The organism is Paraburkholderia sp. BR10141, assembly GCF_056155635.1.
The window spans coordinates 1-112,196 of the sequence record NZ_JBMIQH010000026.1 but is presented as its reverse complement, the minus strand read 5'-3'; the positions used below and the strand labels follow the sequence as shown (position 1 = coordinate 112,196).

General features: G+C 64.6%; 93 protein-coding genes and 3 pseudogenes. 54 read left to right on the top strand and 42 right to left on the bottom strand.

The genetic code is table 11. The features are described from left to right. Nucleotides 1–179: 179 nt before the first annotated feature. Entirely contained in the window at nucleotides 180–1,253 is a 1,074-nt protein-coding gene (locus ACOJB8_RS29625; RefSeq protein WP_342946632.1) for a GlxA family transcriptional regulator, read from the bottom strand. A gap of 418 nt (nucleotides 1,254–1,671) precedes the next feature. On the opposite strand from ACOJB8_RS29625, the gene ACOJB8_RS29620 reads away from it, so the two are divergent. The 13 genes and pseudogenes from ACOJB8_RS29620 (at nucleotide 1,672) to ACOJB8_RS29560 (ending at nucleotide 17,420) form a co-directional block, all read left to right on the top strand. Then, entirely contained in the window at nucleotides 1,672–2,955 is a 1,284-nt protein-coding gene (locus tag ACOJB8_RS29620) for a serine hydroxymethyltransferase (protein ID WP_342946219.1), read from the top strand. A gap of 50 nt (nucleotides 2,956–3,005) precedes the next feature. Then, on the top strand, nucleotides 3,006–3,977 hold the full coding sequence (locus ACOJB8_RS29615; RefSeq protein WP_342946218.1) for a dipeptidase: 972 nt from the start codon (nucleotides 3,006–3,008) through the stop codon (nucleotides 3,975–3,977). A 93-nt stretch (nucleotides 3,978–4,070) separates the two neighbouring features. After that, entirely contained in the window at nucleotides 4,071–4,604 is a 534-nt protein-coding gene (locus ACOJB8_RS29610; RefSeq protein WP_342946217.1) for a DUF5943 domain-containing protein, read from the top strand. 64 nt (nucleotides 4,605–4,668) lie between these two features. Then, nucleotides 4,669–6,732, top strand: a complete 2,064-nt coding sequence (locus ACOJB8_RS29605; protein WP_475015779.1) for an oxidoreductase — start codon at nucleotides 4,669–4,671, stop codon at nucleotides 6,730–6,732. Nucleotides 6,733–6,735: 3 nt separating this feature from the next. Further along, nucleotides 6,736–8,664, top strand: a complete 1,929-nt coding sequence (locus ACOJB8_RS29600) for a (Fe-S)-binding protein (RefSeq protein WP_475015777.1) — start codon at nucleotides 6,736–6,738, stop codon at nucleotides 8,662–8,664. A 4-nt stretch (nucleotides 8,665–8,668) separates the two neighbouring features. Beyond that, complete coding sequence (locus ACOJB8_RS29595; protein ID WP_475015775.1) at nucleotides 8,669–9,838, top strand: electron transfer flavoprotein subunit alpha/FixB family protein; 1,170 nt, start codon at nucleotides 8,669–8,671, stop codon at nucleotides 9,836–9,838. Then, nucleotides 9,835–10,647 carry an electron transfer flavoprotein subunit beta/FixA family protein gene (locus tag ACOJB8_RS29590; protein ID WP_475015773.1) on the top strand — a complete coding sequence of 271 codons (813 nt, stop codon included), beginning with the start codon at nucleotides 9,835–9,837 and terminating at the stop codon, nucleotides 10,645–10,647. The genes ACOJB8_RS29595 and ACOJB8_RS29590 overlap by 4 nt, the downstream gene beginning before the upstream one ends. Before the next feature lie 49 nt (nucleotides 10,648–10,696). Continuing rightward, nucleotides 10,697–11,938 carry an aromatic ring-hydroxylating oxygenase subunit alpha gene (locus ACOJB8_RS29585; RefSeq protein ID WP_368730184.1) on the top strand — a complete coding sequence of 414 codons (1,242 nt, stop codon included), beginning with the start codon at nucleotides 10,697–10,699 and terminating at the stop codon, nucleotides 11,936–11,938. 35 nt (nucleotides 11,939–11,973) lie between these two features. After that, nucleotides 11,974–13,119 carry an FAD-binding oxidoreductase gene (locus ACOJB8_RS29580; protein WP_368603518.1) on the top strand — a complete coding sequence of 382 codons (1,146 nt, stop codon included), beginning with the start codon at nucleotides 11,974–11,976 and terminating at the stop codon, nucleotides 13,117–13,119. A gap of 112 nt (nucleotides 13,120–13,231) precedes the next feature. Continuing rightward, on the top strand, nucleotides 13,232–14,092 hold the full coding sequence (locus tag ACOJB8_RS29575; RefSeq protein ID WP_342946210.1) for a glycine betaine ABC transporter substrate-binding protein: 861 nt from the start codon (nucleotides 13,232–13,234) through the stop codon (nucleotides 14,090–14,092). A 107-nt stretch (nucleotides 14,093–14,199) separates the two neighbouring features. After that, a pseudogene (locus ACOJB8_RS29570) lies at nucleotides 14,200–15,494 on the top strand (quaternary amine ABC transporter ATP-binding protein); the annotation flags it as partial. Then, nucleotides 15,487–16,383 (top strand): choline ABC transporter permease subunit, encoded by an 897-nt coding sequence (choW, locus tag ACOJB8_RS29565; protein WP_069267945.1) that lies wholly within the window; start codon nucleotides 15,487–15,489, stop codon nucleotides 16,381–16,383. The pseudogene ACOJB8_RS29570 and the gene choW, both read left to right, overlap by 8 nt. Nucleotides 16,384–16,427: 44 nt before the next feature. Next, entirely contained in the window at nucleotides 16,428–17,420 is a 993-nt protein-coding gene (locus ACOJB8_RS29560) for a GlxA family transcriptional regulator (protein ID WP_342946209.1), read from the top strand. A gap of 591 nt (nucleotides 17,421–18,011) precedes the next feature. Here the strand turns inward: ACOJB8_RS29560 and ACOJB8_RS29555 are convergent. Next, nucleotides 18,012–19,115, bottom strand: coding sequence for a GlxA family transcriptional regulator (locus tag ACOJB8_RS29555; protein ID WP_342946208.1), 1,104 nt, complete (start codon nucleotides 19,113–19,115; stop codon nucleotides 18,012–18,014). 236 nt (nucleotides 19,116–19,351) lie between these two features. On the opposite strand from ACOJB8_RS29555, the gene ACOJB8_RS29550 reads away from it, so the two are divergent. Continuing rightward, the gene (locus ACOJB8_RS29550) at nucleotides 19,352–19,612 is read left to right on the top strand and encodes a hypothetical protein (protein ID WP_069267948.1); all 261 of its coding nucleotides are present in this window, start codon (nucleotides 19,352–19,354) and stop codon (nucleotides 19,610–19,612) included. Between the two features lie 16 nt (nucleotides 19,613–19,628). On the opposite strand, the gene purU is transcribed toward ACOJB8_RS29550, so the two are convergent. Further along, on the bottom strand, nucleotides 19,629–20,510 hold the full coding sequence (purU, locus tag ACOJB8_RS29545; RefSeq protein WP_368728704.1) for a formyltetrahydrofolate deformylase: 882 nt from the start codon (nucleotides 20,508–20,510) through the stop codon (nucleotides 19,629–19,631). A 260-nt stretch (nucleotides 20,511–20,770) separates the two neighbouring features. On the opposite strand from purU, the gene ACOJB8_RS29540 reads away from it, so the two are divergent. Next, nucleotides 20,771–21,289 carry a plasmid fertility inhibition factor family protein gene (locus ACOJB8_RS29540; RefSeq protein ID WP_368603514.1) on the top strand — a complete coding sequence of 173 codons (519 nt, stop codon included), beginning with the start codon at nucleotides 20,771–20,773 and terminating at the stop codon, nucleotides 21,287–21,289. A gap of 10 nt (nucleotides 21,290–21,299) precedes the next feature. Here ACOJB8_RS29540 and ACOJB8_RS29535 read toward each other — a convergent pair whose 3' ends face one another. Continuing rightward, nucleotides 21,300–21,899, bottom strand: a complete 600-nt coding sequence (locus ACOJB8_RS29535; protein ID WP_342946205.1) for a LysE family translocator — start codon at nucleotides 21,897–21,899, stop codon at nucleotides 21,300–21,302. A 66-nt stretch (nucleotides 21,900–21,965) separates the two neighbouring features. On the opposite strand from ACOJB8_RS29535, the pseudogene ACOJB8_RS29530 reads away from it, so the two are divergent. Then, nucleotides 21,966–22,136: pseudogene (locus ACOJB8_RS29530) on the top strand (excinuclease ABC subunit A); the annotation flags it as partial. A 41-nt stretch (nucleotides 22,137–22,177) separates the two neighbouring features. Here the strand turns inward: ACOJB8_RS29530 and ACOJB8_RS29525 are convergent. Continuing rightward, on the bottom strand, nucleotides 22,178–22,915 hold the full coding sequence (locus tag ACOJB8_RS29525; protein WP_475015769.1) for a class I SAM-dependent methyltransferase: 738 nt from the start codon (nucleotides 22,913–22,915) through the stop codon (nucleotides 22,178–22,180). A 183-nt stretch (nucleotides 22,916–23,098) separates the two neighbouring features. Between ACOJB8_RS29525 and ACOJB8_RS29520 the strand changes: the two genes are divergently transcribed. Continuing rightward, a complete protein-coding gene (locus ACOJB8_RS29520) occupies nucleotides 23,099–24,367 on the top strand; it encodes an NAD(P)/FAD-dependent oxidoreductase (RefSeq protein ID WP_342946203.1) in 1,269 nt (422 codons plus the stop codon). A gap of 67 nt (nucleotides 24,368–24,434) precedes the next feature. Here ACOJB8_RS29520 and ACOJB8_RS29515 read toward each other — a convergent pair whose 3' ends face one another. The 4 genes from ACOJB8_RS29515 to ACOJB8_RS29500 form a co-directional block, all read right to left on the bottom strand. Further along, the gene (locus tag ACOJB8_RS29515; RefSeq protein ID WP_342946202.1) at nucleotides 24,435–24,854 is read right to left on the bottom strand and encodes an ester cyclase; all 420 of its coding nucleotides are present in this window, start codon (nucleotides 24,852–24,854) and stop codon (nucleotides 24,435–24,437) included. 144 nt (nucleotides 24,855–24,998) lie between these two features. Continuing rightward, nucleotides 24,999–25,565 (bottom strand): MerR family transcriptional regulator, encoded by a 567-nt coding sequence (locus ACOJB8_RS29510; RefSeq protein ID WP_342946201.1) that lies wholly within the window; start codon nucleotides 25,563–25,565, stop codon nucleotides 24,999–25,001. After that, nucleotides 25,562–25,978 (bottom strand): hypothetical protein, encoded by a 417-nt coding sequence (locus tag ACOJB8_RS29505; protein WP_342946200.1) that lies wholly within the window; start codon nucleotides 25,976–25,978, stop codon nucleotides 25,562–25,564. Before ACOJB8_RS29505 ends, ACOJB8_RS29510 begins: the two co-directional genes overlap by 4 nt. A 448-nt stretch (nucleotides 25,979–26,426) precedes the next feature. Then, on the bottom strand, nucleotides 26,427–28,010 hold the full coding sequence (locus ACOJB8_RS29500) for an alpha/beta hydrolase family protein (protein WP_475015767.1): 1,584 nt from the start codon (nucleotides 28,008–28,010) through the stop codon (nucleotides 26,427–26,429). A 268-nt stretch (nucleotides 28,011–28,278) separates the two neighbouring features. Here ACOJB8_RS29500 and ACOJB8_RS29495 point away from each other — a divergent pair, with 268 nt between their 5' ends. Further along, nucleotides 28,279–28,773: a hypothetical protein gene (locus tag ACOJB8_RS29495; RefSeq protein ID WP_342946198.1), complete on the top strand. Its 495-nt coding sequence runs from the start codon at nucleotides 28,279–28,281 to the stop codon at nucleotides 28,771–28,773. 83 nt (nucleotides 28,774–28,856) lie between these two features. Here the strand turns inward: ACOJB8_RS29495 and ACOJB8_RS29490 are convergent, their stop codons facing one another. The 11 genes from ACOJB8_RS29490 to ACOJB8_RS29440 all read right to left on the bottom strand — a co-directional run bounded on the left by ACOJB8_RS29490 (nucleotide 28,857) and on the right by ACOJB8_RS29440 (nucleotide 41,079). Next, nucleotides 28,857–29,252 (bottom strand): DUF4280 domain-containing protein, encoded by a 396-nt coding sequence (locus tag ACOJB8_RS29490; RefSeq protein ID WP_342946197.1) that lies wholly within the window; start codon nucleotides 29,250–29,252, stop codon nucleotides 28,857–28,859. Nucleotides 29,253–29,285: 33 nt separating this feature from the next. Beyond that, complete coding sequence (locus tag ACOJB8_RS29485; protein WP_368728686.1) at nucleotides 29,286–29,831, bottom strand: toxin-antitoxin system YwqK family antitoxin; 546 nt, start codon at nucleotides 29,829–29,831, stop codon at nucleotides 29,286–29,288. A gap of 7 nt (nucleotides 29,832–29,838) precedes the next feature. Next, on the bottom strand, nucleotides 29,839–31,827 hold the full coding sequence (locus ACOJB8_RS29480) for a type VI secretion system Vgr family protein (RefSeq protein WP_475015765.1): 1,989 nt from the start codon (nucleotides 31,825–31,827) through the stop codon (nucleotides 29,839–29,841). 37 nt (nucleotides 31,828–31,864) lie between these two features. Continuing rightward, nucleotides 31,865–34,519 carry a type VI secretion system ATPase TssH gene (tssH, locus tag ACOJB8_RS29475; protein WP_475015763.1) on the bottom strand — a complete coding sequence of 885 codons (2,655 nt, stop codon included), beginning with the start codon at nucleotides 34,517–34,519 and terminating at the stop codon, nucleotides 31,865–31,867. Beyond that, a complete protein-coding gene (tssG, locus tag ACOJB8_RS29470) occupies nucleotides 34,516–35,646 on the bottom strand; it encodes a type VI secretion system baseplate subunit TssG (protein WP_475015761.1) in 1,131 nt (376 codons plus the stop codon). The genes tssH and tssG overlap by 4 nt, the downstream gene beginning before the upstream one ends. Beyond that, entirely contained in the window at nucleotides 35,610–37,397 is a 1,788-nt protein-coding gene (gene tssF, locus ACOJB8_RS29465) for a type VI secretion system baseplate subunit TssF (protein WP_475015760.1), read from the bottom strand. Before tssF ends, tssG begins: the two co-directional genes overlap by 37 nt. Continuing rightward, nucleotides 37,381–37,875, bottom strand: coding sequence for a type VI secretion system baseplate subunit TssE (gene tssE, locus ACOJB8_RS29460; RefSeq protein ID WP_368605829.1), 495 nt, complete (start codon nucleotides 37,873–37,875; stop codon nucleotides 37,381–37,383). Before tssE ends, tssF begins: the two co-directional genes overlap by 17 nt. A 12-nt stretch (nucleotides 37,876–37,887) precedes the next feature. Next, nucleotides 37,888–38,394 (bottom strand): Hcp family type VI secretion system effector, encoded by a 507-nt coding sequence (locus ACOJB8_RS29455; protein ID WP_069267982.1) that lies wholly within the window; start codon nucleotides 38,392–38,394, stop codon nucleotides 37,888–37,890. Between the two features lie 131 nt (nucleotides 38,395–38,525). After that, nucleotides 38,526–40,001 (bottom strand): type VI secretion system contractile sheath large subunit, encoded by a 1,476-nt coding sequence (gene tssC / locus ACOJB8_RS29450; protein ID WP_069267983.1) that lies wholly within the window; start codon nucleotides 39,999–40,001, stop codon nucleotides 38,526–38,528. 21 nt (nucleotides 40,002–40,022) lie between these two features. Next, nucleotides 40,023–40,598, bottom strand: coding sequence for a type VI secretion system contractile sheath small subunit (gene tssB, locus ACOJB8_RS29445; RefSeq protein ID WP_342946190.1), 576 nt, complete (start codon nucleotides 40,596–40,598; stop codon nucleotides 40,023–40,025). A gap of 235 nt (nucleotides 40,599–40,833) precedes the next feature. After that, the gene (locus ACOJB8_RS29440) at nucleotides 40,834–41,079 is read right to left on the bottom strand and encodes a hypothetical protein (RefSeq protein ID WP_475015757.1); all 246 of its coding nucleotides are present in this window, start codon (nucleotides 41,077–41,079) and stop codon (nucleotides 40,834–40,836) included. 67 nt (nucleotides 41,080–41,146) lie between these two features. Between ACOJB8_RS29440 and ACOJB8_RS29435 the strand changes: the two genes are divergently transcribed. From ACOJB8_RS29435 to ACOJB8_RS29410, 6 genes are all read left to right on the top strand, one after another. Further along, nucleotides 41,147–41,641: a hypothetical protein gene (locus ACOJB8_RS29435; protein WP_083245548.1), complete on the top strand. Its 495-nt coding sequence runs from the start codon at nucleotides 41,147–41,149 to the stop codon at nucleotides 41,639–41,641. A gap of 88 nt (nucleotides 41,642–41,729) precedes the next feature. Next, on the top strand, nucleotides 41,730–43,097 hold the full coding sequence (tssK, locus tag ACOJB8_RS29430) for a type VI secretion system baseplate subunit TssK (protein WP_475015755.1): 1,368 nt from the start codon (nucleotides 41,730–41,732) through the stop codon (nucleotides 43,095–43,097). After that, nucleotides 43,090–44,163 (top strand): DotU family type IV/VI secretion system protein, encoded by a 1,074-nt coding sequence (locus ACOJB8_RS29425; RefSeq protein ID WP_475015754.1) that lies wholly within the window; start codon nucleotides 43,090–43,092, stop codon nucleotides 44,161–44,163. Before tssK ends, ACOJB8_RS29425 begins: the two co-directional genes overlap by 8 nt. Further along, nucleotides 44,160–48,101, top strand: a complete 3,942-nt coding sequence (locus ACOJB8_RS29420; RefSeq protein WP_475015753.1) for a type VI secretion system protein — start codon at nucleotides 44,160–44,162, stop codon at nucleotides 48,099–48,101. Before ACOJB8_RS29425 ends, ACOJB8_RS29420 begins: the two co-directional genes overlap by 4 nt. Then, on the top strand, nucleotides 48,098–49,216 hold the full coding sequence (tssA, locus tag ACOJB8_RS29415; protein ID WP_342946186.1) for a type VI secretion system protein TssA: 1,119 nt from the start codon (nucleotides 48,098–48,100) through the stop codon (nucleotides 49,214–49,216). Before ACOJB8_RS29420 ends, tssA begins: the two co-directional genes overlap by 4 nt. 30 nt (nucleotides 49,217–49,246) lie before the next feature. Then, entirely contained in the window at nucleotides 49,247–49,930 is a 684-nt protein-coding gene (locus ACOJB8_RS29410) for a C80 family cysteine peptidase (protein WP_475015751.1), read from the top strand. On the opposite strand, the gene ACOJB8_RS29405 is transcribed toward ACOJB8_RS29410, so the two are convergent. Beyond that, a complete protein-coding gene (locus tag ACOJB8_RS29405; RefSeq protein ID WP_406954157.1) occupies nucleotides 49,927–51,225 on the bottom strand; it encodes an L-fuconate dehydratase in 1,299 nt (432 codons plus the stop codon). The genes ACOJB8_RS29410 and ACOJB8_RS29405 overlap by 4 nt on opposite strands. An 85-nt stretch (nucleotides 51,226–51,310) precedes the next feature. Between ACOJB8_RS29405 and ACOJB8_RS29400 the strand changes: the two genes are divergently transcribed. The 4 genes from ACOJB8_RS29400 (at nucleotide 51,311) to ACOJB8_RS29385 (ending at nucleotide 55,789) form a co-directional block, all read left to right on the top strand. Next, nucleotides 51,311–52,069: a GntR family transcriptional regulator gene (locus tag ACOJB8_RS29400; RefSeq protein ID WP_368619561.1), complete on the top strand. Its 759-nt coding sequence runs from the start codon at nucleotides 51,311–51,313 to the stop codon at nucleotides 52,067–52,069. 126 nt (nucleotides 52,070–52,195) lie between these two features. Next, on the top strand, nucleotides 52,196–53,707 hold the full coding sequence (locus ACOJB8_RS29395; RefSeq protein WP_406954156.1) for a sugar ABC transporter ATP-binding protein: 1,512 nt from the start codon (nucleotides 52,196–52,198) through the stop codon (nucleotides 53,705–53,707). Nucleotides 53,708–53,726: 19 nt separating this feature from the next. Beyond that, the gene (locus tag ACOJB8_RS29390) at nucleotides 53,727–54,752 is read left to right on the top strand and encodes an ABC transporter permease (protein ID WP_069267992.1); all 1,026 of its coding nucleotides are present in this window, start codon (nucleotides 53,727–53,729) and stop codon (nucleotides 54,750–54,752) included. 95 nt (nucleotides 54,753–54,847) lie between these two features. Continuing rightward, complete coding sequence (locus tag ACOJB8_RS29385; RefSeq protein WP_069267993.1) at nucleotides 54,848–55,789, top strand: ABC transporter substrate-binding protein; 942 nt, start codon at nucleotides 54,848–54,850, stop codon at nucleotides 55,787–55,789. A gap of 81 nt (nucleotides 55,790–55,870) precedes the next feature. Here ACOJB8_RS29385 and ACOJB8_RS29380 read toward each other — a convergent pair whose 3' ends face one another. The 6 genes from ACOJB8_RS29380 to ACOJB8_RS29355 form a co-directional block, all read right to left on the bottom strand. Continuing rightward, the gene (locus tag ACOJB8_RS29380) at nucleotides 55,871–57,283 is read right to left on the bottom strand and encodes a purine-cytosine permease family protein (protein ID WP_368728676.1); all 1,413 of its coding nucleotides are present in this window, start codon (nucleotides 57,281–57,283) and stop codon (nucleotides 55,871–55,873) included. Nucleotides 57,284–57,410: 127 nt separating this feature from the next. After that, nucleotides 57,411–58,880 (bottom strand): aldehyde dehydrogenase, encoded by a 1,470-nt coding sequence (locus ACOJB8_RS29375; protein ID WP_342946181.1) that lies wholly within the window; start codon nucleotides 58,878–58,880, stop codon nucleotides 57,411–57,413. Between the two features lie 12 nt (nucleotides 58,881–58,892). Continuing rightward, nucleotides 58,893–59,930, bottom strand: a complete 1,038-nt coding sequence (locus ACOJB8_RS29370; RefSeq protein ID WP_475015749.1) for an LLM class flavin-dependent oxidoreductase — start codon at nucleotides 59,928–59,930, stop codon at nucleotides 58,893–58,895. A gap of 11 nt (nucleotides 59,931–59,941) precedes the next feature. Beyond that, nucleotides 59,942–60,901, bottom strand: a complete 960-nt coding sequence (locus ACOJB8_RS29365; protein ID WP_069267997.1) for a flavin reductase — start codon at nucleotides 60,899–60,901, stop codon at nucleotides 59,942–59,944. Between the two features lies 1 nt (nucleotide 60,902). Beyond that, the gene (locus ACOJB8_RS29360) at nucleotides 60,903–61,721 is read right to left on the bottom strand and encodes an alpha/beta fold hydrolase (protein WP_475015747.1); all 819 of its coding nucleotides are present in this window, start codon (nucleotides 61,719–61,721) and stop codon (nucleotides 60,903–60,905) included. Beyond that, complete coding sequence (locus tag ACOJB8_RS29355) at nucleotides 61,690–62,292, bottom strand: amino acid synthesis family protein (RefSeq protein ID WP_069267999.1); 603 nt, start codon at nucleotides 62,290–62,292, stop codon at nucleotides 61,690–61,692. Before ACOJB8_RS29355 ends, ACOJB8_RS29360 begins: the two co-directional genes overlap by 32 nt. A 156-nt stretch (nucleotides 62,293–62,448) precedes the next feature. Between ACOJB8_RS29355 and ACOJB8_RS29350 the strand changes: the two genes are divergently transcribed. From ACOJB8_RS29350 to ACOJB8_RS29300, 11 genes are all read left to right on the top strand, one after another. Beyond that, nucleotides 62,449–62,739, top strand: a complete 291-nt coding sequence (locus ACOJB8_RS29350) for a DUF1330 domain-containing protein (RefSeq protein ID WP_368684851.1) — start codon at nucleotides 62,449–62,451, stop codon at nucleotides 62,737–62,739. Nucleotides 62,740–62,873: 134 nt separating this feature from the next. After that, entirely contained in the window at nucleotides 62,874–63,560 is a 687-nt protein-coding gene (locus ACOJB8_RS29345) for a GntR family transcriptional regulator (protein ID WP_069268001.1), read from the top strand. A 247-nt stretch (nucleotides 63,561–63,807) separates the two neighbouring features. Next, nucleotides 63,808–64,698: an alpha/beta fold hydrolase gene (locus ACOJB8_RS29340; protein ID WP_342946177.1), complete on the top strand. Its 891-nt coding sequence runs from the start codon at nucleotides 63,808–63,810 to the stop codon at nucleotides 64,696–64,698. After that, entirely contained in the window at nucleotides 64,691–65,659 is a 969-nt protein-coding gene (locus tag ACOJB8_RS29335) for a flavin reductase (protein WP_475015745.1), read from the top strand. The genes ACOJB8_RS29340 and ACOJB8_RS29335 overlap by 8 nt, the downstream gene beginning before the upstream one ends. Nucleotides 65,660–65,753: 94 nt before the next feature. Further along, on the top strand, nucleotides 65,754–66,785 hold the full coding sequence (locus tag ACOJB8_RS29330) for an ABC transporter substrate-binding protein (protein WP_342946175.1): 1,032 nt from the start codon (nucleotides 65,754–65,756) through the stop codon (nucleotides 66,783–66,785). A gap of 40 nt (nucleotides 66,786–66,825) precedes the next feature. Then, nucleotides 66,826–67,710 carry an ABC transporter permease gene (locus ACOJB8_RS29325; RefSeq protein WP_069268005.1) on the top strand — a complete coding sequence of 295 codons (885 nt, stop codon included), beginning with the start codon at nucleotides 66,826–66,828 and terminating at the stop codon, nucleotides 67,708–67,710. A 1-nt stretch (nucleotide 67,711) separates the two neighbouring features. Then, complete coding sequence (locus ACOJB8_RS29320; RefSeq protein WP_069268006.1) at nucleotides 67,712–68,506, top strand: ABC transporter permease; 795 nt, start codon at nucleotides 67,712–67,714, stop codon at nucleotides 68,504–68,506. Between the two features lie 16 nt (nucleotides 68,507–68,522). Continuing rightward, nucleotides 68,523–69,611, top strand: a complete 1,089-nt coding sequence (locus tag ACOJB8_RS29315; protein WP_475015743.1) for an ABC transporter ATP-binding protein — start codon at nucleotides 68,523–68,525, stop codon at nucleotides 69,609–69,611. Nucleotides 69,612–69,622: 11 nt separating this feature from the next. Continuing rightward, the gene (locus ACOJB8_RS29310) at nucleotides 69,623–70,330 is read left to right on the top strand and encodes a GntR family transcriptional regulator (RefSeq protein WP_475015741.1); all 708 of its coding nucleotides are present in this window, start codon (nucleotides 69,623–69,625) and stop codon (nucleotides 70,328–70,330) included. A 78-nt stretch (nucleotides 70,331–70,408) separates the two neighbouring features. Next, on the top strand, nucleotides 70,409–71,869 hold the full coding sequence (locus ACOJB8_RS29305) for an NAD-dependent succinate-semialdehyde dehydrogenase (protein ID WP_475015739.1): 1,461 nt from the start codon (nucleotides 70,409–70,411) through the stop codon (nucleotides 71,867–71,869). Between the two features lie 39 nt (nucleotides 71,870–71,908). Beyond that, complete coding sequence (locus tag ACOJB8_RS29300; protein ID WP_475015737.1) at nucleotides 71,909–73,282, top strand: MFS transporter; 1,374 nt, start codon at nucleotides 71,909–71,911, stop codon at nucleotides 73,280–73,282. 89 nt (nucleotides 73,283–73,371) lie between these two features. On the opposite strand, the gene ACOJB8_RS29295 is transcribed toward ACOJB8_RS29300, so the two are convergent. From ACOJB8_RS29295 to ACOJB8_RS29280, 4 genes and pseudogenes are all read right to left on the bottom strand, one after another. Continuing rightward, a complete protein-coding gene (locus ACOJB8_RS29295) occupies nucleotides 73,372–74,817 on the bottom strand; it encodes an aldehyde dehydrogenase (NADP(+)) (protein WP_475015735.1) in 1,446 nt (481 codons plus the stop codon). A gap of 17 nt (nucleotides 74,818–74,834) precedes the next feature. Next, nucleotides 74,835–76,010 carry a fumarylacetoacetate hydrolase family protein gene (locus ACOJB8_RS29290; RefSeq protein WP_368605810.1) on the bottom strand — a complete coding sequence of 392 codons (1,176 nt, stop codon included), beginning with the start codon at nucleotides 76,008–76,010 and terminating at the stop codon, nucleotides 74,835–74,837. 140 nt (nucleotides 76,011–76,150) lie between these two features. Next, nucleotides 76,151–77,380 carry a porin gene (locus ACOJB8_RS29285; protein ID WP_475015733.1) on the bottom strand — a complete coding sequence of 410 codons (1,230 nt, stop codon included), beginning with the start codon at nucleotides 77,378–77,380 and terminating at the stop codon, nucleotides 76,151–76,153. A gap of 56 nt (nucleotides 77,381–77,436) precedes the next feature. Further along, nucleotides 77,437–78,263 (bottom strand): annotated as a pseudogene (locus tag ACOJB8_RS29280) (MetQ/NlpA family ABC transporter substrate-binding protein). A 216-nt stretch (nucleotides 78,264–78,479) separates the two neighbouring features. On the opposite strand from ACOJB8_RS29280, the gene ACOJB8_RS29275 reads away from it, so the two are divergent. After that, entirely contained in the window at nucleotides 78,480–79,442 is a 963-nt protein-coding gene (locus ACOJB8_RS29275) for a sulfonate ABC transporter substrate-binding protein (protein WP_475015731.1), read from the top strand. A 56-nt stretch (nucleotides 79,443–79,498) separates the two neighbouring features. On the opposite strand, the gene ACOJB8_RS29270 is transcribed toward ACOJB8_RS29275, so the two are convergent. Genes ACOJB8_RS29270 through ACOJB8_RS29255 form a run of 4 tightly spaced genes read right to left on the bottom strand, consistent with a single transcriptional unit; the run spans nucleotide 79,499 to nucleotide 84,525 of the window. Then, entirely contained in the window at nucleotides 79,499–80,695 is a 1,197-nt protein-coding gene (locus ACOJB8_RS29270) for an acyl-CoA dehydrogenase family protein (RefSeq protein ID WP_475015729.1), read from the bottom strand. Nucleotides 80,696–80,713: 18 nt separating this feature from the next. Beyond that, nucleotides 80,714–81,766: an aldo/keto reductase gene (locus tag ACOJB8_RS29265; RefSeq protein ID WP_406954145.1), complete on the bottom strand. Its 1,053-nt coding sequence runs from the start codon at nucleotides 81,764–81,766 to the stop codon at nucleotides 80,714–80,716. A gap of 42 nt (nucleotides 81,767–81,808) precedes the next feature. Next, complete coding sequence (locus ACOJB8_RS29260) at nucleotides 81,809–83,404, bottom strand: ABC transporter substrate-binding protein (protein WP_475015727.1); 1,596 nt, start codon at nucleotides 83,402–83,404, stop codon at nucleotides 81,809–81,811. Nucleotides 83,405–83,460: 56 nt separating this feature from the next. Continuing rightward, complete coding sequence (locus ACOJB8_RS29255) at nucleotides 83,461–84,525, bottom strand: ABC transporter substrate-binding protein (protein ID WP_475015725.1); 1,065 nt, start codon at nucleotides 84,523–84,525, stop codon at nucleotides 83,461–83,463. A 324-nt stretch (nucleotides 84,526–84,849) separates the two neighbouring features. Between ACOJB8_RS29255 and ACOJB8_RS29250 the strand changes: the two genes are divergently transcribed. Both ACOJB8_RS29250 and ACOJB8_RS29245 read left to right on the top strand, forming a co-directional pair. Further along, a complete protein-coding gene (locus ACOJB8_RS29250) occupies nucleotides 84,850–86,085 on the top strand; it encodes an acyl-CoA dehydrogenase family protein (RefSeq protein WP_475015723.1) in 1,236 nt (411 codons plus the stop codon). A 28-nt stretch (nucleotides 86,086–86,113) separates the two neighbouring features. Next, nucleotides 86,114–87,466 carry an LLM class flavin-dependent oxidoreductase gene (locus ACOJB8_RS29245; RefSeq protein ID WP_368728662.1) on the top strand — a complete coding sequence of 451 codons (1,353 nt, stop codon included), beginning with the start codon at nucleotides 86,114–86,116 and terminating at the stop codon, nucleotides 87,464–87,466. Between the two features lie 44 nt (nucleotides 87,467–87,510). On the opposite strand, the gene ACOJB8_RS29240 is transcribed toward ACOJB8_RS29245, so the two are convergent. Next, complete coding sequence (locus ACOJB8_RS29240; RefSeq protein WP_475015721.1) at nucleotides 87,511–88,710, bottom strand: LLM class flavin-dependent oxidoreductase; 1,200 nt, start codon at nucleotides 88,708–88,710, stop codon at nucleotides 87,511–87,513. 288 nt (nucleotides 88,711–88,998) lie between these two features. Here ACOJB8_RS29240 and ACOJB8_RS29235 point away from each other — a divergent pair, with 288 nt between their 5' ends. The 5 genes from ACOJB8_RS29235 to ACOJB8_RS29215 all read left to right on the top strand — a co-directional run bounded on the left by ACOJB8_RS29235 (nucleotide 88,999) and on the right by ACOJB8_RS29215 (nucleotide 95,193). Further along, entirely contained in the window at nucleotides 88,999–90,600 is a 1,602-nt protein-coding gene (locus tag ACOJB8_RS29235) for an ABC transporter substrate-binding protein (protein WP_069268020.1), read from the top strand. A gap of 42 nt (nucleotides 90,601–90,642) precedes the next feature. Further along, the gene (locus ACOJB8_RS29230) at nucleotides 90,643–91,623 is read left to right on the top strand and encodes an ABC transporter permease (RefSeq protein ID WP_069268021.1); all 981 of its coding nucleotides are present in this window, start codon (nucleotides 90,643–90,645) and stop codon (nucleotides 91,621–91,623) included. 13 nt (nucleotides 91,624–91,636) lie between these two features. Further along, on the top strand, nucleotides 91,637–92,614 hold the full coding sequence (locus ACOJB8_RS29225; RefSeq protein WP_342946158.1) for an ABC transporter permease: 978 nt from the start codon (nucleotides 91,637–91,639) through the stop codon (nucleotides 92,612–92,614). Between the two features lie 9 nt (nucleotides 92,615–92,623). Next, nucleotides 92,624–94,336, top strand: coding sequence for an ABC transporter ATP-binding protein (locus ACOJB8_RS29220; RefSeq protein ID WP_475015719.1), 1,713 nt, complete (start codon nucleotides 92,624–92,626; stop codon nucleotides 94,334–94,336). Nucleotides 94,337–94,467: 131 nt separating this feature from the next. Continuing rightward, on the top strand, nucleotides 94,468–95,193 hold the full coding sequence (locus ACOJB8_RS29215) for a haloacid dehalogenase type II (protein WP_475015717.1): 726 nt from the start codon (nucleotides 94,468–94,470) through the stop codon (nucleotides 95,191–95,193). A 110-nt stretch (nucleotides 95,194–95,303) separates the two neighbouring features. Here the strand turns inward: ACOJB8_RS29215 and ACOJB8_RS29210 are convergent, their stop codons facing one another. Next, entirely contained in the window at nucleotides 95,304–96,437 is a 1,134-nt protein-coding gene (locus ACOJB8_RS29210) for a porin (RefSeq protein WP_342946155.1), read from the bottom strand. Between the two features lie 452 nt (nucleotides 96,438–96,889). Between ACOJB8_RS29210 and ACOJB8_RS29205 the strand changes: the two genes are divergently transcribed. The 4 genes from ACOJB8_RS29205 to ACOJB8_RS29190 all read left to right on the top strand — a co-directional run bounded on the left by ACOJB8_RS29205 (nucleotide 96,890) and on the right by ACOJB8_RS29190 (nucleotide 100,118). Then, nucleotides 96,890–98,488 carry a tetratricopeptide repeat-containing glycosyltransferase family protein gene (locus ACOJB8_RS29205; RefSeq protein ID WP_342946154.1) on the top strand — a complete coding sequence of 533 codons (1,599 nt, stop codon included), beginning with the start codon at nucleotides 96,890–96,892 and terminating at the stop codon, nucleotides 98,486–98,488. A gap of 299 nt (nucleotides 98,489–98,787) precedes the next feature. Further along, on the top strand, nucleotides 98,788–99,036 hold the full coding sequence (locus ACOJB8_RS29200) for a hypothetical protein (RefSeq protein WP_141710858.1): 249 nt from the start codon (nucleotides 98,788–98,790) through the stop codon (nucleotides 99,034–99,036). A gap of 104 nt (nucleotides 99,037–99,140) precedes the next feature. Continuing rightward, complete coding sequence (locus ACOJB8_RS29195) at nucleotides 99,141–99,446, top strand: DUF4148 domain-containing protein (protein WP_342946153.1); 306 nt, start codon at nucleotides 99,141–99,143, stop codon at nucleotides 99,444–99,446. A 204-nt stretch (nucleotides 99,447–99,650) separates the two neighbouring features. After that, on the top strand, nucleotides 99,651–100,118 hold the full coding sequence (locus tag ACOJB8_RS29190) for a septal ring lytic transglycosylase RlpA family protein (RefSeq protein ID WP_475015715.1): 468 nt from the start codon (nucleotides 99,651–99,653) through the stop codon (nucleotides 100,116–100,118). Nucleotides 100,119–100,175: 57 nt separating this feature from the next. Here ACOJB8_RS29190 and ACOJB8_RS29185 read toward each other — a convergent pair whose 3' ends face one another. From ACOJB8_RS29185 to ACOJB8_RS29165, 5 genes are read right to left on the bottom strand one after another with little or no spacing between them, the layout of a single operon-like run. Then, complete coding sequence (locus tag ACOJB8_RS29185) at nucleotides 100,176–101,480, bottom strand: MFS transporter (protein WP_342946151.1); 1,305 nt, start codon at nucleotides 101,478–101,480, stop codon at nucleotides 100,176–100,178. Nucleotides 101,481–101,483: 3 nt separating this feature from the next. Then, entirely contained in the window at nucleotides 101,484–102,125 is a 642-nt protein-coding gene (locus ACOJB8_RS29180) for a peroxidase-related enzyme (RefSeq protein WP_069268030.1), read from the bottom strand. Continuing rightward, nucleotides 102,122–102,634 carry a CMD domain-containing protein gene (locus ACOJB8_RS29175; protein WP_342946150.1) on the bottom strand — a complete coding sequence of 171 codons (513 nt, stop codon included), beginning with the start codon at nucleotides 102,632–102,634 and terminating at the stop codon, nucleotides 102,122–102,124. The genes ACOJB8_RS29180 and ACOJB8_RS29175 overlap by 4 nt, the downstream gene beginning before the upstream one ends. Before the next feature lie 32 nt (nucleotides 102,635–102,666). Beyond that, nucleotides 102,667–104,136, bottom strand: a complete 1,470-nt coding sequence (locus ACOJB8_RS29170) for an NAD(P)/FAD-dependent oxidoreductase (protein WP_342946149.1) — start codon at nucleotides 104,134–104,136, stop codon at nucleotides 102,667–102,669. Next, entirely contained in the window at nucleotides 104,136–105,113 is a 978-nt protein-coding gene (locus ACOJB8_RS29165) for a LysR family transcriptional regulator (protein WP_475015713.1), read from the bottom strand. The genes ACOJB8_RS29170 and ACOJB8_RS29165 overlap by 1 nt, the downstream gene beginning before the upstream one ends. Nucleotides 105,114–105,994: 881 nt before the next feature. Between ACOJB8_RS29165 and ACOJB8_RS29160 the strand changes: the two genes are divergently transcribed. From ACOJB8_RS29160 to ACOJB8_RS29150, 3 genes are read left to right on the top strand one after another with little or no spacing between them, the layout of a single operon-like run. Next, a complete protein-coding gene (locus ACOJB8_RS29160; protein WP_475015711.1) occupies nucleotides 105,995–107,281 on the top strand; it encodes an efflux RND transporter periplasmic adaptor subunit in 1,287 nt (428 codons plus the stop codon). An 11-nt stretch (nucleotides 107,282–107,292) separates the two neighbouring features. Next, nucleotides 107,293–110,511, top strand: a complete 3,219-nt coding sequence (locus ACOJB8_RS29155) for an efflux RND transporter permease subunit (protein ID WP_342946147.1) — start codon at nucleotides 107,293–107,295, stop codon at nucleotides 110,509–110,511. Between the two features lies 1 nt (nucleotide 110,512). Further along, complete coding sequence (locus tag ACOJB8_RS29150) at nucleotides 110,513–112,006, top strand: efflux transporter outer membrane subunit (protein WP_475015709.1); 1,494 nt, start codon at nucleotides 110,513–110,515, stop codon at nucleotides 112,004–112,006. Nucleotides 112,007–112,196 lie beyond the last annotated feature (190 nt).

The following is a 112,196-nucleotide window of genomic DNA, read 5'->3' as shown; positions in this document are numbered from 1 at the left end:
CTCTGAAGGTGCGAGGTGACAGACGCTCCGGAGCCATTCACCATTTACGTCGAGATGTGAACTGTGGCAGGCGCTGGCGGTTTGAGCGGCTTTCTTTGCCTACTTTCTTTGCCGCTGCAAAGAAAGTAGGTGCCGCCCCGCACAGGGGCAACGCATGCAGACCAGCGCGAAAGCAAGTTTCAAATATGAACAACAGGCGAAGGCGCAACAACAGCCGCCGCCGCGCTCGGCGAATCCAAACCCGAAAGCGGCGCCACCCGCTTCCTCCGCTCCCCAGTAGGCGCACTCCCAAAAGCATCCCGATAGCTCTTGCTAAAGTGACAAGCCGACTGAAACCCGCAGGCCATCGTAATCTGCATGATCGACATATCGGTCTGCAGCAGCAGCTCACGCGCGCGCCGCAAGCGCAGCGTTAAATAGTAATGCGTAGGCGTCATGCCAAGATGCTCGTGAAAGAGCCGCTGCAACTGCCGCTGTGACATATTCGCAAGCCGCGCCAGCTCTTCACGTGAAAGCGGCTCTTCGATATTGTTCTCCATAAGCGAGATGACTTCGAAGAGCGACTTGTTCGCGGACCCGAGCCGCGCGACGAGCGGCATGCGCTGCTGGGCAGACGTATCGCGCACATGCTCGACAACGAACTGCTCGGCGATCTGCGTCACGCGAGCTGTGCCCACACGTGCCGTGATGAGATGCAGCATCATGTCGAGCGGCGCGACGCCGCCGGTGCACGTCACCCGGTCGCGGTCGATGACGAAGAGCTCCTTGAGAAAACGCGTCGAAGGAAACTCCTCCTTCAGCGCCGACATGTTCTCCCAATGGATCGCGCAAGCATACCCAGCCAGCAACCCAGACTTAGCCAGCGCATAAGTACCCGTGCAAAGGCTGCCCAGCGCAACACCCATGCGCGCGAAGCGGCGCAGCGCAGCGAGATGGCCGGGCGTGGTGGCCCGCTGCACATCGATGCCGCCGCAGACGAACACGATATCGGGTTGCCCCACGCATTCGGCCGGGCCGGTGTCGATGGAAAGCCCGTTGCTCGACGCGACCGGGCCGCCCTCCGGGCTGATGATCGACCACCTGTAAAGCGGCTGTCCGCTCAGGTAGTTAGCCATACGAAGAACTTCGATGGCGTTCGTGAACGCGATCATCGTGAAGTCGGGCAGCGGCATGAACGCGAAGTGCGCTAACGACGCTGTGCGATCCGGCAGCATGGGGGACGATTCCTTGTGATCGGTAGCCTGATGCCCAATGGAGGCCCGGTGAGGCCCGGGGGGCCGGCTACGCTACCGCAATTTTCGAATTTGGCGGGTCCAGTGTGCCATGCGGCAAAACCCTGAGTCATCTGGTCAATAAAGCCGGACGCGGGAAATAGGACGAGAGTGCGGGATTGGTGCACTGCGATGCACGATAAATAATCTGGATTGGGAAACATGGGGCACGGGCGCACCGTTAGCGGGCGCTCTAACGTAGCCACTTGTGAAAAATGGACGCGAATGGCGGAAAAGGAAAAGAACGCGTCTGAATTTCGACGTTGAGCGCCAATTCGAACGACAAGAATAGAACCGTCGGTCCCCAGCCGGTCAAGCGGGTTCAAAGCCGCTCTCAAGCCAGTCGCGACGGGGCCTCCAGCCTTGCAGGAAGTCCTTCATTCATCGTCACGGAAGCCCTATGTCGAACACTCAACCTTTCTTCTCGCAAACGCTGGCGCAGCGCGATTCGGCAATCCGCAGCAGCATCCTGAAAGAACTCGAGCGGCAGCAGTCGCAGGTCGAAATGATCGCGTCGGAAAACATCGTGTCGCGCGCCGTGCTCGAGGCCCAAGGCTCGGTGCTGACCAACAAGTACGCGGAAGGTTATCCGGGCAAGCGTTATTACGGCGGCTGCGAATTCGCCGACGAGGTGGAAGCGCTTGCCATCAGCCGCATCAAGCAACTGTTCAACGCCGGCTTCGCCAACGTGCAGCCGCATTCGGGCGCGCAGGCCAACGGCTCGGTCATGCTCGCGCTCGCCAATCCGGGCGATACGGTGCTCGGCATGTCGCTCGACGCGGGCGGCCACCTGACGCACGGCGCCAGGCCGGCGCTTTCCGGCAAGTGGTTCAACGCCGTGCAGTACGGCGTGAACCGCGAAACCATGCTGATTGACTACGACCAGGTCGAAGAACTCGCGCAGCAGCACAAACCCAGCCTCATCATCGCGGGCTTTTCCGCTTACCCGCGCGCACTCGACTTCGCGCGCTTTCGCGCCATTGCCGACTCGGTCGGCGCGAAGCTGATGGTGGATATGGCGCATATCGCGGGCATCATCGCGGCAGGACGCCATCAGAACCCCATCGAGCACGCGCACGTCGTCACCTCCACCACGCACAAGACACTGCGCGGCCCGCGTGGCGGCTTCGTGCTGACCAACGACGAGGAGATCGCGAAGAAGATCAACTCGGCCGTGTTTCCCGGCCTGCAGGGCGGCCCGCTCATGCACGTGATCGCGGGCAAGGCGGTGGCGTTCGGCGAAGCGCTCGAAGCCAGCTTCAAGACCTATATCGACAGCGTGCTCGCCAATGCGAAGGCGCTGGGCGAGGTGCTGAAGGCTGGCGGTGTCGACCTCGTCACGGGCGGCACCGACAACCATCTGCTGCTAGTCGATCTGCGGCCCAAGGGCCTCAAGGGCAATCAGGTCGAGCAGGCGCTGGAGCGCGCCGGCATCACCTGCAACAAGAACGGCATTCCGTTCGACGCCGAAAAGCCCACGGTGACTTCGGGCATTCGCCTCGGTACGCCCGCGGGTACGACGCGCGGTTTCGGCGTGGACGAATTCCGCGAGATCGGGCGACTGATTCTCGAAGTGTTCGACGCACTGCGCACGCATCCCGAAGGCGACGCCGCCACGGAGCAGCGCGTGCGCCGCGAGATCTTCGCGCTGTGCGAACGCTTCCCGATCTATACGCAAGCCTGATTCTTCACACCACCGCCTTTCAATTCCATTCGCGAGTTTCGGAGCGGCTAATGAGCACTCTGCACGACAACAGCATCATCATCGACGGCCTGAACATTTCGAAGTTCGAACGCTCGGTGTTCGAAGACATGCGCAAGGGCGGCGTCACCGCCGTCAACTGCACGGTTTCCGTCTGGGAGGACTTCCAGAGGACCGTGGACAACATCGCGCAGATGAAGCAGCAGATTCGCGAGTACAGCGAGATCCTCACGCTCGTGCGCACGACCGACGACATTCTGCATGCGAAGAAAGAGAACAAGACCGGCATCATCTTCGGCTTCCAGAACTCGTATGCGTTCGAGGACAACCTCGGCTATATCGAGGTGTTCAAGGAACTCGGCGTGAACGTCGTGCAACTTTGCTACAACACGCAGAACCTGGTCGGCACGGGCTGCTATGAGCCGGACGGCGGCCTCTCCGGCTACGGGCGCGAAGTGATCCAGGAAATGAACCGCGTGGGGATTCTCGTCGATCTTTCGCACGTGGGCGGCAAGACGTCGTCGGATGCGATCGCGTGCTCGAAGAAGCCGGTGACGTATTCGCACTGCTGTCCGTCGGGTCTCAAGGAGCACCCGCGCAACAAGACCGACGAGCAGTTGAAGGAGATTGCCGACGCGAACGGCTTCGTGGGCGTGACGATGTTCGCACCGTTCCTCAAAAAAGGCCCGGATTCGACCGTCGAGGATTATCTCGAAGCGATCGAATACGTGGTCGATCTGATCGGCGAGGACCGCGTGGGCATCGGCACGGATTTCACGCAAGGCTACAGCACCGAATTCTTCGACTGGATCACGCACGACAAGGGCCGTTATCGCCGCCTCACGAATTTCGGCAAGGTCGTGAACCCGGAAGGCATCCGCACGATCGGCGAATTTCCGAATCTCACGGCGGCCATGCAAAAAGCCGGCTGGAGCGAGACGCGCATCAAGAAGGTCATGGGCGAGAACTGGATGCGCGTGTTCGGCGAAGTCTGGGGCGGTTGATCGCCGGGCCTGACCGTGCAGCATGGAAAGGCCATCATTACCAATAAGAAACCCTAACTAAAAACGCTCGTTGAGTCATTGGAGCCCCACGAAATGCAACCGCAACTGCCGATCGATGTCGATCCTGCCACCGGTATCTGGACCACAGACGCGCTGCCGATGCTGTACGTGCCGCGTCACTTCTTCACCAACAACCACACAGCCGTGGAAGAGGCGCTGGGCCGTGATGCGTACGCCGAGATTCTCTACAAGGCCGGCTACAAGTCGGCGTACCACTGGTGCGCGAAGGAAGCCGAGAAGCACGGCATTGCCGGCATGGCCGTGTTCGAACATTACCTGAAGCGTCTTTCGCAGCGCGGCTGGGGCCTCTTCACGATACGCGAAGCCGACCCGGCCACCGCGCGCGCGAAGATCGAATTGCGTCATTCGTCGTTCGTGCTGGCGCAACCGGGCAAGGAAGGCAAGCTTTGCTACATGTTCGCGGGCTGGTTCGCGGGCGCGATGGACTGGGTGAACGACACCACGGAAGGCGGAAAGAGCGCGCCGCGTTCGCAATCGAAAGAAGTGCAGTGCGCCGCCGAAGGCCACGCGCACTGCGTCTTCGAAGTCTCGCCGATCGCCGCCTGAACGGCCGCGCGCCCCCCGCAATACAGGTCACACCGAAAGACACGAACGCCAGAGGTCGTCTGCGATGCGCTACCCGAATCTGTTCAAACCCTTGACGCTCAATCAGCTCACGCTGCGCAACCGCATCGTCAGCACGGCCCACGCCGAGGTCTACGCGGAGCCGGGCGGCTTGCCGGGCGACCGCTATATCCGCTATTACGAAGAAAAGGCCAAGGGGGGCGTGGGCCTGGCCGTATGCGGCGGCTCGAGCCCGGTGTCGATCGACAGCCCGCAGGGCTGGTGGAAGTCGGTGAATCTCGCCACCGACAAGATCATCGATCCGCTCGCGCGTCTGGCCGAGGCCATGCACCGCCATGGCGCGAAGATCATGATCCAGGCCACCCACATGGGCCGCCGCTCCGCCTTTCACGGCGAGCATTGGCCGCATTTGATGTCGCCTTCGGGTGTACGCGAGCCCGTGCACCGCGGCAACGCGAAGATCATCGAGGTGGAGGAGATCCGCCGCATCATCGGCGACTTCGCGGCGGCTGCCAAGCGCGTGAAGGACGCCGGCATGGACGGCATCGAAATCTCCGCCGCGCACCAGCATCTGATCGACCAGTTCTGGAGCCCCCGCACGAACTTCCGCACCGACGAATGGGGCGGCTCGCTCGAAAACCGTCTGCGTTTCGGCGTGGAAGTACTCAAGGCCGTGCGTGAAGCGGTGGGCAAGGACTTTTGCGTCGGCCTGCGCATGTGCGGCGACGAATTCCACGAAGACGGCCTCGATCACGAGCAGCTCAAGGAAATCGCACAGGCGATGTCGGAAACGGGTCTCATCGATTATCTCGGCGTGATCGGCTCAGGCGCGGATACGCACAACACGCTCGCGAACTGCATGCCGCCTATGGCGCTGCCGCCGGAGCCGTTCGTGCATCTCGCGGCGGGCATCAAGTCGGTGGTCAAGCTGCCGGTCATGCATGCGCAGAGCATTCGCGACGCGGGGCAGGCCGAGCGTCTGCTCGCGAGCGGCATGGTCGATCTCGTGGGCATGACGCGCGCGCAGATCGCCGACCCGCACATGGTCATCAAGATTCGCGACGGCCGCGAAGACGAGATCAAGCAGTGCGTGGGCGCGAACTATTGCATCGACCGCCAGTACAACGGGCTCGACGTGCTGTGCGTGCAGAACGCGGCAACGTCGCGCGAAGCGACCATGCCGCACGTGATCGAAAAATCGCGCGGCCCCAAGCGCAAGGTCGTGGTGGTCGGCGCGGGCCCGGCGGGCCTGGAGGCCGCACGCGTGGCGCGGCTGCGCGGCCATGATGTCGTGCTGTTCGAGAAGAACGACGCCGTGGGCGGCCAGATTCTGCTCGCTGCGAAAGCGCCGCAGCGCGAGCAGATGGCGGGCATCGTGCGCTGGTTCGACATGGAGACGAAGCGACTTGGAGTGGATCGTCGCCTTGGCGTGACGGCCGACGAGAAAACCATCCTCGCGGAAAAGCCCGACATCATCGTGCTCGCCACGGGCGGCTCGAGCTTCACGCAGCAGGTTCCGGCCTGGGGCGTGGAAGGGGGGCTCGCCGTGAGCGCATGGGACATCCTCAGCGGCAAGGTCGAGCCGAAGCAGAACGTGCTCGTCTACGACGGCGTGAGCACGCATGCGGGCGCAGGCGTCGCCGATTTCATCTCGAGCCGCGGCTCGAAGGTCGAGATCGTGACGCCCGACGTGAAGGTCGCCGACGACGTGGGCGGCACCACGTTCCCGATCTTCTATCGCCGCCTCTATGCGCAAGGCGTGATTCACACGCCGAATTACTGGCTCGACCGTGTGTACGAAGAAGACGGCAAGAAGATCGCCGTGCTGCGCAACGAGTACACGGAGGAGCAGGAAGAGCGCGCCGTCGATCAGGTGGTGATCGAAAACGGCAGCACGCCCAACGACGCCCTGTACTGGAAGCTCAAGCCCGAATCGGCCAACCGCGGGCAGGTGGACGTGCACAAGCTCTTCGCGGCCGAGGCGCAGCCGTGCCTTTCGGAAGAACTCGGCAATGGCCGCTTCCTGCTGTTCCGCGTGGGCGACTGCATCTCCCTGCACAACATTCACGGCGCGATCTACGACGCGCTGCGGCTCGCCAAGGACTTCTGAACCATGAATCCGACCTGGCTCATTACCGCGCTGCTGTGGGTGTCGATGGCGGGGCTCGCATTCGCGGTCGCGAAGCGGGCCGCTTTCTGGCGGATGGGGCGTGCCGCCGCGCCTGGCTCCGTCGGCGTCGGCAAGCTGTTCAGTATCCCGAAACGTTATTTCGTCGATCTGCACCACGTGGTGGCGCGCGACCCGTACATCGCCAGGACGCACGTCGCCACCGCGGGCGGCGCCATCGCGGCGCTCGCGCTCGTGTTCGTCAACTACGGATTCGCGATCTATTCGCCATGGCTCGACAAACTGGTTTTTCTCGCGGCCCTCGCCATGCTGATCGGCGTGGTGTTCGTGTGGCGCCGCCGTCACGCGAAGGCGGTGCCGGCACGCCTCTCGCGCGGGCCCTGGAATACGCTGCCGTGGCTGCTCGGTTCGTTCGCGCTGGGCGTGGCGCTCTTCACGGTCGTACCGGCGGGCGCCATGTCGGGCGGCTTCGCGGTGCTCTGCGCGGTGCTGATCGCCGTGGGCGCGTTCGCGATGACGTTCGGCGCGGCGCGCGGCGGCCCGATGAAGCATGCCGTGGCGGGGCTGTTGCACCTCGCGTTCCATCCACGCCAGGAGCGTTTTTCGGCCACGCGCGAGGGCTGGACCGGCAACGGCACGGCCACGCCGCCCACGGCGCTGAAGCTCCCCGACATCGAAGAGAAGCAGGAATACGGCGTAGCGAAACCCGTCGAGTTTCGCTGGAACCAGCTGCTGAGCTTCGACGCCTGCGTGCAGTGTGGCAAATGCGAGGCCGCGTGCCCCGCGTTCGCCTCGGGCCAGCCGCTCAACCCCAAGAAGCTGATTCAGGATCTCGTGGTCGGCATGGCGGGCGGCACCGATGCGGCCTATGCGGGCAGCCCCACGCCCGGCATCAAGGTCGGCCAGCATGCCGGCGCGCCGAATGCCCCGATCGTTTCAGGCCTGATCGAAGCGCAAACGCTGTGGTCCTGCACGACCTGCCGCGCCTGCGTACAGGAGTGCCCGATGCTGATCGAGCACGTGGACGCCATCGTCGATATGCGCCGCAACCAGACGCTGGTGCACGGCGAGGTACCGGGCAAAGGACCTGAGGTGCTTGCCAATCTGCGCGAAACGGGCACGGCAGGCGGCTACGACAAGGCCGCGCGCTACGACTGGTCGGTCGATCTCAACGCGCCCGTGGCGCAACCGGGCAAGCGCGTGGACGTCCTCGTGGTGGCGGGCGAGGGTGCATTCGACATGCGCTATCAGCGCACGCTGCGGGCGCTCGTGACCGTGCTCAACAAGGCGGGCGTGAACTACGCGGTGCTCGGCGCGCGGGAAACCGACACAGGCGACGTGGCACGTCGCCTCGGCGACGAAGCCACATTCCAGCAGATGGCGAAGCAAATGATGACGACGCTCGCGTCGCTCAACTTCGCGCGCATCGTCACTGCCGATCCGCACGTCATGCATAGCCTGCGCAACGAGTATCGCGCGCTTGGCGGGCGTTACGAGGTGCTGCATCACACGACCTACCTCGCGGAACTCGCCGCGACCGGGCGCATCGCGCCCAAGGCCCTGCAGGCGCTCGCGGAAAAGCGCACGACGTATCACGATCCCTGCTACCTCGGCCGCTACAACGGCGAGACCGAAGCGCCGCGCAAGCTGCTCAAGACCATTGGCATCAAGGTCGTGGAGATGGAGCGCCACGGCATGCGAGCACGCTGCTGTGGCGGTGGCGGCGGCGCGCCGCTCACCGATATCCCCGGCAAGCAGCGCATTCCCGACATCCGCATCGCCGACGCGCGCGCCGTCAATGCCGAAGTCGTCGCCGTGGGCTGCCCGCAGTGCACGGCGATGCTCGAAGGCGTCGTGGGTCCGCGCCCCGACGTGCTCGACGTGGCCGAACTCGTCGCCGCCTCGCTGGAGTGAATCGATGAATACCCTCAAACGAATCGATCCGCGCCGCCCCTTCGTCATTACGGCTGCGGGCCTCAAGCGCATCACGCTGGGCGAAGCCGGCAGCGCGGACGCGAGCGATGCGCAGTGGCTCGCGCAGCACGCGCACGCGAGCGCAGCGAAGCCACGCCGCGTGGTGAGTCATCCCGATGATGTTCTGCTCGTCGTTGCGCACGCCGAACGCGGCGCGCTCGACGATCACGCGTGCCAGGCCATTGCCGCCGCCGCGCTGCTGGCCGATGCGCATACCGAAATCGCGCTGCTCGTGTTCGGCGAGCTGAAGGACGATGCCGGGGCGCTCGGCGTGGACAAGCTGATCGAACTGCCGGGTTTCGAGCGCCGCACGTTCGCGCCGGAAAGCCGGTTGCGTGCGCTGCAGGCCTGCGCGGCGGCGCTCGCGCCGAAGCACGTGTTCCTGCCGGACAACGCCAGCGGCGACGGCGACCTCGGCCGCCGCTATGCGGCCGCCGCGGGTGCGAGCGTGGCAACTCACGTGGTCGAGATCGATGCGAAGCATGTGGGCGTGTATGAGCAGGCGAAGCGCGCGTGGGCCGCACGCTCGCTGCCGGAAGTGATCCTGCTCGCGCCGAACGCCGTCGAGGCGAAACTGCCTTTCGTCGGCGCCGGCGAACGCCTCGCGGGCGATTTCATCCGGCCGGCTACCGACCTCGCGTCGCCATACAAGGACCTCGGGCTCGAATCCATCGACGCCGCCCAGGTCGCACTCGAAGAAGCCGATTTCATCGTCTCGGCGGGCAACGGCGTGACCGACATTGCGGCGTTCGGTCTGCTCGCGGACGCGTTCGGCGCGGCGATCGGCGCGAGCCGCGTGGCGGTGGACAACGGTCACTTCACGCGTGACAAGCAAGTCGGCGCAACGGGCAAGACGGTCGAGGCGAGCGTGTATATCGCGTTCGGCATTTCGGGCGCCGTGCAGCACTTGCAGGGCATCAAGGACTGCCGCCATGTGATTGCCGTGAATCTCAACGGCAGCGCGCCGATTGCGAAGCGTGCCAATTTGACCGTGGTCGGCGACGCGCAGGGCACGATCGCCGCGCTGATCGAGGAGGTGCAAGCCGCACGCGCAAAGCGTGGCGAGGCGAGCGCCAACCGTGACGAAACGCATTCTGCAGGAGTCGCCGCATGAACGCACGCCATGATCCTCAAGGTGGAATCGAGCGCATTGCGGTACTCGTTTCGGTGGGACGCCACCCCGTGAGCGGGGCGCCGCGATACAGCCGCAACGACGCGCTCGCGCTCGACCTCGCGCGCACGCTGGCCGAGCGGCATCGCGCGCGTCTCGACGTGCTGCACGCAGGCGACGCCGCCGATCCCGCGCTCGCCGAATACCTCGCGCTGGGCGCGCACGAAGTGGAGGTGCTGGCCTGCACGCCTTCCGGCGACGCGGCACGGGTGCTCGCCGAGCGCGTGCGCGGCTACGACCTCGTGCTGACCGGCACGCGCGCCGAGGGCGCGCACGACAGCGGCATGCTGCCGTACCGTGTGGCGGCTGCGCTGGGCGTGCCGATCGTGGGCGGCGCGGTGGATATCGACGTCGACGTCACGACGCGCGCCGCCGTGGTGCGCCAGTTTCTGCCCAAAGGTCTGCGGCGCCGCGTGCAGACGGCGCTGCCCGCGCTGATCGCCGTGCATCCGCTCGCGAATGCCCAGCCCCGGTACGCCTATGCGCGGCTGCGCGCGGGCGCGGTACGGCCCGCGAGCGCAACGCGCGTCAGCACAGCCGAATCGACTGACGCTTCCGCATGGACGGTTGGCCCGATCGAGCGTAAACCCGTGCGACTGGCCGCGGCGGAAAAACGCTCGGGCCACGCGCGCATGCTTTCGGCGACCACGACCGAAAGCCGGGGCGGCAACGTCGTAATTGAAGGGAGTTCGGTCGAAAAAGCACAAGTGATCCTCGCGTATTTGCGGGAGCATCAACTCATCGATTACTGATTTTGCTGGCCTGTCGGCAACGAACTGGGATGAAAAATCCGGAGCACACATGAAAGTAACGGCAGAGATTCGCGCGCTGATCGAGCGCCGCCAGGCGGGTTACAGCCTGGAGGCGCCTTTCTACCTGAGCGAGGAGATTTTTGCGCTCGATATGGAGACGATTTTCCGGCAACACTGGATCGAGGTCGCCACGGAAGCGGAAATTCCCGAACCGGGCGACTACGTGACCGTCGATCTGGCGGGCGACTCGATCCTGATCGTGCGCGACGACGACATGGAGGTACGCGCGTTCCACAACGTCTGCCGCCACCGCGGCGCGCGGCTGTGTAACGAAGAGAAGGGGTCGGTGGGCAATATCGTGTGCCCGTATCACAGCTGGACCTACAACCTCACGGGCGCGCTGATGTTCGCGGAGCACATGGGCGAGCAGTTCGACCGCTGCAAGCACAGCCTCAAGAACGTGCATGTGGAAAATCTCGCGGGCCTGATCTTCGTGTGTCTCGCCGAAGAGCCGCCCGCCGACTTCGCGGCGATGCGCGCCGAGATGGAGCCGTATCTGCTGCCGCACGACCTGGCTAGCTGCAAGGTCGCCGCGCAGGTGGACATCATCGAGAAGGGCAACTGGAAGCTCGTGATGGAAAACAATCGCGAGTGCTATCACTGCGTGGCGAATCATCCCGAGCTGACGATTTCGCTCTACGAATACGGCTTCGGCTACGCGCGCACGGACGCCAACGCGGAAGGCATGGACGCGTTCGAGCGCACCTGCAACGAGCGCGCGAAGCAGTGGGAAGCGATGGACCTGCCGTCGGTCGAAATCGAAAAGCTGCTGGATGTCACGGGTTTTCGCACGCAGCGCCTGCCGCTCGACCGCTGCGGCGAGTCCCAAACGCTGGACGCGAAGGTCGCTTCGAAGAAGCTGCTCGGCGAATTCCGCACGGCCGATCTCGGCGGCCTCTCGTTCTGGACGCAGCCGAATTCGTGGCATCACTTCATGAGCGATCACATCGTGTCGTTTTCCGTGATTCCGCTTTCCGCCGGCGAAACGCTCGTGCGCACGCGCTGGCTCGTTCACAAGGACGCGCGCGAAGGCATCGATTACGACGTGGAGAACCTCACCGCCGTGTGGAACGCGACCAACAACCAGGACCGCACGCTCGTGGAGTACTCGCAGCGCGGCGCGACGAGCAGTGCGTATGAACCGGGTCCATATTCGCCGTACACAGAAGGGCTCGTTGAAAAGTTCTCGGCCTGGTATATCGGCCGCCTCGCCAGGCAGATTGGCGCATAACGCACACGCGTAAAGCAAAGAGAGCGGAGTTTGACATGATGCGAGACGCGGCCCAATTCAATCCACTCGACGCCAGCGACAGCCGGGTGACGCGCCCGGCGTTCTGGGGCGCGCTGCCCGAGCGATGGACGAGCGAGGTCGAGGAGACCCTCGTGTGCTGCCACGTATGGCAGGAAACGCACGATGTGAAGAGCTTTTTCCTGCGCTCGCCGCAGGGCCGCACGTTCTCGTTCGAGCCCGGGCAGTTCCTCACGCTCGAACTCGAGATCGACGGCGAGGCCATCAACCGGTGCTATACGATTTCGTCTTCGCCCGCACGGCCTCATACCATTTCCATTACGGTCAAGCGCGTGCCGGGCGGCAAGGTGTCGAACTGGCTGCACGACAACCTGCGGCCTGGCGTGTCGCTGCGCGTGCTCGGACCGGCCGGCGAATTCACCTGTGCGCGCCACCCCGCGCCGAAGTATCTGTTCCTTTCCGCAGGGTCCGGCGTCACGCCGCTGATGTCGATGAGCCGCGCGCACCACGATCTCGCGGAGGACCGCGATATCGTTTTCGTGCATAGCGCCCGCACGCCCGACGACATCATCTTCGCGCGCGAACTGGAGCTGATCGCTTCGAGCCGCGCGAATTTCCGCACGTCGTTCGTTTGTGAGCGGGTGGGCGCACGCACCGATTGGTCAGGCGTGACGGGTTTTCTCTCGCTGCCGCTGCTGAAGTTGATTGCGCCGGACTTCATGGAGCGTGAAATCTTCACCTGTGGGCCCGCGCCCTACATGAAAGCCGTGCGCGATCTGCTCGACGAAGCGGGCTTTGCGCGCGAACGCTATCACGAAGAGAGTTTTTCATTCGAAACGCTTACGGCGCAAGCCGAGGCGCCGGTGGAACAGCCCCCGGCGGAATCGTCGGTCGAAACGGCCAGCTTCACGGTGACCTTCGCGAAGAGCCGCCGCGAGATTCAATGCGGTGCACGACAGACCGTGCTCGATGCTGCGCGTCAGGCCGGCGTGCGCCTCGCTTCGTCGTGCAGCCAGGGCATGTGCGGAACCTGCAAGGTCAAGCTCGTTTCCGGGCAAGTGGAGATGAAGCACAGCGGCGGCATACGCCAGCGCGAAATCGATCAGGGCATGGCGCTGCTGTGCTGCTCGAAGCCGCTGTCCGACCTCGTCGTCGACAAATAGCGCGCACGTCGCGCAACGACAAGAACACGTCGTAAATCGACGTTAGCGGCAGATTGTGGCGGGCGAATCTGCATAGGCACGGGGCGCTTGCCCATATCACAGGAGATCGACCATGAAGCTGGCTGGAAAACTCTTTTGGACCGGTGTGTTATCGGCGATGGTGAGCTTGAACGCCCCGGCGTTTGCCGACGGCAAGCCGACCTTGAAGATCGGTTATGTCGAAGGCTGGGACGACAGCGTCGCGACGTCCAACGTGGCCGCACGCATCATCGAGAAACGCTACGGCTATCAAGTGCAACTCGTGCCGGTGGCCGCGGGCATCATGTGGCAAGGCGTGGCGCGTGGCGACCTCGACGCGACGCTTTCCGCCTGGCTGCCCGTCACACAGGGCGCGTACTGGGCGCAATTCAAGGACAAGGTGGTCGACCTCGGCACGAATTTCACGGGCGCGAAGATCGGCCTCGTGGTGCCCGACTATGTGAGCGCGAAGAGCATTACCGATCTGAACGCCGACAAGTCGGCGTTCGGCGGTCGTATCGTCGGCATCGACGCCGGCGCGGGCGTGATGCGCAAGACCGACGAGGCCGTCAAGCAATACGACCTCAGCTACAGCGTGATGCCGAGCTCGGGCAGCGCGATGACTGCCGAACTGGCGCGTTCGGTGGGGACGAAGAAGCCTGTGATCGTCACGGGGTGGACGCCGCACTGGATGTTCGCCAAGTACAAGCTGCGCTTCCTCGACGATCCGAAGAACGTCTACGGCGCGGCCGAGCACGTGGACAACGTGGCCAACCCCGAGCTCGAGAAGAAGGCTCCGCAGGTGGTGACGTTCCTGAAGAACTTCCAGTGGAAGCCGGGTGAGATCGACAGCGTGATGCTTGCGATCCAGAACGGCGAAAAGCCCGACGCAGCCGCCGACACGTGGATCGCCGCGCATGGCGACCGTGTGAATGTCTGGGCGGGTACGCAGTAATCGCAGCAATAAAACGGCAGGGGGCCCGCCGCGGCCCCGTCAGATCAGCGCCCATCACGGGCCGCGCGCAGTGCGATTGTGCGCATGCAGCATGTGACCTTTCTGATGTGGCGCCGTGTCGCTTTTGCGCAAGCGTCTGTCGCAATTCGCCATCCCGGCAGGGATTTTTCTGGCAACTATGTAGACATACCGTGCGGGCCGGCGCCTGCCGTTCGAGGAGACGGAGTCGATGAAATCCCCCAAGATCGTGGTCGATGGATTATGCAAGGTGTTCGGGCCCAACCCGAAGCTTGCCCGTGAACTGCTCGCGAAGGGCGCGACGAAAGACGAGCTGTTCGCGAAGACCGGCTATGTGCTCGGCGTGAACAATGCGTCGTTCGAGGTGCACGAGGGCGAGATCTTCGTGCTGATGGGCCTCTCCGGCTCGGGCAAGTCCACGCTGATCCGGCTCATCAACCGGCTTGTGGAACCCACCGCCGGCAAGGTCGTCATCGACGGGCGCGATATCGCGGCCGTGCGCCGCTCTGAGCTGGTCTCGCTGCGCCGCACCGACATGAGCATGGTGTTCCAGTCGTTCGCGCTCATGCCGCAGCGCAGTGTGCTTGCGAATGCCGCGTTCGGCCTCGAAGTGGCGGGCGTGGGCCGCAAGGAGCGCGAGCGGCGCGCGCTGGCCGTGCTGGAACAGGTCGGCCTCGCGGCGTTTGCGCAGAAGCTGCCCGCCGAGCTTTCGGGCGGCATGCAGCAGCGCGTGGGCCTCGCTCGCGCGCTCGCGGTGAATCCTTCGCTCATGATCATGGACGAAGCATTCTCCGCGCTCGATCCGCTCAAGCGCAAGGAAATGCAGAACGTGCTGCTGCAACTGCAGAAAGAGCAGCGCCGCACGATCATGTTCGTTTCGCACGACCTCGAAGAGGCGCTGCGCATCGGGAGCCGTATCGCGATCATGGAAGGCGGACGCATCGTGCAGATCGGCACGCCGCAGGAAATCATCAGCAACCCCGCCGATGATTATGTGCGCGCGTTCTTCGACGGCGTGGACACGAGCCGCTACCTCACCGCCGGCGACCTCATGCAGCGCGAAGCCGTGCCGGTCATCCGCACGCTCGACGCGAAGAGCGTGGCCTCGTCGCTCAACGGCAGCGCCGACTACGCGTTCGTGCTGGACGCCCAGCGCCGCATCAGCGGTTGCGTCACGCGCGATGCGATCGGCGCCGCGCAGCCGTCGCTGAAGAAAGTCGAATGCATCACGCTTGGCACGCCGCTGGAGCAGGTGGTCTCGCGCGTGTGCGCGAACACGACGGCGCTGCCCGTGGTCGACGACGAAGGACGCTATTGCGGCTCCATCGATCAGGCCGCCGTGCTGAAGGTCATTACGCGTAATCGAGGTGCCGCCCATGTCTGAGATCATTCCCGTCGGCCAGTGGGTCGATCAGTCGGTTCACTATCTGCTCGACCACGACGCCAACAGCTTCGACGCCGTCGGCAAGGCAATCGAGGGCTTCGCGGCGTTCGTCGAGCACGGCTTGCAGGCCATTCCCATGTGGGCGCTCATGGCGTTCTTCATCGCAATCGGCCTGTGGCGCGTGGGCTGGCGCTTCGCGATCTTCGCCACCTGCTCGCTATTGCTGATCTACGCAACCGGCTTCTGGGATCAAACCGTGGTGACGCTCGGCCTCACGCTCTCGTCAACGGTGATCAGCCTCGTGATCGGTATTCCGCTTGGCATCTGGACGGCGAAGAGCAAGCTCGTGCAAACCATCGTGCGGCCCATTCTCGACCTGATGCAGACCATGCCGGCCTTCGTCTATCTGATTCCCGCCGCGATGCTGTTCGGTCTCGGCCGCGTGCCGGGCATTCTGTCCACGGTGATCTTCGCCATGCCGCCTGCCGTTCGTCTCACGAGTCTCGGCATCAAGCACGTGAACCGCGAGATCGTCGAAGCAGGGCAGGCGTTCGGCTGCACGCCGTGGCAGCTGCTGTACAAGGTGCAGTTTCCGAACGCGCTGCCGTCCATTATGCAGGGCGTGAACCAGACCATCATGATGGCGCTTTCCATGGTCATCATCGCTTCGATGGTGGGCGCGGGCGGTCTCGGCAACGACGTGCTCGCAAGCATTCAGCGGCTGGATATTGGCCTCGGCTTCGAAAGCGGACTTTCCGTCGTGCTGCTCGCCATCATCCTTGACCGGATTACGGAGAGCTTTGGCCGGGCGCCGGGCGCGGTGAAAGCGCCGCTGTTCTCCGGACTGAAGCAACTGATGCGAGTGCGTCCCGCAGTCGTAGAGGCGTAAGCGTTGAAATAACACGATCAACCGTCGTTCCCGAGGAGCGCAATGTGACGATCGACATCGCCGTTCCCGAGCCCGAAACGCGCACGGCATCGTCTCTCAGACATTTCGGTTTCCTGACGTTGCAGAACTTCTCGATGATCGCGTTTTCGAGTGCGGTCGAGGTTCTGCGCATGGCGAACTACGTGGGGCGCGCGGACCATTACCGCTGGTCGATCTACTCGCTCGATGGCGCACCGGCCCGAGCAAGCAACGGCATCACCGTGCGCCCCGCGCAGGCGCTCGACCCGGCGTGCCTGCCCGACGTGCTGATTGTGTGCGGCGGCATACGCATACGCGAGATCATGAGCGAAGGCGTGCGCGCCACGCTCGGCATGGTGGCGCAGCAGGGCGTGCCGCTCGGCGGCATCTGCACCGGTGCTTATGCGCTGATGGCGAGCGGGTTGCTGGATGGCTATCGTTGCGCCGTGCATTGGGAGGATCTTACGGTCCTGCATGAAGAGTTTCCGCGTGTGCGTTTCGCCGATGAGCTGTTTGTGGTCGATCGCGACCGCCTTACTTGCACGGGCGGCACCGCGCCGCTTGATCTGATGCTCGAACTCGTTGGTGCGAGTCTTGGGCAGAGTCTTGCCGCTAAGGTGTCCGAACAGTTCATTCTCGAGCGCATTCGCGGTTCGACGGATCTGCAGCCTATTCCCGTGGATGCGCGTGTGGGTTTTTCGCGTGCAGAGTTGGTGGAGGTCGTGCGGTTGATGGAGGCTAATATCAAGGAGCCTCTGTCGCTGGAGGAACTCGCGCGGCTCGTTCGGCTTTCGCAACGGCATTTGCAGCGGATGTTCAAGGCGTATCTCAACGTTTCGCCGACGCATTATTACTTGACGTTGCGGCTGAAGCGCGCGCGGGAGCTGTTGCGGACTACCGATACTTCGATTTCTCGTGTGACCGCTATTTGTGGGTTTAATTCACCCTGCCATTTTAGTAAGGCGTATCGGGTGCAGTTTGGGCATGCGCCGAGTCATGAGCGGCGCGGCGCTGATTGATCGGATTTTTTTGTTTTTTTGGCCTTTCCTTGTTTTCGCGGCGGTATGCAGGCGTTGCCCCTGTGCGGGGCGGCACCTACTTTCTTTGCGGCGGCAAAGAAAGTAGGCAAAGAAAGCCGCTCAAACCGCCAGCACCTGCCACGGTTCACATCTCGCCGTACATGGTGAATGGCTCCGGAGCGTCTGTCACCACTCGCCCCAAAACGGAGTGACAAGGCGCTCATCCTTCCGGCAGCGCTGCGCGCGCCGAAGGGCATAACCTAAAACCAGTGGTGCGCGTGCATTCTCGCGAAGCTTGAAATGCCTCGTGGTTTCCCATGCAGACCCCACCGCAGCGCGCGAAGCGAGCAGCGGGATGAATGAGCGCCTTGTCACTGACATTGAAGGTGCGAGGCGACAGACGCTCCGGAGCCATTCACCATGTACGGCGAGATGTGAACTGTGGCAGGCATTAGCGGTTTGAGCGGCTTTCTTTGCCTACTTTCTTTGCCGCCGCAAAGAAAGTAGGTGCCGCCCCGCACAGGGGCAACACATGCATACCGACGCGAAAACAAGGAAAGGCCCAAAAAAGCGCCCAACCGGCAAAAAAAGTCAATGCAACGAACCACTAACACCCACCTCAGCAAGCGCAGCCCCCCCCTGCAATAGCGCATCGAGATCCGCCAACTGCACCGCATCCTGCCCACTACGTTGCGCACGAAACATAACCGGCGGCACCCCGAACTGCTTGCGAAACTCACGCCCAAGATGCGAAGCATCCGAAAACCCGCAACTAGAAGCAATATCAGCAACGGTGCGATCCGAACTCGTGAGTAACCAGGCGGCCGTCCTCAGACGCAACGCATTGGCAAACGCGCGCGGACTCTTCCCCGTCTCCGCCTTGAAAAGGCGTTCGAGTTGCCGCGGCGAGAGGTTCAGCTTGCAGGCCAGTTCTTCCAGCGGCACGTTGCGGCCAACCTGCTGCTCCATCAGCAGTACGGCGCGCTTCACCTTCGGGTGCGTGGCAGGCTCGAGACCGGGCGGATGAGGCTGAGGTGCATTGCCCTTTTGCATTTCGCCGACCAGCAAAATGCGCAGCGCCTTCTGCACAGTCGCATGATCGAAGTGGCGCAGCAAAATGGCAGCGGCGACGTCGATCGACGCGCGGCCGCCCGAGCAGGTAATGCGGCGCCGGTCGATCGCGAACAGACGGTCGGCGACGATGGAATCGGCATTGACGTTAGGGAAGCGCTCGATGAAGTCCCAATAGTGGAACCAGCTCACGCAAATACGGTGACCATCGAGCACGCCGGCGCGCATGAGCGCGAAAACCCCTGTGCAGATCCCGACGACTGTCGTCTCGCCGCCGGCCGCGCGACGGATGTACTGAAGCGTCGCTTCGCTGGCGTGCGGGCCGGAGTGCAGCAGTCCGCCCACGACCACGAGATAGTCGACCGGTTCGGCTTCGGCGAAGGTTTCCCAAGGCGCGATCTGGATGCCGCAACTCGCACGCACGGGTGCGAGCGTTTCGCCGATCACGCGCCACGAGCAGCGCACGGGCTTGCTGTAGTCGCCTTCGTCGGCAGACAGACGCAGCATGTCGACGAAACCCGAGAACGCGGTCAGCGTGAAGTTCGGCAGCAGCACGATGCCGAAACGGATGCGCTCCTTGGGAGCGGCGTCGATGGAAACGGCGGTGGCGAGTGTGTCGGACATGGAGGCACAGGAAAGCGACGATGCGGTTTTAGCCAAGCTTCCCCGATAAGGCCCCGAGGCGCTTGTCCGTTTCCGACATCGATCTTCGCAAAAGCGAAGTTTTGAAGGAATACACGCAGCATGGCGGGGCGGTTCCGCCGCTCTGGCGCGTTCATTCTAGCGGCGGCGCCGCCGCTTTGGTCAACTCCCTAGCGGGCACACGCCCCACGCTGCCCCTGTCCACGAGGCCTGCTGTCATGCCGCGCACCGCAACCGTCGAACTCAACAAACGCGCCTGTCACGGCGACGCCGAAGCCGCGCTCGCCCTGCTGGAGCAGAGCATGGCGCGCGGACACGGGCGTATCGGGCTGCTGCGCTATCTGCAGGCGCGTTGCGTGGGCGCGCCGCTCGCGCAGCGGCATCACGACTATGCAGAGCGGGTGGCGAGCAGGATGAGCGAGGGCGCGTTCGCGGCGCTGGCGGCACAGGCGCAGCGCCGCTACAGCATGGCGGCGTGAACGCTCATACGCTTGCTTACAGTACGACGGTGCGGCCGTCGTTGATGAAGACCCTGCGCTCGAGAAATACGCGCACGGCGCGCGCGAGCGTCACGCATTCCACGTCTCGGCCGACGGCCAGCAGGCGCTCGGGGTTCAGCGAGTGGTCCACCCGCTGCACTTCCTGCTCGATGATCGGGCCTTCGTCGAGATCGTCGGTGACGAAGTGCGCCGTCGCGCCGATCAGCTTGACCCCGCGCACGTGCGCCTGGTGATACGGGCGCGCGCCCTTGAAGCCGGGCAGGAAGGAATGGTGGATGTTGATGGCGCGGCCGGCCAGCTTCCGACTCGTTTCGTCTGAAAGAATCTGCATGTAGCGCGCGAGAATCAGCAGTTCCGAACCGGTCGAATCGAACAAGTCGAGGATGGCGGCTTCCTGTTCACGCCGCGTTTCAGGCGTGACGGGGAGATAGTGAAACGGCAGGTCATGCTGTTTTGCGAGCGGCTCGAAATCGCGGTGATTCGAGGCAATGCCCGCAATGTCCATCTGCAGCTCGCCCATGCGCCAGCGAAACAGCAGGTCGGCGAGGCAGTGTTCGAGCTTGGACACCATGATGAGCACTTTGGGACGCACCCGCAGGTCGTGAATGGCCCAGGTCATTTCGTGCTTGCGCGCGACGCTCGCGAACTCGTCCCGCAGGCCCGCGAGATCGAAGCGCTCGCCCGCGCCGGGCTGCACGACCTCGTGAAAGACGCAGCGCAGGAAGAAGCGCGTGCTGATGTCGTCGTCGAATACCGTGAGTTCGTCGATATAGCCGCGGTGCGCGTCGAGAAAGCCGGCGACCGCGGCAACCTGCCCCGCGGCGGCGGGGCAGGATAGCGTGAGCACGTAGCGGTGCTGCGGGTCTTCGGTGGGCATGCGCGTTCTCCTCGTGTCGTGGTGCGCCCGCTGCATCTTGCGCGTCGTGCGGGGGCGCTGGCTTGATGGCGCAAGTAAGCCACCAATCGGCATGCCGCACATAGAACCCACGCGCTGTATCGAGAGAATGAATACGCCAACCCAACGCCAAACCTGCACCAGCAACAAGAAGGTCGTTTTTGCCCCTATGGCTGTCGCGTTCCTCCTATCCGCCGCTTTTTTCTCCGGCAAGCATGGGCTGCGGCGATACGGGAGCGGAGATGGAGAGTTATCTGGGTCTGCAGGCTAGGGCGTTGAACGGGCAGTGTGCCGCGCTTTTTCGCGTGCGCACATCGGTCACCGATGTGTATATGTCGGTGAGCCGCTCGAACTACGGCAACGACGAACGGGCCGTGGTCGAAGTCGACTGCGCGCGCTTCCTGAGGCTCTGGCGCGCCGACCCGCGCAGCGAGCACGCCGGGCTCGCAGACGGCAATCCGCAAATATGGCGTGCCGACCCGCGCTTCGAACTGGCGGCCGAAGGTTTCAGTTTCGGCGAAGAAGATCCGGTGCCGCTTGCGGAAGTCAGTTGCCCGGCGAGCGCCGCCGTGCCGTATGTTGCGTTCACCGATGGCGTGATGCGGACCCTCTGGCTAGCCGCTTACTCAGCGAAGTCCTTTCCGGTGGAATGCGGCGTGAAAGACGCCGAGGCGCTGCAGCGCCTGGCTGGCACGCCTGGCAGCCGCTGGTTCAGCGTTGCCGAACTCGTTCCGCCGCAAGCCGCTCGAGCCCGTGAATGACGCGATAGCGTCAGTGCGCGAGCGCCCACATGAGCGACACGGAGAAGGCGCCCACCACGACGGACGCGCAGCGCTGGAAGAACGCGGGACGAATGAACGGTGCACGACCGTTGCGCGGCGCGGCGCCAATGGCGATCCACGTCAGGCCGATGGGAATCAGCAAGACCGCGAAGATCGCCATGGCTTGGGACCACGTCATGACGCTCGCGAACGCCGCGGGCGGGAAAATCGAGCCCGCGAACAAAATGGCCTTGGGATTGAGCACCGTGGCGCTGAACAGTGTCCGCGTGCTGACCACGCCCCTGGCCGAGGTTTCGATCGAGTTGGCCGTGAACCAGAGGCGCAATGCGAGCCACGCCAGATAGAGGCTGCTGGCCACACGCAGCACCTTCGGCAGCCAGCCCAGCGAATGCGATGCATGGGTGAAGCAAAGCCCCCAGACGGTAATCGACACCAGGTAGCCGGCCAGTTCGGCTGCGGTCAGATGCGCGGAGCGGCGCAGGCCCTGCCGCAACCCGGCGGCAGCGAGCAGCGTGTTGGTCGGCCCCGGCATGAGCAGCACGATCGCAGAGCCCGAGACCATCAGCCCGATGGTGGAAATGGAAAGCATGAGGGTGGCTGGGAGAATAGGGGGTTCGGATTATCGGAAAGCTGACTGTAGGGCGATCGCAGCCAGGAGCTGCAGGAACGCGCGCGCAAGGAAGGCGGCAACGCGGTCATCAACATCAAGAGCAACTACAAGAACGAACTGCGCGAGAGTGCCACGGAGTTCACCTGCGGCGCGGGCGCGATGATCGCCGGCGTGGCGCTCGTCGGCGACGTGGTGACGCTCAAGGGCGGCAAGTAGCCCGCAGCAGGCGGCGGCGGGCGACCCGGCTCACGCCGCCTTCATGCCGCCTTCACGGCGGCTACGTTGACCAGGGTTTCGCGCCGCTTCCCAGGCTTGGGATGATGCAGGCCGAGGCGCTCGAAGAGACCGAAATCGGTGGCACGGCTCCACCACAGATAGGGCAGCGAAACATTGCGCTCCGAAAAACGGAAACCCGCTGCGCGAATCATTTCGAGGTAGCCGTTGGCGCTCTTCTGCACGTGCATGGGATGGCGGAACAGCAGGCGGATGACCCACGAGCGGATATAAGCTTCAGTGGATTCGGCGAAGAGCAGCACGCCGCCCGGCTTGAGCACGCGGTGGAATTCCGCGAGCGCGCGTTCCTGCTCGACGAGGTGATGGAAAGTCTGGTGGCAGAAGACGATGTCCGCGCTGGCCGTGGGTAACGGCAGGCTCGCGCAATCGCCGTGCAGCAGTTCGAACGCGGTTTGCGTCTGCAATTCGTCCTGGCACGTGCGTGCCGCACGCGCCGCCAGTTCGAGCGACGCCTCGTGATAGTCGACCCCGACGATGCGGCGCGGGCGGAAAGCCTCGGCCAGCAGGCGGAACGACTTGCCCTGGCCGCAGCCGACATCGACGATTTCGGGCGCGTCGGGCAACGGCACGTCGACGAGCCGCTTGAGGTCGTTGATCGCCACGCGCAGCACGTGGTGCTCCCACGTATGGGTGCGGAGAAACCAGATACCGAAGGCCGTTTCCGGGACGAACGGCACGTAATTTGATTCGGAAACCGACATATTTTTTCACCCGTTGCGAATGCGGTCATGGACGCGAATGGGCATTGTAAATGCAAGGGCGCAGCGAGGGGTGTCAGAATCACGGTTTCGCGCAGCAAAGTGCGCTTGCATTGGGCATACAGTCGTAACAGGACGTGACAGGACGTAACAGAGCGCGTCAGGACGCAGAGAAGGGAAAGGACTATGGAACAGAGCATTGGAGAAGCCGTTACGCCGTCCGCGCGACGCGAAACCGTCGACGTGGCGATCATCGGCGCGGGCCCCTCGGGCGCAGTCGCTGCGGCCCTATTGCGTAAGGCCGGACGCTCGGTGCTCGTACTGGAGCGCCAGCATTTCCCGCGCTTTTCGATCGGCGAGAGCCTCTTGCCGCAAAGCATGGCGTACCTGGAAGAGGCCGGCATGCTGCAGGCGGTGGTGGAAGCCGGCTTTCAGTACAAGAATGGCGCGCATTTCGTGTGGCGCGACGAGGTATCGTCGTACGACTTCCGCGACAAACACTCAGAGGGCTGGGGCACGACCTACCAGGTCGAGCGCGCGAAGTTCGACGATCTGTTGATCGGCTGCGCCGCGAAGCAGGGCGCCGAGGTGCGCTTCGGCCACACGGTGACGGGCATGCGCACGGGCGACGCGCCGGTGCTGGAGGCGATCGACGAAAACCAGGCGCGCTATGAAGTGCACGCGCGTTTCGTGCTCGACGCGAGCGGATTTGGCCGCGTGCTACCGCGCCTCCTGGATCTGGAGGCGCCCACCGGCATGCCGACGCGTGCCGCGATCTTCAGTCACGTGCGCGACGGGCTGCCGCTTGACGTCTTCGACCGCAACAAGATTTGCATCGCGACACACCCCGAGCACCGCGACGTCTGGTTCTGGATGATCCCGCTCGCGGGCGGGCGCTCGTCGGTGGGCTGTGTTGCCGATGCCGCTTTCCTCGACATGCCGCAAGCGGAACGCGAGGCGCGGCTGCGCGCGCTCATTCGCGAGGAGCCGACACTGAACCGCCTGATCGGCGACGCGCCGTTTCTCATGCCGGTGAACCAGATTGGCGGTTATTCGGCCAACGTCGAACGATTGCATGGCCCGGGCTTCGCGCTGCTCGGCAACGCGGGCGAGTTTCTTGACCCGGTGTTTTCTTCGGGCGTGACCATCGCGCTGCGTTCGGCGCACCTGGCCGTGAAGGTACTCGAGCGCGCGCTCGGCGGCGCGGCCGTGGACTGGCAGGCCGAATACGACGTGCCGCTGCGCAAGGGGATCGACACGTTCCGCGCCTTCGTCGAGCGCTGGTACACGGGCGAGCTGCAGGACATCATTTACTACCCGCGCCAAACACCCTTGATCCGTCGGATGATTAGCTCGGTGCTGGCGGGCTACGCGTGGGACGAGAGCAACCCTTATGTAGCGGAGCCCGTGCGCAGACTCACTTCGCTGCATGAGGCGTGCAAGCTGTCGTTGTAACGAGCGAAGAGGGGCGCACTGGGTTGGTCCCGCAGCGGGACGCGGGACCAACCAGGTTATCGCGGTTTCACTGGCCCGGTGGAGGAACCGCGCCTAGCTGGATCATCAGCCCGAGCGTGTCCATGAGGAGGCGGGTTTCCTTGATCCTGCCGTCCTGAAAACGGTCGATGACCATGCCCCAGACCTTGACGGCGCGCCCCGTAGCTTCCACGCCGAGGAACGCTCCCCTGTGCGTGCCCGTCCACTCGAAGCGGGTCAGCACGCGGTCGCCTTCCGTGAGTTGTTCCTCGACGCGCCAATGCATGTCCGGGAACGCGGCTCGCATCCCTCGTACGACATCCTTGAGGCCCTCGATACCGGGACCCTGGCCGGGGAACGGCACCTGCTCGACCATGTCCTCCCAGAAAAACCGCTCTGCGGCGTCGATCTGCCCTTGATTCAGGACTTCCTCGATGAACGCGCGAACCCTATCGCTTGTTTCATGCATGGAATGAACGTCTCCTGGTTGGCGAAATTGGGAAGTGAAAGCCGGTTGCTGCAGAGTAGACGGCCAAGCGCGACGACGTGCGTCGGAGTCACGCGAGAACGTGCGGTGGCGCACATTTCCAGGTTTGACTGTCAATGACTTTCATCAGGCTACGTGGCCGATGGCTGCGTTGCCTGTGAGCTTCGCGCGCCGGCGGACGGCATTCACCTCTTTGGGCGTCAGCCCGAGCGAAGCCAGAAACGCTGCATGCGAGTCGGGGCTTTCTGCCTCGAACTCTGCATGCCACCTGTCCATCTCCGCATCGTCGAAGCCGGCGCTACGCAGCATCGCCACCCACGCGTCTTTGCCACGCTTCTTTCCTCTCCGACGAAACGATGGTTGCGCGAGCAACGTCGCAATTGCATTCTGACGCTGTTTGAGACGCGCGATTTCCTCCGTTAGCACCATCAAATGCGTTTCAAGGATCTGGGCGGCTGCGTCTGCCTCGTTCGCGAGGACGTCGCGTATTGCGGCTAGTGGTAATCCGGCGGCCCGGTACGCGCAGATTGCGCGTAGACGTTCGCGTTGCGTCTCATCGTAGAGCCGGTAGCCCGCGGTGCTGCGTGCGACCGGCACGAGCAAGCCCAGCGTTTCATAGTGCAGCAGCGAGGAACGCGAGAGTCCCGCCTCGCGCGCCAGTCGTCCGAGAGTGAAACGAGCGAGACGTGTCATGACGGCAAGGGAAGTCTATCGGGTGAGAGAAAGAACAAGCGCGCTTCGGGCCGGTTCAGCTTGGCGGGCGAATAGTACGCGGCGACAAGCGCGCGGCAATCGCCGGAAAAGGCTGGTGCGTGTGCGAGAAACTCATCGAACGTGTGCAATGGATCCGATGCGCCCGCATGCGCCATCAGCCGGACCAAGGCTTCCGTAATTGTACGGTGGTATCGGCCCGGCGCGCCGAGATGCGTGGCGTATTGCGCGATACCGGCACAGGTGCGCTCGATCGCCTGGTCCAGCGGGAAGCGCTGCAGGTGTATCCACGCCACGCGCAGATGATTGCGATGATTGAACGCGGCCGGTGGCAACCTGCAGCTTAGAAAGGCTTCGAGGAAGGCGTCGTCGGTGAGATCGCGGGCGGTTTCCATTTCGATCGATACCCTGTCCGTTGAACAGGGTATCGATCGTGAAGGTGACTACGGTAGTCGAGTCAAGCGCCTTCGTGCCGCTTCGGCTCACTGGTGCCGTCGAACGCTCAGGCTCAATGTGTTGCACGAGGCGTGAAAGGCCTTCTAGCCCATCGAAAGGGGCGCATGGCGGCTTGTTGGCTGCAAGCGCCCCATGTCTGGTCTGAGGGAGCGATGAAGCTGTATGTCAAGCGGCTCTCGACTAAAAGTTGGTATAGGTCTCGCCAAGAATGTCGGCCTCAATGGCACCACTATATTTAACGCCCGAGACTGAAACGGTTTCGTGCTTTTTCGAGTCATGCCAATTCGTACCCGCAAAGCAATGGACCTTGGCGTTTTGACTATGCTCCCCCTTATGAGGCTTGAACGCCGGATTGCCCTTGATCGCGTTCTCGATCGCGGCCGCCAATCATAAATTGCCGAAGAACCCGCGCGCCGCGACCATGCAGAACGGCGCGACGATGTCGGCGTGGTAGACCTGAAGCACTGCGGAAAGCCCGCCATCCGTTGCACCACCCTGAACCGCCTGCGCGGCGACTGCCGCCTTGGCCTGAGCGAAGCCAGCTTTGACCGCGGCAAACGGATCGTTCGCGCCTGGCGCCGAGTCGACGTCGAGCACGCTGGTCAGGCCCGGCGCGACGTTGGCGTGCTTCCAGTAGGCCTGCTCGATCGCCGCATTGAAAAAGAACACCATTGGGTCGAGGTGGCCGCCGCATAGCAGCACGGGCGAGCGCGGCACCCAGTTGCGCAGATCGTTGCGCCTGAACGCCTGGCGCAGCGGCTGGGCCGGGCTCGCAGCGGGGGCCATCGCGGCGGTCGGCGTGGGAAAGGCGCCATCGGGATTGGCGATGGCGTCTTCGAGCATGCTCAGGCGATAGGCATTGCGCACGAGATTCGCGGTGCCGAATCCCATCGCGAAGAGCGGCGTCAATTCAGCGGGCGCCAGGGGCGGCGCGAGAGGCGGCGTCAACGAAGCGAACTGTGGCGCAGGCGGCGTGCTGCTGAAGAGCTGCGTTGCGGGCAGTTTGCCTTTGGCGAATAGCGTGTCCATTGACGTGACGCTCGGCAGCAGGTTCTCTATCCCAGGGGCATAGGGCGCCTCGAAAAAGTCGCCCGGCTTGCGATAGATATTGCCGTAGGCGTGCTGGTAGCTCGTGGTCACCAGCACCGTAAAGATCGTCGAGCCGAGGTCGACCTCGCCCTGGACGAAGGCATCCGCCATGGCGCCCAGCGCATACGGACCCGAGCCCGGCGCGGAAGCCGTGACGTTGATGCCGGCCGCCTGCAGCGCGCGGTGGGTCGCGAGCGCCACGTAGCCGCCTTGCGAATATCCAGTGACGAACAGCTTGCCGTTCTCACGCGTCTTGTTTGCCGGGTCGGGAAGGGCCATGGCGAATCGGGCCGCGCGCAATGAGTCGATCATGTCGGCGGATTGCTGGTCGCCGTTCAGATAGGGGTGATACGGCAAGGGGGAGCCCGAGTAGCCGGCATAGTTGCTAGCCACGACGAGATAACCTTGCGCCGCGTAGATCGCCGCCACCGCAATGCCTTCGCCCGCGCCGTCACCGTTGGCCGGGTCCGCTTGAGTAATGTCGGCGATGTTGTAGTTCCGGTAGGTCGTAGTGCCGTGTGCGTACAGCATGAGCGGACGCGGCCCCGTACACGAGGCGCCGCCGCCGGGGATCATCAGCGCGGCGCTCGACATGGTGGGTTCGCCTGCGCCGCCTATCGTGAGGTAGCGGAAGTACTTGATTTCGATGTCGCAGCGCGGCGTGCCGGCGACTTGCAGCAATTGCTGACCCGTTGCGTTCGTGTTTAGCAGTTTCGTGAAGTCGCTTGCGCTCAGGCGCAAGCTTGTTCTCTGCTCGACTAGCTGACCGCGGAAAAAACAACTCAAGCCGCTGCATGTCGAGGCGGCCTGCGCGACAACACTGGCACTCGACAAAAGGAAAGTCAGCAGTAGCCAACCCGTCTTAAGCATCGCTCCTCGCATTTCACGCTCCGTTTTTGCTGGTGTTCGGAAAATGGGGCTGCCTTGCAGAGTGAAACGAGTATAGGTAAACGAATTCGGCATTTGCTACTGGTTGTGGGAACAATTTTCCAGTGAAGTGCTTGATGAAGAGTGTGCGCAGGTGTTTTCCGGATGATTGGGATCCTATGTAATAAAACGTCTATTGTTCATAAAATAAAAGGCGAATTGCGATCCGACGGGCTACTATCTACTCAGAAGGATCACACATTCAACTACCAGGAGATCGGCAATGCCTCTCGTTTTCTCGAACATCAAGACAGACTGGGACAATGCGGTCGCATTAGGCGGAATCCTCCCCGCGGCAGCTACCTACGATGACGCGACAGACGAAGGCGGCACCCTTATTTACTTGCCATTCGAGATTCAGAACGAGGAGTATCACATCACCGTACCGCTCGCGAATGGTGGCGTGGCGAATTCCTGCCACGTAACCGCAGAGCGGCCGGCACCTATTCATCTCGATACCAAAAAAGGGAAGAAAGCCGGGACGACATACACCGTGAAGAACAAGCCGAGCGCGTATTACGATTTTGTTATTAGTGGGGGGGCGGTGCCGAATGTCGTGTTTTCGCACACAAGCAAAGTCGAGATCCTCGGAAAGGGGCCTCAGAAAGTCTTCAGTGCTAGTTTTACAGGCGTCCTGACCAACGCGGTGCAGGATATCATGCGCGCCTTTGCGCTACATATGCTCGGCCTCGGATCGGCGCACGCAACGCCGGGCTGACATTCAGATCGAAGCGAGCGATTTCGGACGTATCGCTTTCCCTTTGGCGTAGCGCCGGGCGTCCTTGCGTCGCCGACCGCGCCCTACGGCACAAGCGTAGTTACCTGCCCCGGCTGCACCACTTTGATCACGCCGCCCCAAATGCAAACGAGCGTACCTTGAGCATCCAGCGCCGGCATGGCGCCCAGCGTCACGGTTGGCGCACCGCCGGGAATCCACGGCGACGGTGTAGCCGGAACGCAGGGCATCGGCGTAAACACACCCAGCGCCGCGGCGGTCGCGGCGATCACTGTGGGATTCGCCGGGCTTTGGCACAGCGCGAACGGCGTGATATTGGCGACGGGAATCGAGTCGGCAATCGTCGCGGCGGGCACGCCGCTCACTAGCACGCGATTGACGGGGAGAACGTTCAGCGTGCCCGGCGCGCCGCCGAACGAGCATTGCAATGTGGCACCGGCGCAGACTTGCGGACTGGTCATGATGTACCTCCTTGTGCGTTGCCTGCGCGAGGATCAGGCCGAAGACGGATTGGCGAGCGACTGCCACCATTGTTTCCAACGCGGCAGCGGCTTGCCGTCCGCCGCTAGCGGGCGGTTGTCGTCGGTATAACGTTTCGCCGCTTCGAGCGGTTTTCCGGCATTGAACGACTGCCGCAGCGCGAGGCAACCATTCGGATGGAATCGTTGCAAGACCCCATGCAGCTTGCCGTTGCGGTAATGCGCTTCTTCGAGCAGCGTGCCGTCGGCCAGCCAGGTGCGCGATACGCCGTGCAGCACGCCGTTCGCGTAGTGCTCCTCGCGCTGGATCTTTCCATCGGGGTGGTAGAAAAGCGCCTTGCCGTCGAGCTTTCCGTTCGCATACTGCACTTGCGCTGAGGAATTGCCCTCAGGATAGAAATAGGTGGCCGGGCCGCTGAGCACGCCGTTCGCGTAACGCATCATCGCGACGGGGCGTCCTTCCGTCTCGATGCGCACGGGGCCGTGCAGCGCGCCGCCCAGCGTCGCGCCTTCAATGCGCGTGTCGTCGCGTTCTATCGTGACCGGTCGAATCGTCTCCATGCTCGCCTCAGTTGATCTTCACGATGCCGCCCTTGACCACCAGCATGCCGCCGCCGTCCACCGTCTGCTGTACGGCGCCCTTGTTCGTCACGCTCTGCGCCTCGTTCGAAAGCGTGCCGTCCGACTTGTTGGTCAGCGACGTCCCGGCCTGATTCGTGAGTGACACGGCGGCCTGATTCGTCAGCGACGCGTCGCTCTTCGCCGTGAGGTTGCCCGTGCTCTGCAGCGTTAGCGTGCCGCTCACCTTGATGGTGAGGTTGCCGTCCACAGTGAGCGTCATGTTGCCCGTCACTGTCTGATCGAGATTGCCGCCCACGGTCCGCGTCTCGTTGCCGCCGGCTTTCACGGTGCGTGCGCCTTTGATGTCGACGGTTTCGTCGCCCGTCTTGACGGTCGTGATGCGGTTGCCCTGTTCGACCGTGAGCGTATCGTTGCCTTCCTTGATCGTATGCGCGCGGTCGTTCTTGATCGTGCTCGTTTCGTTGTGGTCTATGGTCCACGTCGCGTCGTTGATCACCTTGGCGTTCAGGTCCTTTTGCGCCTGCAGGAAGATTTCCTCGCTGTCCTGTTTGTCTTCGAAACGCAATTCGTTGAAACCGTTGCCGCCTTTCGAGGTATTCGTCTTGATGCCGGATTGCGTCTGGTTGTCGGGCAGCGTATAAGGCGGCAGGTTCGCGCCGTTATACACGCTGCCCGTAATGAGCGGCCGGTCTGGATCGCCGTCGATGAAAGTCACCACGACTTCGTCGCCCACGCGCGGCATGAACTGCATGCCAAAGCGCTTGCTCGCCCATGGCTGTGCCACGCGAATCCAGCACGAACTCTGTTCGTCGTTCTGGCCGTCGCGGTCCCAGTGAAACTGAACCTTCACGCGGCCGTACTGATCCGTCCACAACTCCTCGCCGCTCTTGCCCACCACCGTCGCGGTCTGCGTGGGCATGAAGGGGCGCGGCGTGATACGCGCGGGCCGCCATGTCGTCGCGAACGGAAACGCTTCGAAGCGGTTGCGATAACGGTTGTGGTCGGCTTCGTGAATCACGCTGCGTACGACCCATTCGATGTTGGCGTCGCTCGATTCGTGATCGGCCAGCGTAAAGCGGCAACCCGGCGCCAGCGCGCGGCAGTCGCTTTCGCCAATGAGGATTCGTGTGGGTGCACGCAGCGCGTCCACGCGGTGCCTGGAGAGCGTGGAGCCATCGCCACTGGTGGCATAGCGCCCTGGGTACTCGTACACGCTATGCCCGTTCGACGCCGCCTGTGCCTGCGAATAGAGCTGCGCGGTCGGCGTCTCCCACGCGTAGTCGGTATGCGAGAAGAGCCCGGTGGCCGTCTCTTCGACGACCTCGCAATGGACGATCTGCGTCGATTCGCGTGTGCCGCTCGTGCCGCCTGTGTAGTGCAGTGTTGCGTCGCCGGGCAAGGGCGTGAAGGCGTCGTTGCTGTCGGCAATGACGAGCGTATGGCTGCCCGTATCGTGGCGGAAGAAATAGAACCAGCCTTCCTCTTCGCAAAGGCGGCTCACGAACGCAAAGTCCGATTCCGCGTACTGCACGCACCATTCGCGCGTAGCCGGCGTGCCCGTGATGGAGAAGGAGTAGTCCGTCAAGCTGTGCCCCCCGAATACGGCCTGGATGATCTCCTGCGCGTTTTTGCCCTGAAATATGCGGTTGTTTCGCGAGAGGGTGAGCAGCCACAACCACGAACGCAGTTCCAGGGTGAAGTGGCTGGCATCTATCGTCGAGGGCAGCTGCGCGGCGCGCGTGCAAACGGCGTCGATGAGCCGAGGCGACTCGCCCCACGCGAGCGAGAGCGTTGCATGGTTGGCCGTCATGCCCGAGGGCGCGGGCGGCGGCAATCCGCCGTGAGCGTGCAGCGTCAGCGTGGTGGGAGCGTCCAGTGCCTCGCGCGCTTCGAAGCTGGCGGGAAAGAGGGTGCTGAACGCGCTGCCGGTGAGGCTGATGCGCGCATCGGTGTCGGCGGAGATGGGGCGGTTCATCGCGAGGGTAGTGTTTCGTGGCTGGTGGTGTGCATCGTCATTCGAGCGCCCACTGCGCGAGCGTGCCGACCAGCTCGTTCATCAGCACGTTGTCGATCTCGCGCGCACCACCCGCGGCGCGGCAGCGCGCGAGCACGGCGTCGATGATCCTGCTGTCGAAGGCGAACTGTTTGCCCGTCGCATCGCGGTACCGTATGCGCAGTTGTTCGAGCTTCTTTTCGATGATGGCGCGCAGCACCGTGTCGTCGAGCGCCGCATAAGGCACGGCGGTCATGCGCGCGAGAAACGCCGGGCGAAACGCGTGCAGCAGTTCTTCGTGCAGCCGCCGCGCAAAGGCATCGGTGGCAAGCGTTGCGGCAGGCGTATTGAGCAGCAATTCGGCGCCGACGTTGCTGGTGGCGAGGATCACCGTGTTGCGAAAATCCACCACGAGCCCGGTGCCGTCTTCCATGACGCCCTTGTCGAAGACGTTGTAGAAGGCTTCGAGCACGTCGACATGCGCTTTTTCGATTTCGTCGAGCAGGACGACGCTATAAGGGCGCCTGCGCACCGCCTCGGTGAGCTGGCCGCCGCTCGCATAGCCCACATAGCCCGGCGGCGCGCCGCGCAGCTGCGAGACGGCATGCGCTTCCTGATACGCGGCGAGGTCGATCACGATGAGATTGCGCTCGCCGCCATAGAGTGCATCCGCAAGGGCGTAGGCCGTCTCTGTCTTGCCGACCCCCGTTGGTCCCACGAGCAGGAAAACGCCTACCGGGCGCAACGGGTCGGCGAGCCCCGCGCGCCAGGCCTGGATGCGCATGGCGATGCGGTCGAGCGCCCCGTCTTGCCCCACGATACGCTGCGCGAGACGGCCCTTGAGCGTGCGCACGGCGTGCGCTTCGTCAGCGAGCATCTTGCCCACGGGAATGCCGGTCCAGCTTGCGATCACGGCGGCGATGGTTTTCGAGTCCACGCAAACCGGCACCATGGGGTCGTCGTCGCGAATCGCTTCGAGGCCGCTTTCGAGGCGCGCCAGTTCGGCGGCGAGGTCTTCGCGCGGGTCCGCGGCCTCGTTGTTCTCGTTCGCGTCCGCGTTTTCTGGCGGTTCGTGCGTGCCTTCGTTGAAAGCATCGCGAGGCGCCGCGTCGAGGGCGGCCAGACTCGCGCGTACCGCGAGAATCTCACGCACGGTAGCGGCTTCGTCACGCCAGCGTCCCTCAAGCGTCTCGACGAGCGTGGCGTTGTGCGCATGTTCGGCTTCGAGCGCGGCGAGACGCTGCGTGTGATTCGCGCCGAGTACCGTTTCCGTGCGCAGGCGCAGCAGCTCGTCGTCGAGCGCGCGCTGCCGGTGCCTGGCCGCTTCGAGTTGCGGCGGCGTGTCGTGCTGCGCCAGCGCCACGCGCGCGCAAGCGGTATCGAGCACGGCGATCGCTTTGTCGGGCAACTGGCGCGCGGAGATGTACCGGTGCGAGAGTTTCACCGCATCGACGATGGCGGCGTCGAGGATCGTCACGTTGTGATGCGCTTCGAACTTTTGTGCGAGCGCGCGCAGCATCGCGATGGCCGTCGGCTCGTCGGGCGCCTCGATCTGCACGAGCTGGAAGCGCCGCGCGAGCGCGGGGTCGCGCTCGAAGTACTTCTTGTATTCGAGCCACGTCGTGGCCGCGATCGTGCGCAGCTCGCCGCGCGCAAGGGCGGGCTTGAGCAGATTGGCGGCGTCGCTGCCGCCTTCCGCGCCGCCTGCGCCGATCATCGTATGGGCCTCGTCGATGAAGAGCACCACCGGTCGCGGCGAGTGCCGCGCTTCATCGATCACGGCGCGCAGACGCCGCTCGAACTCGCCTTTCAGGCCAGCTCCCGCCTGCAGCAGCGCGAGGTCGAGCATGCGCAGCGAGACTTCCGCAAGCGGCGGCGGCACGTCGCCCGCCGCGATGCGCAGCGCGAGACCTTCGACCACGGCCGTCTTGCCCACGCCGGGCGCGCCCACGAGCAACGGGTTGTTCTGTCGCCGCCGCAACAGGATGTCGAGCGTTTGGCGAATCTCCGCATTGCGTCCGATGATCGGGTCGATGCGTCCGGCCCGCGCTTCGGCGGTGAGGTCGAGCGTGTATTGGTCGAGCAGGGCGGGCGCTGGCGCCTCGGGCTTGAGGGCACCGGTCAGCACGGGAAGGCTCGCGCTGTCGTCCATGGCCGCTTCGAGCGGTGCGATCGGCAATGTCGACGCAAGCGGCGACATCGCTTCGATAGGCGCGAGCCAGACACTCATATTGGCGCGCAGCGCGGCGCTCGCCACGCGCAGCAGCGTGGGCGCCCCATGCACGGCGCGTGCGCGCAGCGTGTCGTTTTCGAGCAGGGCGATAAGCAGCGTCGCCGCGCGCACGCGCGGTTGCTGGAGCACGACGGTGGATTGCACGAGCGCGTCCTGGAGCCACACGAGCAGGTCGGGCGAGAACGACGGCATGCCCGTGTTGCCGCGCTTGAAGCGCGCGATCGTCATGCGGATCTCGGCGCCGAGCGCGGCGCGGTCCACGCCGAAGTGCGGCAGCACGCCCGCGAGATCGCCGCCCTCGGGTTCGGCGAGCGCGAGCAGCCAGTGTTCGATTTCGACCACGAAATGTGTTTCGCGCAGGCATTGCTGCGCGGCGCGTTCGAGGGCTTCGCGCGGCTCGCGCTCGAGGCGCGCAACGAGCGTCTTGAGATCGAGCGTCACGGCCCGGTACGCCCCGGAACGTCTTCGGGCGCGAGGCGCGTGAGGCGCGCGGGCGCCGATTCCGCGGCGCCGGCCCAGGCGGTCCAGCCGAGCCTCAGCGGCGCGTGCCGCGAGAGGCGCGCGCGCGGCAATTCGCCCGCGGCGAGCTGCAGTTCGAGATGCACCTTGAGTTCGGCGCCGAACCATTCGGCGGCCAGCGAATTCAGTGCTTCGTGAGCGGGCGCGCCGGGCAGGAAGGCTTCGTACTGCGCACGCCTGAGCGGACCCAGCCGCACGCGTATGCCCTGGTGTTCGTCCCAGATCCTCGTGCCCGCTACGGCATCCTGACCGAGCCGCCGGTTGCGTCCACCGGAGCCGATCGCCGTGCGGCTCGCCGGAGGCAGCGTGCGCCATCCGCCTTCGAACGGCGTCGAGCGCACGTGCACGCGGAAATGATGCAGCACCATGACGTCGAAACCCGCGATCGAGCGTCGACGGTTCGCGAAGAGGCCCGCGCGCGCCAGCACGGCGCGCAGGTCGAGCGGCTCGGGCGGTATTGCGGCTTCCTGCCCCGCGCGGTTGTACGAGGCGCGCGAGTTCAGCGAGGCGTTGCCCGTCAGCGCGCGCAGCACGACATCGGCCGAGCGTTGCGTCGTGGCGGGCAGCGGCTCGGCGCTGCGGTACTTGCGCTGTGCACGATAGAGCAGCGCCAGCAGCCGGTGCTGGAAGATGTCGAGAAACGCCGCCGCCGAGCGGTCCTTGCGGCGCAGACGGTCCTGCAGCCATTCCTGCCATGCACCGGGTAAGGGGCCGTTCGGGCCGCCAAGCGCGAACGCGTTGACCTGGAGCTGGGGCGGTCCCGCATGTCCGGATTGTGCGGATGCTTCTTCCCCCGCCTGAAGCGCAAAAGCGAGCGAGCGCGGTAAGCCGCGCCGCAATGGCCCGAGCGCGCTCGCCGGAAACGCGGGAGACAGATTGCCGCTCAACGCGAGCGCTTCCTGGCCGGGGTCGAGCCCGGTCCCGAGCGGCTGCGCGTGCGGCTGCAACAACTCGAGCAGGCGCACGGCCTGCGTGAATTCGAACGCGTGCGGTTCGTCGAACAGCCGCTGCGTCAGAGAACGAGCGGGCTGCCCATCGTCGGCCGCCATGTGCGGATCTCCCGACCGTCGCGCACGAGCGAGGTCTGTACGAAACGGTTGACGCTCGCATAGAGCGAGAAAAATTGCGCGAGCACGCCGGAAAAGAGCACGGTGCTCGCGCCGACAAAGCTCGCTTCGTCGAGTTCGATTCGCACGCCGAGTCCGTTGCGCCAGCCGCGCCAACGGTCCGTACCGACATGCGCGACGATGGGTTCGCTCGACACGGCCACGAGCCCCGCGATCTGGCGCTGCGACGGGGCATGCGCGCCGAGATTGTGGAGCATCAGCATTTCGCGCAGCGACTGCAGCGCCTGCGGGCCTTCCACGATCGACGTGTGATTGAGGACGAGCTGCGACACGAGGCGCCAGCGCGACGTGCCGTCGAGCGCGGCCACGATCTGCGGCGTGGGCCGATGCGCAATGCGCACGCTCGCCACGGGGCCCGGCACTTCGAACGACAGCGCGGCGCCCGGCGCGAGCCGGTGGGCCAGATGACGATTGGTACACAACAGATCCGCAGTGAGCGTGCGCGCTGCGGGCGCGGCGGGATTGAAGCGCGTATCGACGAATGTGAGCATGACATCGCTGCCGGGACGTGACGGATGCAGCCCGCTCACGCGCCGCGCGTACCAGTACACAGCCGAATCCGCGCCGTGCATCGAGCCGTACCAGGGCGGCACGTCCGTGACCGTGCGGCCCGCCACGGCGCGCACGTTGCGCACGGCGTAGATCTCGGTGCTCGATTCGCGGTGCGCGTCGGGGCTCACGCGCATTTCACGCGCCGTCCCGTCGGGCCGCAAGGGTTCGGAGGTGCGCGCGAACAGATTGAGCGCGCTCGCGCAGCCGAGCTGGATATCCTGCGTATGCAGCGTGAAGCGCCCGCGCGGGGCGGCCGTGAAGCCGATCACGAGATCGAGGCTGTCGAGTGCATCCGCAGGCGGCTTGAACGGCAGATCGAAGAACGCGAACTTCTCGGGAAAGGCGAAGTACTCGACGAGCAGTCGGCAGGCCGGATGCGCACCGTCTTCGAGCGGCAGCAGCGCGTCTTCCTCGTCGAAGCCAACCGGGGAGGGCAGGCCGCGTTGCGCCTGCAACGTACCCTCGGGGGTCTGCAGCCAGGTGGCGGCGCTGTGTGCGCCGAGCAGGTCGTAGAGCGCGGCGGAGGTGACGGGCGACCCCGTGAGGCGCACGCGCAAGCGCTCGATCGGCAGCGCGCCCAGCTTGTGCGGCCCGATGCCCCGCAGCGTGAGCCGCAGTGCCGATTGCAGCGACGCGTTGCCGGTGAGCGCCTGGGCTTCCTCGGCGTCGAGCAACTGGGCGGCGGCGAGGGTGATCGGCCAGAGCGTGACGTCGCTGCACGTGCGCCAGTGGATCGTCGCGCCGCTCGCGTCCACGTGCATGAGGGTCGTGTCGCGCGGCACGCGATAGCCCGCGGCGATGCTGCCTTGCGTGGGATCGGGCTCGAACTGCACGATCGTCATGGAAGGCACCGGCCGCGACGCGTAGGGATAAAACTGTTCGAGAAGGCCGTCCGTGAGCGTGGTGTATTCGTCGTCGAGCGTGCGCTGGAGGCGGGCGGTTAGCATCGCGAAGCTTTCGATCAGGCGTTCGACGTTCGGATCGGCGCTCTCGCCGGGGCCGAGTTCGAGCCGCCGGGCGATCTTCGGATAACGCTGCGCAAAGCCTTCGCTCGCGCGGCGCAGATAAGTCAGCTCGCGCTGGTAGTAGTCGAGCAGTTGCGCATCAAGCGAGTCGTTCATCGACGATCCCGATGGACTGCGTTTCGCCATCCTGCCCGGCGACATAGGTGACGACGTGCTCCACGCCGTCGCTGCCGCGCAGCGTTCCCCGAATGCGCAGGCACAGCCGCCATGGCGCGGCGGCGTCCGCTTCGATTTTCACGCGCGGCTCGCGAAGGCGCGGCTCGAACGCGCGGATCGCCTCGGCCACTTCGCGCTCGATCACCGCCCGGTCCTCCGCGCGTGCCGCGCTTTGGCCGCTCCAGTCGGGCAGGCCGTAAAGCAGGACGTCCGGCGCGCGCGGCAGGCGTGGCGTGCCGCGGCGCGTGTTGAGAAGGCGCAGCAACTCCGCGCGCACCGACGCGCGCAAGCCGGCCGCGTCCAGTGTGCGCGCCGCGAGCTCGTCGACGGACTCGTGCGCGTCGAAGGGCGCGTCGTCGGCCAGCCGCTCGAAGAGCGGCATGGGCGCGATGGCGATGAAGGCGCGGACGTTCGCCATAGGCGGTGCGCGCTAGGCTGCTGCCTTCACGACCTTGTTCGCGGCCAGGTCCCACGTCGTGGCCGCGGTGCCTTCCTTGGTGGCGTCGTCCTTCTGCGCGGTGAGTTCCCACTTGATCTTCGTGAAGTTCAGCGAGAGCGTTTCCACGGGCTTGCCACCCGCGCCGCCCGACACGCTCACGTTGCTCAGCACGACATTGTTCAGCGTATAGGTGATGAACGGCATGATCTTGCCGTCGCTTTCGGCGGCGTTGCGGCCCACCACGATGGTCGCGCTCGCAATGGCCTTGCCGGAGCAGCAGTATTCGTTGAGCGTGGGCGTGGCGACGTCGACGAACTTCGTCACGGTGAATTCGCCGAGATGGGGCTTGCCCGAGGTGCGCTCCGAGTTGCTGACGTCGTTGGTGACCTGCATCGCCACGTTGTGGCTGTACGACATCAACTCGATCTTGTCGGTATAGCCTTCCAGCGTGCACTCGCCTTTGATGTCGCTGCCGAGGTCGAGAATGATCGAATCCATGGTTTGCTGCTCCCGAAGCAGTAAAGAACCGCGCGGGCCGCGTGCGCGGCGCCAGGCGCGTTCAGGGACCAGGGGCGCTCATGCGCCGCCTGGCCGTCGTCTGTTCATCGAATCGCTTTTTTGCGGGTGGATCAGGCGGCCGCCGGCGGCGGCAGCGTCGCCACGAGCCGGATCGAGGCAGTGAGTTCCTCGAGCTGGAAGTGCGGCCTCAGGAATACCGTCGCGCGGTACGCGCCGGGTTTGCCCGGCACATCTGTCACGTCCACGCGCGCCTCGCGCAGCGGATACTGGGCCTTGATTTCCTGTGGCGCGTTGTCGTTCACGAGCACGTAGTCGGCAATCCACGTGTTGAGATAGGCGCGCACGTTATCGCGCGTCATGAAACTGCCGACCTTGTCGCGCATGATCGCCTTGATGTAGTGCGCAAAGCGCGACGCCGCGAGGATATACGGCAGCATGGCCGAAATGCGCGCGTTCGCCGTGGCCTCGGGCGTGTTGTAGAGCGCCGGCTTGCAGGCAGTCTGGCCGCCGAAGAACACCGCGAGCCCTTCGTTCTTCTTGTGCACGAGTGCAATGAAGCCGAGCGAATCGAGCTCCTTTTCGCGGCGGTCGGTGATCGCCACTTCCGTGGGGCACTTCATGGCTTTGTCGCCCGAAGCCGTCTGAAAGATATGGTCCGGCAGGCGCTCGACCGCGCCGCCGCCTTCCACGCCGCGAATCGCGGCGCACCAGCTGTACTGCGCGAACGCGTTGGTGATCCGTTGCGCGAGGGCATAGGCGGAGTTGCCCCACAGGTACTTCGAGTGGTCGGTGCCGTCGACATCTTCGAAGAAGTTCATGCCCTCCACCGGATTGCTGTCCGGATGATAAGGACGCCGCATCAGGATGTGCGGGAGCGTGAGCGCAACATAGCGCGAGTCTTCGCTCTTGCGGAATTCGCGCCAGCGGGCCATGTCGATCGTCTCGAAGACCTTCGAGAGATCGCGCGGCACGCCCAGCTCCGTGAAGCTCGACATGTCGAACAGCTGCGGGTGTGCCGCTGAAATGAACGGCGCGTGCGCGGCAGCGGCCACGGAGGCGAGCTTTTCGAGCAGGCTCACGTCAGGCGTCTGGCGCGTGAAGTAGTAGTCGCCCACCAGCACGCTGAAAGGAAAACCGCCGAACGTGCCATATTCCTCTTCGTAGATCTTCTTGAAGAGCGCGCTCGTGTCGACGTCGATGGCCTTCTCGAGATCGTTTTGCAGGTCTTTCTTCGAAGCGTTCAACAGGCGCAGTTTCAGGCGCGTGCCCGTTTCGGAGCCCTTCACCAGAAAATGCAGTCCGCGCCACGACGACTCCAGCGCCTGCATGTCGGGGTGATGCAGCACCTCGTTGAGTTGCTCGCTGATCAGCTCGTCGATCTTGCGGATGTGATCGTTGATCATCGCCACCGTGTCGCGGCTGATGGTCATGTTCTTGTCGAGCACCTGCAGCGCGAACTCGGCGAGTAGTTCGCGCGCGTGCTGCTGCTGCTCCTCGTATTGCGCCATGCGTCCTTCGTGCACGATGCGGTCGAGCAGCGTGACCGTACCCGCCTGCGCGGTCGCGGCGGCCTGTATATCGGACATGATTGTCTCCTCGCGTTGGGCTTAGCTGGCCGGCGTGTCACTGGAAGGGCTGGCGGGTGCAGCGGCGTCGCCCGCGGGCGGCGGCAGCTGCGCAGTCGGCGTGTCCAGCGGGTGGGCCGAGCGGATTTCGCTCAACCCCTTCGGGTCATGGACCACTTCCTGGAGCAGCTTGTCCAGTTCGTCGTTGCCGTCGAGCTTGGTGAGGAGGTCGCGCAGGCGCAGCCGCGCGTCGTAGAGCTGTTTGAGCGGGCCGATCTGCTGGACGATGCTCACAGGATCGAAGTCGTCGATATGCTCGAACTTCAGCTCGACGTTGATCTTGCTGCTGTCGGCAGCGAGCGTATTGTCGACCTGCAGCGTCACGCGCGGCCCGATCGACTTCATCACGTCGTTGAAATTGTCGCGGTCGATGTCGACGAAGCGGCGCTCCGTCATTTTCGGCAACGGCTCGACAGGCTTGCCGGACAAGTCGGCAAGGATGCCCACGACGAGCGGCAGTTCACGCTTTTCGATGGCATTGCCCGTTTCGACGTCGTACGTGATCTGGACACGCGGCGGTCGGTTCCGTTCGAACCAGTGCTGGGTACTGTCGGCCATGGTCACCTCGGTGGCGGTCGTTCTTCTATTGCATTGTGTAACGGGAGAGATGCACGTTTGTCGTCAATCTGGCCTTTTCATGATGCGTTTTCTTTAAGACGACAATGCCCCGCAAAACGTAATTAAACGATTGCCAGGTGTATTCCCGGTCCTTCAGAAAAAGCACAGCTAAAGCATGCCCCGGATTCGTCAGACGAGAGCATTCACGGCGTCAAGCGTTCGCGCTGCGTGCGGCTTAACCTTGTCCTTCGTCGCGCACGTCGTGAAGATAGACGGTCACGACTGTAGGACAGTAAACGCGGAATTTCAAAGTATATTTACGGCGCATAGACTCATTTCCTTTCAAGTTTATTTGCGCATTGTTTTTGAATTGATCGATTAGAAAATCGTTATTGCAATTTTGCGTGGGGCGCTTGTAGACTACGCGCGAAACAGCTTGCGCTGCAGAACATGCGCCTTGATTAGAAATACGAACTAGCATGAGCTATCCTGCGCGCGGGCAGGAGGCATCGCGGACAAGAGGCGACGCACACAATGGGGATTGCGCAGTGATCACCACGTTATTCGCCGGCGCGTCGCGCGCCGCGAAGCCGTGCGGCTGGCGTGCCGCCGCGCTGGCGTTCGCGCTCGCGCAGGTGCTTGCGGCGTGTTCGTCGCTGCCCAAGGTACAGGTAGATACCCTGGCCATTGCCGTCTCCACTCAGGCGAATCAGGACACGCCCATTGCCGTGGACGCCGTGCTCGTGCGCAATCAGCAACTGCTCGACGCGTTGCTCGGCCTGCCTTCGGCGAAGTGGTTCGCGCAGCGCGATCAATGGCGCCGCGATCATCCCGAAGACATCACGGTCGTGTCGTTCGAAGTCGTGCCGGGTCAACAGATCGCGGCGGCGCCGTTTCCGTTTGGCGGCAAGCGGGGCGCAGGCGTCGTGGTGTTCGCCGACTACCAGACACCGGGCGCGCACCGCGTGAGGCTCGATACGGGGCCCGCTCACGCGCTGCTGCTGCTCGGCGACCAGGATCTGAGCGTGCAGGCCGCACATTGAGCAGCCAAACGGTGTGACGCAACGGTGTCATGTAGTGGCGCGGCGACACTGAACGACGAAACGCTTAGCAATAGAAAGCAAACACATCATGCGAACTTCGTTTCCCGATCCGGTCTGCTGGTTCGACGGCATGCCCTTGCTGCCGCAACATTTCCAGACCCAGGCGCTGCACGCGGCGGGGCACGCCGCCTTGCTCGCCGGCGCCGCGCGCGCGCATTACTGGGGCGTGCTCTCTCTGGAGCACGACGCCGCGGGGCTCGCCCAGGGGCTCGTGCGCATCAGCGCGCTCGAGGCGATTCTGGCCGACGGCCTCGCCATTCGCCACACGCCGCACGATCCCGTGCTGGAGATCGACGTAAGCCACGCGTTCAGCGCGCCGGACGAGGAAGTCACGATCTATCTCGCGGTACCACCGCTGTATCGCGGCGGGCAGCTCGACCCGCTGGCCGGGCGCTACACCCAGCGCGAGAGTCCGGATGTTCCCGATCTTGTCTCGGGTGGCGAGCCGGCTTCGATCACGACGTGGACGCCGCGGCTGCATCTCATGACGGATCTCGGCCGTCACGAATTCGACCGCCTGCCGCTCATGCGCGTGAGGCAGCAGGGCGGCGGCGTGGCCATTGCGGACTACGCGCCGCCTTGTCCGTTCGTGCGCGCCGACTCGGTGCTCGGGCAACGCGTCATGCAGCTGCTGCTGCGCGTGCGCGAAAAGTGCGTGTTCCTGGCCGGACGTCTGCAGGCCGCGCAACGCGCGGAAGAGCGCGACGATTCGGCCCAGATCGAGCGCCAGCTTTGCGCGCTCTGGAGCCGCCTGCCCGAAGTGGAGGCGACGCTCGTCACCGGCATCGCGCATCCCGCCGAACTGTATCGCGCCGTTGCGGGCATGACAGGCGCGCTCGCGGCGCTGCGTCCCGCGCGCGGCGTGCCCGCCTTCGCGACGTTCGATTACATGGCGCTGCTCGCGTCGTTCGAGCCGCTGCTCGCGTGGGCGGACGAAGCGCTCGCGACAATCCGCCAGGGGTATCGCGTACGCGCGTTCACCGAGGAAGGCGGCAGTTTCTGGATTGCGCCGCCGTTCGAAAGTGGCCGCAACGTGGCGCGCGAACTCGTGATCGGTTTGCGCATGCCGCCCGACGCGGGCGAGCACGACGCGAGCGTGTGGCTCGATCATGCCGTCGTCGCGTCGCGGCCCTACGTGCCCACGCTCGCGCGCCAACGCATGCGCGGCCTCGCGCGCCGGCGGCTCGCGCGCGAGGAGCGCGCGGCCTACGCGACGGGCGACGACACGACGCTCTTCGCGGTGGCCATGGAGGATGCGTGGTTCGACCGCGCGCAGCCGTTGTGCATCGAAATCCGTACGACCGTACCGGGCCGCGCGCCCTGGGCGGTGCAACTCTTCACGCCCACGGGCGACGCCGCCGACGACGCACGCCAGGGGGGAGCCGATCATGCTTGATGCCAGCGACCCGACCGACGAGCGCCTGCCGCTCATGCGCGCGTTCGTCGTGGCGTTCGCGTTTGCGGAGAACGCGCGCTTGCGCGCGGTTGCGCAGGCGGCGAATGCAGCCAGCGCCGCGAATGCCGCGAGCGCAGAGACGCCCGCCGATCCCCAGCGCGATGCCGACGCGCTCGCCACGCAACTGCAGTCCGCCACACGCAAGCTCGCGCGCGATGCGATGGCCTGGACCGGCGCGGCGGCCGAAGCGGACATCGCCGCCGCGCAGTACGCCTATGTCGCGCTGCTCGACGAATTGCTGCTGTTTTCGGCGTGGAATGGCGCGAGCGCATGGGAAACGCATCCGCTCGAAGCGCGCATTTTCGGCACGCGTGCGGCGGGCGAGCGCATTCCGGCCGCCATCGAAACCTTGCTTGCGCAGCGCGATCCGGCGCAGCGCGATCTCGCCAACGTCTATCTCGCCTGCCTCACGCTAGGCTTTCGTGGCCGCCTGCGCGGCGAGGCGGGCGCCTTGCGTCACGACCAGTTGCGCCACGCGCTGTTCGCGTTCGCCATGCAACGCGACCCCGAGCCCGACCGGCTTGGCGCGCCGCTCGAACGCGCCGCGCTGGCGCCGCGCGAAACCCGTCCGCTCACGCAGATGTTTCCAGACCGCGCACGGCTCGCGCTATTCGTGGGCGGCGGATTCGCGGTGCTGCTCGGTATCTCACAGTTGCTGTGGCTCTACGCGACGGCGCCCGTGCGGCCATCGCTCGAACAGTTCGAAACGGTCTCGTTGGCGCAAGGGCGTCCGGCGCAGGCGAGCCATACGAGTACCACGGGCATGGTGCTGCCGCGCGCACGGACGGTGCGCAGGCTGCGTCCGGCGGTTCCGCCAGGCGACGTTCAGGCTGCCATGCCGCAAAGTCAGGACATGCCCGCGGCGGCTACGGTCTCCATGACGCCGCCCGCCACGCTCGCACTCGCCGCACGGCGCATCGTCACGGTGAGCGCGCAGAACGCCGACGAAGGCAGCGAAGACAGCGAAGACAGCCCGGACGCCACGCCACGCGGAGCACGGCCATGACGACCACACTCGTAGTCGTCCTGATCGTCCTCATCGCGCTGTTGATCGCGGGGCTCGCGGCCGTGCTCGTCGTGCGCTGGCTGCGCGGGCGCGACGAACGCAGGCCGCTGCGCAACTTCTCCGCGATGATGCGCACGGCGCACAACGCGATGGGCGTGCACGATCCATACTCGGTGCCGCGCGTGCTGGCCACGGGCGCACCGGCGGCGCTCGACGCGCTGGCGCTCAGCTGGCGCCTCACGCCCGTTGGCGAGCCGGCGTGGTTCGGCAGGCTTTGGCACGACGCCGAAGGCATTCTGATCGCAGAGCCAGGCGAGTCGCTCGGTGCGCGTGCGGCCGCCGAACGCCGGCGCGGCTCGACCGGCGGGCGCTTGCTGCGCGGTCTGCTGCGCAACCGGCCGGGCCGGCCGCTCGACGCGCTCGTGTGGGTGATCGCGCTCGATACGCTCATCGACGAAAACGGGACCGCGCGCGCGGACACCGACGCGGCGCTCGAAGCCTCGCGCACGGTGCTCGCGCTGCAGCGTCAACTGGGCCAGATGCTGCCGCTCTACGTGGTGGTGACGGGCTGCGACGCGCTGCCGGGCTTCGATGCGCTCGCGGCCAGGCTGCGCCGCGAACGCATCGAAACGCCGCTGGGCTGGGCCTCGCCGTATGCGCCGCGGCGCGCCTTCGAAGCCGCGTGGGTGGACGAAGCCTTCGCCGACATGAGCCGCGCGCTCGCGGCGACGGTCACCGAAATGGGCACGCTCGACGGCGCGCTGGACGGCGACGTCTTCCTGTTGCCGCAGCGCATCGACACCCTGCGCGAGCCGTTGCGCGAGCACATCGAGCCCACCTTGCGCGGCGCAGCCGACGGCACCGCGCCGCTCCTGCGCGGCATCTGGTGCGTGGGTGCGATGCCGCAGGCGCAGGAGCGCGAGGAGCCCGCCATCACGAACGCGGCGCGCAGAGAGGCGCGCGCCGCGGCGGCGCCGGCCTTCGCGTCGCGCCTGTGGCACGACTTGCTGATGCCGGGGCAGGGGCTCGCGCTCGCCATTCCGCGCGTGCTGGCGCTGCGCATGCGTCGCTACCGTGTCGCCACGTTCGCAGCGATCGCGTTGGGCGTGTGCTGGTGCGTGGGCCTGGGCGTCGCCACCTGGCACGTGCGCAGCGACGCACGCTTGCTCGCGAGCAGTTACGACGCGCTCGCGCTCGCCAGCGTCGCCTGGCACGAAACGGGCACGAGCAGCAGCGAAACGGCGGCGGCGAACGCGCTGGGCAGCGCGGCGAACGCCTTCGTCAAGGTGCCGCGCTGGCAGCTCGCCACGCCGTTCATGCCGCTGTCGTATTTCGGCCTGTACCGCCGGCTCGACGACGCGCAATACCACGTGCTGAGCGGGCTCGTGTTCTCGCCGCTGCGCGCGCGGCTCGTCAGCCGTCTCGCAGAACTGAACTGCGACGGCGCCAACGAGTCGGGCGACAACGCGAGCCTCGTGGCCGCCGCGCGGCGTCCCCAGGACCTGCCCGAGTACACGCAGGGCACACGGCTCGTCACGAACGCGGCGCAGACCGAGCGGCTGATCACGAACTACAACGAACTAGTGGAACGCGATTCGGGCAACACCGTGATGCTCGCTCAACTCATGCGCGGTGCGGTGGGCGTGAGCTTTTCCCCCGATCATGTGGCCGACCGTGCGGGGCTGGACGACGCCATACGTGCGACTGCAGTGGAAGGCGGCGAACTGTCGTTCGACGGCACCGAGGCGCGCGCCGCGCACGCACGGGCGAGCGTGTGCTTCGAGGAGACCTTCGATCGCTGGTTCGACGACATCTATCAGGACTCCTCGCTCACGACGAACGCCGCGCAAATCCAGGCCATGCTCGCCGATCTCAAGGCGCCCGGCGCCGTGCCGACCACCGCCTCGCTCTCCGAACTGGCCACGCGCATCGACACGCTCGCAACCCAGGTCGACACCGCGGACCACGGCTGGGCGGGCACACATGGCCAGGAACTCGTGCCGGGGCTCACGGCGACCTTCGACACGGCAAAGGGGCTGCGCCTGATCGGCGCGACGCCGGTGGCGAGCGTGCTGGAGCACGAACAGAGCGAACAAAGCGCGTTCGCGGCGCGCTGGCTCGCGAGCGGCAACCTGCCTGGCGTGCTGGCCTCCAATCCCACCACAGGGCTGCAACTGGCGCCGGACCTGCTGCCGCTGCGCGACGCGTTGCGCACGCTGCTCGGCCAGTCGTTCGTCGCGGGCGAAGGCAGCGCGACGGCCGAAATTCGCGGCGTGGATGCCGGCTCGGCGCAGCGCGCGCTGGCGATCCTGCCCGCCTACAAGCAATACTCCGCAGGGCTTCTTGCGCAGGCGCCCGAAGCGTGGCGCGGCGCGCTGCTCGCCGCGGCGGGCAATGCGACCGTGCACAGCATGGTGGCCGCACTGTCGGCACCCGTTGCAACAGCGGCAACATCGGGCGGCGGCGCGCGCAACGTCGCCTACGCGCCGCAGACGCAGGGCGCGTCCTTCGACATGCTGCGCAAGAATGCGACCGATCTCGTGGAAGCGTTCGACTCGCTCGGCCGCGCCGATCTCGCGCAAGCCGTCGCCCTGCGCGTGAGCGATGCCGCGCTCGATGTGCTGCGCTCGACCGATGTCCAGTTGCAATCGCTCGAACCGTTCCGCCCGCTGCGCGGCGACTTCTCGGCGTGGAACGGCAACGCCGGCGGGTCGATGCGCGCATTCGGCGCCGCTACGCCCGAAGCGCTGCAAACCTACCTTGCCGCGCAGTCGAGTGCGGTGGCGGACACGGCCACGTTAGCGTCGAGCGCGCTCGACTGGCTGACCACGCAGAATCCGCCGCTCTCCGCTGCGGACGCTCGGCTCGTGGCGCGCTGGAAGGCGCTCTTCGCGGACCTCGCGCAATACCGCGCGCGCAGCCCGGCGAGCGCACTGGTGGCGGTGCCGTCGATCATCTCCAACCAGCTCGACAAGATGGACCTCGACACCTGCAGCGCTTCGCTCGCGCAGGTGGACGTGCCGGGCTCGGGCGATATCGTTGCGAGCGCGGGCATGCGGCTCGTCTCGTCGGCGCGCGAACGCTGCTACCGGCTGCAGATCGGCACCGGCGGGGAGGCCTACGAACAGTTGCGCAACTATTTTGCGCGCTACCTGGCCGGCCGCTTCCCGTTCTCAGCGGATGCAAACGCCCAGGCCGCCGACCTGCGCCAGACGGCGGCCTTCGTGGCGCTGCTCGACGCGAAGCTCGCGGATGCGCAACGCGGCATGAGCGCCGCGGTGGCGAGCGGCGGCCCGCAAGCGGGCGCGCAGCAGTTTCTGGCGAAGCTCGCGCGCGCTAAGCCCTGGCTCGACGCGCTGGTGGCGCGCGGCGCTGACGGGGCGCTCGTGGGTGTGGACGTGGCGGTGGATTGGCGTATCGATCGCGCCGACGAAGCCGGTGCGGACCAGGTCATCCAGTGGTCGCTCGCGAGCGGCAGCCAGACGCTCGCCTGGCCCGCCGCGGCGGGAACGCCGCTGCGCTGGGCGCCGGGCCAGCCCGCCGCGCTGAGCCTGCGCTGGGCGAAAGACGGCCCGTGGCGGCCCATGCAGGACGCGTCGCAGCCGACGCTCTCGGTCGACAGCGAAGCGGCCACATGGGCGGCAAACGACACGTGGTCGCTATTGCGCCTCGTGCGCCTGCATGCGGTGCCGGACGACGGCGTCGATACCGGCACGGGCGCGGGCAACGCGCCTATGGTGCTGAGCGTGCCGGTGCGCGACCGCAACGGCGGCACGCAAACGGCGCGCATGTTCATGCGTGTGGGCATGACGGGCGCGTCGAAAACGGCGCTCGCGTGGCCTGACCTGCCGTATGCGGCGCCGGGCTACAGCGCATACGGCAGCCCAGCGTTCACCTATGGACCGTATCCGTCGAGCACACAAGCGGGGCGCGGATGAACCCGGCATTCGACATCGAAGCACTCGTTCAACCGATACCGGGGGGCGCGCCGGCCGGCGTTTCGCTCCTGCACGACGCCGCCTTCGACGCGATCAAGGCGGCGCGACGCGAGGACGATCCGGCATTGCCTGCGGGCATCTGGCAAACCGCGCTCAAGGTCGCGGACTGGGCCGCCGTGGAAGCGGGCTGCGAGGACCTCCTCGCTCGCCGTAGCAAGGATTTGACGCTCGCTGCATGGCTGGGCGAGAGCTGGCTGCATCGATACGGATGTGTTGCCTTGCCGGATTGCTTCGTCTTGCTGAGTGAATTGTGTGTGCGCTATTGGGACGACATTCATCCGTTGCCGCGCGATGGCGATTTGGGCTTTCGGGCCGCGCCGCTCGCCTGGGTGGCCCAGCAGTTTCCGACCTTGCTGGGTGGGCGGGTCGCGTTGTGCGCGGGGCCGGATGGATCTGCGCTGACGCTTGCGCGCTGGCAGGGTGCGCAGCGCGATGCGGTGGCGGTGAAGGACCGCAAAGACGTGCCGGCCGCGAAGCGCGAGGAGGCTGCACGCGTGGCGCAGGCGTTGGCTCAGGCTGCGCATGCGGCGGAGCCTGCCGCGTTGCGCGATCAGTTGCAGGCGCTGCGCGCGGCGCGTGGGCCTATTGCGAGACTCGATGCGTGGTGCACCGAGCGGCTCGGCGCGGAGGCGCCGTCGTTCGGGGTGCTGCTGGAAACGCTGGAACGCATGGAGAGCGTCTTGCGCGACTGGCTCACGACGCATCCCGAGTGGGAGGACGTACCAATGGTTGACGTTGCAACGATTCAGGAGAATGCGGTGGTCGAGCCTGCAATGATTCAGGTTGCTGCGGCTGTAGGGGTGCCGGAGCCGGCTGTGCCGAGGAGACTGGATGCGCCGCAGTCGCGTGATGAGGCGTATCGGTTGCTCGCTATCGTGGCGGACTATCTCATGCGCTATGAGCCGCATAGTCCTGTGCCTTATATGCTCAAGCGGGCGCTTGATTGGGGCGGGAAACCGTTGCCCGAGTTGCTCGCCGAGTTGATGGCCGGTGAGCGTGGCAGGGCGCTGGGGGCGGCGCTTGGGTTGTTGCCAGAGAGTGGACAAACGCAGTAGGCGAGGCGTGTACCCGATTCATGATTGGAGATGACCGAAATGTCCAAATATGCTGCGCAGATCATCATCAATGTCCTGTCTGGTAACAACGACGGCACCATTCTGAACGGAACCCAATCGATCGTGGCCAAGGGCGTTAGCCAAGGGGTGCCGACTTACGTCTTTACGGCAAACACGGATAGCCCGCAGGCGGTGTCCCAGGCGGCGGCTAACCTGATGCAGCCGTGGCGCCTCTATATACGCGGTCACGGATCCGTTTCGAGGCAAACGCTGGGCGGGGTGGACGCTGCGCTGTTAGCCCAGTACCTTTCGCACTGCGGGCTGGCCGGCAACTTGCCGGCCATCGTTTCGGTCACGGCTTGCAGGCTGGCATTGGGAAAGGATCAGGCGAAGGACCAGATTCCGTACGTTGCCTCCGGAAACAGCTACGTTGGCGACCTGCACCGGATTCTCGGTCAAACACACGGAATCTACGTGAGCGCGAGCGGACGCACGATGAACAATGCGGTGATCAATCAGGGGGCGCGCATCGGAAGGAAACTCACGAAGAATCCGGTCACAAACCAGCGGCACCACAATCAGCTCTTTTCCAAGGTCGTCTTCTATTGGGACGAGCAACGCGCGCAGCGCTTCGGATTTGCACGCACGGAAATGGATATCGACGAAGACGCGGACTATATGGATATCGATGAGGACATGATGGACATAGGCTAGGGCCGCCAGGCCTCGCCCTCAGGGAAGGTGTGCTTCTCGAGTGAGTCCAGCTTCATTTCGATGCTATACCCAGGCTTCTGAGGCGGAATATAACGCCCATTCCGAATCACAACAGGATCAACAAAATGCTCATGCAAATGATCGACATACTCGAGCACGCGCTTCTCCAGCGAACCCGAAACACACAAGTAATCGAACAGTGAAATATGCTGCACATACTCACACAGCCCAACGCCGCCCGCATGCGGGCAAACAGGCACACCGAACTTCGCCGCCATCAGCAAAACGACGATGACTTCGTTAAGTCCACCTAACCGACAAGCATCCACCTGACAAAAATCGATCGCCTGCGCCTGCAACAGCTGCTTGAACATCACGCGATTGTGACAGTGTTCACCCGTGGCAACCCCAATCGACCCCAAACGCCGGCGAATCTCCGCATGGCCGAGAATATCGTCGGGGCTCGTCGGCTCCTCGATCCACCACGGATCGAATTCCGCGAGCCGCCGCATGTTCGCCACCGCTTCGTCCACGTCCCACACCTGGTTGGCGTCCATCATCAGCTTCAGATTTTCGCCGATCTCCTCGCGCAGAATGCGCGCGCGCCGCACGTCTTCGTCGAGATTGCCGCCCACTTTCTGCTTGAAATGCGTCCAGCCAAGCGCGACGCCTTCCCGTGCGAGGCGCCGGATCTTGTCGTCGTCGTAGCCCAGCCAGCCGGCCGAAGTCGTATAGGCGGGGTAGCCCTGCGCGAGCATTTCCACTTCGCGCGCGCCCTTGGTCTTCGCGTGGCGATGCAGAATGGCCAACGCTTCGTAAGGCGTAATCGCATCGGTCACGTAGCGAAAATCCAGGCAGCGTACGAGTTCCTCCGGACTCATGTCCGCGAGCAGTTTCCATACGGGCTTGCCAACCGATTTGGCCCACAGGTCCCATACCGCATTGACGACTGCCGCCGTTGCCAGATGAATCGCGCCCTTGTCAGGGCCGATCCAACGTAGTTGGCTATCCGAAGTAAATGCGCGCCAGAATGCGCCCATGTTCGCCGTAATGTCTTCGAGCCGCTTGCCGACGATGAGCGGCGCCAGCGCGTTGACCGCCGTCACGCAGATTTCATTACCGCGCCCGATCGTGAACGTGAGCCCGTGCCCTGTGAATCTGTCTGGAGAATCGGTTTCGAGCGTGACGTAAGTGGCGGAGTAGTCCGGCGCGGCATTCATGGCGTCGGAACCGTCGAGCGAACGCGAAGTGGGAAAGCGGATGTCGCGAACGGATAGCTTGCTGATCGTAGTCATTCGAACTCCCCGGTGAAGGGACGGCTTTCGGTAGGGGAAAACCAGACGTTTGCACGCGTTGACAACGCTGAATCTGCTACCTAGCATGCTAGCATGTCTTCTTAAAATCAAGCGTGCCGTGAACTCTTCATCCGAAATGGCGAGTGTTGGCGATCCTTATGTCGCACTGCAAAAGATTAGAGGCGGCGAGCGCGGCAGCCTGACCGATGCAGTCGAGCACGCACTGAGAGAAGCGATTGTGACGCTCGCGCTGGAACCCGGGATGATGATCGACAAGACGGCGGTCTGCGAACGCATGGGCGTGTCGCGCTTTCCGGTTTCCGCCGCGCTGGCGAAGCTCGCGCATGCGGGTCTCGTCGAGGTTTTGCCGCAGCGCGGCACGCGCGTCAAACCGATCGCGCTCGACGATATTCGCCAGCATCTGTTCATTCGCAGCGCGCTCGAAGTCGAAACGGTGCGCGGAGTCGCGCGCATGAAGGACCGTGCCACGATCGACGCACTGGCAGCCAATCTCGATGAGCAGCGCAAGATTGCCGGTAATGGCCAGCGTCTCGAGTTTCATGAGCTCGATCTGGCGTTTCATGAAATCCTGTTAGACGCGGTGAACCTGCCGCGCGTGAAAGAGATCGTCGCGGTGTCGCGCAACGCGCTGGACCGCGCGAGGCAACTGCTGGCGAGTCCCGAGCGTCTCGTGCACACGCTCGAGGAGCACGAACGGATTTTCGAAGCCATTCGCGCCGGCCGTGCCGACGCAGCGGCCAAAGCAATGCACGACCATCTCGATCAGGTCATCGAGGAATTGCGCCGGTCCGCGAAAGAACGGCCAGATCTCTTTGCACCTTGAGCGCTTTGGTCGTACGTCGAGCAATGCCCATCCTTCAACCCCCTTTGTGCAGCGCTGCAAGCCACGCCGCGCACGCAATCAAGAGGCCCCGGTAATGTGTCTGGCTTTTCTTCGCGGATCAGCGCCATGACGCCGCTCATCTCCGTCAACAAGCTGAGCAAGAGTTTTCCCGGCGTGAGAGCGCTTCACGAAGTGCAATTCGATCTCATGGCGGGCGAAGTGCACGCGCTGATGGGCGAGAACGGCGCGGGCAAGTCGACCCTGATGAAGATTCTCGCGGGCGTGTATACGCGCGACTCGGGCGACATTCTCTACGATGGCCAGCCCATAGCGTTCGCGAGTCCGGGCGAGGCCCAGGCCGTGGGCGTCGGCATCATTCATCAGGAACTCCAGCTGATGAATCATTTGACCGTCGCGCAGAACATGTTCATCGGCCGCGAACCGCGCGGGCGCCTCGGGCTCTTTCTCGACGAAGATAAGCTCAATGCGCAGGCGCGCGAGATTCTCGCCCGCATGCACGTGCACCTCGATCCGCGCACCGTGGTCGGCTCGCTCACGGTGGCAAGCCAGCAGATGGTCGAAATCGCCAAGGCGCTGTCGTTCGATTCGCGCGTGCTCATCATGGACGAGCCGACTTCCGCGCTCAACGACGCGGAAATCGCCGAGCTTTTCCGCATCATTCGCCAGTTGAAAGAGCGGGGCGTGGGCATTGTCTACATCTCGCACAAGATGGACGAGCTCAAGCAGATCGCCGATCGCGTCACCGTGCTGCGCGATGGCGAGTACGTCGCCACCGTCGCCGCCGCCGATACGAGCGTGCAGGCCATCATCGGCATGATGGTCGGCAGAACACTCGCCGATGTTGCACCGTACCAGGGGCCGGCGCACCAGGGCGAAGTCGCGCTCGACGTGAAGCATCTGAACGCGGGCCCGCTCGTGCGGGATGTGAGCTTCACGTTGCGCAAAGGCGAAATACTGGGCTTTGCGGGACTCATGGGCGCGGGCCGCACTGAGGTCGCGCGCGCCGTGTTCGGCGCGGACCCGGTCGAATCCGGCGACATCTTCGTGAAAGGCGCGAGGGTATCGATCAAAACGCCGAGCGATGCGGTCGCGCACAGCATCGGGTATCTCTCCGAGGACCGCAAGCGCTTTGGTCTCGCGACCGGCATGGACGTCGAATCGAACATCGTGATGTCCAATCTCGGCAAGTTCCTCTCGCTGAACGTGTTTCTGCGTCGCATGCAAATCCGCAAGACGGCGGCGCATTTCATCAGCCTGCTCGCCATCCGCACGCCTTCCGCCACGCAGCCGGTGCGTCTGCTGTCGGGCGGCAACCAGCAGAAGATCGTCATTGCGAAGTGGCTGGAGCGCGACTGCGACGTGCTTTTCTTCGACGAGCCCACGCGCGGCATCGATGTCGGCGCGAAAAGCGAGATCTACAAGCTGTTGCGGGCGCTCGCCGAACAAGGCAAGGCGATCGTGATGATCTCGTCGGAACTTCCGGAAATCCTGCGCATGAGCGACCGGATCGTAGTGATGTGCGAAGGCCGTATCACTGGCGAACTCTCCGCCAGCGAGGCGACCCAGGAGCGCATCATGCATCTCGCGACCCAGCGCGAAACCCTGCAAGCGGCATGAGCCTCAAGAGGTCGAATCCATGACTATGCAATCGGATACTGCGGCGCTGACCGACCAGAAACGGTCGTCCGGCATCAAGGCGCGCATTTTCTCGCCCACTGCGCTGCAGAAAATGCTCGCGTTCGCGAGCCTGATCCTGCTGCTGATCTTTTTCAGCTTCGCTTCGCCTGCCTTCATGCAGATGGACAACATCCTCGGCATTCTGCAGGCCACCGCCGTGAACGGCGTGCTCGCCATTGCCAGCACGTTCGTCATCATCACGGGCGGCATCGATTTGTCGGTTGGCACGCTGATGACCTTTACCGCGGTGATTTGCGGCGTTTTCCTGACCTACTGGCATTTGCCGATGTGGATCGGCGTACTGGCGGCAATCGGCACGGGGGCGGTGTGCGGCACCATTTCCGGCACGCTCACGGCGAAGATGAAGATCCCGCCGTTCATCGCCACGCTGGGCATGATGCTGCTGCTCAAGGGGCTCTCGCTCGTCGTCTCGTCCGACAAGCCGATCTATTTCACCGACACCGAAAACTTCTACATGATTTCGCAGGACTCGCTGATCGGCTATTTTCTGCCCAGCGTGCCCGTACCGAACGCCGTGTTGATTCTGTTCGTGCTAGCCATTGTGAGCTCGATTACGCTGAACCGAACGGCGCTCGGACGCTATACGTTCGCGCTCGGCAGCAACGAAGAGGCCGTGCGCCTTTCAGGCGTGAATGTCGATCGCTGGAAGATCGCCATTTATGGCCTTGGCGGCGCGATTTGCGGCATTGCGGGACTCTTGATCGCTTCGCGCCTGAACTCGGCGCAACCGGCACTTGGCCAGGGCTACGAGCTGGAAGCCATTGCGGCCGTGGTGATCGGCGGCACGTCGCTGAGCGGCGGCTCGGGCACGATACTCGGCACCATCATCGGCGCGTTCATCATGAGTGTGCTGACCAATGGCTTGCGCATCATGTCGGTCGCACAGGAATGGCAGATCGTGGTGACGGGTCTCATCATCATCCTCGCGGTTTACGCGGATATCCTGCGCCGCAAGAAGACTTAGAAGAGGAGACGGAAGAAGCACGGAGAGAACGGGGAGTAAAACAAGGCTCCCTCAACGGCTGGAGGTCTATGGCCCACCTTAGGAGGAGAAATGTCATGTTGAAAAGAAAACTGATCAGTGCCGTAATCGGAGTGGGCGCGCTCGTGGGCACGTCCAGCTTGGCCTATGCTGAGGAACCCTACATTCCGATCATTTCGAAGGGCTTTCAGCATCAGTTCTGGCAGGCCGTGAAATCCGGCGCGGAACAGTCGGCGACGGCGAACAACGTCAGGATCACGTTCGAAGGCCCTGAAACCGAGGCCATGGTCGACAAGCAGATCGACATGCTTTCGGCCGCGCTCGCCAAGAAACCGCAGGCGCTCGGCATCGCCGCGCTCGACAGCAAGGCCGCCGTTCCGCTGCTCAAACGCGCGCAGTCCAGCAAGATCCCTGTGATCGCGTTCGACTCGGGCGTCGACAGCGATATTCCGCTCACGACCTGCGCCACGGACAACCTCGCCGCCGCCGCGCTCGCCGCCGACAAGATGGCGGAGATGATCGGCAATTCCGGCGAAGTCGGCGTGATCGTGCATGACCAGACGAGCCGCACGGGTATCGACCGCCGCGACGGCTTCGTCAACGAGATAAAGACGAAGCACACGGGCATCAAGATCGTTTCCGTGCAGTACGGCGCGGGCGACCACCTGAAGTCGGCGGAAATCGCCAAGGCCATGATTCAGGCGAACCCGAACCTCAAGGGCATTTTCGGCGCCAATGAAGGCTCGGCGGAAGGCGCGGCGATCGGCGTGAAGGAGTCGGGCAAGAAGCTGGTGCTGATTGGCTTCGACTCGGGCAAGGAGCAGAAGGAGGCCATCATGTCCGGCCTGATGGCGGGCGCGATTACGCAGAACCCGGTCGGTATCGGCAAGTGCGTCGTCGATTCCGCGGCGAAGGCGTTGAAGGGCGAAACACTGCCCAAGAAAATCGACACGGGCTTTTACTGGTACGACAAGACCAATATGAACGACCCGAAGATCGCGGCGGTGCTTTACAACTGATTGATATCGGTGTGAGCCATGTGCAGGGAAAAAGGAAGAGCCGAGGCTCTTCCTTTTCGTTTTACGCGTCTGCGGCGCACTTCACTCGGAAACCGCCGCCCCAACCGGCGAGCGCCGGGGAGTACGCGAACCGTCTTTCGAAGCGAACACGTAGTAGGTCAGCGCTGTCGCGACGAGGCCAACCATCCACGAGACATCGGCGCCGCCGACGATCGACGCCAGCGGGCCGTGGAAAAAGCTCTCCGCCATGAACGGCACCTGCACCGCAATGCCGAAGAGATAAATCGCGATGGCCTTGAAGTTGAAGGAGCCATACACGCCGCCGTGGCTGCTTACGATTTCCGCGACGCGATAGCGCCGGTGGTTGATCAGATAAAAGTCGACCAGATTGATCGCGACCCACGGCGCGAGGACGATGCGCATGGCAAAGATCGCCGTCAGGAAGATCGCGATGAAATTGCTCGAGGCCCACAACGCCGTGACGGTAGAGGCGACCAGCAGCGCGCTCGAAAAGACGATGCGCACCGCGCGGCCAGGCACCCAGTCGGGGCGGAAGGTCTGTGCGGCGGTAATGAACGACAGCACCCCGCCATACAGATTCATGCCGTTGTGGCCAATGATGTTGACCAGGAAGAGGAAGATCAGCACATAGCCGAACATGCCCGTTTGCGTGCGGATGGCTTGCATGGCGTCGATGGAATGACCGGTGCTGACTGCGAGCACGCCAAAGAGAAACGCGAAGATGGTGCCGAGCGAGGTGCCGAAATACGTGAACGCAAAGGTCTTCGCAAAGCCCGCCGAGGTCGGCAGGTAGCGCGAATAGTCGGACGTGTAGGGCGCGAAGCTGATTTGCCAGACGGCGCACAGCCCGAACATCGCGAACCAGTTCGACACGTCGAAATGACCCTGCTGCAGGATTTGCGCGTCAAGACCGGGGGCCATCATGATCATGCCGATCAGGAGCGCGCCGCCCATGAACCACGCGCCAATCTTGTTGAAGCGGTGAATGAAGTGATAGCCGATCACGCCGACGAGCGTCGCGAGAATCGCGCCGAGCACGGTGCCTACCGGCACGGGCACCGCGGGCGCGGCGGTGTGAAGCGTCTTGCCCGCGAGGATGATGTTCGAGACGAAGAAGCCGAGATAGATCAGCGTGGTGAAGCTGACCACGAGCAGCGAGCCATAGCGGCCGAATTGCGCGCGGCTTTGAATCATCTGCGGCACGCCGACGAGCGGGCCTTGCGCAGAGGTGAGGGCGTGAAAAATGGCGCCAAAGAATTGCCCGGCGACGATGGCGAGAATCGCGCTCATCACGTCGAGGTGAAAGACCAGGACCGAAGTCGCACCGGATATCACCGCAAGTGGCGCGACATTCGTGCAGAACCACAACGTGAACAAATCGACTGGCTTGCCATGCCGATGCTCGGGAGCGACATACTCGATCGAGTTGCTTTCAATGGTCAGAACGCTGTTGTCGTTCGCCGGGTTTTTCATAGTGTCTCCATCTTTATTGCACAGGCCGAGCCACGCCACGAAGGTGGCGCGGCATGGCCTTGAACGGCTTTGAAGCGGCTTTGGAACGGCTTTGGACCGGCTTTGAAGCGGTGCAGCGGGGAACGGATCAGCGCATCACGAACGGATCGCTGATCGGTTCGTCCGAGGTGCGCAGCCACACGGACTTCGTCGTCGTGTATTCGAGCGCGGCAGCCATGCCGCCCTCGCGGCCGTGCCCGGACAACCCGAAGCCGCCGAACGGCACGAGCGGCGACACCGCCCGATAGGTGTTGATCCAGACGATCCCCGAGCGCACGCGCCGCGAAACGCGATGTGCCCGCGTGAGGTTGGTGGTGAAGATGCCCGCCGCGAGTCCGTAGGCGGTGCTGTTCGCCTTCTCGATGGCTTCCTGTTCGGAAGCGAACGTATCCACCGAAAGCACGGGGCCGAACAACTCCGTCGTGATGCTGTCCGCGTTGCTCACGCCCGAGCAGTCCAGAATTGTCGGCGCGTAGTAGTAGCCGTCGCGCCCCAGCGCCTTGCCGCCCGCGAGCACCTTTGCCCCCTGGCTCACGGAACTCGCGACGATCTTCTCGATGTTGCGCAGTTGCCTTTCGGTGCAGAGCGGCCCGTATTCCGTCGTCATCTCGTTGGGCGAACCCACGCGAATGCGCGAGACGCGTTCGACAAGCAACGCGAGGAATTCGTCCTTGACGGATGCCTCGATCAAAAGACGCGAGCCCGCCACGCAGCTTTGGCCGCTTGCCGCAAAAATCGCCGCGACTTGCGCATTCACCGCGCTCTGGATATCGGTATCGGCGAACACGATGAATGGCGACTTGCCGCCCAGTTCGAGCGAGACCTTGGCAAGATTGTTCGAGGTGTTCCTGACGATATGCCGCGCGGTTTCGGGGCCGCCCGTGAAGGCCACCTTGTCCACCCTGGGATGGCTGCTGAGCACCGCGCCGCATTCCGGCCCGAAGCCGGTGATCACGTTGACGACGCCCGGCGGAAATCCTGCCTCGTGCACGAGCCGCGCGAATTCGAGCAACGGGCCGGGCGCTTCCTCGGAAGCCTTCAGAACGACCGTGCAACCGGCGGCGAGCGCCGGCCCGACCTTCACGGCGGAAAGAAACAACTGGCTGTTCCATGGAACGATGGCGGCGACCACGCCGACGGGCTGCCGTTCGAGCCAGACCTGCATGTCCGGCTTGTCGACGGGAATGTGGCTGCCTTCGATCTTGTCGGCGATTCCCGCGTAGTAGCGGTAGTATTCGGCCACGTAAGCGATCTGGCTCGACGTTTCGCGAATGATCTTGCCGGTGTCGTTCGTTTCAATTTCAGCGAGCCGCGGCGCAGCCTTTTCGACGAGCCCGGCCAGCTTGTGCAACAGCTTGCCGCGCGCCGAGGCCGTGAGGCCGGCCCACGCGGAATCGGTCAACGCGCGGTTGGCCGCTTCGACGGCGCGGTTGACCTGCTCCGTGCGCGCTTCGGGCATTTGCGCCCACACGTTGCCCGTGGCCGGGTTCACGCTGTCGAACGTCGCGGCGCCCGGTTCGAACTGGCCGTCGATATACAGCTGAAAATGAAAGTCCATGGAATCCGCCCCTTACCTGAATGCAGGCATGACGTCGTTGATCATGCGCTCGAGTGACGCCTTCTTGCGCTCGAAGCTCATGCCCGTATCGATCCAGAACGAGTACTCGTCGAAGCCGAGTTTCTCGTAGGCCCGCAGACGCCCGATCACTTCCTCGGGCGTGCCGATGACGTTGTTCTTGCGCATCGCCTCGGGCGTATAGAACGGGTGAGCGGCGATCTCTTCCTTCGTGAGGGGCTTGATCATGCCGCGGCTCACAGGGCGCTCATTCTTGAACCACGCGCCGAAGTAGTTGTAGAACGTGTTCACTTCGTCGGCGGCGATCTGCGCGTCGTCCTCGCTGCTCGCCACGTACGTGTGGCGCAGCAGCATGATCTGCGGGCGCGGCACGTTGCTGAACTTCTCGCACGCGGCGTTGAAGTGGCCGACGAGCTTCTCGACTTCTTCGTCGCCGAAATGCAGCGGCGTGACTTGCACGTTGCAACCTTTGGACACGGCAAATTCGTGGCTGTTCGGATCGCGCGCGGCTACCCAGATCGGCGGATGTGGGCGCTGCAGCGGCAACGGCGACGACGTCGTCGAGGGGAATTTCCAGAACTCGCCTTCGTGCGCGTAATCACCTTCCCACAGCTTCTTCACGGCCGGAATGAGTTCGCGCATGCGCTGGCCCGCGCCCCACGCGTCGAGCCCCGGCATCAGGCGTTCGTACTCGAACGAGTATGCGCCTCGTGCAATGCCCAGATCCAGACGGCCGTTCGAGATGATGTCGGTCATCGCGGCTTCGCCGGCGAGCTTGATCGGGTGCCAGAAGGGCGCAATGACCGTGCCCGTGCCGAGCCTCACGTTCTTCGTCTTGTTGGCGAGGTCCGCGATGTTGAGGAACGGATTGGGCGCGATCGTGAAGTCCATGGCATGGTGCTCGCCGGTCCAGATCGCATGCATGCCGCCGCGATCGGCGATCTGGCACAGCTCGATCATTTCGTCATACAACTGCTTCTGACTGGTCTGATCGGAGACGCGCTCCATGTGAACGAAAAGTGAGAATCGCATGATGGAACCTTTCAGGAATGAAGCGGGCGGACTGTGCCGTTGCTATGGTCGCCGAAGTACATCCCGTAGCTCTTCAGTTCGCTTTCCTTGCGGTAGCGCTGGAGCATGCTGGCAAGTGCGCTGTCCTGGAACGCTTGCGTTTGCACGTCTTCCAAACTAACGAATTGTGCCGAGGCGTCGCCCGCTGCGGCGAGTTCATCCGGCGCGCTGCACAGGAACGAGATGTACTGGTAATGGGTTTCGGTATTGTTGTAGACCGAATAGATGAAGCTTGCCGATGCATCGGGCTGGTACTTCGTGAAGATCTCGGCGAGCGCCTTGTCGGCGCCTTCCTTGCCGATCTCTTTCGAAGGCAGGCCCCATTTGCCGTCTGCGTTTTTCACGAGCAGCACCTTGTCCTCGCGCGCGATGATCGCGCTCACGATGACTTTCGGACCCGCGATGACTTCCGCCGATACCCTGGCCGGCGTGAAATAACCGCCGCGATAGTAGCCGAGGCCAGCGAACCCCGCGGAATGAAACGCCTCGACCCGGCCGACGATCAGCGCGTGGTCGCCCGCGTCGATCACGGCGTGCGTCGTGCAGTCGAACCAGGCACTGACGTCGCCAATGAGCGGGTTGCGGTTGGCGCTCAATTGCCAGTTCACGTTGGCGAAGCGGTCGTCGCTCGGCCGCGCGAACGTGTTGGACAAATCCTTTTGTCCTTCCGCGAGGATGTTGATGGCGAAGTGGCCCGCAGTGGAAAACGTCTGGTAATTGCTCGACGTCTTCGCAATGCTCACCAGCAGCAGCGCGGGGTCGAGCGAAACGGACGAAAACGAATTGGCGGTGAAGCCGAGCGGCTTGCCGTCGTCCGTCGCGGTCGTCACGATCGTCACGCCCGTCATGAACGCGCCGAACGCGTCGCGCAGCTCGCGCGTGTTGATCTTCGCGGCTTGCGGGTTAACTACCTGGCTCGTGTCTTGGCTCATTTCACACTTCCACTTCGTGGTTTTCCGCCTGCGGCTCCGTCTGCAACCAGGCACGCAGCGCGCGATTGACTTCGTCGGGCGCGGTGAGGTTCACCATGTGGCGTTCGTTTTCGATCACCACGGCCGTGCCGTTGTGCGCGGCTTGCGCCATCTGTCTCGCCATCTGCGGCGTCGAGTTCGGATCGTCGGCGCCGGTCAGGACGAGAGCAGGGCAGCGAATCGTTTGCCAGCCGTCGGCGTACACGTCGTCGCCGCCCGCGAACGCCGTGTAGGCCGTCGCGTAACCCGCAAGGTTCACCGACTTCAGCCACAACTCGACCTTTTGCGCCGCCACTTGCTGAGCTTCGTCCGCGTTGAACCAGCGTCGCAGCGGCGTATCCACGTCGATGGTGCCCGAGCGCAACTCGGCGGCGCGCTGCAGCACGGCTTCGCGCGCCGCTTCGGTACGCCGGTACACACCGTTCAGGACTGCCACACGCTTGACCAGATCGGGACGCGTGACCGCGACGCCAGCCGCGATCAACGAACCCATCGAGTGCCCCGCCAGATTGACGGGACCCACGTGCAGCGCCTCGACGAAACTGGTTGCCCACTCAACGAACTGCGGCAAGCCGGCACCCGCTTCGAGCGCATCGCTTCGACCGTGGCCCGGCATGTCGACCGAGATCACGCGGAATTCGGCCGAGAGGTCTTCGATCTGCGGATACCACGCGCTCGCCTGCATGCCCACGCCGTGAATCAGCACGAGCGGTTCGCCCGCGCCTTGCTCCAGATAGTGCGCGACGCGCTTATTTGACAGCTGCAGGGTTCTTGACGTCATTTCCGAGCTCTGCGAGGTCTTTGTAGCGATCGCCAATGCGGTGATGCGGGCGGCCACCCGTTGCGGCGCCGATGGCGACCACGAGTTCGTCGGCGGCCGGTGCATCGGCAATCGAGAACTGGAGCGTGAGATAGTGCGAGCGGCGGCCTTCGTCGTTCTTGTCCATCATCGGGATGAGCAGCGGCGCATTGGCCGGGCCACGCGTGTTGTTGAACGCGAGATACGACTTCGCGCCCACCGCCGAGCGATAGATATTGCCGAAGTGCAGGGTGTGGATGAGCGCGGACGCATGCTCCAGTTCGCCCGCAAGACCGACGATGGCGCTCTTGCCGAACGCTTCGACCGCTTCGCCCGAACCGGCTTCGTCGAGGATGAGCTTCGTGAGGTGCTCGCTAAGTTGCGGCGCGATTGCGCGAATCTCGGGCGAGAGGTCTTCCACGTACCCGCGGCCCGCCCACGGGTTCTTGATCACCGCGACCGCGCCGATCATTTTCAGCGGCTTCGCAGCGGCCTTGTCGCCGTCTACGAAGACGTTCTCGACATGGAGGATGGATTTGCGAATCAGGCTCATGGCAACTTCCTTCGTACGTTGATTGTGTGAAGCATTTTGGTATACCATGTTACGGCATTCCATGAGTGTTAACCCGATAGCTCACGGTGAACCCCGTCTGCCAAGGGATTGCCGCTTTTTCTTGATGAATCCGACGATGAAAAACGAGGAGGAGAGATGACTGCATACTGGATTGCACATGTCACCGTGCTGGACGCCGCGAAGTACAAGGACTACACGGACATCGCGCCGCTGGCGTTCAAGAAGTTCGGCGCCGTATTCCTCGCGCGCGGTGGTGCGGCGCAGGTGCTGGAAGGCGAGTCGTTCGCGCGGCACGTCGTGATCCAGTTCCCCGACATGCAAACGGCGCTCGACTGCTACCACTCGCCGGAGTATCAAGCGGCCAAGGCGAAGCGCGATGGCCATTGCGTGGCGCAGATCTCGATCGTCGAGGGGCTGGAGAACTGACCGGGCCGTTGCGGCGGGGCGCAAAAGGGGCAAAGCGCAGGCAGAAGGAAAGCTGGGCGTCAGTTGCGTCATAATATGGCATTCCATGTCCGCATCCTTGTGCGCGGGCTTTCGTCCTTCTCCTGTTGCCGCCTATGCAAGACCTCAAAATCGATCGCAATGCCAAGACCCTGCGTGAGCTCACGCTCGACAAACTGCGCGGCGCGATAGTCCAGGGGTATTTCCGGCCGGGCACGCGGCTCGTCGAACGCACGCTGTGCGACGAGCTTGGCGTGAGCCGCACGGTGGTGCGCGAGGTGCTTAGGCATCTCGAGACCGAGGGGCTCGTCGAGACCGTCGCGCGGCAGGGGCCGATCGTGGCGCGGCTCGATCCCACGCAAGTGGGCGAGATCTACGAGTTGCGCGGATTGCTCGAAGCCAATGCTGCCCGGGCCTGCGCCGAGAACGCCACGCCCGAAGTCGTGCAGCGGCTGCGCGCGATCCGCGCGATCATCGAGGACGCGTTCGAAAAGCGCGACCTGCCGCGCGTGGTGGAGCACACCGAGCGCTTCTATGAAACGCTGTTCGAAGCCGCCAACAAGCAGGTGTCGCTCACGGTCGTCAAAACGCTCAACGCGCGTATCAACCGCTTGCGCGCGTTGACGATCGCGATGCCGGGGCGCGGCGGCGACTCCAATCGAGAGATGAACCTGCTGCTCGACGCCATCGAGCGGCGCGACGGCGAAGCGGCCTCCGCGGCGTCGTTCGCGCATATCAAGCGCGTCTCCGAGCTAGCGCTCTCGGCGCTCGCCCAGCAGAACGAAGGTCTCAGCGACGCCTGACGCTCTAGCTGACCCGCCAGCCTAAAAAGGCCGCCGGCACACGCTGGCGGCCTTTTCTTTTGTCTGCTCAATTCAGGTCGATCGGGCGCAGCCCAAAGCATGCCAGCGCGCCCGCGAGCGATCTCATGGTATTCCATAATACGCAATAGTTTGTTGTGGGCCATAAGATGGCATACCATAATCTCATCGAACGCGAACTCCGGCGATTTTCCGTATCGCCCGAGTTGCCGGATGGAGCCTGAATTCCATGAAGCCTGCTTTCGCCTCCGAACATGGCGTCTCGCGCGCGCAGCGCGGTCGAACCGCGGGCACGTGCTACAGCGTGTACGCGCCGCAATCGAGCGCCGCGTGCGAAACCGTGGTGCTGATCCATGGCGTCGGCATGAATCAGAGCGTGTGGGCGCCGCAGATCGATGCGTTGTCCGAATCGTTTCGCGTCGTCGCCTACGACATGCTGGGTCACGGCGAGAGCGCGCTGCCGAGCGCACAGCCCACGCTCGACGAATACGCCGCGCAGCTCGAGTCGCTGCTCGACGCCATCCAGGTCGAGCGCGCGCACGTGGTGGGGCATTCGATGGGCGCGCTCGTCGCGCTCGAATTCGCGCTGCTCAATGCGCCGCGCACGTTGAGCGTCGTTGCGCTGAACGCGGTGTACGACCGCACGCCGGCGCAGCGCGAAGCGGTGATGACGCGCGCGGCGAGTCTCGGCGAAGCGCCGGCCGCAAGCGGCGTGGACGCGACGCTCTCGCGCTGGTTCGGCCACCCGATCCCGGGGCATCTGACCCAGGCGGCGCAAGCGGTGCGTGCGCTGCTGCTCGCCGTCGATCCCGTGGGCTACGCGCGCACGTACCGTCTTTTCGCATCTTCCGACGCCGCGCACGTGGGCCGTCTCGCGAATCTGGAGGTACCCGCGCTCTTTCTCACCGGCGAGTGCGATCCGAATTCGAGCGCGCAGATGTCGCACGCGATGGCGTCCGTCGCGCCGCGCGCCCGCGCGGAAGTCATTGCGAACGCGCGCCACATGATGAACGTGACCGACCCGGAACGCGTCAACGCAAGCCTGCTCGCGTTCCTGGCCGTTGCGTCGGCGACGCAGGCAGCCAATACCGCAGCAAACACAGGAGAACGCCATGGCTGAGCCGATGACTGCCCAACCCGCGCAACCGGCTTTCGATATCGCCGAATTTCGCCGCGCGCTGGGCGCGTTCGTGACGGGCGTGACCGTCGTCACGACGATCCAGCCCGACGGATTGCCGCGCGGCTTCACGGCCAACTCGTTCACCTCGGTGTCGCTCGACCCGCCGCTCATTCTGGTGTGCATCGCCAAGACGGCGTCGAGCTATGCGGTGTTCTCGCAAACGGGCCGCTTCGCGGTGAGCGTGCTCGCCGAAGACCAGCAGCAGGTTTCGGGCGTGTTCGCCTCGAAGGCCGCCGACAAGTTCGCGCAAGTGCCCTGGAGCGCGCGCAAAACGGGTGCGCCCGTGATGGACGGCGCGGCGGCGAGCTTCGACTGCACGACGCATGAAGTCGTCGACGCAGGCGACCACATCATCCTGATCGGCCGCGTGGTGGACGTCGTGCAAACAAGTTCGACGCCGCTTGGCTACTGCCGCGGCGCGTACGTGAACTTCAGTCTCTCGCAGGATGCGCTGGCTGCAGCCGGCGTGCGCGCGAAAGTGGGCGCGATTCTCGAGCATCGCGACGGCCTCGTGCTCATCGACACGCCCGAAGGCGTGGCGTTGCCGACGGGCGTCAAGCTCGAACCGGCCAGCGACGCGGCGAGCCTGCGCGGCGTGCTCGCGAAGCTCGGCCTGCGCGCCCATCTCGACTTTCTGTTCGCCGTGTTCGAAGACGGCAGCGGCAAAGGGCCGAGCGAGCATATCTACTACCGCGGCCGCGTGATTCACAACGGCTCGCCCTGGCTCGACAGCAGCATCCGCATCGTGCCGCTCTCGCAGATTCCTTGGGACGAATTGAGCGACGACGCCGTGCGCTCGATGCTCGAACGGTATGTGCGCGAACGCAAGCAGGACGCATTCGGCATCTACGTGGGCGACAGCGAAGCCGGCACCGTGCAGCCGCTCGCCCTCGCGCATTGACGGCACGGCACCGAACACAACCATGAAGAAGCCGACGGGTCTTCCCGCAGCCGGCCTGACGAAGCGACAACCAACCGTATCCCCGGAGATAGCCATGAGCAGCAGAAGCACCTCGTTTATCGCGCCGATGTTCATTGCGTGCGCAGCGACACTCGCCGCAGCACCGGCACTGGCCGCGGACCCCATCGTCTTCACGAGTTGGGGCGGCACCACGCAATCGTCGCAACAGAAGGATTGGGCGCAGCCGTTCACGCAGGCGAGCGGCATCACCGTGCTGATGGACGGCCCGACCGACTACGGCAAGCTCAAGGCGATGGTCGACAGCGGCAACGTGAGCTGGGACGTCGTGGACGTGGAGGGCGACTTCGCCTATGCCGCGCAGAAGGCCGGACTGATCGAGCCGATCGACTATTCGGTGGTGAAAAAAGACGAGCTGGACCCGCGCTTCGCGTCGCAGGCCGCGGTGGGCAGCTTCTATTACTCGTTCGTGCTCGGCTACAACAAGGCGAAATACACGGGCGCGCAGCCGCAAGCCTGGGCCGACCTGTTCGACACCAAGCGCTTCCCGGGCAAGCGCACGTTCTATAAGTGGTCGGCGCCGGGCGTGCTCGAAATCGCGCTGCTCGCCGACGGCGTGCCGCCCAACAAGCTCTATCCGCTCGACCTCGACCGCGCGTTCAAGAAGCTCGACACGATCAAGAGCGACATCGTGTGGTGGAGCGGCGGCGCGCAGTCGCAGCAGCTGCTCGCATCGGGCGAGGCGCCGATCGGCATGTTCTGGAACGGCCGCCTGCACGCGCTCGCGCAAACCGGCGTGCCCGTCGGCATTTCGTGGGACCAGAACCTCACCGCCGCCGACATGCTCGTGATCCCGAAGGGCGCGAAGCACCGCGACGCGGCGATGAAGTATCTCGCCGCAGCGACGAGCCCGCAGGCCCAGGCCAAATTCGCGGCCGATACCGGTTACGCGCCGATCAACGTGAAGTCGGCCGCGCTGATGTCGCCGGCCATGGCGAAGACGCTGCCCGATCAATACAAGGCATCGCAGATCAATCTCGACATGAAGTACTGGGCCGAGAACCGCGATGCGATTGCGAAGCGCTGGTACGCGTGGCAATCGAAGTAAGCGAGTCCCGTCGTCGCGAACCGGTTCAAAAGGAAACACCATGCCTAACGTATTGAGTACCGTCGCGCAACCAGCCGCGGCGGCCACGCGCAAACGGCGCGACTGGCGCAGCATGCGGCTGCTGGCGCCCGCCATGCTGCTGCTCGTGATCTTCTTCCTGCTGCCGGTGCTCTCGCTGCTGCTGCGCAGCGTGCTGGAGCCGACGCCGGGTCTGCACAACTACCAGCAGTTGCTCGGCTCGACCACGTATTTGCGCGTGTTCGGCAATACGTTCCTCGTGGCGACGGTCGTGACGCTCGTCACGCTGCTCGTCGGCTTTCCGATGGCGTGGCTGCTCGCCATCGCGCCGCGCAAGGTCAGCGCCGTGTTCTTCGCGATCCTGCTGCTGTCGATGTGGACCAACCTGCTCGCACGGACCTTCGCGTGGATGGTGCTGTTGCAGGAAACGGGGCCGATCAACCGTATGCTGATGGCGATCGGCGTGATCCATGAGCCGCTCTCGCTCGTCAACAACTTGACGGGAGTCACGATCGGCATGACCTACATCATGCTGCCGTTCCTCGTGATGCCGCTGCACGCCACGCTGCGCAGCATCGACCCTTCGACGCTGCGCGCCGCCGCCGTGTGCGGTGCGAGCCGCTGGCAGGCGTTCTGGCGCATTCTCGTGCCGCTCGCCATGCCGGGCGTCGCCTCGGGCGCGCTCATGGTGTTCGTGATGGCGCTGGGCTACTTCGTCACGCCCGCGCTGCTGGGCGGACCCTCGTACATGATGCTCGCGGAACTCATCGCGCAGCTCGTGCAGGAACTCTTGAACTGGGGCCTCGCCGGCGCCGCCGCATTCGTGCTGCTCGCCGTGACGCTCTCGCTCTATGCGCTGCAACTGCGCTTTACGCGCAACGCGCGCGCAAGTCTCGGAGGGCGCTGACATGTTGCTCGATTTCGATCGCCTGGGCGCGCTGCGCTGGATGTTGCTGGCCGTGGGCGGGGCCGTCGCGCTGTTTCTCCTGCTGCCCATTGTCTTTATCGTCGCGCTTTCTTTCGGCGACTCGCAGTGGCTCATCTTTCCAGCGCCGGGCTGGACGCTCGAATGGTACCGGCAGCTCTTCACCGATGCGGGCTGGATCGACTCGCTGCTAACGAGCGCGAAGCTCGCCGTGATCGTCACGGTGCTTTCCGTCGCCATCGGTTTTCTCGCTTCGCTTGCGCTCGTACGCGGCAAGTTTCGCGGGCGCGGCGCGGTGCAGGCCTTCTTCATCACGCCGATGGTGCTGCCGGTCGTGGTCCTCGCCGTCGCGCTCTATGCGTTCTTCCTGCGCGTCGGCATGAACGGCACGATGACGGGCTTCGTGATCGGCCACCTCATCATCGCCTTGCCGTTCTCGATCATCTCGATCAGCAATTCGCTCGCGAGCTTCGACACGTCGCTGGAAGACGCTGCGCTCATTTGCGGCGCCTCACCGCTGATGGTGAAGCTGAAGGTCACGCTGCCGGCCATCCGGCTCGGGCTCTACGCCGCGGCGATCTTTTCGTTCCTCGCATCGTGGGACGAGGTGGTCGTGTCCATCTTCATGTCGAGCCCGACGCTGCAGACGCTGCCCGTGCGGATCTGGTCCACGCTGCGCCAGGACCTCACGCCTGTCGTTGCAGCGGCGTCTTCGCTGCTCGTCGCGTTGACAACGTTATTGATGCTGGCGGGCGCTCTCGTGCGCCGCGGCCGCTAATCGAGGTAAACAAGCCATGACTGCTTTCCTGCAAATCCAGCGCCTGCGCAAGACCTACGACGACGTCGTCGCCATCGACCAGGTGTCGCTCGATGTGCGCAAGGGCGAATTCATGACCTTCCTCGGACCGTCGGGGTCGGGCAAGAGCACGACGCTCTATATCGTCGCGGGCTTCCAGGAGCCCACGGAAGGGCGCGTGCTGCTCGACGGCAAACCGCTGCTGGCGGTGGCGCCCAACAAGCGCAACATCGGCATGGTGTTTCAGCGCTATACGCTCTTTCCGCATCTCACGGTGGGCGAGAACGTGGCGTTTCCGCTGCGCGTGCGCCGCCGCCCCGAAGCCGAAGTCAAGGCGAAAGTGGAAAAGATGCTCAAGCTCGTGCATCTTTCCGAGTGCCGCGACCGCATGCCCGCACAGCTCTCGGGCGGGCAACAGCAACGCGTGGCGATTGCGCGCGCACTGGCCTACGATCCGCCCGTGCTGCTGATGGACGAACCGCTCTCGGCGCTCGACAAGAAGCTGCGCGAGGAAATCCAGCTCGAATTGCGCCGCATTCACCAGGAGACGGGCGTGACGATTCTCTACGTCACGCACGACCAGGAAGAAGCGCTGCGCCTCTCCGACCGCATCGCCGTGTTCAACAAAGGCCGCATCGAGCAGGTCGGCACGGGCGAGGAGCTTTACGCGAACCCGGCTTCGCGCTTTGTTGCGAGCTTCATCGGCAATTCGAATTTCCTGCCCGTGAAGGTGACGAAGACCAGCGAAGGCCGCATGAACGGCGTGTTCCCGAATGGCCATGAAATCGCATCGGACGCGTTCAATCCGTCACTCGCCGCCGGCGACGACGGCACGCTGATGATCCGCCCGGAGCAGATGCGCCTCAGCTCGCTGCAAGACGCAAACGGCACGACAGGCTTGCCCGTAACGGTGCGCGACGTCACCTATCTCGGCGACGCCATGCACTACGCGGTAGCCACGCCCTGGCAGCAGGAGATCTCGATTCGCATGCCGGCGGCGCATCGCCACGACGGCGGCATCATGATCGGCACGCAGGCGCTCGTCGACTGGGACGCGCGCGACGTGCGCCTGTTCGCGCAAGCGTGATGGCGGCTGTCATGAGTGACGCACTGCCATCGCTGCGGGTCGAGCGCCCCACGGCCACCTTGCGGGAGCTCGCCCTCGAAAAAATGCGCACGGCCATTCTGGAGGCGCACTTTCATCCAGGCGAGCGGCTGGTCGAGCGCTCGCTGTGCGAAATTCTCGGCGTGAGCCGCACCGTTGTGCGGGAGGTATTGCGGCATCTGGAAACGGAGGGTCTCGTCGACTCGATTCCGAACCAGGGGCCGATCGTCGCCGTGCTCGACTTCGAGACGGCGGCGGAGATCTACGAAATACGCGCCCTCCTTGAAGGCGAAGCCGCCATGGCGTGCGCGCAGCATGCTGACGAGAGCATCGTCGCGGATCTCGCCGGCTTCATCGACCGGATTCAGGCGGCCTTCGAAGCGCAGGACCATCATGCCGTGCGAGCACTCACCACGGCCTTCTACGAGCGCATGTTCATTGCCGGGCAAAAGCGCGTGGCCTGGGAGATCGTGCAGTCGTTGACGGCGCGCATCAACCGCTTGCGGGCCCTGACAATCGCTTCCGATGACCGCGGCCGCCAGGCTGTCGATGAAATGCACCGCATCCTGAGCGCCATTCAAGCCGGCAACGCGACCGGCGCACGCGAGGCCGCGATCGCGCACGTGGACAGAGTGGCCGAGATTGCGCGCCAGCTGCTGGCGGAGGGGCACGAGCACGCGTCGTGGCGTCAGGCAGGATAACGCAGCCTGGCTGTACTGATTATTGGCGTGCTCTGCCTGAGTGGGCCATCAACTTTTTATGCATCGAAGGAAAGTCACGTGGAATTGAAGACCCTATTGAAGGACGCGGCGCTGTTGCGCCATCAAGCCTATATCGATGGGCAATGGTGCAAGGCCGACTCGGGCGCGAGCTTCGACGTGTTCGACCCGGCGACGGGCGCGTCGCTCGGCAGCGTGCCTTTGATGGGAGAAGCCGAAACGACGCGAGCCATCGAGGCGGCCAATGCCGCGTGGCCGGCATGGCGGGCCCACACAGCGAAGGAGCGTGCGGCAGTCATGCGCCGCTGGTACGACCTGATGATCGAGCACGCCGACGATCTCGCGCTGATCCTGACCGCGGAACAGGGCAAGCCGCTCGCGGAAGCGAAAGGCGAGATCGCCTACGGCGCGTCGTTCATCGAATGGTTCGCCGAGGAAGGCAAACGCGTGGCGGGCGACACGCTAGCGACGCCCGCTTCGGACAAGCGGCTCGTTGTCATCAAGGAGCCGATCGGCGTTTGCGCCGCCATCACGCCGTGGAATTTCCCCACGGCCATGATTACCCGCAAGGTGGGCCCGGCGCTCGCGGCAGGCTGCCCGATCGTCGTGAAACCTGCAGAAGCCACGCCGTTCTCCGCGCTCGCATTGGCGGTGCTGGCGGAGCGGGCCGGCGTGCCCAGAGGCGTGCTCAACGTCGTCACTGGCGATCCCAAGGCGATTGGCGGCGCGATGACCAGCAGTCCCGTGGTTCGCAAGCTGTCGTTTACCGGTTCGACGGGCGTCGGGAGATTGCTGATGGCGCAAAGCGCGCCCACAGTGAAGAAGGTGACGCTCGAACTCGGCGGCAACGCGCCGTTCATCGTGTTCGACGACGCGGATCTCGATGCCGCGGTGGAAGGCGCCATCGCCTCGAAGTACCGCAACAACGGGCAAACGTGCGTCTGTACGAATCGCTTCTACGTGCATGAGCGCGTGTACGACGCGTTCGCCGCGAAGCTCGCGACAGCCGTTAAGGGGCTGAAGGTCGGGCACGGTACGGAGGGCGGCGTCACGCTCGGACCGCTCATCAACGAGGCAGCGGTCAGAAAGGTCCAAGCGCATATCGCCGATGCAGTGGGCAAAGGCGCGACGCTCGCCACGGGCGGAAAGCGCCACACGCTCGGCCACGGCTTCTTCGAGCCCACGGTGCTGACCGGCGTCACCGCGCAAATGGATGTAGCGAGAGAAGAGACGTTCGGCCCGCTCGCGCCGCTGTTCCGTTTCTCGAGCGACGAAGAAGTGGTGAAGCTCGCCAACGACACGGAGTTCGGCCTCGCCGCCTACTTCTACAGCCGCGATATCGGCCGTATCTGGCGCGTGGCCGAGCAACTCGAATACGGCATGGTGGGCATCAATACCGGATTGATCTCGAACGAGGTCGCGCCGTTCGGCGGCGTGAAGCAATCGGGTCTGGGCCGGGAGGGGTCGCACTACGGCATCGATGACTATCTCGTCATCAAGTACCTGTGCATGGCGGTTTGATCGCCGGATTCACACAAAAAAGAATGGGGACACGCCGCCATGAATACGTCGTCATCAAGCAGCGCCGAGGTCACGCTGGAACGCGCGCAAAGCGAAGCGGACTACCGCTTCGATCCCGCTTCCGTTGCGATACCCACTCGCGTGACGGTGCGAGTCGTCGCGATCTGCCTTGCGATGATCCTTGCCGAAGGCTATGACGTCGCGATTTACGGGGCGGTGCTGCCCATGCTCACGCATGGCACCGACTGGTCCTTGTCGGCGCTGCAACTCGGCGCGATCGCAAGCTGCTCGCTGGCGGGCATGATGATCGGCGCCATGGGTGCAGGCACGCTCAGCGACATGATCGGCCGGCGCCGCATGCTGCTCGGCAGTGCGGCGCTTTTCTCCGCGATGATGGCGGCCGCCGCGCTCGCGCCCACGCCAGCCTGGTTCGTCGTCGCGCGGATCGTGGGCGGACTCGGGCTTGGCGGCGTCGTGCCGACCGCGGCGGCGCTCACGGTCGAATACTCGCCGCCTGGGCGCCGTTCTTTCAACTATGCCTTGATTTACACGGGATATTCGCTGGGCGGCATTCTGGTCGCGCTGCTCGCGATGAACTGGTTGCCGACGCACGGCTGGCGGTTGCTGTTCGGTGTGGGCGCCGCGCCGCTCATCCTCGTGGCGCTCACGGCGCGCCATTTGCCGGAGTCGCTGGAGTTCCTGCTGGCGAGAAACCGCATCGCAGAGGCACGCGGCGTTGCACAAGCGCTCGGCATTCGACATTCGGCGCTAGAGAACGAAACCGGGGCGCGGGCCGTGCACGCTATGAATGCTGAAAAAGCCGCGCCGATTCGCGCGCTCTTCGACGCGTCCACCGTGCGCGCCACCCTGGCGTTCTGGATCGCGATGTTCATGGGCTTGCTTTTGCTCTACGGTCTGAGCACCTGGCTGCCGCAACTCATGCGCAAGGCCGGCTTCCCGCTCGGATCGAGCCTTGCATTGCTGGTGGTACTCAATTCAACCGCGGCTTTGGGCTCGCTGCTTGGTGGCGCGGTGGCCGACCGCCTGGGTTCGAAGTGCGTGGTCAGCGTGCTCTACCTGCTCGCCGCAGCCAGCCTGTGCGCACTGCCGTTCGCCCATGGCACGCTGCAAACCTATGTGCTCGTGGGCATTGCCGGGGTAGGCACGATCGGCAACACGATGCTGCTTGGCGCGTACATCACGCGCTACTATCCGCCCCGCAACCGGGCGACGGGCATTGGCTGGGCGCTGGGAATAGGGCGTTTCGGCGCAATCGCCGGGCCGCTGATCGGCGGCGCGCTGGCACAGGCGGGCGCGCCGCTGCCGTGGAACTTCTACGCATTTGCGGGCGCGGGCCTCGCAGCGGCGCTTGCTGTGCTTGCCGTTCCCAGGCAGGTTGCAGATAGCGAGTAACTCAATGCTGAAAGTGAAAAGCGGAGACCGGATTCAATATCCGGTCTCCGCTTTTTTTACCGCTTCAATCGTGCGTGTTACGCGTTGCCTTATGCCGATGCCATTCCGCTCGTCGCGGCAATCGCCCATTGCGGCGCATCCTGCAACGCAACGGGGCGCAGGAAGCGCTCGATGGCCGCATAACCGACCGAGGTGGTTTGCGGCTGCGTCGAAGCGGGCCACGGGCCGCCATGCTGCTGCGCATCGCACACGGCAACGCCCGTCGGCACGCCGCCGAACAGCACGCGACCTGCGATACGTTGCGCAGCGACTGCGAGCGCACGATTTTCCGGCGTATCGGCTTGCGCGCCCCACAGCGTGACCGTGAGCGAACCTTCGACCGCGGCGAGCACGTCGAGCGTCTGCGCTTCGTCACGCACCTTCACGATCAGCGCGGCCGGACCGAACATCTCTTCGTGCAGCGCTACGTTGGCGATGAACGTCTGCGCGTCGGTTTCGAACAGACGCGGCGCGGGCGCTGCGGATTGCTCGTCGTCTGCCGGTGCGGCCAGACGCACGCGCACGCCCGCCTGGCTCGCGATATGCGCCGCGGCGCTTTCGAAGCCGTGGCGCATGGCGGACGTGAGCATGGCATGCGGCTTTTGCGCGGACAACGCTTGCGCCAGCGCCTGTGCGAAGCGCTCGCCGTCGGCGTCGTCGCGCACGACGATCAACCCGGGGCTCGTGCAGAACTGGCCGCAGCCCATCGTGATCGAAGCGGCGAGGGTGGCGGCGGGCGTATCGACGCCTTCCGCAAGGGCTTGCGGCAGCACGACGAGCGGATTGATCGAGCCGAGTTCCCCATAAAACGGAATCGGCCGGCGACGCGCATTGGCCGCGCGCCACAGGGCCACGCCGCCCTGATACGAACCCGTGAACGCCACCGCCGCGACATCGGCGTGACCGACGAGATGCACGGCCGCTTCGCGCGACGCCTGATCGACGAACGCAATCACGCCTTCGGGCAGGCCCTGTTCGCGCAGCACCCGCGCGGCGAGCGCATGCACGCGGCGCGACAGTTCGGGATGGCCCGAATGCGGCTTGACGATCACCGTGCAGCCCGCAGCGAGTGCCGAGGCCGTATCGCCGCCGAGCACCGAGAACGCAAACGGGAAATTGCTCGCCGAGAACATGGCCACCGGCCCGAGCGGCAGTTGCACGCGCGTGAGGTGCGGGCGGCCCGCGGGCGGCGCGCCGGCCACGGCCGCGTCGTCGAGGTGGCGATTGGCGACGCCCGCGTCCACGCGCTCGGCGAAGCCGCGCAGCTGAAACGCGGTGCGCGCGAGTTCGCCATTCAAGCGCGCGGCGCCGAGCGACGTTTCTTCGTCGGCGATGGCGACGAGCTGCGCGGCGTCGCGCTCGAGCGCGTCGGCGAGGCCGCGCAACAGGGCGCTGCGCACGGCACGCGAAGCCGCGCCGTAGACGGCCTGTGCTTCACGCGCGAGCGCGGCGGCTTCGTCGATACGCGCGAAAGACGCGTTGTTTTCTGTCTGCATTACGAATTCACTCCAGATTAAAAAAGACCGCGCTCGGCGAGATTGGTATAAAGGGCGCGCACGCCGAACGTCCACGGTTCGATTTCGGTGCAAAGGCGCACGGTGTTGACGATGGCGCCAAGCGGCGGCGCGCTGATCGTGACCCGGTCGCCGAGGTGATGCGTGAAGCCGCCGCCGGGCGCGTCGCGGTCCTTGATCGGCGAGAACATCGTGCCGAGGAACAGCATGAAACCGTCCGGATACTGATGGTGGCGGCCCCATGCCTGCGAAACGAGGTCGAGCGGATCGCGGCTGATTTCCTGCATGTGGCTCACGCCTTCGAGCAGGAAGTTGTCGTCGGCGCCTTCCACGCGCAGAGAGACGCTGGTGGTACGAACCGTGTCGAGCGTGAAGCCTTCATCAAACAGACGAATGAACGGTCCGATCGCGCACGAGCCGTTGTTGTCCTTGCATTTGCCGAGCAGCAGGGCCGAGCGGCCTTCGATGTCGCGCAGATTGACGTCGTTGCCGAGCGTCGCCCCGACCACCTCGCCGCGGCTGTTGACCGCGAGCACGACCTCGGGCTCGGGGTTATTCCACGCCGAGGCGGGATGCAGGCCGATATCGGCGCCGAAGCCCACGGAGGACATCGGCTGGGACTTCGAGAACACCTCGGCGTCCGGCCCAATACCGACTTCCATGTATTGCGACCACGCACCACGGCGCTGAAGTTCTTCCTTCAGCTTGATCGCGGCCTCGGACCCCGGCTTGATTTTCGAAAGATCGGCGCCGATCAGCTTCGTGATTTCAGTGCGCACGTCCTGGGCTTTGGCGGGATCGCCACCGGCCTGTTCTTCGATCACGCGTTCCAGAAGACTCACGGCGAACGTCACGCCACACGCCTTGATGGCCTGCAGATCACAGGGCGCGAGCAGCCAGGGGCGATCCGCGGGGCGATCGCCCGCGAAGCTGTGTTCGAGCAGGGCCTCGGCCGTGCCCAGCGGCTCGCCTGGCGTATGCCGCACGACATCGAGCAGATCGTCGTATTCGAACAAGTCGGCAGTGGTGGGGGCCACCTGCGAAATATCGAAGACCATGCCGCCGCGCACCACGACGACGCACGGCCCGTCACCCTCCGGCGTGGGCCGCCATACACGGCCGACGAGCAGCGCGCTATCGAGATCGTGCGGGAGATAAGCGGATGTTGAGGACATGGCGGGCGTTCCGGATTGAGCGTGGCGACACGCATCGTAGGGCGGATGCGCGTGCGCGTCCAAAGGAACGCCTCTTTGTCCAACTGGCTGGACGATCGCCCGCCGCGGAAGAATGACCCGGCGGCGGCCCGTAATGCGGGTTAGAACAGGTGCTTGATGCCGGCCGACACCGCAACCTGGTTCGAGGTTGTCGAGGGCGAGAGATAGCCGATGTCCGCGACTGCCTGGCGGCCCCACGAATCGACCCCGCTCGCATGCTGGTAGGCAGCCGTCACATACAGCTCGGTGGCTTTCGAGAGCGAGTAGCCGGTGCCCAGATTCCACTGCTCGTAGCGCGCGCCGCCCGTACCGTTCAGGTTGCCGCCGTTCGTGTAATCGAACGAGGTGCCGACGCGCAGGAAGGGCGTGACCTGGTAGCGCACGCTCGCCCCCACCGTATTGTACGAGGCCGTGCCATGGTAGTTCTGCGTGTTCAGCGCGGCAGTGGCGCCGAGATCGCGGTATTGCGTGTTCGACCAGGCGAGGCCCAGGATGGCGGAGCCGATCGTCCAGGTCGAGGCCACGGCGACCGTCTGTTGCGTGCGGGCGGACGCGAATCCCGAGATGGACGGGTTCGATGCCGGCGTCGTGGCGGACCCGGCGGAGCCGAGATTGTTGCCGGTGGCACTCGCATTCGCATTGGTGCCATAGAGCGAAGTGTTCGGATTGCGCGCGTTGATGATCGATGCCGCGACGGCAACGCTCGGCCCGGTATAGCTGAAGCCCGCGGACCAATACTGATTCTGCGTGAAGTTGCCGGCTACTCCGCCCAGGCTGTACAGCGCGCCGAACCGGAATCCTCCAAAGGAGTCCGAACTGTACTTGATCGCGTTGTTGATGCGGTGCGTGAAATTCAGATTGTCATAGTCGGCCGGATGGATCGCGAGGTTGCCGAAGTACCAGGCATAGAGCAGCGGCGACACATAATCCACCGCGGCGTCCGACTGACGCCCGAGCGATGCGGTACCGTAGTTGGGCGCGGTGACCCCGATCCAGGCCTGACGGCCGAACAGGGTGCCGCCCTGGCCGAGCGTGCCATTGCTGACGCTGAAGCCGCTTTCGAGCACGAACAGCGTCTTCACGCTGCCGCCCAGATCTTCGATGCCTTTCAGGCCCCAGCGGCTCGAACTCGGGCCCGAGGTGCCGCTGTCGAACTGGGCGACCTGCCCGCCGCCTGTGGGCTTGCCACCGGCGGGCGTTGCCGCCGTCTGAACGTTGTTCGTGTACGTCACGTTGCCCGTGACGATCCCGTAGAGCGTCACGCTGCTTTGGGCATAGGCGGCGACGGGCGACAGTGCGATGGTAGTGAGCGCGAGAAGTGTTTTTTTCATGGTTGTGGGCTTGTCAAGCCGTGGTCGAGGCTAAGGCATCGGAAACATCGAAAGAGTTAATGCGGGAAGTAGTCGGGCAGGCGATAGCCCCGGTAGGTCGGGTTGCGCAGGATTGCCGCGCGGAATTCATCTGAACGATAGGCCGCGACGATATCGGCCGTTTCCTGCGAATTACGGTTCGCCGATTTGACGACCACTTGATTCACGTAAGGTGAGCGCATTTGCTCGAGTGCCAGTGCTTCGGTCAGACGGTGCCCGCTGGAAATGGCGAAGTTGCCCTGGATGGCTGCGAAATCGACGTCTTCGAGCGCACGCGGCGCCTGTGCGGTTTCGAGCGGGACGATGCGAATGCCGGCGGGATTGGCGACCACGTCACGCTCCGAAACATCCACGGGATTGGGATTCTCGCGAATGCGGATCCAGCCAATCTCTTGAAGAATCTTGAGCGCGCGTTCGAGGTTGACGGGGTCGTTTGGCACAGCGATCGTTGCGCCGGCCTTCACCTCGGAGAGCGAATGGTGGCGGGTCGAGTAGAGGCCCATGGGGGGCGTCGGCACTTGCACGACGCTGAAAGGTCGGTGCCGTTCCGGTCGTTGTATGCCTTCAGATAGACGCTGTGCTGCATCACGTCGGCGGCGATTTCGCCGTGCCACACAGCCTGGTTCGCTTCAAGCCCAGTGCTGAAGTTCACGTACTGGATGGTGTAACCCTTGCGCTTGAGTTGTGGCTCGACGCCTTCCCGGAATTCGTCGGCATACGGTCCGGGAACAAAGCCGACTCGCAACACGTGCGCGGCAGTTTCGGCGGCGTGGGCAGCCGGCGATGGCAGCGCAAACAGCGTGATAGTGGAGAATAACGTTTGGATAACTAATCGATGTCGCATGATGAGTGACTTGATGGTTTGGAAAGGCCGATTATGGTTGGGCCCTTTGCGGACGGCCAATATTTAATCGAGATTTACATATCGGCCACGCGCAGGGATTACGAGGCGCCGCGGTTATCTTTAGCGGGAATTAGAAGCGCAGGATTCGATGGTTTTCACGCTGCCGCGCGGCTTATAACATTGGCTTCTTTCTATCTATTGCCGAGGCAGCCACGCATGAACGCACGCCGCAACTTCATTCGAATCTCAGCCGGAGCCGCTGCGCTCGCCGCGTTGCCGGTGCTCGGCGCGCTTCCCGCGCGCGCGGCCAGCGCATCGCGTACGTTGCGCGTAGGCAATCAGAAAGGTTATCTGAGTTTGCTGAAAGGACGCGGAACGCTGGAGAAACGGCTTGCGCCCCTCGGCGTCGCGGTCACATGGACAGAGTTCGATGCAGGCCCGGTGCAACTCGAAGCCCTGAACGTAGGCTCGATCGACTTCGGCGACGTGGGCGAGGCGCCGCCCATCTTCGCGCAGGCGGCCGGTGCGCCGCTCGCTTATGTCGCGGCCACGGTGCCGCGGCCGCAGGCGGAAGCGGTGCTCGTGCCGCACGCCTCGGCCATTCGCAGCGTGACTGATCTCAAGGGCAAGACCATCGCGCTCAATCGCGGCAGCAACGTCCATTATTTCCTCGTCAAGCTGCTGCAGGCGCACAACATTCAGTATGGTGACGTGAAAGTCGTGTTCCTGGCGCCCGCGGACGCGCGCGCGGCGTTCGAGCGCGGCGCCATCGATGCGTGGGTAATCTGGGATCCGTTTCTCGCCGCCGCGCAAAAGACCCTCGATGCGCGCATTCTCGCCGATGCGAGCGGCGTGGTCGGCAACCGCGCCTACTATTTTTCGTCGCTCAGCTACGCAAAACAGAACCCGGATGTCATCAAGATCCTCATCGACGAATTGAGCCAGATCGATCAGTGGGGGCAGGCCAACCGCGCCGCGCTCGCCACGCAGCTTGCGCAAGTATGGGGCTTGCCGAACGACGTGGTCAGAGAGGCGATCGGGCGCGCGCAGTTCGGCACGGGGCCGATCACGAAAGCCATCCTCGCCGAGCAGCAGCAGATCGCCAATACCTTCTTCGACCTCAAGCTGATTCCGAAGCGCGTGAACGTGCTCGAAGCGGCAGCGCCAGGCATCGTTTAGCGTGACGATTTTTCATCAGCCCCGGCCGCTCCCGCGCGCCGGGGCTTTCTCACAGCTCACAAGCCCAGCGCGCGGCGCGCCGCCATGGTACGCAACAAGCTGTTGGACGGCGCGTGAATGCGCGCGCACTGCACGTTGCGGTGATGGCGCTCGAGCGGATTGTGCCGCGCGATCCCATGATTGCCCGCGAGTTCGAGCGCGATATCCACGGCCTGAATCGCATTGTCCACCACGTTATGTTTGACGACGGCGGACAACTCTGCGGGCGCCGTACCTGCGTCGATCGCGTCGGCATGGGTGCGCAGCAGCCAGTCGTTGCTCGCCAGCAGCATCTCGATGCGTCCCATGCTTTCCTGCACGATGGGAACGGTGGCGAGCGCCGCCCCGCCTAGCGCGGCAGGCTTGCGCCCGGTGAGGAAAGCAAGCAGCCAGTCGCGCGCGGCACGCGCCGCGCCGTCGTAGACCGTTCCGACCAGACTGAAGTACCACGCCGTGGCGTGCGGATCGCGCTGCACGCCGAGATGGGCCGGTCTCAAGCCGACGACATCGTCGACGGCAATCGCCACGTCCGTGAACACCACGTCGTGGCTTGCGCTCGCCCGCATGCCGAGCGGGTCCCAGGTCTCTACGATGCGCACGCCCGCCGCCTCGCGGGGGACGAGAAAATGGCCTAGACGCGGCTCGGGTTCGTCGGTGCGTGCAAGCACGTTGATCCACGTGAGCAGGGGTGCGCCCGTGACATAGAGTTTGTGTCCCGTGATGCGCCACGAGGCGCCTTCGCGGTGCGCGAGCGTGTCTGGCAGGCCGCCGTGCGAGGGCGAACCGAGCGCGGGCTCGACCTGGGCCGCGTTGACGAGCGCGCGGCCTTCCACGCTCGCCCGCGTGAGGCGCTGCGCGAGCGCTGCGGGCCAGTTTCCCGTTTGCTCGCGCGCGTCGTGCACGATCATGGCGTGCTGGCTGTAGTGCATCGAGAGAATGAGCGCGACCGATGGATCGCCATAGGCGATTTCGGCGACGATCGCACGCGCCACCGCGAGCCCCGCGCCGAAGCCACCGTCGCTGCGGGCAATATTCGCGCGCAGCAGGCCCGCTTCGCGCAATGCGCGGAACTGCTCGAGCGGCGCAGTGGCATTGCGGTCATGCTCGTCGGCCAGGGCGGCAAACGCGCGGCCGAGCAGCGCCGCGCGCTCGATCAGCGCGGCGGCCTGGTCCTCGTCGCGCGCGAGCGCGGCGTCCGGAGTGAATGCGTTCACGGTGCTCTCCCTGGGCAATTAGCGTTCGCCGCCCGGCGCACGCAGGTCTTGCGTGGTGCCATGGCGCACGAGGCGTCCGAAGAACGGGTGACCGGGGTCGTTGAACCCCGGTGTCGAGGGATGGCCGCTTGCCACGAGCGAATCGACAAATGCTTCGTCATCCTCATCGAGACGATACTGTAGCGCGGGCAGATAGTCGCGCCATTGCGCTTCGGTGCGCGGTCCAGCGATCGCCGAAGTGATATAGCGGCTATTGAGCACCCAGGCCAGCGCGAATTGCGCGGCGGTGAGGCTGCGCTCCTTTGCATGCGCCTCTACGCGCCGCGCAAGCTCGATCGTTTCGGCGCGCCATTCGGTCTCGCTCAGGCGGCGGTCTTGCCGTCCCGCGCGCGTGTCGGCTCCGGGCTGGGCACCGGGCTCGTACTTGCCGGTCAGCACGCCACGCGCGAGCGGGCTGTATGAGATCACGCCAAGTCCATAGTGCCAGGCGGCGCTCAACTGCTCCGCCTCGACCTGGCGATTGGCCAGGTTGTAGAGCGGCTGGCTCGCAACGGGCCGCGGCACGCCCAGCAGATCGGCCACGCGGCTGAACTCGGCAATGCGCCAGGCGCGATGATTCGACAGTCCGTAGTGTCTCAGCTTGCCTGCCGCGATCAGATCGCCCAGCGCACGCACGGTTTCCTCGACTGGTGTGTGGTGGTCCTCGCGATGCAGATACACGAGGTCCAGATAATCGGTATCGAGCCGCCCGAGACTCGCTTCGACCGCGCGGATCACGTGCTTGCGCGACGCGCCGGCCGCGTTGATCTCGCGCGGGTTGCCAACGGGGTTGCCGAACTTCGTGGCGAGCACCCAGCGGTCGCGTTGTCGCGCGATATGCCGGCCCACCACGCGCTCCGACTCGCCCTGGTGGTAGACGTCGGCGGTATCGATCGAATTCACGCCTTGCTCCTGCGCGGCTTCGATGATGCGTTCGGCCGTGACGTCGTCGGTTGGTCCGCCGAACATCATCGTGCCGAGCGTCAGCGTGGAGATTTTCAGGCCGCTATGGCCCAGTTGCCGGTAGTCCATGGATTTTCCTTGAGTCATTCAAACAGTGCGACGTGAGCGCGCTCACCGCGACAGCCAGACATCGGCGAAACTCGCGGCCGTGCCGTCGGGTGAAATGGCGTGGTCGCGCACACGCTTCGAGGCGAGCGTCACCCACTGCGGCGACACGAGATTCAGGTCCGGCAGATCGTGCTCCAGAATGCGCTGGATCTGCACGAACTGCTGCTTGCGCTTCGTTTCATCGCTTTCCCGCGCAGCCTGCGCAAACAGGCCGTCGACTTGCGGGTTGCTGTAGTGCGAGCCGTTGGTGAAGGGCACACCGCGGCGAAAGTTGTCGGTCGTGTACAAACGCGCCACGCCCACCACCGGATCGAACAGATTGCTCATGCCATTCACGGTGAAATCGAATTGCCGGTCGGTATAGACGCGCTTCAAATACGCCGCGAGATCCTGATTGCGGATCGTCACAGCGATCCCCACGCGGGCGAGCGCCGACTTGATGTATTCGCCCGTGCGGGCGGGCAGGTCGCCGATGGGCAGCGGGTCGAGCGTGAGCGCAAAGCGTGTGCCGTCCGCCTTGCGCGGATAACCGGCCTCGTCGAGCAGACGGTTGGCGCGCGCGATGTCGAACGGGTAGGGCGCGGGTGCCGCGTCATAGTAGGGGTCCGACGGCATCAGCGGGCTCGCGGTGGGCGTCGCGTAGCCGTAGTAGATGACCCTGCGGATCACTTCGCGATCGATCGCCGAGGCAATCGCCTGACGCACCTTCAAGGACTTGAGCACCGAATTGTCGAGATTGAACTCGATGCGCGCCACGCCCGCCTGAAACTCGTAGCCGCGTGTCTCGATGCCGAGCTTCGGATTCGCCTTGAGGCGGTCGAGGTCGGCGAGCGGCACGGGCGTATCGCCGCCGAGATCGACCGAGCCGTCCTCGAACGCCACCGCGCGCGCGGCGGGGTCGGCGATGATCTTCACGATGATGCGGTCCAGATACGGCTTGCCGGCGGTCCAGTAGTCGTCATTGCGCGCATATTCGATGTAGCTGCCGCGCACCCACTTGACGAAGCGAAACGGTCCGGTGCCGATCGGCGCGTTGTTGGCCGGATTCGCGAGCACGTCCTTGCCTTCATAGAGGTGCTTCGGCAGGATCGGCGTTTCCGAAGCCGAGAACGCGCGTATCAACCATGGCGTCGGCTCGCTGAGCGTCAGCACGACCGTATAGGGGTCCGGCGTGGCGATCGCGGTGACGTTCGCGAAGGTGGTGCGCGCTCGCGGATGCACGCGGCGCAGCGTTTCGATCGACCATGCAACGTCGGCCGAGGTAAACGGCGCGCCGTCGTGCCATTTCACGCCGTGCCGCAGATGAAACACATAGCGGCGGCCGCCGTCCTCGATCTCCCATGAGGTGGCGAGCAGCGGCTTGGGCTTGAGATCGAAGTCGTAGTCGAGCAAACCTTCAATCACTTTCGGGCTGACCTTGAGGACATTCACTGCCGTCGTTGCGACATCCACGAGCGCAGTAGGTTCCGGCGTCACCACGAAATTGAGCGTGCCGCCGCGCGTTTGCGCGTGCGCGGCAACGTGAGCGGCCACGCTCGCCATGACGAGGAGCATGAGAACGACACGGCGTGGCGCCGCGCGCAGGAGGTGAGCGATCATCGGTTCGGCAACAGACGATAAGAGGAAATGGACGCTGGCAGGCAGCGCCGCTTTGGTTAGCCTGCGAGTACGCCGGCGCGCTCCGCGCGGCGGGCCAGCGCCGCCTCGAGCGGCGCCGGATCGACCCATTGCGCGAAGTCGAAATCGTCCGCGATAAAGCCCTGCTCAAAGAGAAAGCGCTTGAAGTGCGCGAGCGCGTCGAGCGCTGCGGCATCGAGTCCGATCGCGAGTTGCCGGTGCAGGCCCGCGCCATACGCGCGTGTCACCCAGTGCTCGGCGCTGCGCACTTCGCGGGCGACATAGCGCGTGACTTCGCCGGGATGCGCGCCAGCCCACGCGGCCGCGTCGAGCGTGCGAACCAGCACGCGTTCGACGAGATCGGGGCGTTCGCGCAGCAGTTGCGCATCGACTGTAAGCGGGCGCGGCGTACCGTTGTTGGCGTGCGCCCGCCGGTCGGGATGCGCGCTGATGTCGACCAGCACGCGCGCGCCGAGCACGTTGGCAATATCGAGGCCGGTCGCGCCTTTGACGAACACTACGTCGGCCTCGCCGCGCAGAAGCGCCGCCGCCTCGCGGGAAAACTCGTGAGCGCGCTGCGCATCGAGCCATTCGCCGAGCGGTGCGGATTCGTCCGGTTTTGCGTGGGCGAGGCCACGGGGCGCATGCGGCAGATCGACGAATTCGACCTCGGCTGACGAGACGCCGATGGCTTCGAGCAGCGTATGAAAGCCACGCAAAGCCGTGGCACGATGGAAATCGACGACGCCAGCGGCGGCATTGATCGGTAATCCGAAGCGGCGCCCCGGGAGCGAAGCGCGCGTGGGCGTGAGGTGCGAATCGAGCGTGATGAGCGCCTGGAACTCATCGACCCAGCTCAAACCGATGAGCCGCGTATCGCTGCCCTGCGCCCGCGCCCATAGCGCCGGTATGTTGCCGCCCTGGCGAAACGACCACGGCTGCGTATGCGTGAAGTGCGAGCGGCGAATGGCCGGGTCGTCGGCGTCCTGCAATGCCTTCACTTCGATGCCGTCGGCAGCGAATTCTTCCTGCAGCAATCCTTGCTGGGCGGCAATGCCGAATGGCGTCGGCGCAGGGCAACGGGTGTACCAGAGCAGCGTCATCAAGATTCCTCGGTGGCGAACAAGGCGCATTGCGCACGATCTCTGCGCGGGCGGCATGGAACAATCGATTATCGGCAAGCGCTTGCGGCGAGGTCAAAGAACGAATCGTGAAATAGGTTCGTGCGCGGAAGTGATTTACTTTGGCCGCAACCCCGTGCTGCCCGATTGCGCGAACCGCCGGCCAACGCAGAGATGCGAATAACAAAATGCGAATTCCGTGGTTAGTCGCGGGCAATGCGCTCCCTATACTTTTCCTTTTGACAAGCCGCCCCGTGGCCGCCCGGGAATCAAACAATTCGCGGGCCTGACAAAAAGGAAAACTCAATGTCCGCTCTTCCCACTCAACTTCCGGTGCGCGCTCGCGCGGCCAGTCTGTCGTTGCAGGATGCGCTCGCCGACTTGCCTGCGCTCGCGAATGAAATCGGCCAAGAGGCGGCTGCGCGCGAAGGGCGTCGCGAATTGCCTTTCGAGGGCTTCGACGCATTCCGGCGCTCGGGGCTGGGACGCCTCCGGCTGCCGGTCGAATGGGGCGGCCTGGGTGGCTCGCTCGTGGACGAATTCGACGTGATCGCCACGCTGGCCGCGGCCGACAGCAATCTCGCCCACGCGCTGCGGATTCACTACGACCAGACCGAAGCGCTGCTGCTGTCGGCTCGCACGCCGTTCAACGATCTGCAGATCCAGCGCGTGATCGACGGCGCGATTTTCGGCGGCGCCTCGACCGAACTGGGGACGTCGCGTCCGGGCGAATACACCACGGCGCTCCGGCGCGACGGCGAGCATTACCGGCTCGACGGCCGCAAATACTATTCGACCGGCACGGCCTTTTCCGACTACGCGCGCCTGAGCGTGCTGAAGGACGAGGGGCAACCGGTGGTGGCGATCGTGCCGGTGCGGCGCGAAGGACTCACGGTGCTCGACGACTGGGACGGCATGGGGCAGCGCATGACGGCGAGCGGCAGTCTCGTGTTCGAGAACCTGCTGGTGCGTGCGGACGAAATCACCGAACGCGGCTTGGCCACGCTCGCCGGCCGTCATGGCGGCGCGCTGCGGCAACTCCACCTGGTGGCGGTGGCCGCGGGCATCGTTCGCAACGTGGTCGCGGATGCGAAGCGCTACGTGGTGGAGCATGGGCGCCCCGTACTGCACAGCACGGCGCCCTCCGCACGCGAGGATGCCTTCATTCAGCAGGTCGTCGGCACGCTCTCCGCGCACAGCCATGCGATCGACGCGCTGGTGCGCGAGAACGCCCGCACGCTCGATCGATCGGCGCAGGCGATCCGCGCGGGTGCGCCGGACGCGGATCAGCTCGTGCTGGAAGGCGCACTGGCGACGGCGCGCACGCAACTCGTGGTGAGCAAGCTGGCGCTCGAAGCCGCCGAGCGCCTGTTCGAAGCCGGCGGAGCTTCGGCCACTTCGCGCGCGCACAATTTCGACCGGCACTGGCGCAACCTGCGCACGATCTTCAGTCACAACCCGCTGCTGCACAAAGCGCGCGTCGTGGGCGACTATGCCCTGAACGGCGTGACGACCCACCTCACCGAAGGCCGCGTTTTTTGAAACCCACGATCGAGCGAGTGTCCAAAGAATGAGCCGAATTTCGTCGCGCCGCCTGCATTTGAACGTCAATATCCTGCATTCGGGCTTCGTGCCATCGGCGTGGCGTCTCGCCGATGCCGATCCCCGCGCATTCGTGGACGTAGCGCACTATGTGCGGGTCGCGCAACTCGCTGAAAGCGCGAAATTCGATGCGGTCTTTCTTGCCGACAACGCGGCGATCATCGACCAGATCGACTTCCGTCCGATCACGGCGCTCGAGCCCACGGTACTGCTCGCCAGCATTGCGGCGGCGACCACGCTCATCGGCGTGATTGGCACGGCTTCCACGAGCTACAACGAGCCGTACAACATCGCGCGTCGCTTCGCCACGCTCGATCATGTCAGCCGTGGCCGTGCGGGCTGGAACGTCGTGACGACGGCCGATTTGCCGTCGGCGCGCAATTTCGGCCACGACACGGTGCCCGATCACGCGCAGCGCTATGCGCGGGCTGCGGAGTTCACGGAACTCGTCAAGGCCCTCTGGGACAGCTGGGACGACGACGCCTTCATCGGCGACAAGGCGAGCGGCCGTTTCATCGACGCGACGAAGGTGCGGCCTGTCGAACATGATGGCCGCTTTTTCAGGGTGCAGGGGCCGCTGAATCTTCCGCGTGCGCCACAAGGTCATCCTGTGCTCGTGCAGGCGGGCGGATCGGGGGATGGCCGCGATCTCGCGGCGCGTCATGCCGAGGCCGTATTCTCCGCTTCGCAGTCGTTCGAGGAATCGGTGGCGTACCGGCGCGACCTCAATGCGCGCGCCGCAGCATACGGGCGCCCGCAGGGTGTGAAGGTGCTCGCGGGCCTCACGACGATCATCGGCGCAACCGAAGCCGAGGCGCTGCGGCGGCGCGACGAACTCGTCGAGCAGATTCCCTGGCGCTACAGCCTCACGCGTCTGGCCGGCACACTGGGCCTTTCACCCGATCAGCTCGACCTCGACGCGCGCCTGCCGGATAACCTCGCGCTACCCAACGGCGGCAATGGCAATCACACGTTCTTCCATGCCACGATCGCCGAGGCGCGGCGAGGCGGCCACACGGTGCGCGAGTTGATCCGCGCGCTCGCGGGCGGCGGCGGTCATCGCGTGATCGTCGGCACACCTGAGCAGATCGCCAACGATATCGAGCACTGGTTCAAGGGCGAGGCCGCCGACGGCTTCAACCTCATGCCGGACGCGCTGCCGGACGGGCTGGAGGCGTTCGTTGACGGCGTAGTGCCGATCCTGCAACGGCGTGGGCTCTTTCGAACCGAATACGAAGGCAATACCTTGCGCTCGCATCTCGGGCTCGAGCGGCCTGCCGTGGGCGTGGCGGCGATTGGCGAGGAGCTTCAGCGCGTCTGACGTGGGGCTCGCGCGGCGCGCTTCGGGCGCCGCGAGTATGCCACTCAGCGGCGCAGGCCGGCCTCGCGCAGCAAAGGCAGCACGCGTTCGCCAAAAAAGTCGAGGTCGGGCTGAAAATCGTAAAAGCTCAGTTGCACGCCGTCGACGCCTGCCGCGTGAAGCTCGATGATCTTGTCGGCCACCTCTTCAGGCGAGCCCACGATCGCGATGTTGCCGCCCACCGCGCGTGAGGCGGCCTTCGCACGATCTTCGAAACCGCCGCGCCAGGCATGTGCATCGCTGTCGAAACGGTGAAAACTTCCCTCGTCGGCATGTGCGACGATGGCATCGTGATAGGCGCGTGCCTCGGCGGACGTCTCGCGGCAGATCACCATCGGGTTGATGAGCGTGCGCACCTCGCGCCCATACGCGCGCGCCGCGGCCTTCACGCGCGCGGTGTGCGCGGGCAGCGCTTCCAGCGCGCGATCGATCTGCGGTCCCGCCGGGCTCGTGATGAACACCACGTCGGAGTAGCGCGCGGCGAAGTCGATCCCCGCGTCGGAGCCCGTCGCGTTGATGAGCAGCGGGCGCCCATAGCGCGGCTTGGGCGTGACGTACGCGCCTTGCAGGCGCCAGCTCGAAATTTCAGGCTCGAAACTGAAGTTGTCCGGTTGCGCCCACAACTGCTGCACGGCGTCGAGAAATTCGGCCGCCATCTCATAGCGCCGGTCGTGCTCGATGCGGTTCCAGCCAAACATTTCGTGTTCGACGGCGCGGTGCCCCGTCACCACGTTGACGCCCCAGCGTCCGCGCGAGATGTGGTCGAGTGTAGCCGTGAACTTCGCGAAATGCAGCGGGTGCCACGGCCCGTAGAGCACATGGGTCGTGGCGGCCAGGATGATGCGCTCGGTGCGCGCGGTCAGCGCCGCCAGCGTCATGAACGAGTCGAGCGCATGGCCGTCGAAAACGCCGCCATAGCCGCCTTTCGGCAGCCATTGCGACAGGGCGAAAATGAGATCGAATCCGAGCGCTTCGCACTTCTGCACGAGCGCGGCGTTGTAGTCGAACGACCAGTCCGTACCGCGCGGCAGCGTCGATGCGCTCCAGCCGCCAGCCTGGATCGGCAGGAACAGCCCCAGCATGAGCGGCTGCGCGAATGCACGCGCCACGGGACTATCGGAGAAGGCGGCGGGGGAGGCTACAGGCACGAAGGGCGTCGACGCCACGGAGGAAGTGCGCGGCTCGGCCACGGGAATTTCGCTCAAGACAGACACCTTGGAGGTCGTTGCGGCGCCGGGCGCCGTGCTAGTCGATTGGTCGATCCATTGATTAAACACGTGCCGCTCGCGAATAACAAAGAAGCTTTTCTGCTTTCCAATTGCGTTGTCGCTGCTTCGGCGCGGCGGGTCATATGGATAGCAGCATCGCTTGGTTAGCGCGCGAAGAGGCCGTTGCTACGATTGCAGCACTGTCGCCACGGCGCGAATTTCCCGGCTCGCGCAGATCGCAACGTTTAGCCTCTCGTAGCTTCACTGATATCGGAACGCATCAGCATGTCACGTTTGACCCGTCGTGAGTTTCTCATTGCAAGCGGCGCGGCTGCCGCCGCCGCGGGGTTGCCCGTGCTTGCGCGCGCCCAGGACGCCATCGCACGCAAGCGCGGTGGCACGTTGAACGTGCTGATCAATCCCGAGCCGCCCGTGCTGGTATCGATCTTCCAGACCACGGGACCGGCGCTCGCCGCAAGCTCGAAGGTGCTGGAAGGACTCCTTGCTTATGACTTCGACCTGAAGCCACAACCGCAACTGGCCACCGCCTGGAGCGTGAGCCCCGACGGTCTGCGCTACACCTTCAGGCTGCGTCAGAACGTGCGCTGGCACGATGGCCAGCCGTTCACTTCCGCGGACGTGGCGTTTTCGGTCGATTTGCTCAAAGCGATACATCCGCGCGGACGCAGTACTTTTGCTAACGTGACGCAAGTGCAGACGCCCGACGCGAGCACGGCCATCATCGAATTGTCGAAGCCCGCGCCGTTTCTGCTCAAGGCGCTCTCGGCGGGCGAGTCGCCGATCGTGCCGAAGCATCTGTACGCCACGGGTGACCCGCTCACGAACCCGCACAACAACGCGCCGATTGGCACCGGGCCGTTCCGCTTCAAATCGTGGACGCGCGGCGCGAGCATTGTCTACGAGCGCAATCCCGACTACTGGGACGCTGGCAAGCCGTATGTCGATGCGCTCGTCTACAAGGTCATTCCCGATCCGGCCGCGCGCTCGGCGGCGTTCGAAACCGGCGCGCTCGATCTGGGCGGCGAGAACCCCGTGCCGCTCACCGACTTGCCGCGCCTCACGCAATTACCGCAGCTCGTGACGGAAACGCGTGGCTACCGCTTCCTCGAGCCTTTGGCCGAGATCGATTTCAATCTCGATCATCCGGTGTTGAAGGACCCACGCGTGCGCCAGGCCATCGCGCACGCCATCAATGCGCAGGTCGTGCAGAAGACCGTGGCCTACGGTTATGCGGACGTCTCGCCCACGCCCATCACGCCCGCCTCGCCGTATCACGATGCGCAGATCACGCCCTACGCGTTCGACCCGCATGCGGCCGAGGCGTTGCTCGATGCGGCGGGCAAGCCGCGCGGCGCGGATGGCGTGCGCTTCAAGCTGACGCACGATTACCTGCCGTATGGCGACATGTACCAGCGCCAGGCCGGCTACGTGAAATCGGCGCTCGCGCGCGTGGGGATCGACGTCACGGTGCGCTCGCAGGATCTGCCGTCTTTTCTCAAGCGTGTCTACGCCGACCGCCAGTTCGATTTCACGAGCATCGGCGTCAACACGCTGTTCGATCCGGCCGTGGGCGTGCAGCGCCTGTACTGGTCGAAGAATATCCGCCCCGGCGTGCCGTTCTCGAATGCGCCGCATTACAGCAGCGCGGAAGCGGACCGTCTGCTCGAAGCGGCGTCGGTCGAAATCGACGAAAGCCGCCGCGTGAGCCTCTACAAGCAGTTCCAGCAAACCGTTTACCGCGATCTGCCGATCCTCAATCTCGTCGCGCCGCGCATGGTCACGCTCGCCAACCGGCGCGTGCACGATCACACGGTGAGCGCGCAGGGCCTGGAAGGCAACTTCGCCGATGTGTGGCTGAGTGCCTGAGCGCGTGCCAAACGCGCATCGCACCCTCGACGGAGCCCAACGATGAGCCGAAGCGCCCGCTGGCAAACGATCCTGCGCCGCACCGCCTGGCAGGCGGTGCCCACGGTGCTGGGCATCGTGATCCTCAACTTCTTCCTGCTCAAGCTGATGCCGGGCGACGCCGCCGACGTGATCGCCGGCGAAGCCGGCTCCGCGACGACGGAAACGATGACGATGCTGCGCGCGAAGTTCGGGCTCGACCAGCCCTTGCTGGTGCAGCTCGGGACGTACCTGAAGCATCTCGCGCATTTCAGCCTTGGCTACTCGCCGCGTTACGACATGCCCGTGATGCAGCTCATTCTTTCGCGCTTGCCCAACACTTTGCTGCTGATGGGCGTGGCGCTGTCGCTCGCGCTCGTCGTCGGCGTGGCGCTCGGCGCCGTGATGGCGCACTGGGCCGGCAAGTGGCCCGACCGCGTGCTGTCGGTGTTCGCGCTGCTGTTCTATTCGACGCCTGGATTCTGGATCGGCCTGCTCGCCATCATTCTGTTCGCGGTCCGGCTAGGGTGGCTGCCGAGCGGCGGCAACATCACGATCGGGGCGGACCTGCACGGCTTCGCCTACGTCGCCGATGTCGCGAGGCACGTGTTGCTGCCCGCGGCGACGCTCGCCACCTTCTTCGTCGCGATCTACGCGCGCATTACGCGTGCCGCGATGATCGAAGTCCAGCGCCAGGACTTCGTGCGCACGGCGCACGCGAAAGGTCTGCATCCGTGGCGCGTGACCTTGCGGCACGTGCTGCGTAACGCGCTGATGCCACTCACCACACTCGTGGGTCTGCATTTCGGCACGCTGCTTGGCGGCGCGGCGGTAACGGAGACGGTATTCAGCTGGCCGGGGCTGGGCCGCCTTGCACTCGACGCGGTGCTGGCGCGCGACTTCAGCGTGCTGCTAGGCGTGCTGCTGCTGTCGTCGCTGCTCGTGATCGTCGCGAACGTCGTGGTCGATCTGCTGCAAGCATGGCTCGATCCGCGCATAGGCTAACGGAGGAACCGCAATGAGTTTCGAATCGCCGGATCTGCCGGTTGACGCACGACGTGCGGCCGCGCGCCAGGGTTCGCCGTGGCGGCGACAGTTGGCGTTCGCGCTGCTTGGCCGCCGCGGCGCCGAGCGCGACAGCGCGCCCGCGCGCCGTGCCGGGCACGCTTTCTGGCGCGCGTTGCTGCGCAACCCTTCGGCCTGCGCTGGCCTTGTGCTGCTCGGGGCATTCGTCGTGCTCGCCGTGCTCGCGCCGCGGCTCTACCCGGGCGATCCGCTCGACATGGTGGGCGGCCCGTTCGAATGGCCGGGCAGCGACCCGCAATTCTGGCTGGGCACCGATTCGCTCGGGCGCGACGTCGCAGCCGGCATCGCGCATGGCGCGCGCGTTTCGCTGCTGATCGGCGCGGCCTCGGCAGGCATCGGACTCGTGATCGGCACGCTCGTTGGCGCCACCGGCGGCTATTTCGGAGGCCTGATCGACGACGCGCTGGTGCGTCTCACCGAGCTGTTCCAGACCGTGCCGTCCTTTCTGCTGGTGATCGTGCTCGTAGCGATCGGGCGGCCCAACGTGGTGGTGATCGCGCTCGCCATTGGCGTTGCCTCGTGGCCCACGGTCGCGCGGATCGTGCGCGCGGAATTCCGCACGCTGCGGCGCTCTGACTTCGTGCTTGCGGCGCGCAGCCAGGGGTTCAGCAACACGCGCATCATCTTCGGCGAAATCCTGCCCAACGCGCTGCCGCCCGTGATCGTCACAGCCTCCGTGATGGTGGCGAGCGCGATCCTGATCGAATCGTCGCTGTCGTTCCTCGGCATGGGCGACCCCAATGTGATGAGCTGGGGGGCGATGATCGGCGCCGGTCGCGATTCGCTGCGCACGGCGTGGTATCTCACGGCGATTCCCGGCGCGGCCATCGTCCTCGCGGTGCTCGCCCTCAATCTGCTCGGCGACGGCCTGACCGAAGCCCTCAATCCGCGGCAGCGGCAACGACCGTAAAGGTGCCACGTGAGCCAACTGCTGGAAGTACGCGATTTGCGCGTGAGTTTTGGGGCGCACGATGCGGTGCGCGGCGTGAGCTTCGACATCGCGGCGGGAGAGATACTCGCGTTGGTGGGCGAGTCGGGCAGCGGCAAGTCCGCCACGGCGCTTTCGCTCATGCAGCTCGTTCCCGAGCCAGGACGCGTCACGGGTAGCGTGCGCTTCGAAGGACGCGAGCTGCTGGGGTTGCCGCGCGGGGCGGTGCGCGATCTGCGCGGCAAACAGATCTCGATGATCTTTCAGGAGCCGATGACCTCGCTGAACCCCGTGCTCAGCGTGGGCGCGCAGATCGTGGAGACGCTGCGTCAGCACGAGGCGCTGTCGCGCCGGGCCGCTCGCGCGCGTGCCGTCGAGCTGCTCGATCTCGTGCGCATTGCCGAGCCGCAGCGCCGCTTCGACGACTATCCGCACGAGCTATCGGGCGGCCAGCGGCAGCGCGTGATGATTGCGATGGCCGTGGCGTGCCGCCCGCGTCTGCTGATCGCCGACGAACCCACGACCGCACTCGACGTGACGATCCAGGCGCGCATCCTCGAACTGCTCGACGCGCTGCGCCGGGAGCTGTCGATGTCGCTCCTGCTGATCACGCACGACCTGGGCGTCGTGGCCGATCATGCGGACCGCGTGGCGGTAATGCTGGCCGGACGCAAGGTAGAAGAAGCGCCGACGGCGGATCTCTTCGCGCGCCCGCGCCACGCCTACACGCGAGGGCTCCTCGGCGCTTCGCTCAATCTCGCCGACGATCTGCACTACCGCTCGTGGACCTTGCCGGAAATCCGCCACACGGCACCGGCCGGTCGCGTGGATCGCACCGACGAGGAGGCGGGCTTCGTGGTGGTGCCGCGCAAGGTGCCCGAGTGTACGGCATCGGGCCTTCAGACGACGGACGCCGCGCCGCTGCTCGCCGTGCGCGACCTGCGCGTGGCGTACCCGCAGCGCCATGGCGCGCCGGCACTTCGCGCCGTCGACGGTGTCTCGTTCGAGATTGGCCGGGGCGAGTCGGTCGGGCTCGTGGGCGAGTCGGGCTGCGGCAAGTCCACGCTTTCGCGTGCGATCATGCGCCTCGTGCCGGTTGCGGGCGGATCGATCGCGCTTGACGGCACGGAACTCGTCCCGCTCCGCGAGCGCGCGTTGCGGCCGTTACGGCGCAAGGTGCAGATGGTCTTTCAGGATCCCTATGCGTCGCTGAACCCGCGTCGCACCGTGGGCGACATTCTCGAAACCGTGCTGGCTGTGAATGGGGTTGGCGAAGCGGCGGCACGCCGCGTGCGTGTGCGCTCGGTGCTCGAACGTGTGGGTCTTCCCGCGGCCGCGCTCGCGCGCTTTCCACACGAATTTTCGGGCGGACAGCGTCAGCGCATCGGTATTGCGCGCGCGCTCGTGCTCGAACCCGCATTGCTGATCTGCGACGAGCCGGTGTCGGCGCTGGATGTCTCGATCCAGGCGCAAATCCTCAATCTGCTCGTCGAACTCAAGCGCGAGCTGGGGCTTTCCATGCTCTTCATTTCGCACGATCTTTCGGTCGTGCGCTACATCGCCGACCGTGTGCACGTGATGGAACAGGGCAAGATCGTCGAGAGCGGCGACCATCAGGACATCTGGCGCGCACCGTGCCATCCGTATACGCGTGCGCTGCTCGCTGCGATTCCAGGGCGCGAGCTGGAGGCCGAAGCGGCCTGAAGCGCGGGGTAGTGGGGCAGCGATCAGCTGCGATTCCGGTTTGGGTGCTTCAATGTGTATTGCACCGCCTTTGCCGGTTGACCGAGGCGATTCACGATGCGCGCTCCGATCCACTACCGATGCTGGCCCCTATGACGAACCGTACCGAAATCAAGGCCCTCGTATTCGACGTCTTCGGCACCGTCGTGGACTGGCGACGCGGCGTCGCGAGGGAAGCCGCCGCTTTTCTGCAGCGCCACGCGCCTCATCTCGATGCTTTCGAGTTCGCCGACGCCTGGCGCCGCGAGTATTCGCCCGCCATGGAGGAAATCCGCAGCGGCCGCCGGCCCTACGTGCGCCTCGACGTGCTGCATCGCGAGAATCTCGTGAAGGTGCTGGCGCGCAGCGGTATTGCCGCAGCGACGGACGCCGAGATCGACGAACTCAACCTGGCCTGGCATCGCCTCGATCCATGGCCCGATTCGGTCGAGGCGCTGAATCGTCTGAAACGCCGCTTCATCATCGCTCCCTTGTCGAACGGCAACATCCGGCTCATGGTGGACCTTGCGAGGCGCGCCGGCCTGCCATGGGATGCCATTCTCGGCGCCGAAGTGGTGCGCGCTTACAAGCCGTCGCCGCAGGTGTACACGGAAACGGCGGACATTCTGGGTCTCGCGCCCGCCGAAGTATGCCTCGTCGCGGCGCATAACGGCGACTTGGCCGCGGCGCGCCGGCTTGGCCTTTCGACCGCCTTCGTCGTGCGGCGGACCGAGCACGGTCCCGATCAGAAAACAGACCTGAAAGCGGAGCAGGCCTGGGATTTCGTGGTGAACGATTTAAACGAGCTTGCGAGTCAGCTCGATGCCTCGATAGATTGAGGTTTTAAAGGGTATCGTCAAAGCATACGGGCAGGCGGACACCGAGGCGTCTGCCTGCCCGTACTCAGATCGCCGCTGGCGCGGCGTTCACGTTGCGAGCGATCGTCGCGTTAGAAGCGATGGCGGATACCCACGGTCGCCACGGCTTGCGAGTTCGAATCCGAAGCGGAAACACCCATGATGTCCGCGTGAATCTTGCCCTCGCCATCCACGACACGCTGATACGCGGCTTCGGCGTACAGGTCGGTGCGCTTCGAAAGCGCGTAGTCGCCTTGCAGCGTGAACTGATGGAACTTCGGATTCACACCGTCCAGGCTCGCGTTCGTGTACGTATAAGCGCCAGACACCGTGATTGCGGGCGTGAACGCATAGCGGCCATTGAGTTCAAAGTTGCTGAAGCGCGCGCTGTTGCCGGCGAACGACGTCGTCGCACCCGCGTTCGAAGAGTTGATGGCCGTGAGGTTGCTCAGCTGCGTTTGCGTGAACACGAAGCCCACGTTGGCTGCGCCGAAAGCGTAGTTCAATCCGGCGCCATACGTGCGCTGACGCGATGCGGTGAAGGTGGCGTCGTCGCTGACCGCGCCGCTGCTATTGATCGTCGAACCCGAGTTGTTCAGCTGAAGATAGCCCGCACCCGCCTTGAGGCCGCCGAACGAGTATGTGGCGCCGACGCTGTATGCGCGGTTGTTCGCGAAGCCGCCCGCGGCGTTCGAGAAGCCGTACAGCGCATTGAACTTGAGGCCGCCGTAGTTCACGCTTTGGTACTTGAGCGAATTGCTCACGCGGAACGAGTTGTTGAGGTTGTCGTTGTCGTACGGGTGCGCGGCGAGCGTGCCGCCGTACTGCGTGCCGTTCAGCGACAGTCCGCCCAGGTTGTCGACCACGCTGTCGTACTGACGACCCAGCGTGACCGCGCCGGCCTGCTCGCTCGAAAGGCCGATAAACGCCTGGCGGCCGAACATGCGGCTGCCTTGCTTCGCCGCGCCCGTCGAAATGCTGAAGCCGCTCTCGAGCACGAAAATCGTCTTGAGGCCGCCGCCCAGGTCTTCGCTACCGCGCAGGCCCCAACGGCTGCCGTTGAGCGCGCCGCTCGACTGTTGCACGTTCGAGCTGCCCGACTGGTTGCTCGTGTACAGGACGCCCGCGTCGATCAAACCGTAAAGCGTGACCGAGCTTTGTGCGTGTGCGACGCTCGCGAAAGAGGCTGCGGCGACTGCGAGGGCGGAAAGGGTGTACTTTTTCATCGTAACTCCATTGCTTTGTTATTCACTCGAAAGCGAGCGAGCGCGGAGCATAACGCGATATCCGGAATGATTTTCAGGAGTTGTGGCATGCATGCCACGATTATTGGCTAACATTGTCTTACCTGTTCCAGACTATTACATCGGCAGCCTGGAAGATCGAAATATCCGGTAAAACAAGGAACTTTATGGCACGCCCATGCGCTGGTCAAAACGCGCTATTTATCGCATTTTTATCGTAATTTCTGGAAAGATTTTGCGATCCATATTCCTGATTATTACCGTGAATGAATAACGCGAAGAAATACGCGTTGTTCCACGTTTCAAATCGACCGCACCGTTCGTTATCGTGATTCCCGGCGACATGGTGCGACGGAACTGCGCGGGAGCGGCTGAGGTAAAATACGGCCTTGAGTCCTCATCCATGCATTCGGGCGCGAGCGCCCCGCGTTCCCATGACTGACACCATTGTCGCGCTGCTCGCCCAGGCGAAGCAGCATTTCACCGCCGGCCGCATCGACGCCGCGGAGCACGACCTGCAATCGATCCTGCAAGCGCATCCTGATCACGCGGGCGCACTGGAAGCGATGTCATTTGTCTACGCAACGCGCGAGGATTACGCGGGCGCCGCCGAATTCGCCTGGCGCGCGGCACAACCGGCCGCAACGCCTCAGGAGCAGTTGCAGCAGGCCGCACGCATTTGCCAGCTCGCGCAGCGTCACACCCAGGCCGTCGCGCTCTACGAACGCCAGCTGGCGCTCGCGCCCGATCACGTCGAAGCGCTGCATGGCGCGGCCATGTCGCTCATCCAGCTGGAGGAGGCCGAGGCCGCACTCGGGTATCTCGGGCGTCTGGCGCGCCGGTATCCGCGTTCGGCGGAAGTGCACTACAACCGCGGCACGCTGCTCGGCGAGCTGGGCCGGTACGACGAGGAACTCGACGCGTATCGGCGGGCAATCGAACTCAAGCCGAATTTCGTCGCCGCCTACGTGAACCTGGGCGTCGCGTTGCGCGACCTGCATCGCTTCGACGACGCGCTGCGCCAGTTCAAGAAGGCCTTGTCGATCGACACGAACGACGCCGGTGCGCGCACCAATCGCGCACAGACCAATCTACTGCTCGGCGAATTCGAGCACGGCTGGCGCGAATACGAATGGCGCTGGCGCGACGGCACGATGACACACGATTTCCCCGACGTGACGCAGTGGAAGGGCCAGCCGCTCGCGGACAAGACCGTGCTCGTGCACGCGGAACAGGGTCTCGGCGACACACTGCAGTTCGTGCGCTTCGTCGACCGCCTGCATGCGAAGGGCGCGAACGTGATCGTGCGCGTGCAGGACGCGCTGCTGCCGTTGCTGCAGAACGTAGCGGGTGCCTCGAGCGTCATCGGCGACTCGTCGGAATTGCCTGCTTTCGACTACCACGTGCCGATGTTGAGCCTGCCGCACGCCCTCGCGCTGCGTGAAGCGGATTTCGCGACTTCGGGCGCGTATGTCAATGCGGACGCCGACGCTGCCGCGCGCGCGTCGTGGTCCGATGTGATCGGCGCCGAGGAAGATGGCGACCGGCGGCTGCGTGTGGGGCTGGTCTGGTCGGGCAGCACGACGCATGTGAACGATCGCAATCGCTCGATGCCGCTTGCGGAACTCCTGCCGCTGTTCGACGCCGATGTGCGCTTCGTGTCGCTGCAAAAAGAGCTGCGCGAGCGCGACCGCGCGTGCATGGACGAACTCGTGCAGCGCGGCCGGCTGATCGACGCCGGCACGCGCCTGACGACGTTTTCGGCAACGGCTGCGCTCGTCGCGCAACTCGATCTCGTGATCGCCGTCGATACGGCGGTCGCGCATCTGGCGGGCGCGCTCGGCAAGCCCGTGTGGATTGCGCTGCCGTTCACACCGGACTGGCGCTGGCAGCTGAATCGCGACGACAGCCCGTGGTACGCCAACGCGCGTCTGTTCCGCCAAACGCGCCGCGGCGAGTGGGCCGACGTGGTGAGCGCATTGCGCACGGCGCTCGATGCGCGGATCGCCGCACGCCAGGCTGCCCAAGAATGACCGTACCTGGCAGACTGCCGCGCGCCACGGCCGGCCTGTTGGCGATTGCCCAACATCGCCCGGCCAGGTGATGGTCGCGCCCAGACTCGCATCGCTGCGATGCACGTGGGGAAGGGCGCCGCGCGGATCGCTCCCGGATGGCATGACATCTGCATAACGTGCTGCAGGCGGCTTGCCGCTTGACCGTTCCGGCATCCGTCGTGCTCAGGGAAACCCCGTCGGCGACGGTTGCTACCAACGCTGAGCGCCCAAGGACACATGGAGCGCGCGAGCGCTGCGGATGCAATCGGGAGGCTGACGTGGACCCAACCTGGCTGGGTATGGCTGCCGGCACGATCGTGCTTGCGATCGCTGCGGCCGGCGTGACGGCGCACTACCTCCGTGAGCGCCGCCGCGCCGATTTCCTGCGCAATTTCGATCACCACGCATGGTGGCAGCGGACCCACGGTGCAGCCTGCGCTTCGGGTGGATTCGACACAGGCCGCTGGGCAGTGCAAACAAAAACGTGGCGGAAACAACGAACGGGGAATCAGGCCTCCATCAAGTAATGGAGGCCAGCGGGGGCGCGGGAAAAGTTGCGGGAGCGTATTGAACCTGCGCATCGGTTCAAGCTAGTTGCATCCTACGTGGCAATCGTTAGAGGAACCTCATCATGAAATCCCTTGCTCAAACCTTCGTTATCCTTACCATTCTGTCTGCTCCGGCTGTCTCGTTTGCACAATCGAACAGCGCCGTGACGCCTGAGCAGGTCCGCGCCGAGCTTATTCAGCTCGAACAGGCGGGCTACCGCCCAGGTGACGGCGACAATACCAACTACCCAGCCGACATCCAGGCTGCCGAAGCACGCGTGGCCGCGCAGAACGGCGGAAGCGGTTACGGCGGGATGGCAGGCAGTACGTCGTCCTCTGGCGCGCCCGCCGCCGGTGACAGCATGAAGCCGGTTTACTTCGGTCAGTAAGCCAGGGCGTTGACGAGCCCCTACTTTCCCATCGACGAATCGAGGGGCTCTTTTCGAGCATCAGCCGAGAAATGAGGGCCGGACTTACGAGCGCATTGCATGAAACCTGAAAGATTGCCAGGATTTTATGTCGACCGGGCATGCGGTATGCTGTGCACCTTTGAAGAACGTTGAGCCATCGCTCATTTGACTGACATGTGGTCCATGACGCCATCACTGCGCTATTTGAGCGTTTTCGCAATCTGTGCGTTGTTCACAGCGTGCGGTCAAATGGCGTCCCGGCAAGCCGCGTGCAGCGGCGATTCCTGTCATATGCGCCACGAGGCGGTCCAATCCGGCGAGGCATCCTGGTATGCGGAGAAGTTCCAGGGCCATGAGACCGCGAACGGGGAACGCTTCAACACCGGCGCATTCACGGCTGCCCATCGAACCTTGCCGCTCGGCAGCTATGTGCGCGTCAGATCGGTGGCAACCGGGAAGTCGGTCGTGGTGCGCATCAACGATCGCGGCCCCTATGTGAGAGGCCGGATCATCGATCTCTCGTATGCCGCGGCGAAAGCGCTGGGGCTCACCGACGCACGGTCGATGCGGGTGCAGATCGAACGTATAGGGAACACGCCGAACGCACAGACGGCGTCGGACGACGACGGAATCCTGACGACAGGAAGATGACGTGAGGGGGCCGTCACATCCTCGCCTTCACCCTTCTACATGGACAAGCCCGCTGCCTCACCCAATGGTTTGAGCGGCGCTTGCGCTGCCCCGCCTGAAATGACCCGGCTTCAGCGCCACGACGGCCACGAGACTGAGCGCGATGCCGATCATCACATAGAGTACCGGCGCCAGCGGCGATCCCGTGAGTACGATGAGCCAGGTCACGAAAGTCTGCGCAAAGCCGCCAAAGATCAGGACGACGACGTTATTGACCACCGCGAGCGAGGTCGCGCGCGTGCGCTTGGGGAACATCTCGGCAAGCGTCGTGCAATAGACGCCGAGGAAGGTCGCACTCACTACGCCGATCACGATCTGCGCGACGAGCAGCCGGGAGACGGACGGCGCCGCCACGATCCAGGCATAGAGCGGATAGATCGCCACCAGGTAGGCGCCCAGCGAGCCGACCAGCAGCGTCTTGCGGTCATAGCGGTCGGATAGCGCGCCCGCGATCGGCGTGACGATCAGCATGACGATGGCCGCGATCATTTGCACCATGAAGCTTTCCGAAACGGGCAGCTTGAGCACCTGTTTCGCGTAGGTGACGGTGTAGCCGAACGTGACGTAGAACGTGACGGTGCTCGCCACCACCATGCCCATCCCGATCAGATAGTCGGACAGTCCGCGCTTGACGGCGGCCGCTTCCGCCGCGCGGGTAACCGGCGTCGCGTGGATGCGCGCGTAGGTTTCGCTTGCATGACGGCGCAGGTAGATGGTCAGCGGCGCGATGAGCAGGCCCACCGCGAACGGGATGCGCCACGCGCCCGCGAGTTGCTGCTCGGGCGTGAACACCTGTGTGACCACCATGCCGAGTGCGGCGCCCAGCATCGTCGACATGAGTTGTCCGCTCATCTGCCACGAGCCGTAGAAGCCGGTGCGATTTGGCGGCGCCAGTTCGATCAGGAACGCCGTCGATGTGCCGAATTCACCGCCGATCGAAAAACCTTGCAGCAGCCGGGCCAAGAGCATCAGGACCGGCGCGGCGAGGCCGGCCGTTGCATACGTCGGCGCGAAGGTCATGATCGCGGCGGCCAGCGCCATGATGCCCATGCCGAGCGTCATGGCCGCCTTCCGGCCGTACGTGTCGCCGTAAAGACCGAGCAGTACGCCGCCTACGGGACGCATGAAAAAACCCGCGCCGAAGAGGGCCGTGGTCAGCAGGATGGCGTTCAGATCCGCGCCCGCTGCGCCGTGCGAGGCCGGAAAGAACAACTTGCTGATGATCGGCGTCATCGCGGCGAAGATGGTGAAGTCGAACCACTCCATCGCATTGGCCAGTACGGCGGCCACGATGACAGGCTTGATGCCAGGTTGAGTGCCCATCGGCTATCCCCGGGTTTTGGTTGAAGGGAGGTCCAGCGTCGGTCGGTCAGGGGCGGGTGTCGGCTCGGGAAACACAGGTTCGCCGAGATTGAGCATCAGCCGGTTCGCCCACGCGAAGATGGCAATCGAATGGATCAAGTCGAGAATTTCGGCATCCGTAAGACCCACCTCACGCAATTCGCGCAGCTGGGCCGCCTCGATCTCGTCGGGGTGCTCGGTCAGCGCGGCCGAGAAGCGGGCAATCGCCTCTTCGCGCTTTGTCGTGCCCGCGCTGTGCGGATCGGCGAATACCTGCCGGATCACGTCGTTGCGCTTGGCGAGCTGCTCGAAACGCTGGGCGTGCACCGATGCGCAATACACGCAGCCGTTGAGCCGTGAAACCACGGTGGTCGAGAGTTCCCGTTCCGCGCGAGGCAAGCCGCCGGGCGCGTACATGATTGCGTTGAACGCGGCGGAGCGCTGCCGCAGGATTTCCGGCTGATGGACGAGAAACCGGTAGTAGTCCGATACTTTTGCCTTGGGGTGGCTTTCCTCGAGAACGGCAATTTGACCCGCGGTGGCCTGGTCGAGGTCGACGACGTCGAGCCACGCGTCCCATTCGAGTGATTCGTTCGTGAAGCCGTGCGATCGGATGATGTCGCTCATGATGCGCGCTCCAGCTGCTTGAGGGCTTGCAGACCCGCGACGAGGCGCGTCTGGTACGACAGAAAGGCAATCAGCTGGGCGAGCGCCACCACGGCCGGCGTCGTCAGGCCGGCGGCGGGCAGCGTCTGCAGCGCGGCCTTGTCGCCGGCAACAGGATTTTCGATCAGCGTGCGCGTGAACGCGAGGATCGCGCGCAGGCGCGGCGCAGCGAGATCCTCGGTCGCGCCCGTTGCCACGGCGGCGAGCGTCGCTGCATCGACATCGTGCGCGGCCAGTTCGGCGCGGTAGTGGGCAGCGAGCGCCGGTGAGGGCGCGAGGCGGCTCGCATAGAGCGCGACGAGTAGCCGCTCGATCAACGTGAGGCCTTCCAGCGTGGGGTCGAACAGCGCGTCGTAGCTGCCTTGCGTCGCTTCCACCACTTTGGCGCGCTGGTGCCGCAATGTGCGGGTGGCCGAGTCGGGCGCCAGGTCGGCAACGCGATCGACGATGTCGTCAGTGTCGTATGTCATGGTCAATTCCGGAGAACGGCAGATTCACGCGCTCATTTCGCTTCGCGCTCGGCGAGTGCCGGAGGCGATGGCGCGGGCGTCCATTCGTCGCCTTCGATTTCCGGCTCGGCGAAGGCCGCCATGTTGGCGTAGTGCAATTCGACATCCTCTCGATAGAACGTGGCGGCAAGCCCTTGTGCGAGCCGCTTCGCGCCGTCGCTGACCGCCGGAATATCGCCCGACAGCGCGCCGTGCGAGAGCGTCGCGGGCGCGCAAAAGCAGTGAATGCGCTCGAGCCCCGGGCACGCGCCGGGCGTCTTTTCCTGGAATTCGAACACCGGTCCGAGGTCGGGCGAATCGGCAAGCTCGATGTCGTCGTCGCCAGCTGGCGCCGCGTAGCGGTCTTTCCACGCACGAACGTGGCGGGCAAACGGCGCGAACTCGGGGCGGCTCGTCAGATCGATGCGAAAGCCCGTTGCGAACACCAGGAAGTCCAGTGCGAAGTCGCCTTTCGGTGTGCTGACGTGCAGTTCGTCGTCGACCTGTTCGACACCGGTTATCGGCGCACCGAGGTTGAAGCGGGCGTTGGCGTGGCGCGACACGCGCAGCGTACTGCCGCGCGGCGGCGGCACCTGCTGCACGTTGATGTAGTGGCGGATGCGCCACTTCCAGTCGTCGGAGAGCGCGACATGGCCATGTGTGAGGCCCGGGTTGCCCGCGCCCTTGCCCTTGTTGATGCGCGGGATGTCCGCGCGACGGATCAGCAGATCGACCGAGGCCGCACCCGCTTCGAGCGCGGTGGCCGCACTGTCCATCGCCGATGCCCCCGCGCCGATGACGCCGACGCGCTTGCCGCGCAGCGTGCCATAGTCCATGACGTCGGACGAATGGGCGTAGAAGCGGCGCGGCAGATCGCGCACGAAGGCCGGCACGGCGGGACCGCCCAGGCCGTCGCGGCCCGTCGCGAGGACGACGTGGCGCGCATGGATGGTCTCGCCGCCGGCAGCGCTCGTGAGGGACAGCGCGACGCTGCCGTTTGCGCACGGTGTGATGGCGGTGACGCGGTGTTCGTTGCGCACGTCGATGTCGAGCACATCGCGGTACCAGCGCAGATAGTCCATCCATTGCAGACGCGGAATCTTGTCGAGCGCGTCCCACGCCTGCCCGCCGAACTGCGCTTCGAACCACGCGCGGAACGTGAGCGAGGGCAGGCCGAGCGCGGGGCCGGTCAGCTGCTTCGGAGAACGTAATGTTTCCATGCGCGCGGTGGTGGCCCATGGACCTTCGAAACCGCGTGGCGACTGATCGTAAATGACGGCGTCGATGCCGAGATGGTCGAGCGCGGCGGCCAGCGCAAGCCCCGCCATACCGCCGCCCACGATCGCCACGTTGATCAAGGAGCGGCCATCGAGAGTGCGTTCGGGTATCCAGCGCTTCGCGGGCAGTTCGAGCCACGCGAGATCCTCGCGCAGACGGGCTTCGAGCGCGGCGAGACCTGCGGACGATGGGGTGGTCGGATTCATTACGGCAACGATTCCTTGGCGGCGGGCAGATCGCCATACAGCGACTGCAGGACCTGGGCGTGTTCGGCGCTCGCACGCAGCGCGAAATCGGGCAGCACAGCGCGAGCTGCGTCCGCGAGCGCGTCGATGAGCGTCACGGCCGAGGGGGGCAACGCGATGGCATCGCGCGAGATCACGCCGAAGAAATACGGAATGTCGGCGTCGATCGGGCGGATCGCGACACCGGCCAGCGGCATGCCGTAGGCGGTGACGGGTTCGAGCACCGAGATGCCGAGACCGGCGCGAACCGCGGTCAGCGCGTTCATCGACGAATTCGTCTCGATCAGCCCCGCAGGGGAAACGTCTGCTTGTGCGAACGCATGATCGAGCCGGCGGCGCAGGCGATACGGGTTCTGCATCGTGACGATGCGCCGGCCCTCGCAGGCCGACAGCGGCAGCCGCTCGGAGCGGGCTAGCGGATCATCGTCGCGCAGCGCCGCAACGCACGCGGATTGCCCGATCCAGTGCACGACCACGCCGCGATGCTCAAGCGGCAGGCTCGCCACGCCGATGTCGGCCGCGCCGGTGAGGACATCGTGCACGACCTGTTCGGGGGGCAGGCTGCGCAACTGGATCGTCTGCGCGGTGTCACCGACATCGGTGCGCGCGAGCGCGACGGGTACGAGGCCGGCGGCGAGGGCAGAAGTCGCGGCAATGCGCAGCGGCCGGCTTTCGCCGCGGCCGATTTCGCCGGCGCGCTTGCGGATCTGTTGCACGCCCGTCAGCACGTGCTCGACGTCCTCATAGAGCAGGATGCCTTGCTCGGTCGGCGTGACGCGTGGGCCATTGCGCGTGAACAGCGCATAGCCGACCTCGGTTTCGAGCTCCTGGATCAGCCGCGTGATCGCTGGCTGCGAGCGCCCCAGCAGGCGGCCGGCGGCGGTGACGCTGCCGGTCGTGATCACTGCGGCGAAGGCTTCGAGCTGGCGTAGTTCCATCTTCCGGTTGATGTTGGGTGCACGAGAATGCGTAAATCACATTCTGACGCTGTAAGAATACGTTTTTTAAATAATTGATCTTTATATCGTTATTCCGGAAGAGGGGTTTCCCCTAACGACATTGTTCCTGTCGTGGCGTGGGCGGCAAGACTCGGCACCGGTTCTCAACGTGTGCCCGGATGAAGAAGCGGTGGTATCGGCACGATGGTCTTCGCTGAACGCGCGTCCTGCAGTCTTTGAGACGAAGACGGGGTGATCAAGGCTGCATCAATCATGCGCCTGTCACGTTTTGGCAGAACCTTCGGGAGACCGCCATGAAGATCGTGTTGCTAGTGGCTTGCTCAATGATCAGTTCAAGCGCATTTGCGGAATGCGCGACCAACAACCGTGGACAAACTGCAACGTGGGCATACCGCGTGGCGGTTGCCCCGGCAACCGTGCGTCCTTGCCGTGTACAGCAAAACGCGGCTCGGCGGGATATCGGACCAAAGTCTCATTGTTTTTGCCCTGGACGGCTACCACACTTGACGACTACGAGCGCCGTGACAGGACGGCGCCAATACCAACGCGCCGGGCAGCGCTGGTGGCGCTTCGAGCGCGCCGTATGCGCGGCACCTGAGCCAGCGACCCAAAGATCATTCCGATCTTCGCGCGAATCATCGGGGCACGTTGTATCGAAGAAGTCATAACCGGCGTGGGCAATCGTCCGGGAGCGGCAAGTCGGCTGGCCCCGTCATGCTTGAGCCGGCGCCGTGTCCAGCGCAGTGTGCAGATCCTTGCTGATCCAATTCGCGAACAGTGAGAGCGGGCAACGCAGAGGTGACCATGGCGCGCGCGTACCGGGGCGATGCGCAGGTCCGGCGCGTTGCGGGAGGCCATTCATGAGCGGACCGTTCTTTCCGGAGCATCGACCGTTACCCCGGGTTGCGGCACGCCGGGACCGCCTGCCGCTAATCTTCGTCGTCATTGCGCTGACGCTCTTCGCCGGCTGCAAGAAGGCATCGGGGCCGCCGGCGCTCGGCGCACCGGAAGTCACGGTGATGACGGTCACGGCTCAGGACACCCCGGTTCAGCTCGAGTTCACCGCACAGACGCAGAGTTCGCGTGAAGTCGAAATTCGTGCGCGCGTGGACGGCTTTCTCGACCGGCGGACCTATTCCGAAGGCGACAAGGTGAAGGCCGGCCAGACGATGTTCCTGATGGATCCGAAGCCATTTCAGGCCGCGCTCCAGACGGCGCGGGGCGAGCTTGCGCAGCAGCAGGCGCGGCTCACGGTAGCGCAGCAGAATCTTGCCCGGGTCAAGCCGCTCGCCGCGCAACAGGCATTGAGCCAGAAGGACCTCGACGACGCGATCGGCAACGAGAAGCAGGCCCAGGCCGCGGTGATTTCCGCCCAAGGGCAGGTCGAGACAGCGGAACTCAATCTCGGCTACACGACGATCAAGTCGCCGCTGGATGGACTCGCGAGCTATGCAAGACAGCAGGACGGCAGCTATCTGATCGCCAATTCATCCGGTCTCCTTACGTTTGTCTATCAGCTCGATCCGATCTGGGTGAACTTCAGCATTTCCGAAAACGAAATGCTCCACTTTCAGGACGAGATTTCGGCAGGCAAGCTGATCTTCCCGCCGAATAGCGAATTCGTCGTGGTCGTGCTACTTGCGGACGGCACGGAATTTCCGCAGCACGGCGCCATCAGTTTTGCGAATCCGGCGTTCAGCACCGACACGGGCACGTTCCTCGTGCGGGCCTCCCTTGCGAACCCTAAGGGCACGTTGCGGCCGGGCCAGTTCGTGCGCGCGCGCGTGACGGGCGCCACGCGGCCGAATGCCGTCCTCGTGCCGCAACGGGCCGTGCTGCAGGGCGCGAAGAGCCACTTCGTCTGGGTCGTGGACAATGAGTCGAAGGCGAAGCAGCGCGTGGTGGAAGTCGGCGACTGGAGCGGCGACAACTGGTTCATCAACGATGGCCTGAAGGCCGGCGAGCGCATCGTGGTAGACGGCGCGATCCGCGTCGTGCCCAACGTGCCGCTCAAGATTGCCGGAACGCTTCCTTCGACGCAGACCGGCGGCAAGGCAGTCGTCGAGAAGGGCGGGGCGTCAGCGCCGCAGGCGAGTGCGGGCACGCGCGCGACGGCGCCTGCCGCAAGCAGCGGCGCGTCGCAGTAAGGGGCGACTCGATGAACATCTCGCACTTCTGCATCGATCGGCCCATCTTCGCGTCCGTCATCTCGATCGTGATCACGCTCGGCGGCGCATTGACGATGCTCGCGCTTCCCATCGCCCAGTATCCGGACGTCACGCCGCCGCAGGTCACGGTCTCCGCGACCTACCCGGGGGCCAGCGCGGACGTCGTGGCGAACAACGTGGCGGCGCCGATCGAGCAACAGGTCAACGGCGCGGACAACATGATCTACATGTATTCGTCCGGTTCGTCCACGGGCAACTACACGCTCAACGTGTTCTTCGGGATCGGCACCAATCCGGAACTCGCCCAGGTCGACGTGCAGAACCGCGTGAACCTCGCGCTGCCGCAACTGCCGCAGCAGGTGCAGTCGCAGGGCGTCCAGGTCCAGAAGAAGTCGAACGCTTTCATGATGGTGATCGCGATCTACTCTCCGGACGACCGCTTCGACCCGACCTATATCGCGAACTACGCAAACGTCTACGTGCTCGATACGCTCAAGCGGATTCCAGGCGCGAACCAGTCGTCGATCTTTGGCACTCCGGATTATGCGATGCGGATCTGGTTGAAGCCCGATCGCATGGCGCAGCTCGGCATTACCGCCGGCGACGTGCAAAACGCCGTGCGCGCCCAGAACCAGCAATTCGCGGTCGGCACGGTCGGCCAGGCGCCAACCGGCAACCCGGTCGAGCAGTCGTTCGCAGTGACGACAACCGGGCGGCTCGCGACGGCGGCCGAATTCGACAACATCATCATCCGCGCAGCGAGCAACGGCGCGGCGATCGTCCGCCTGAAAGACATTGGCCGGGCCGAACTGGGTCAAAAGAGCTATTCGAATCGCACCACCTTCCAGGGCAAGCCCGCGACGATCATCGCGGTCTACCAGCAGCCAGGTGCGAACGCGCTCGACGTTTCGAAGCAGGTACACGAGACACTTGCGCAACTCAAAACGTCGTTTCCTGAAGGGCTCGACTATCAGATCGCGTTGGACACGACGGATTTCACGCGTGCGTCGATCGCAGACGTGATCCATACGTTCTTCGAAGCGCTCGTGCTGGTGGTGATCGTCGTGTACGTGTTTCTGCAGAGCCTGCGCGCGACGCTCATTCCGGTGCTGGCCGTCCCGGTGTCGATCGTCGGCACGGCGATGGGGATGGCGGCGCTGGGCTTTTCGATCAACATGCTGACGTTGTTCGGCATGGTGCTCGCCATCGGCATCGTCGTGGACGACGCGATCGTCGTGATCGAGAACGTCGAGCGCAACATGACGGTATTCAAGCTCAGTCCGAAAGACGCGGCCAAGCGGGCGATGGACGAGGTGTCGGGCCCGGTCATCGCGATCGTGCTCGTCATGTGCGCCGTGTTCGTGCCGGTTGCGTTCCTGGGCGGGATCACCGGACAGTTGTACAAGCAGTTCGCAATCACGATCGCGATCTCGGTGGTGTTCTCGGGCATCGTGGCGCTCACGCTGTCTCCGGCACTGGCCGCCATTCTGCTCAAGCCCACGCACCATGAGAAAAAAGGCTTCTTCCGGTGGTTCGACAACCAGTTCGCGCGGATGACCGCCGGCTACGGGCGCGCCGTGCAGTTCATCATCCGGCGCTACGTGTTGGGCCTGCTCGTTTTCGGCGCCGTGATCGCGCTTGCGGTCCTCATGGGCAAGTCGATCCCCGGCGCTTTCCTGCCACCCGAGGACCAGGGCTATCTGCTTGGCGCGATCATCATGCCGGACGCCGCGAGCCTCGATCGCACCGCGGCCGTGGGCGACAAGGTCACCGACCATTTCATGAAGCAGGCCGCGGTCAGCAGCATCACGATCGTGAACGGCTTCAGCTTGCTCGACAGCCAGAACAAGAACAACGCGGGCACGTTCTTCGTCGGCCTGAAAGGGTTCGACGAACGGTACAAGTTCTCGAACATCCGGGAGCAAAACGCGCGTGCCGTGCTGATCAAGGCTTACGAAACGCTCTCGAAGATTCAGGAGGGCATCGTCGTACCGGTGAATCCACCGTCCATTCCCGGTCTCGGTACCACGGGCGGCAGCGAAATGTGGATCGAAAGCCACGGAGACGGCTCCATTCAGCAGCTCGCTGGCGTCGTGCAGGACTTCATGACGAAGGCGAAGGCGCGCCCCGAACTGGCCGGTGTGACCACGACGTTCAACGCAAGCTCGCAGCAGTTGCTCGTGAACGTCGACCGCGACCAGGCGGAGACACTCGGCGTGCCGGTCGAAGAGGTGTACAGCGCGATGCAGACGATGTTCGGCTCGCTCTACGTCTCGCAGTTCAACAAGGACGCGCGGCTCTGGCAGGTGATCGTTCAGGCCGATCCGCGCTACCGGCTCACGCCCGCCGACCTCGACCAGATTTACGTGCGCAGCCGCTCGAACAACATGGTGCCGATCAAGGCGGTGATGACTTACAAGTACGTCACGGGACCCGATCTGATCACGCGCTTCAACAACTTCCCGGCGGTGAAAATTACCGCGAATGCGGCGCCGGGCTACAGTTCGGGCCAGGTGATCGACACCCTGAAGGAACTCGCCGCGCAGATGCCGCCGGGCTACGCCGTCGGGTGGAGCGGCGAGGCGTTCGAAGAGATCAAGTCGGGCTCGACCGGGGGGCTCGTGTTCGTGTTCGGGATCGTCATGGTGTTCCTGATCCTCGCCGCGCAATACGAGAAGTGGTCGCTGCCACTCGGCGTACTCATGGCGGTGCCGTTCGCGCTGTTCGGCGCGCTGCTCGCGATCCTGCTGCGCGGCCTGAACAACGACGTGTACTTCCAGATCGGGCTCACCATGCTGATCGCGCTCGCCGCGAAGAACGCGATCCTGATCTTCGAGTTCGCCGTCCTGAACCGGGAGACGGGCAAGACGCCGTACGACGCCGCGCTCGTCGCCGCGGAAGAGCGCCTGCGGCCGATCGTGATGACGTCGCTTGCGTTCATCCTCGGCTGCGTGCCGCTCGCCATAGCACTCGGCGCCTCGCAAAACAGCCGCCATTCGATCGGCACCGGGGTGATCGGCGGGATGCTGGGTGCGACCGCCATCGCCGTGTTCTTCATTCCGATGTTCTACTGGGGGATCGAGTCGCTGGGTTCGCGCAAGGGCGGCGGCAAGGAAACGCCCAAGCCGGATAGCGAAGCGCCACCACCGGCCTCGGGCGGCCCTGGCTCGCCGACCGTCACGCCGTCCGCGCGGCATGAGGGCGACTGACATGCGTGCCGCAGCCTTCACGCGCGTCGCCGCGCCAGTCCTGCTCATCGGCTTGCTGAACGGCTGTCTGCTCGGCCCCAACTACGAGCGGCCGAAAGTGGAGGTGCCGGCAACGTACCGGTTTGCTTACCCGGACGTGGCCGACGTCGCCAACACCATGTGGTGGGCGCAGTTCGACGACCCGGTGCTGAACGACCTGGTGAAGACCGCGCTGGAAAACAACCTCAACGTGAAACAGGCGGCTGCGCGTGTCGACGAGTTCATGGGACAGTTCGTGAGCACGCGCTCGGCACTGTTCCCGCAGGCGAGTGCCAGTTTCAGCGCGACGCGCGAGCGCGCATCGCAGAACGGGCCGACGCCGATACCGGCCGGCGTCTCGCCGGTCTTCAACGAGTTCCAGCCGAATCTGTCTGCCTTCTGGACCATCGATCTGTTTGGCCAGGTGCGGCGCGAAACCGAAGCGGCACGTGCCAACGTGAACGCGGCCGAGCAGAGCCGCCGCGCGACGATCCTGACGCTCGTCGCATCGGTTGCATCGTCCTATATCACGCTGCGCAGCCTCGACGCGCAGCTCGAAATCGCGAAGAGCACAACGGAGAGTCGCGCCGATTCCGTGCATGTGTTCACGCTGCGCCAGCAGTTCGGGCAGACCTCGGATATGGAACTTGCCCAGAGCCAGTCCGACTATGCGGCGACGAAGGCGACCATCCCGCAATTCGAGCAGCAGATCGCTCAGCAGGAAGACGCGATTGCGGTGCTGCTCGGCAGCAATCCCGAGCCGATCCTGCGCGGTCGCGCACTGGTGGATCTCTCGACGCCGGCCGTGCCTGCGGGCATGCCGTCGGACCTGCTCGAACGCCGCCCGGACCTGCTGCAGGCCGAGCAGAATCTGGTTGCGCAAAATGCGCTGATCGGTGCGGCGCGCGCGCTGTATTTCCCGCAGATCTCGCTCACGGGGCTCTTCGGATCAGTGAGTACGCAGTTCTCCAGTCTTTTCACCGGACCTGCTCGGGTATGGGCGTTCGCCGGCTCGGCAACGATGCCGCTCTTTACGGGCGGCAACATCTACGGTCAGAACAAGCAGGCCGACGCGCGTCAACAGGAGGCGCTGTTCGCCTACGAAAATGCGATAAGGGTCGCGTTCCAGCAGGTTGACGACGCGCTGATCTCGACGCAGAAGTCGCGTGAGCAGCTTGAGATTCAGAACGATCAGGTCGCCTCGCTGCGCAAGTATCTGCGGCTCGCGCGGCTACGCTACGAGGGCGGTTATACGAGCTACCTGGAGGTGCTCGATGCCGAGCGCAATCTGTTCAACGCGGAACTGCAGCAGACGCAGACCCGGGCCGCGACGCTGACGAACCTCGTCAATCTCTACATGGCAATGGGCGGCGGGTGGGTCGTGCAGGCGGAGCAGATGAGCGTGCCGCAACCGGCAAGCGGACCGCCTCCTGCACAGCCCGCTACGCCGGAACCCGTTGCGCAGGTGCCGCAATGATCCTCGGGGGGCTTGATGCGAGCGCCGGTCCGTCGCTACGCTGAGGGAGGCGGATCGCGAGTAGATTGGTGCTGGAGACATGGTTATCTTTTATTTAACATAATGCAAATTATCGAACTTTTTGATGTGTACGGGTGTGGGGGCTACGTCCTAATGTCGTGTTCTGGCTATTTACAGATGTCGTGTTTTT

Bases quoted from the DNA above. Each gene is read 5' to 3' on its own strand.
- ACOJB8_RS29395 (WP_406954156.1), top strand. From the start codon at position 52,196: ATGACGCCGCTCATCTCCGTCAACAAGCTGAGCAAGAGTTTTCCCGGC.
- tssK (WP_475015755.1), top strand. From the start codon at position 41,730: ATGCGAACTTCGTTTCCCGATCCGGTCTGCTGGTTCGACGGCATGCCC.
- ACOJB8_RS29485 (WP_368728686.1), bottom strand. From the start codon at position 29,831: ATGGAGACGATTCGACCGGTCACGATAGAACGCGACGACACGCGCATT.
- ACOJB8_RS29195 (WP_342946153.1), top strand. From the start codon at position 99,141: ATGAAATCCCTTGCTCAAACCTTCGTTATCCTTACCATTCTGTCTGCT.
- ACOJB8_RS29555 (WP_342946208.1), bottom strand. From the start codon at position 19,115: ATGTCCGACACACTCGCCACCGCCGTTTCCATCGACGCCGCTCCCAAG.
- ACOJB8_RS29605 (WP_475015779.1), top strand. From the start codon at position 4,669: ATGCGCTACCCGAATCTGTTCAAACCCTTGACGCTCAATCAGCTCACG.
- ACOJB8_RS29595 (WP_475015775.1), top strand. From the start codon at position 8,669: ATGAATACCCTCAAACGAATCGATCCGCGCCGCCCCTTCGTCATTACG.
- ACOJB8_RS29215 (WP_475015717.1), top strand. From the start codon at position 94,468: ATGACGAACCGTACCGAAATCAAGGCCCTCGTATTCGACGTCTTCGGC.
- ACOJB8_RS29315 (WP_475015743.1), top strand. From the start codon at position 68,523: ATGACTGCTTTCCTGCAAATCCAGCGCCTGCGCAAGACCTACGACGAC.
- ACOJB8_RS29590 (WP_475015773.1), top strand. From the start codon at position 9,835: ATGAACGCACGCCATGATCCTCAAGGTGGAATCGAGCGCATTGCGGTA.
- ACOJB8_RS29600 (WP_475015777.1), top strand. From the start codon at position 6,736: ATGAATCCGACCTGGCTCATTACCGCGCTGCTGTGGGTGTCGATGGCG.
- ACOJB8_RS29210 (WP_342946155.1), bottom strand. From the start codon at position 96,437: ATGAAAAAGTACACCCTTTCCGCCCTCGCAGTCGCCGCAGCCTCTTTC.
- ACOJB8_RS29275 (WP_475015731.1), top strand. From the start codon at position 78,480: ATGAACGCACGCCGCAACTTCATTCGAATCTCAGCCGGAGCCGCTGCG.
- ACOJB8_RS29615 (WP_342946218.1), top strand. From the start codon at position 3,006: ATGAGCACTCTGCACGACAACAGCATCATCATCGACGGCCTGAACATT.
- ACOJB8_RS29610 (WP_342946217.1), top strand. From the start codon at position 4,071: ATGCAACCGCAACTGCCGATCGATGTCGATCCTGCCACCGGTATCTGG.
- tssE (WP_368605829.1), bottom strand. From the start codon at position 37,875: ATGGCGAACGTCCGCGCCTTCATCGCCATCGCGCCCATGCCGCTCTTC.
- tssB (WP_342946190.1), bottom strand. From the start codon at position 40,598: ATGGCCGACAGTACCCAGCACTGGTTCGAACGGAACCGACCGCCGCGT.
- ACOJB8_RS29370 (WP_475015749.1), bottom strand. From the start codon at position 59,930: ATGCGATTCTCACTTTTCGTTCACATGGAGCGCGTCTCCGATCAGACC.
- ACOJB8_RS29575 (WP_342946210.1), top strand. From the start codon at position 13,232: ATGAAGCTGGCTGGAAAACTCTTTTGGACCGGTGTGTTATCGGCGATG.
- ACOJB8_RS29265 (WP_406954145.1), bottom strand. From the start codon at position 81,766: ATGGACTACCGGCAACTGGGCCATAGCGGCCTGAAAATCTCCACGCTG.
- ACOJB8_RS29325 (WP_069268005.1), top strand. From the start codon at position 66,826: ATGCCTAACGTATTGAGTACCGTCGCGCAACCAGCCGCGGCGGCCACG.
- ACOJB8_RS29155 (WP_342946147.1), top strand. From the start codon at position 107,293: ATGAACATCTCGCACTTCTGCATCGATCGGCCCATCTTCGCGTCCGTC.
- ACOJB8_RS29500 (WP_475015767.1), bottom strand. From the start codon at position 28,010: ATGCGAGGAGCGATGCTTAAGACGGGTTGGCTACTGCTGACTTTCCTT.
- ACOJB8_RS29520 (WP_342946203.1), top strand. From the start codon at position 23,099: ATGGAACAGAGCATTGGAGAAGCCGTTACGCCGTCCGCGCGACGCGAA.
- tssA (WP_342946186.1), top strand. From the start codon at position 48,098: ATGAACCCGGCATTCGACATCGAAGCACTCGTTCAACCGATACCGGGG.
- ACOJB8_RS29185 (WP_342946151.1), bottom strand. From the start codon at position 101,480: ATGGGCACTCAACCTGGCATCAAGCCTGTCATCGTGGCCGCCGTACTG.
- ACOJB8_RS29350 (WP_368684851.1), top strand. From the start codon at position 62,449: ATGACTGCATACTGGATTGCACATGTCACCGTGCTGGACGCCGCGAAG.
- ACOJB8_RS29420 (WP_475015753.1), top strand. From the start codon at position 44,160: ATGACGACCACACTCGTAGTCGTCCTGATCGTCCTCATCGCGCTGTTG.
- ACOJB8_RS29290 (WP_368605810.1), bottom strand. From the start codon at position 76,010: ATGTCCTCAACATCCGCTTATCTCCCGCACGATCTCGATAGCGCGCTG.
- ACOJB8_RS29310 (WP_475015741.1), top strand. From the start codon at position 69,623: ATGAGTGACGCACTGCCATCGCTGCGGGTCGAGCGCCCCACGGCCACC.
- choW (WP_069267945.1), top strand. From the start codon at position 15,487: ATGTCTGAGATCATTCCCGTCGGCCAGTGGGTCGATCAGTCGGTTCAC.
- ACOJB8_RS29550 (WP_069267948.1), top strand. From the start codon at position 19,352: ATGCCGCGCACCGCAACCGTCGAACTCAACAAACGCGCCTGTCACGGC.
- ACOJB8_RS29150 (WP_475015709.1), top strand. From the start codon at position 110,513: ATGCGTGCCGCAGCCTTCACGCGCGTCGCCGCGCCAGTCCTGCTCATC.
- ACOJB8_RS29480 (WP_475015765.1), bottom strand. From the start codon at position 31,827: ATGAACCGCCCCATCTCCGCCGACACCGATGCGCGCATCAGCCTCACC.
- ACOJB8_RS29250 (WP_475015723.1), top strand. From the start codon at position 84,850: ATGTCCGCTCTTCCCACTCAACTTCCGGTGCGCGCTCGCGCGGCCAGT.
- ACOJB8_RS29410 (WP_475015751.1), top strand. From the start codon at position 49,247: ATGACCGAAATGTCCAAATATGCTGCGCAGATCATCATCAATGTCCTG.
- ACOJB8_RS29490 (WP_342946197.1), bottom strand. From the start codon at position 29,252: ATGACCAGTCCGCAAGTCTGCGCCGGTGCCACATTGCAATGCTCGTTC.
- ACOJB8_RS29400 (WP_368619561.1), top strand. From the start codon at position 51,311: ATGCTAGCATGTCTTCTTAAAATCAAGCGTGCCGTGAACTCTTCATCC.
- ACOJB8_RS29175 (WP_342946150.1), bottom strand. From the start codon at position 102,634: ATGACATACGACACTGACGACATCGTCGATCGCGTTGCCGACCTGGCG.
- ACOJB8_RS29340 (WP_342946177.1), top strand. From the start codon at position 63,808: ATGAAGCCTGCTTTCGCCTCCGAACATGGCGTCTCGCGCGCGCAGCGC.
- ACOJB8_RS29225 (WP_342946158.1), top strand. From the start codon at position 91,637: ATGAGTTTCGAATCGCCGGATCTGCCGGTTGACGCACGACGTGCGGCC.
- ACOJB8_RS29515 (WP_342946202.1), bottom strand. From the start codon at position 24,854: ATGCATGAAACAAGCGATAGGGTTCGCGCGTTCATCGAGGAAGTCCTG.
- ACOJB8_RS29230 (WP_069268021.1), top strand. From the start codon at position 90,643: ATGAGCCGAAGCGCCCGCTGGCAAACGATCCTGCGCCGCACCGCCTGG.
- ACOJB8_RS29330 (WP_342946175.1), top strand. From the start codon at position 65,754: ATGAGCAGCAGAAGCACCTCGTTTATCGCGCCGATGTTCATTGCGTGC.
- ACOJB8_RS29300 (WP_475015737.1), top strand. From the start codon at position 71,909: ATGAATACGTCGTCATCAAGCAGCGCCGAGGTCACGCTGGAACGCGCG.
- ACOJB8_RS29245 (WP_368728662.1), top strand. From the start codon at position 86,114: ATGAGCCGAATTTCGTCGCGCCGCCTGCATTTGAACGTCAATATCCTG.
- ACOJB8_RS29390 (WP_069267992.1), top strand. From the start codon at position 53,727: ATGACTATGCAATCGGATACTGCGGCGCTGACCGACCAGAAACGGTCG.
- ACOJB8_RS29525 (WP_475015769.1), bottom strand. From the start codon at position 22,915: ATGTCGGTTTCCGAATCAAATTACGTGCCGTTCGTCCCGGAAACGGCC.
- ACOJB8_RS29385 (WP_069267993.1), top strand. From the start codon at position 54,848: ATGTTGAAAAGAAAACTGATCAGTGCCGTAATCGGAGTGGGCGCGCTC.
- ACOJB8_RS29320 (WP_069268006.1), top strand. From the start codon at position 67,712: ATGTTGCTCGATTTCGATCGCCTGGGCGCGCTGCGCTGGATGTTGCTG.
- ACOJB8_RS29260 (WP_475015727.1), bottom strand. From the start codon at position 83,404: ATGATCGCTCACCTCCTGCGCGCGGCGCCACGCCGTGTCGTTCTCATG.
- ACOJB8_RS29375 (WP_342946181.1), bottom strand. From the start codon at position 58,880: ATGGACTTTCATTTTCAGCTGTATATCGACGGCCAGTTCGAACCGGGC.
- ACOJB8_RS29365 (WP_069267997.1), bottom strand. From the start codon at position 60,901: ATGAGCCAAGACACGAGCCAGGTAGTTAACCCGCAAGCCGCGAAGATC.
- ACOJB8_RS29585 (WP_368730184.1), top strand. From the start codon at position 10,697: ATGAAAGTAACGGCAGAGATTCGCGCGCTGATCGAGCGCCGCCAGGCG.
- ACOJB8_RS29355 (WP_069267999.1), bottom strand. From the start codon at position 62,292: ATGAGCCTGATTCGCAAATCCATCCTCCATGTCGAGAACGTCTTCGTA.
- ACOJB8_RS29620 (WP_342946219.1), top strand. From the start codon at position 1,672: ATGTCGAACACTCAACCTTTCTTCTCGCAAACGCTGGCGCAGCGCGAT.
- ACOJB8_RS29495 (WP_342946198.1), top strand. From the start codon at position 28,279: ATGCCTCTCGTTTTCTCGAACATCAAGACAGACTGGGACAATGCGGTC.
- ACOJB8_RS29345 (WP_069268001.1), top strand. From the start codon at position 62,874: ATGCAAGACCTCAAAATCGATCGCAATGCCAAGACCCTGCGTGAGCTC.
- ACOJB8_RS29235 (WP_069268020.1), top strand. From the start codon at position 88,999: ATGTCACGTTTGACCCGTCGTGAGTTTCTCATTGCAAGCGGCGCGGCT.
- tssG (WP_475015761.1), bottom strand. From the start codon at position 35,646: ATGGCGGCCGACGATGGGCAGCCCGCTCGTTCTCTGACGCAGCGGCTG.
- ACOJB8_RS29455 (WP_069267982.1), bottom strand. From the start codon at position 38,394: ATGGATTCGATCATTCTCGACCTCGGCAGCGACATCAAAGGCGAGTGC.
- ACOJB8_RS29540 (WP_368603514.1), top strand. From the start codon at position 20,771: ATGGAGAGTTATCTGGGTCTGCAGGCTAGGGCGTTGAACGGGCAGTGT.
- ACOJB8_RS29440 (WP_475015757.1), bottom strand. From the start codon at position 41,079: ATGCTAGTTCGTATTTCTAATCAAGGCGCATGTTCTGCAGCGCAAGCT.
- ACOJB8_RS29360 (WP_475015747.1), bottom strand. From the start codon at position 61,721: ATGACGTCAAGAACCCTGCAGCTGTCAAATAAGCGCGTCGCGCACTAT.
- ACOJB8_RS29535 (WP_342946205.1), bottom strand. From the start codon at position 21,899: ATGCTTTCCATTTCCACCATCGGGCTGATGGTCTCGGGCTCTGCGATC.
- ACOJB8_RS29380 (WP_368728676.1), bottom strand. From the start codon at position 57,283: ATGAAAAACCCGGCGAACGACAACAGCGTTCTGACCATTGAAAGCAAC.
- tssF (WP_475015760.1), bottom strand. From the start codon at position 37,397: ATGAACGACTCGCTTGATGCGCAACTGCTCGACTACTACCAGCGCGAG.
- ACOJB8_RS29295 (WP_475015735.1), bottom strand. From the start codon at position 74,817: ATGCAGACAGAAAACAACGCGTCTTTCGCGCGTATCGACGAAGCCGCC.
- ACOJB8_RS29165 (WP_475015713.1), bottom strand. From the start codon at position 105,113: ATGGAACTACGCCAGCTCGAAGCCTTCGCCGCAGTGATCACGACCGGC.
- ACOJB8_RS29405 (WP_406954157.1), bottom strand. From the start codon at position 51,225: ATGACTACGATCAGCAAGCTATCCGTTCGCGACATCCGCTTTCCCACT.
- ACOJB8_RS29580 (WP_368603518.1), top strand. From the start codon at position 11,974: ATGATGCGAGACGCGGCCCAATTCAATCCACTCGACGCCAGCGACAGC.
- ACOJB8_RS29180 (WP_069268030.1), bottom strand. From the start codon at position 102,125: ATGAGCGACATCATCCGATCGCACGGCTTCACGAACGAATCACTCGAA.
- purU (WP_368728704.1), bottom strand. From the start codon at position 20,510: ATGCCCACCGAAGACCCGCAGCACCGCTACGTGCTCACGCTATCCTGC.
- ACOJB8_RS29160 (WP_475015711.1), top strand. From the start codon at position 105,995: ATGAGCGGACCGTTCTTTCCGGAGCATCGACCGTTACCCCGGGTTGCG.
- ACOJB8_RS29170 (WP_342946149.1), bottom strand. From the start codon at position 104,136: ATGAATCCGACCACCCCATCGTCCGCAGGTCTCGCCGCGCTCGAAGCC.
- ACOJB8_RS29190 (WP_475015715.1), top strand. From the start codon at position 99,651: ATGACGCCATCACTGCGCTATTTGAGCGTTTTCGCAATCTGTGCGTTG.
- ACOJB8_RS29425 (WP_475015754.1), top strand. From the start codon at position 43,090: ATGCTTGATGCCAGCGACCCGACCGACGAGCGCCTGCCGCTCATGCGC.
- tssC (WP_069267983.1), bottom strand. From the start codon at position 40,001: ATGTCCGATATACAGGCCGCCGCGACCGCGCAGGCGGGTACGGTCACG.
- ACOJB8_RS29505 (WP_342946200.1), bottom strand. From the start codon at position 25,978: ATGGAAACCGCCCGCGATCTCACCGACGACGCCTTCCTCGAAGCCTTT.
- ACOJB8_RS29285 (WP_475015733.1), bottom strand. From the start codon at position 77,380: ATGAAAAAAACACTTCTCGCGCTCACTACCATCGCACTGTCGCCCGTC.
- ACOJB8_RS29255 (WP_475015725.1), bottom strand. From the start codon at position 84,525: ATGACGCTGCTCTGGTACACCCGTTGCCCTGCGCCGACGCCATTCGGC.
- ACOJB8_RS29205 (WP_342946154.1), top strand. From the start codon at position 96,890: ATGACTGACACCATTGTCGCGCTGCTCGCCCAGGCGAAGCAGCATTTC.
- ACOJB8_RS29335 (WP_475015745.1), top strand. From the start codon at position 64,691: ATGGCTGAGCCGATGACTGCCCAACCCGCGCAACCGGCTTTCGATATC.
- ACOJB8_RS29510 (WP_342946201.1), bottom strand. From the start codon at position 25,565: ATGACACGTCTCGCTCGTTTCACTCTCGGACGACTGGCGCGCGAGGCG.